General features: G+C 70.7%; 103 protein-coding genes, 1 tRNA gene and 1 pseudogene (1 of these 105 running past the window's edge). 61 read left to right on the top strand and 44 right to left on the bottom strand.

All coding sequences use genetic code 11. The annotated features are described in order from the left end of the window. Nucleotides 1-17: 17 nt before the first annotated feature. From ACWD5F_RS17935 to ACWD5F_RS17925, 3 genes are read left to right on the top strand one after another with little or no spacing between them, the layout of a single operon-like run. Nucleotides 18-1334, top strand: coding sequence for a replication initiator (locus ACWD5F_RS17935; RefSeq protein ID WP_451255342.1), 1317 nt, complete (start codon nucleotides 18-20; stop codon nucleotides 1332-1334). Then, on the top strand, nucleotides 1331-1543 hold the full coding sequence (locus ACWD5F_RS17930) for an excisionase family DNA-binding protein (RefSeq protein ID WP_451255340.1): 213 nt from the start codon (nucleotides 1331-1333) through the stop codon (nucleotides 1541-1543). The genes ACWD5F_RS17935 and ACWD5F_RS17930 overlap by 4 nt, the downstream gene beginning before the upstream one ends. Then, the gene (locus ACWD5F_RS17925; RefSeq protein ID WP_451255338.1) at nucleotides 1543-2736 is read left to right on the top strand and encodes a tyrosine-type recombinase/integrase; all 1194 of its coding nucleotides are present in this window, start codon (nucleotides 1543-1545) and stop codon (nucleotides 2734-2736) included. Before ACWD5F_RS17930 ends, ACWD5F_RS17925 begins: the two co-directional genes overlap by 1 nt. Before the next feature lie 49 nt (nucleotides 2737-2785). Here ACWD5F_RS17925 and ACWD5F_RS17920 read toward each other — a convergent pair. After that, nucleotides 2786-2859: transfer RNA gene (locus ACWD5F_RS17920), tRNA-Gly, on the bottom strand. Between the two features lie 515 nt (nucleotides 2860-3374). Here ACWD5F_RS17920 and dcd point away from each other — a divergent pair. The 4 genes from dcd to ACWD5F_RS17900 all read left to right on the top strand — a co-directional run bounded on the left by dcd (nucleotide 3375) and on the right by ACWD5F_RS17900 (nucleotide 6521). Further along, complete coding sequence (gene dcd, locus ACWD5F_RS17915; protein WP_123998783.1) at nucleotides 3375-3950, top strand: dCTP deaminase; 576 nt, start codon at nucleotides 3375-3377, stop codon at nucleotides 3948-3950. Nucleotides 3951-3952: 2 nt separating this feature from the next. Then, nucleotides 3953-4462 carry a phosphoribosyltransferase gene (locus ACWD5F_RS17910; protein ID WP_451255336.1) on the top strand — a complete coding sequence of 170 codons (510 nt, stop codon included), beginning with the start codon at nucleotides 3953-3955 and terminating at the stop codon, nucleotides 4460-4462. Nucleotides 4463-4578: 116 nt separating this feature from the next. After that, nucleotides 4579-5043 (top strand): hypothetical protein, encoded by a 465-nt coding sequence (locus ACWD5F_RS17905; RefSeq protein ID WP_451255334.1) that lies wholly within the window; start codon nucleotides 4579-4581, stop codon nucleotides 5041-5043. A gap of 857 nt (nucleotides 5044-5900) precedes the next feature. Then, nucleotides 5901-6521 carry a nuclease-related domain-containing protein gene (locus ACWD5F_RS17900; protein WP_451255332.1) on the top strand — a complete coding sequence of 207 codons (621 nt, stop codon included), beginning with the start codon at nucleotides 5901-5903 and terminating at the stop codon, nucleotides 6519-6521. Nucleotides 6522-6662: 141 nt separating this feature from the next. Here ACWD5F_RS17900 and ACWD5F_RS17895 read toward each other — a convergent pair whose 3' ends face one another. From ACWD5F_RS17895 to ACWD5F_RS17880, 4 genes are all read right to left on the bottom strand, one after another. After that, nucleotides 6663-7055: a hypothetical protein gene (locus tag ACWD5F_RS17895; protein WP_451255330.1), complete on the bottom strand. Its 393-nt coding sequence runs from the start codon at nucleotides 7053-7055 to the stop codon at nucleotides 6663-6665. Nucleotides 7056-7365: 310 nt separating this feature from the next. Next, nucleotides 7366-7701 carry a hypothetical protein gene (locus tag ACWD5F_RS17890; protein WP_451255328.1) on the bottom strand — a complete coding sequence of 112 codons (336 nt, stop codon included), beginning with the start codon at nucleotides 7699-7701 and terminating at the stop codon, nucleotides 7366-7368. 135 nt (nucleotides 7702-7836) lie between these two features. Continuing rightward, complete coding sequence (locus ACWD5F_RS17885; RefSeq protein ID WP_451255326.1) at nucleotides 7837-8274, bottom strand: hypothetical protein; 438 nt, start codon at nucleotides 8272-8274, stop codon at nucleotides 7837-7839. Between the two features lie 161 nt (nucleotides 8275-8435). Then, on the bottom strand, nucleotides 8436-8897 hold the full coding sequence (locus tag ACWD5F_RS17880; RefSeq protein ID WP_451255324.1) for a pyridoxamine 5'-phosphate oxidase family protein: 462 nt from the start codon (nucleotides 8895-8897) through the stop codon (nucleotides 8436-8438). 297 nt (nucleotides 8898-9194) lie between these two features. Here ACWD5F_RS17880 and ACWD5F_RS17875 point away from each other — a divergent pair, with 297 nt between their 5' ends. After that, on the top strand, nucleotides 9195-9419 hold the full coding sequence (locus tag ACWD5F_RS17875) for a hypothetical protein (RefSeq protein WP_451255322.1): 225 nt from the start codon (nucleotides 9195-9197) through the stop codon (nucleotides 9417-9419). A 123-nt stretch (nucleotides 9420-9542) separates the two neighbouring features. Here the strand turns inward: ACWD5F_RS17875 and ACWD5F_RS17870 are convergent, their stop codons facing one another. From ACWD5F_RS17870 to ACWD5F_RS17850, 5 genes are all read right to left on the bottom strand, one after another. After that, nucleotides 9543-10586: a Yip1 family protein gene (locus ACWD5F_RS17870; RefSeq protein ID WP_451255320.1), complete on the bottom strand. Its 1044-nt coding sequence runs from the start codon at nucleotides 10584-10586 to the stop codon at nucleotides 9543-9545. 62 nt (nucleotides 10587-10648) lie between these two features. After that, nucleotides 10649-12082: an FG-GAP repeat protein gene (locus ACWD5F_RS17865; RefSeq protein WP_451255318.1), complete on the bottom strand. Its 1434-nt coding sequence runs from the start codon at nucleotides 12080-12082 to the stop codon at nucleotides 10649-10651. A gap of 26 nt (nucleotides 12083-12108) precedes the next feature. Continuing rightward, a complete protein-coding gene (locus tag ACWD5F_RS17860; protein WP_451255316.1) occupies nucleotides 12109-13542 on the bottom strand; it encodes an FG-GAP-like repeat-containing protein in 1434 nt (477 codons plus the stop codon). Between the two features lie 170 nt (nucleotides 13543-13712). Continuing rightward, a complete protein-coding gene (locus ACWD5F_RS17855) occupies nucleotides 13713-14984 on the bottom strand; it encodes an FG-GAP repeat domain-containing protein (protein WP_451255314.1) in 1272 nt (423 codons plus the stop codon). A gap of 149 nt (nucleotides 14985-15133) precedes the next feature. After that, the gene (locus ACWD5F_RS17850) at nucleotides 15134-15661 is read right to left on the bottom strand and encodes a peptidoglycan-binding domain-containing protein (protein ID WP_451255312.1); all 528 of its coding nucleotides are present in this window, start codon (nucleotides 15659-15661) and stop codon (nucleotides 15134-15136) included. Nucleotides 15662-15828: 167 nt separating this feature from the next. Between ACWD5F_RS17850 and ACWD5F_RS17845 the strand changes: the two genes are divergently transcribed. Continuing rightward, nucleotides 15829-16911 (top strand): ArsR/SmtB family transcription factor, encoded by a 1083-nt coding sequence (locus tag ACWD5F_RS17845; RefSeq protein WP_451255310.1) that lies wholly within the window; start codon nucleotides 15829-15831, stop codon nucleotides 16909-16911. Between the two features lie 48 nt (nucleotides 16912-16959). On the opposite strand, the gene ACWD5F_RS17840 is transcribed toward ACWD5F_RS17845, so the two are convergent. Continuing rightward, complete coding sequence (locus ACWD5F_RS17840; protein WP_451255309.1) at nucleotides 16960-19242, bottom strand: (Fe-S)-binding protein; 2283 nt, start codon at nucleotides 19240-19242, stop codon at nucleotides 16960-16962. A 205-nt stretch (nucleotides 19243-19447) separates the two neighbouring features. On the opposite strand from ACWD5F_RS17840, the gene ACWD5F_RS17835 reads away from it, so the two are divergent. From ACWD5F_RS17835 to ACWD5F_RS17815, 5 genes are all read left to right on the top strand, one after another. Continuing rightward, nucleotides 19448-20467, top strand: coding sequence for an MraY family glycosyltransferase (locus ACWD5F_RS17835; protein ID WP_451255307.1), 1020 nt, complete (start codon nucleotides 19448-19450; stop codon nucleotides 20465-20467). Nucleotides 20468-20561: 94 nt separating this feature from the next. Next, nucleotides 20562-22409: a molecular chaperone DnaK gene (gene dnaK, locus ACWD5F_RS17830; protein ID WP_401719375.1), complete on the top strand. Its 1848-nt coding sequence runs from the start codon at nucleotides 20562-20564 to the stop codon at nucleotides 22407-22409. After that, nucleotides 22406-23059 (top strand): nucleotide exchange factor GrpE, encoded by a 654-nt coding sequence (gene grpE, locus ACWD5F_RS17825; RefSeq protein WP_401719372.1) that lies wholly within the window; start codon nucleotides 22406-22408, stop codon nucleotides 23057-23059. Before dnaK ends, grpE begins: the two co-directional genes overlap by 4 nt. A 33-nt stretch (nucleotides 23060-23092) precedes the next feature. Next, complete coding sequence (gene dnaJ / locus ACWD5F_RS17820) at nucleotides 23093-24286, top strand: molecular chaperone DnaJ (protein WP_401719370.1); 1194 nt, start codon at nucleotides 23093-23095, stop codon at nucleotides 24284-24286. Between the two features lie 5 nt (nucleotides 24287-24291). Then, nucleotides 24292-24738, top strand: a complete 447-nt coding sequence (locus ACWD5F_RS17815; protein WP_123998770.1) for a heat shock protein transcriptional repressor HspR — start codon at nucleotides 24292-24294, stop codon at nucleotides 24736-24738. An 86-nt stretch (nucleotides 24739-24824) separates the two neighbouring features. Here ACWD5F_RS17815 and ACWD5F_RS17810 read toward each other — a convergent pair whose 3' ends face one another. Together ACWD5F_RS17810 and ACWD5F_RS17805 are read right to left on the bottom strand one after the other, a co-directional pair. Continuing rightward, nucleotides 24825-26786, bottom strand: coding sequence for a PA14 domain-containing protein (locus ACWD5F_RS17810; protein ID WP_451255304.1), 1962 nt, complete (start codon nucleotides 26784-26786; stop codon nucleotides 24825-24827). Between the two features lie 16 nt (nucleotides 26787-26802). Continuing rightward, entirely contained in the window at nucleotides 26803-28836 is a 2034-nt protein-coding gene (locus ACWD5F_RS17805; RefSeq protein ID WP_451255302.1) for a PA14 domain-containing protein, read from the bottom strand. A 295-nt stretch (nucleotides 28837-29131) separates the two neighbouring features. Here ACWD5F_RS17805 and ACWD5F_RS17800 point away from each other — a divergent pair, with 295 nt between their 5' ends. Then, nucleotides 29132-30247 (top strand): sugar ABC transporter substrate-binding protein, encoded by a 1116-nt coding sequence (locus ACWD5F_RS17800; protein WP_451255300.1) that lies wholly within the window; start codon nucleotides 29132-29134, stop codon nucleotides 30245-30247. A 105-nt stretch (nucleotides 30248-30352) separates the two neighbouring features. Here ACWD5F_RS17800 and ACWD5F_RS17795 read toward each other — a convergent pair whose 3' ends face one another. The 3 genes from ACWD5F_RS17795 to ACWD5F_RS17785 are packed head-to-tail and all read right to left on the bottom strand — an operon-like array spanning nucleotide 30353 to nucleotide 33670. Next, nucleotides 30353-31195 (bottom strand): transglutaminase family protein, encoded by an 843-nt coding sequence (locus tag ACWD5F_RS17795; protein ID WP_451255298.1) that lies wholly within the window; start codon nucleotides 31193-31195, stop codon nucleotides 30353-30355. Between the two features lies 1 nt (nucleotide 31196). Further along, complete coding sequence (locus tag ACWD5F_RS17790) at nucleotides 31197-32129, bottom strand: alpha-E domain-containing protein (protein WP_451255296.1); 933 nt, start codon at nucleotides 32127-32129, stop codon at nucleotides 31197-31199. After that, nucleotides 32126-33670 carry a circularly permuted type 2 ATP-grasp protein gene (locus tag ACWD5F_RS17785; RefSeq protein ID WP_451255295.1) on the bottom strand — a complete coding sequence of 515 codons (1545 nt, stop codon included), beginning with the start codon at nucleotides 33668-33670 and terminating at the stop codon, nucleotides 32126-32128. The genes ACWD5F_RS17790 and ACWD5F_RS17785 overlap by 4 nt, the downstream gene beginning before the upstream one ends. Nucleotides 33671-33970: 300 nt before the next feature. On the opposite strand from ACWD5F_RS17785, the gene ACWD5F_RS17780 reads away from it, so the two are divergent. Beyond that, nucleotides 33971-35008, top strand: coding sequence for a helix-turn-helix transcriptional regulator (locus tag ACWD5F_RS17780; protein ID WP_401719348.1), 1038 nt, complete (start codon nucleotides 33971-33973; stop codon nucleotides 35006-35008). Here ACWD5F_RS17780 and ACWD5F_RS17775 read toward each other — a convergent pair. Beyond that, nucleotides 34971-35948 carry a LuxR C-terminal-related transcriptional regulator gene (locus ACWD5F_RS17775; RefSeq protein WP_451255293.1) on the bottom strand — a complete coding sequence of 326 codons (978 nt, stop codon included), beginning with the start codon at nucleotides 35946-35948 and terminating at the stop codon, nucleotides 34971-34973. The genes ACWD5F_RS17780 and ACWD5F_RS17775 overlap by 38 nt on opposite strands. 50 nt (nucleotides 35949-35998) lie before the next feature. Continuing rightward, on the bottom strand, nucleotides 35999-36943 hold the full coding sequence (locus ACWD5F_RS17770) for a helix-turn-helix transcriptional regulator (protein ID WP_451255964.1): 945 nt from the start codon (nucleotides 36941-36943) through the stop codon (nucleotides 35999-36001). A 406-nt stretch (nucleotides 36944-37349) separates the two neighbouring features. On the opposite strand from ACWD5F_RS17770, the gene ACWD5F_RS17765 reads away from it, so the two are divergent. The 3 genes from ACWD5F_RS17765 to ACWD5F_RS17755 all read left to right on the top strand — a co-directional run bounded on the left by ACWD5F_RS17765 (nucleotide 37350) and on the right by ACWD5F_RS17755 (nucleotide 41148). Then, entirely contained in the window at nucleotides 37350-37685 is a 336-nt protein-coding gene (locus ACWD5F_RS17765) for a Rieske (2Fe-2S) protein (protein WP_123998759.1), read from the top strand. Between the two features lie 223 nt (nucleotides 37686-37908). After that, a complete protein-coding gene (clpB, locus tag ACWD5F_RS17760; protein WP_451255291.1) occupies nucleotides 37909-40506 on the top strand; it encodes an ATP-dependent chaperone ClpB in 2598 nt (865 codons plus the stop codon). 105 nt (nucleotides 40507-40611) lie between these two features. Further along, complete coding sequence (locus ACWD5F_RS17755) at nucleotides 40612-41148, top strand: type III secretion system chaperone family protein (RefSeq protein ID WP_123998757.1); 537 nt, start codon at nucleotides 40612-40614, stop codon at nucleotides 41146-41148. Between the two features lie 70 nt (nucleotides 41149-41218). Here ACWD5F_RS17755 and ACWD5F_RS17750 read toward each other — a convergent pair whose 3' ends face one another. Both ACWD5F_RS17750 and ACWD5F_RS17745 read right to left on the bottom strand, forming a co-directional pair. After that, nucleotides 41219-42406: a mannosyltransferase family protein gene (locus ACWD5F_RS17750; RefSeq protein WP_451255288.1), complete on the bottom strand. Its 1188-nt coding sequence runs from the start codon at nucleotides 42404-42406 to the stop codon at nucleotides 41219-41221. 191 nt (nucleotides 42407-42597) lie between these two features. Then, nucleotides 42598-43824, bottom strand: coding sequence for a pyridoxal phosphate-dependent aminotransferase (locus ACWD5F_RS17745; RefSeq protein ID WP_451255286.1), 1227 nt, complete (start codon nucleotides 43822-43824; stop codon nucleotides 42598-42600). Between the two features lie 866 nt (nucleotides 43825-44690). On the opposite strand from ACWD5F_RS17745, the gene ACWD5F_RS17740 reads away from it, so the two are divergent. From ACWD5F_RS17740 to ACWD5F_RS17710, 7 genes are all read left to right on the top strand, one after another. Continuing rightward, nucleotides 44691-45227, top strand: coding sequence for a DUF2617 family protein (locus ACWD5F_RS17740; protein WP_401719324.1), 537 nt, complete (start codon nucleotides 44691-44693; stop codon nucleotides 45225-45227). A 91-nt stretch (nucleotides 45228-45318) separates the two neighbouring features. Continuing rightward, entirely contained in the window at nucleotides 45319-46962 is a 1644-nt protein-coding gene (locus tag ACWD5F_RS17735; protein WP_451255284.1) for a polyamine aminopropyltransferase, read from the top strand. Between the two features lie 213 nt (nucleotides 46963-47175). Beyond that, nucleotides 47176-47958: an SRPBCC family protein gene (locus tag ACWD5F_RS17730; RefSeq protein WP_451255282.1), complete on the top strand. Its 783-nt coding sequence runs from the start codon at nucleotides 47176-47178 to the stop codon at nucleotides 47956-47958. Nucleotides 47959-48045: 87 nt separating this feature from the next. Then, nucleotides 48046-48834: an aldose epimerase family protein gene (locus ACWD5F_RS17725; protein ID WP_451255280.1), complete on the top strand. Its 789-nt coding sequence runs from the start codon at nucleotides 48046-48048 to the stop codon at nucleotides 48832-48834. Nucleotides 48835-48844: 10 nt separating this feature from the next. Further along, on the top strand, nucleotides 48845-49393 hold the full coding sequence (pyrE, locus tag ACWD5F_RS17720) for an orotate phosphoribosyltransferase (RefSeq protein WP_401719315.1): 549 nt from the start codon (nucleotides 48845-48847) through the stop codon (nucleotides 49391-49393). A 118-nt stretch (nucleotides 49394-49511) separates the two neighbouring features. Further along, nucleotides 49512-50543: a class II fructose-bisphosphate aldolase gene (gene fbaA, locus ACWD5F_RS17715; RefSeq protein WP_401719312.1), complete on the top strand. Its 1032-nt coding sequence runs from the start codon at nucleotides 49512-49514 to the stop codon at nucleotides 50541-50543. 91 nt (nucleotides 50544-50634) lie between these two features. Beyond that, a complete protein-coding gene (locus tag ACWD5F_RS17710; RefSeq protein WP_451255277.1) occupies nucleotides 50635-52101 on the top strand; it encodes an MFS transporter in 1467 nt (488 codons plus the stop codon). An 18-nt stretch (nucleotides 52102-52119) separates the two neighbouring features. Here ACWD5F_RS17710 and ACWD5F_RS17705 read toward each other — a convergent pair whose 3' ends face one another. Continuing rightward, nucleotides 52120-52539: a DUF3151 domain-containing protein gene (locus tag ACWD5F_RS17705; RefSeq protein WP_401719306.1), complete on the bottom strand. Its 420-nt coding sequence runs from the start codon at nucleotides 52537-52539 to the stop codon at nucleotides 52120-52122. Between the two features lie 136 nt (nucleotides 52540-52675). Here ACWD5F_RS17705 and ACWD5F_RS17700 point away from each other — a divergent pair, with 136 nt between their 5' ends. From ACWD5F_RS17700 to ACWD5F_RS17670, 7 genes are all read left to right on the top strand, one after another. Continuing rightward, nucleotides 52676-53515, top strand: a complete 840-nt coding sequence (locus ACWD5F_RS17700; RefSeq protein ID WP_451255275.1) for a tryptophan 2,3-dioxygenase family protein — start codon at nucleotides 52676-52678, stop codon at nucleotides 53513-53515. Next, nucleotides 53508-54713, top strand: coding sequence for a kynureninase (kynU, locus tag ACWD5F_RS17695; RefSeq protein ID WP_451255273.1), 1206 nt, complete (start codon nucleotides 53508-53510; stop codon nucleotides 54711-54713). Before ACWD5F_RS17700 ends, kynU begins: the two co-directional genes overlap by 8 nt. 200 nt (nucleotides 54714-54913) lie before the next feature. Continuing rightward, on the top strand, nucleotides 54914-55798 hold the full coding sequence (locus ACWD5F_RS17690; protein WP_451255271.1) for an alpha/beta hydrolase family protein: 885 nt from the start codon (nucleotides 54914-54916) through the stop codon (nucleotides 55796-55798). Between the two features lie 145 nt (nucleotides 55799-55943). After that, entirely contained in the window at nucleotides 55944-57299 is a 1356-nt protein-coding gene (locus tag ACWD5F_RS17685) for a sensor histidine kinase (protein WP_451255269.1), read from the top strand. Beyond that, nucleotides 57296-57961 (top strand): response regulator, encoded by a 666-nt coding sequence (locus ACWD5F_RS17680; RefSeq protein WP_401719294.1) that lies wholly within the window; start codon nucleotides 57296-57298, stop codon nucleotides 57959-57961. Before ACWD5F_RS17685 ends, ACWD5F_RS17680 begins: the two co-directional genes overlap by 4 nt. Before the next feature lie 151 nt (nucleotides 57962-58112). Next, nucleotides 58113-59000: a helix-turn-helix domain-containing protein gene (locus ACWD5F_RS17675; protein WP_451255267.1), complete on the top strand. Its 888-nt coding sequence runs from the start codon at nucleotides 58113-58115 to the stop codon at nucleotides 58998-59000. 123 nt (nucleotides 59001-59123) lie between these two features. Beyond that, a complete protein-coding gene (locus ACWD5F_RS17670; protein ID WP_451255265.1) occupies nucleotides 59124-60119 on the top strand; it encodes an SMP-30/gluconolactonase/LRE family protein in 996 nt (331 codons plus the stop codon). 14 nt (nucleotides 60120-60133) lie between these two features. Here the strand turns inward: ACWD5F_RS17670 and ACWD5F_RS17665 are convergent. Continuing rightward, a pseudogene (locus tag ACWD5F_RS17665) lies at nucleotides 60134-60229 on the bottom strand (ATP-binding protein); the annotation flags it as partial. A 59-nt stretch (nucleotides 60230-60288) separates the two neighbouring features. On the opposite strand from ACWD5F_RS17665, the gene ACWD5F_RS17660 reads away from it, so the two are divergent. Then, the gene (locus ACWD5F_RS17660; protein WP_451255263.1) at nucleotides 60289-60474 is read left to right on the top strand and encodes a DUF397 domain-containing protein; all 186 of its coding nucleotides are present in this window, start codon (nucleotides 60289-60291) and stop codon (nucleotides 60472-60474) included. Here ACWD5F_RS17660 and ACWD5F_RS17655 read toward each other — a convergent pair. From ACWD5F_RS17655 to ACWD5F_RS17630, 6 genes are all read right to left on the bottom strand, one after another. After that, nucleotides 60459-60863: a nuclear transport factor 2 family protein gene (locus tag ACWD5F_RS17655; RefSeq protein WP_451255262.1), complete on the bottom strand. Its 405-nt coding sequence runs from the start codon at nucleotides 60861-60863 to the stop codon at nucleotides 60459-60461. The two genes, ACWD5F_RS17660 and ACWD5F_RS17655, sit on opposite strands and share 16 nt — an antisense overlap. A gap of 34 nt (nucleotides 60864-60897) precedes the next feature. Further along, entirely contained in the window at nucleotides 60898-62181 is a 1284-nt protein-coding gene (locus ACWD5F_RS17650) for a hypothetical protein (protein ID WP_451255260.1), read from the bottom strand. 187 nt (nucleotides 62182-62368) lie between these two features. After that, nucleotides 62369-63337 (bottom strand): hypothetical protein, encoded by a 969-nt coding sequence (locus tag ACWD5F_RS17645; RefSeq protein ID WP_451255258.1) that lies wholly within the window; start codon nucleotides 63335-63337, stop codon nucleotides 62369-62371. 64 nt (nucleotides 63338-63401) lie between these two features. Then, entirely contained in the window at nucleotides 63402-63803 is a 402-nt protein-coding gene (locus tag ACWD5F_RS17640) for a hypothetical protein (protein ID WP_401719274.1), read from the bottom strand. Nucleotides 63804-64050: 247 nt separating this feature from the next. Continuing rightward, on the bottom strand, nucleotides 64051-64914 hold the full coding sequence (locus ACWD5F_RS17635) for a helix-turn-helix domain-containing protein (RefSeq protein WP_451255256.1): 864 nt from the start codon (nucleotides 64912-64914) through the stop codon (nucleotides 64051-64053). Nucleotides 64915-65259: 345 nt separating this feature from the next. Then, nucleotides 65260-65667, bottom strand: coding sequence for a hypothetical protein (locus ACWD5F_RS17630; RefSeq protein ID WP_451255254.1), 408 nt, complete (start codon nucleotides 65665-65667; stop codon nucleotides 65260-65262). A 237-nt stretch (nucleotides 65668-65904) separates the two neighbouring features. On the opposite strand from ACWD5F_RS17630, the gene ACWD5F_RS17625 reads away from it, so the two are divergent. Next, nucleotides 65905-67107, top strand: coding sequence for a cytochrome P450 (locus tag ACWD5F_RS17625; protein ID WP_451255252.1), 1203 nt, complete (start codon nucleotides 65905-65907; stop codon nucleotides 67105-67107). A gap of 40 nt (nucleotides 67108-67147) precedes the next feature. Here ACWD5F_RS17625 and ACWD5F_RS17620 read toward each other — a convergent pair whose 3' ends face one another. Beyond that, nucleotides 67148-68746 carry an ABC transporter permease gene (locus tag ACWD5F_RS17620; protein WP_451255250.1) on the bottom strand — a complete coding sequence of 533 codons (1599 nt, stop codon included), beginning with the start codon at nucleotides 68744-68746 and terminating at the stop codon, nucleotides 67148-67150. Further along, nucleotides 68743-69651 (bottom strand): ABC transporter ATP-binding protein, encoded by a 909-nt coding sequence (locus tag ACWD5F_RS17615; RefSeq protein ID WP_451255248.1) that lies wholly within the window; start codon nucleotides 69649-69651, stop codon nucleotides 68743-68745. The genes ACWD5F_RS17620 and ACWD5F_RS17615 overlap by 4 nt, the downstream gene beginning before the upstream one ends. A 74-nt stretch (nucleotides 69652-69725) precedes the next feature. Between ACWD5F_RS17615 and ACWD5F_RS17610 the strand changes: the two genes are divergently transcribed. Beyond that, complete coding sequence (locus ACWD5F_RS17610) at nucleotides 69726-70253, top strand: GbsR/MarR family transcriptional regulator (RefSeq protein ID WP_451255246.1); 528 nt, start codon at nucleotides 69726-69728, stop codon at nucleotides 70251-70253. A 47-nt stretch (nucleotides 70254-70300) separates the two neighbouring features. On the opposite strand, the gene ACWD5F_RS17605 is transcribed toward ACWD5F_RS17610, so the two are convergent. Both ACWD5F_RS17605 and ACWD5F_RS17600 read right to left on the bottom strand, forming a co-directional pair. After that, nucleotides 70301-71866: a hypothetical protein gene (locus ACWD5F_RS17605; protein WP_451255244.1), complete on the bottom strand. Its 1566-nt coding sequence runs from the start codon at nucleotides 71864-71866 to the stop codon at nucleotides 70301-70303. A gap of 125 nt (nucleotides 71867-71991) precedes the next feature. Beyond that, a complete protein-coding gene (locus tag ACWD5F_RS17600) occupies nucleotides 71992-73500 on the bottom strand; it encodes an APC family permease (RefSeq protein ID WP_401719254.1) in 1509 nt (502 codons plus the stop codon). A gap of 150 nt (nucleotides 73501-73650) precedes the next feature. Between ACWD5F_RS17600 and ACWD5F_RS17595 the strand changes: the two genes are divergently transcribed. Together ACWD5F_RS17595 and eutC are read left to right on the top strand one after the other, a co-directional pair. Continuing rightward, on the top strand, nucleotides 73651-75042 hold the full coding sequence (locus tag ACWD5F_RS17595; RefSeq protein ID WP_451255242.1) for an ethanolamine ammonia-lyase subunit EutB: 1392 nt from the start codon (nucleotides 73651-73653) through the stop codon (nucleotides 75040-75042). Then, nucleotides 75039-75788: an ethanolamine ammonia-lyase subunit EutC gene (eutC, locus tag ACWD5F_RS17590; protein ID WP_451255240.1), complete on the top strand. Its 750-nt coding sequence runs from the start codon at nucleotides 75039-75041 to the stop codon at nucleotides 75786-75788. The genes ACWD5F_RS17595 and eutC overlap by 4 nt, the downstream gene beginning before the upstream one ends. Before the next feature lie 53 nt (nucleotides 75789-75841). On the opposite strand, the gene ACWD5F_RS17585 is transcribed toward eutC, so the two are convergent. After that, entirely contained in the window at nucleotides 75842-76723 is an 882-nt protein-coding gene (locus ACWD5F_RS17585; RefSeq protein ID WP_451255238.1) for a diacylglycerol kinase family protein, read from the bottom strand. 196 nt (nucleotides 76724-76919) lie between these two features. Between ACWD5F_RS17585 and ACWD5F_RS17580 the strand changes: the two genes are divergently transcribed. The 4 genes from ACWD5F_RS17580 (at nucleotide 76920) to ACWD5F_RS17565 (ending at nucleotide 81336) form a co-directional block, all read left to right on the top strand. Further along, nucleotides 76920-78203, top strand: a complete 1284-nt coding sequence (locus tag ACWD5F_RS17580; protein ID WP_401719242.1) for an adenylosuccinate synthase — start codon at nucleotides 76920-76922, stop codon at nucleotides 78201-78203. Between the two features lie 146 nt (nucleotides 78204-78349). Beyond that, on the top strand, nucleotides 78350-79705 hold the full coding sequence (locus tag ACWD5F_RS17575; RefSeq protein WP_451255235.1) for an aminotransferase class III-fold pyridoxal phosphate-dependent enzyme: 1356 nt from the start codon (nucleotides 78350-78352) through the stop codon (nucleotides 79703-79705). 139 nt (nucleotides 79706-79844) lie between these two features. Next, nucleotides 79845-80540, top strand: coding sequence for a GntR family transcriptional regulator (locus ACWD5F_RS17570; RefSeq protein ID WP_451255233.1), 696 nt, complete (start codon nucleotides 79845-79847; stop codon nucleotides 80538-80540). A gap of 145 nt (nucleotides 80541-80685) precedes the next feature. Beyond that, nucleotides 80686-81336, top strand: a complete 651-nt coding sequence (locus tag ACWD5F_RS17565; protein WP_123998725.1) for a hypothetical protein — start codon at nucleotides 80686-80688, stop codon at nucleotides 81334-81336. Here ACWD5F_RS17565 and ACWD5F_RS17560 read toward each other — a convergent pair. Further along, nucleotides 81333-81623 carry a hypothetical protein gene (locus ACWD5F_RS17560; RefSeq protein ID WP_401719233.1) on the bottom strand — a complete coding sequence of 97 codons (291 nt, stop codon included), beginning with the start codon at nucleotides 81621-81623 and terminating at the stop codon, nucleotides 81333-81335. The two genes, ACWD5F_RS17565 and ACWD5F_RS17560, sit on opposite strands and share 4 nt — an antisense overlap. Before the next feature lie 187 nt (nucleotides 81624-81810). Between ACWD5F_RS17560 and ACWD5F_RS17555 the strand changes: the two genes are divergently transcribed. Next, nucleotides 81811-82674, top strand: a complete 864-nt coding sequence (locus tag ACWD5F_RS17555) for an NmrA family NAD(P)-binding protein (protein WP_451255231.1) — start codon at nucleotides 81811-81813, stop codon at nucleotides 82672-82674. Between the two features lie 22 nt (nucleotides 82675-82696). Here the strand turns inward: ACWD5F_RS17555 and ACWD5F_RS17550 are convergent, their stop codons facing one another. Together ACWD5F_RS17550 and ACWD5F_RS17545 are read right to left on the bottom strand one after the other, a co-directional pair. Further along, complete coding sequence (locus tag ACWD5F_RS17550) at nucleotides 82697-83125, bottom strand: VOC family protein (protein WP_451255229.1); 429 nt, start codon at nucleotides 83123-83125, stop codon at nucleotides 82697-82699. A gap of 283 nt (nucleotides 83126-83408) precedes the next feature. Further along, complete coding sequence (locus ACWD5F_RS17545) at nucleotides 83409-85235, bottom strand: bifunctional metallophosphatase/5'-nucleotidase (protein WP_451255227.1); 1827 nt, start codon at nucleotides 85233-85235, stop codon at nucleotides 83409-83411. A gap of 284 nt (nucleotides 85236-85519) precedes the next feature. Between ACWD5F_RS17545 and ACWD5F_RS17540 the strand changes: the two genes are divergently transcribed. From ACWD5F_RS17540 to ACWD5F_RS17515, 6 genes are all read left to right on the top strand, one after another. Further along, on the top strand, nucleotides 85520-85966 hold the full coding sequence (locus ACWD5F_RS17540; RefSeq protein ID WP_451255225.1) for a hypothetical protein: 447 nt from the start codon (nucleotides 85520-85522) through the stop codon (nucleotides 85964-85966). Between the two features lie 34 nt (nucleotides 85967-86000). Then, nucleotides 86001-86555 (top strand): hypothetical protein, encoded by a 555-nt coding sequence (locus tag ACWD5F_RS17535; protein ID WP_401719219.1) that lies wholly within the window; start codon nucleotides 86001-86003, stop codon nucleotides 86553-86555. Between the two features lie 108 nt (nucleotides 86556-86663). Continuing rightward, nucleotides 86664-87293, top strand: a complete 630-nt coding sequence (locus tag ACWD5F_RS17530; protein ID WP_451255223.1) for an LUD domain-containing protein — start codon at nucleotides 86664-86666, stop codon at nucleotides 87291-87293. 177 nt (nucleotides 87294-87470) lie between these two features. Next, nucleotides 87471-89840: a protein kinase domain-containing protein gene (locus tag ACWD5F_RS17525; protein WP_451255221.1), complete on the top strand. Its 2370-nt coding sequence runs from the start codon at nucleotides 87471-87473 to the stop codon at nucleotides 89838-89840. 95 nt (nucleotides 89841-89935) lie between these two features. Continuing rightward, nucleotides 89936-91480, top strand: a complete 1545-nt coding sequence (locus ACWD5F_RS17520) for a PstS family phosphate ABC transporter substrate-binding protein (protein WP_451255219.1) — start codon at nucleotides 89936-89938, stop codon at nucleotides 91478-91480. Between the two features lie 122 nt (nucleotides 91481-91602). Further along, the gene (locus tag ACWD5F_RS17515; RefSeq protein ID WP_451255218.1) at nucleotides 91603-93009 is read left to right on the top strand and encodes a M20/M25/M40 family metallo-hydrolase; all 1407 of its coding nucleotides are present in this window, start codon (nucleotides 91603-91605) and stop codon (nucleotides 93007-93009) included. A gap of 24 nt (nucleotides 93010-93033) precedes the next feature. On the opposite strand, the gene ACWD5F_RS17510 is transcribed toward ACWD5F_RS17515, so the two are convergent. Together ACWD5F_RS17510 and ACWD5F_RS17505 are read right to left on the bottom strand one after the other, a co-directional pair. After that, complete coding sequence (locus ACWD5F_RS17510; protein ID WP_401719207.1) at nucleotides 93034-93639, bottom strand: response regulator transcription factor; 606 nt, start codon at nucleotides 93637-93639, stop codon at nucleotides 93034-93036. After that, a complete protein-coding gene (locus tag ACWD5F_RS17505) occupies nucleotides 93636-94868 on the bottom strand; it encodes a sensor histidine kinase (RefSeq protein WP_451255216.1) in 1233 nt (410 codons plus the stop codon). The genes ACWD5F_RS17510 and ACWD5F_RS17505 overlap by 4 nt, the downstream gene beginning before the upstream one ends. 201 nt (nucleotides 94869-95069) lie before the next feature. Between ACWD5F_RS17505 and ACWD5F_RS17500 the strand changes: the two genes are divergently transcribed. Continuing rightward, nucleotides 95070-95627, top strand: coding sequence for a hypothetical protein (locus ACWD5F_RS17500; protein ID WP_451255214.1), 558 nt, complete (start codon nucleotides 95070-95072; stop codon nucleotides 95625-95627). A 31-nt stretch (nucleotides 95628-95658) separates the two neighbouring features. On the opposite strand, the gene ACWD5F_RS17495 is transcribed toward ACWD5F_RS17500, so the two are convergent. Next, entirely contained in the window at nucleotides 95659-96408 is a 750-nt protein-coding gene (locus tag ACWD5F_RS17495) for an SLATT domain-containing protein (protein WP_451255212.1), read from the bottom strand. Between the two features lie 261 nt (nucleotides 96409-96669). On the opposite strand from ACWD5F_RS17495, the gene ACWD5F_RS17490 reads away from it, so the two are divergent. From ACWD5F_RS17490 to ACWD5F_RS17475, 4 genes are all read left to right on the top strand, one after another. Further along, nucleotides 96670-97017 (top strand): YbaB/EbfC family nucleoid-associated protein, encoded by a 348-nt coding sequence (locus ACWD5F_RS17490; protein ID WP_402357362.1) that lies wholly within the window; start codon nucleotides 96670-96672, stop codon nucleotides 97015-97017. Nucleotides 97018-97106: 89 nt separating this feature from the next. Next, nucleotides 97107-97706 (top strand): recombination mediator RecR, encoded by a 600-nt coding sequence (recR, locus tag ACWD5F_RS17485; RefSeq protein ID WP_451255210.1) that lies wholly within the window; start codon nucleotides 97107-97109, stop codon nucleotides 97704-97706. After that, complete coding sequence (locus tag ACWD5F_RS17480; protein ID WP_401719191.1) at nucleotides 97699-98358, top strand: DUF5063 domain-containing protein; 660 nt, start codon at nucleotides 97699-97701, stop codon at nucleotides 98356-98358. The genes recR and ACWD5F_RS17480 overlap by 8 nt, the downstream gene beginning before the upstream one ends. 173 nt (nucleotides 98359-98531) lie before the next feature. Beyond that, nucleotides 98532-99029, top strand: a complete 498-nt coding sequence (locus tag ACWD5F_RS17475) for an SgcJ/EcaC family oxidoreductase (protein WP_451255208.1) — start codon at nucleotides 98532-98534, stop codon at nucleotides 99027-99029. Here ACWD5F_RS17475 and ACWD5F_RS17470 read toward each other — a convergent pair. Continuing rightward, complete coding sequence (locus tag ACWD5F_RS17470) at nucleotides 98995-100287, bottom strand: ATP-binding protein (RefSeq protein WP_451255206.1); 1293 nt, start codon at nucleotides 100285-100287, stop codon at nucleotides 98995-98997. The genes ACWD5F_RS17475 and ACWD5F_RS17470 overlap by 35 nt on opposite strands. Next, the gene (locus tag ACWD5F_RS17465; RefSeq protein WP_451255204.1) at nucleotides 100284-100967 is read right to left on the bottom strand and encodes a response regulator transcription factor; all 684 of its coding nucleotides are present in this window, start codon (nucleotides 100965-100967) and stop codon (nucleotides 100284-100286) included. The genes ACWD5F_RS17470 and ACWD5F_RS17465 overlap by 4 nt, the downstream gene beginning before the upstream one ends. 187 nt (nucleotides 100968-101154) lie before the next feature. Here ACWD5F_RS17465 and ACWD5F_RS17460 point away from each other — a divergent pair, with 187 nt between their 5' ends. The 4 genes from ACWD5F_RS17460 to ACWD5F_RS17445 all read left to right on the top strand — a co-directional run bounded on the left by ACWD5F_RS17460 (nucleotide 101155) and on the right by ACWD5F_RS17445 (nucleotide 105753). Next, on the top strand, nucleotides 101155-102438 hold the full coding sequence (locus ACWD5F_RS17460) for an aspartate kinase (RefSeq protein WP_401719181.1): 1284 nt from the start codon (nucleotides 101155-101157) through the stop codon (nucleotides 102436-102438). Beyond that, the gene (locus tag ACWD5F_RS17455) at nucleotides 102438-103496 is read left to right on the top strand and encodes an aspartate-semialdehyde dehydrogenase (protein WP_451255202.1); all 1059 of its coding nucleotides are present in this window, start codon (nucleotides 102438-102440) and stop codon (nucleotides 103494-103496) included. The genes ACWD5F_RS17460 and ACWD5F_RS17455 overlap by 1 nt, the downstream gene beginning before the upstream one ends. Nucleotides 103497-103897: 401 nt before the next feature. Beyond that, entirely contained in the window at nucleotides 103898-104575 is a 678-nt protein-coding gene (locus ACWD5F_RS17450) for a SigE family RNA polymerase sigma factor (RefSeq protein ID WP_401719175.1), read from the top strand. Beyond that, entirely contained in the window at nucleotides 104572-105753 is a 1182-nt protein-coding gene (locus tag ACWD5F_RS17445; RefSeq protein WP_451255200.1) for a hypothetical protein, read from the top strand. The genes ACWD5F_RS17450 and ACWD5F_RS17445 overlap by 4 nt, the downstream gene beginning before the upstream one ends. A gap of 58 nt (nucleotides 105754-105811) precedes the next feature. On the opposite strand, the gene ACWD5F_RS17440 is transcribed toward ACWD5F_RS17445, so the two are convergent. After that, the gene (locus ACWD5F_RS17440; RefSeq protein WP_451255198.1) at nucleotides 105812-106591 is read right to left on the bottom strand and encodes an SURF1 family protein; all 780 of its coding nucleotides are present in this window, start codon (nucleotides 106589-106591) and stop codon (nucleotides 105812-105814) included. A 44-nt stretch (nucleotides 106592-106635) separates the two neighbouring features. Then, on the bottom strand, nucleotides 106636-107004 hold the full coding sequence (locus ACWD5F_RS17435; protein WP_401719169.1) for a nuclear transport factor 2 family protein: 369 nt from the start codon (nucleotides 107002-107004) through the stop codon (nucleotides 106636-106638). A 162-nt stretch (nucleotides 107005-107166) separates the two neighbouring features. Between ACWD5F_RS17435 and ACWD5F_RS17430 the strand changes: the two genes are divergently transcribed. Then, the gene (locus ACWD5F_RS17430) at nucleotides 107167-108990 is read left to right on the top strand and encodes a prolyl oligopeptidase family serine peptidase (RefSeq protein WP_451255196.1); all 1824 of its coding nucleotides are present in this window, start codon (nucleotides 107167-107169) and stop codon (nucleotides 108988-108990) included. A 103-nt stretch (nucleotides 108991-109093) separates the two neighbouring features. Here ACWD5F_RS17430 and ACWD5F_RS17425 read toward each other — a convergent pair whose 3' ends face one another. Beyond that, the gene (locus tag ACWD5F_RS17425; RefSeq protein ID WP_451255962.1) at nucleotides 109094-110989 is read right to left on the bottom strand and encodes an NAD-binding protein; all 1896 of its coding nucleotides are present in this window, start codon (nucleotides 110987-110989) and stop codon (nucleotides 109094-109096) included. Nucleotides 110990-111159: 170 nt separating this feature from the next. Here ACWD5F_RS17425 and ACWD5F_RS17420 point away from each other — a divergent pair, with 170 nt between their 5' ends. Next, on the top strand, nucleotides 111160-112242 hold the full coding sequence (locus ACWD5F_RS17420; protein ID WP_451255194.1) for a permease: 1083 nt from the start codon (nucleotides 111160-111162) through the stop codon (nucleotides 112240-112242). Next, nucleotides 112239-112964 carry the 5' portion of a TIGR03943 family putative permease subunit gene (locus ACWD5F_RS17415; protein ID WP_451255192.1) on the top strand. Its footprint extends 63 nt past the window's final position, so only the first 726 of its 789 coding nucleotides appear in the window; the start codon lies at nucleotides 112239-112241; its stop codon lies off the right edge, out of view. Before ACWD5F_RS17420 ends, ACWD5F_RS17415 begins: the two co-directional genes overlap by 4 nt.

Raw genomic sequence — 112964 nt, 5'->3', positions numbered from 1 at the left:
GCACCACCCCGGCCCCCGTGCCGGAACTCGCGAACCTGGCCGCCCAGGGCACCCTCCCCGGTATCCTCCGCCAACTCTCCGGCCTCGGCGGCTGCACCCATCCCATCCGCCTCGACGGCCACCGCACCGAATACGACCTCGACACCACCACCGGCGAGATCGGCCGCATCCTCCAGCACCTCGACTCGACCAGCCTCCCCGCCGGACAACTCCTCGTCCGCTGCAACAACCGCCGCACCACCCGCTGCCCGGCCTGCGCCGAGGTCTACCGCCGCGACACCTTCCACCTCATCACCGCCGGACTGCGCGGCGGCAAAGGCACCCCGGAACAGGTCGGCACCCACCCCCGCGTCTTCGCCACCTTCACCGCCCCCGGCTTCGGCCCGGTCCACAACCGCCGTACCGACGGGCGCCCTTGCCGCTGCGGCCTCCACCACGACCAGGAGGACGACACCCTCGGCACCCCACTCAACCCCGACACCTACGACTACGAAGCCGCCGTCCTCTGGAACGCCCACGCAGGCCAACTCTGGCGCCGCTTCTCGATCTACCTCCGCCGGGAAGTCGCCAAGCGCGCAGGCCTGAGCCAACGCCGTCTCCGCGACCACGCGCGCGTGTCCTTCGCCAAGGTCGCCGAGTACCAAAAGCGCGGAGCCGTCCACTTCCACGCAGTCATCCGCATCGACGGCTCGGAAGGCGGCAACACCCCACCGCCCGCCTGGGCCACGGCCGAACTCCTCACCGACGCCATAGAAACTGCCGCCACCAAGGTCCGAGTCGACGGCCCCGTCATCGACGGCCGCACCCACACCTTCACCTTCGGCCGCCAGCTCGACGTCCGCACTATCCGATCCGCCGACTTCAACGAGGGCCAGGAACTTACCGAACATGCTGTCGCCGCCTACATCGCCAAGTACGCCACCAAGGGCGCCGAAACAGCGATCGGCGCCCTTGACCGCCCACTGAAGTTCGTCGTCGAACTTGCCCAACTCGACATCAGCGACCACGCCCGCCAACTCATCCGAACCGCCTGGGCCCTCGGCGCCCGCAAGAGCCTCGAACACCTCCGCCTGCGCGCCTGGGCCCACATGCTCGGCTTCCGCGGCCACTTCTCCACCAAATCCCGCCGCTACTCCACCACCCTCGGCGCCCTCCGCGACGCCCGCGCCGAATGGCGCCGCGCCCAAGCCGCACCAGACGCCAACCCCCACCCGGAGACGACGTACGTCCTCGCCCACTGGGTCTTCGCCGGAACCGGCCTCTCCGACACCGAAGCCTGGCTTTCCGCCTCACTCGACCCCGCCCCCGGAACGGAAGGAGAACCCACCGCATGACCGACCGCTACCTGTCCGTCGACCAGGTCGCCGAGCTGCTCGGCACGACCGCCCGCTTCCCCCGGCGGCTGATCGAGGAACGGCGCATCCGGTACGTGAAGGTCGGCCGGCACGTGCGTATCCCGGAGAGCGCGGTGGAGGAGTTCATCCAGGCCCGGACGGTTCAGCCGTTGAGGCGGCCTCGCCCGAGCTACAGGAGGGCTGCCTGATGGCCAACCGCAAGGGCAGGCGTCGCCGCTTCGGCGCGATCCGACGGCTTCCGTCCGGCCGCTACCAGGCGCGCTATCCGGGCCCGGACGGCGTGATGCGTCCCGCCCCCGACACCTTCGCGACCACGGCGGACGCTGACGACTGGCTGGCTGAGAAGCAGACGGAGATCAGGCGGGGGGAGTGGCGCGACCCGGAGGCTGGGTCGGTCAACTTCAAGGTGTACGCGGAAAAGTGGGTGGAGGAACGGGAGCTCTCCGTCCTCAGTGAGGATCTCTACCGCTACCTCCTCAACGACCACATCATCCCGACCTTCGGCGAATCGGACCTCGACGAGATCACTGCACCTCACGTCCGCGAATGGCGTGCCGAACGCCTCCGCACGACCGGTGCCAAGACCACGACCGCCAAGGCGTACCGCCTGCTGAAAGGGATCATGGAGACGGCGGTGGACGACGACCTGATCAAGCGCAACCCGTGCCGGATCAAGGGCGCCGGAAAGGAGAAGGCGGCCGAACGCCGTATCGCCACCGTCGCCCAGGTGGACGCCCTCGCCGATCAGCTCGGCCCACGCTGGCGCCTCATGGTCTTCCTCGGCGCCTACGGCCCTCTCCGCCCCGAGGAACTCGCGGGCCTTCGCCGCCGGGACATCGACCTCGACCAGCTGAAGATCACGGTCCGCCTCGCTGAGCCGGAGCGTACGAACGGCCGCCGCGCCCCCGGCGACACCAAGTCCGAGGCCGGTACCCGGACCGTCCACCTGCCCGAGTTCCTCCGCCCGGAGCTGCGCATCCACATGGAGCTGTTCGCGGGCAAGGGGCCTGACGGGCTGGTCTTCCTCGGCGAGAAGGGCGCCCCGTTCCGGCGCAGCAGCTTCGGCCGGAAGTGGCGGAAGGCGCGGACCGTCGTCGGCGTCCCCGAGGGCTTCCGGTTCTACGATCTCCGCCACACCGGACACACGCTCTCGACCCGCTCGGGTGCCACCCTCAAGGACACGATGGTCCGTGCCGGCCAGTCGTCCGAGAAGGCGGCGCTGATCTACCAGCATTCCGACGACGACCGACAGCAGGAAGTTGCTGCCGGGCTCGACGCGACCGTACGCAGGGCGCGCCAGGAAGCTGCTGGTGTGCCGGATGATCCGCCGGGTACGGCGGACGATCAGCGTTCTGGCACGAATCTGGCACGCGACCGCTGATCACCACGCACAACAAAAAGGCCCAGGTCGCTGATCTGGGCCTAATTCATGGAGCGGGTGACGAGAATCGAACTCGCACTCTCAGCTTGGGAAGCTGATGTTCTACCACTAAACTACACCCGCGTAAGACGCCGGTTGAGCCGGTGTCGAATGCCCGCTCACTCTACCTCATGCCTGGCCCCCGGCGCTGAAGCCGTGGGGCCAGGTGGCGTTTCGGAGGGTGGACGCGCGTGCGGGCGGCCGGAGTTGGGGCGTACGGTGGAGACGTGGAAGAGGGTCCGGGCGGGACCGGAGTGCCGCCTGGTGAGTCGTCTCTTTGATCCCGTAATGTGGCTTTTCGTCGTCAGGTCAGCAGCAGCCAGACGCGGCTCTTGGGGAAGGGACTCATGGACTTGATGGAGCGCACCGTCGTCCGTTGTGCGGATGGGCACGTGTTCAGTACCGCTTCGTTCCCGATGCAGCAGGCCGAGCGACTCGGCCCCGGCCGGCTCGTACGGTGTCCACGGTGTGCCCGGCTCCGAAGTGTGGTGCCGGTCAGCCTTGAGAAGCAGTAAGCGGCAGTAGGGAAGCGACAAAGAAGCAGGCGCGCGGGTCCGTCCGGTTGTGGTCGGTCCGCGCGTCTTGCGTATCCTCGGGGCGTGCTTCTCTCAGACAAGGACATCCGGGCCGAGATCGACTCCGGGCGAGTACGGATCGATCCCTACGACGAATCCATGGTGCAGCCGTCCAGTGTCGACGTGCGCCTCGACCGCTACTTCCGGGTGTTCGAGAATCACCGCTACCCCCACATCGACCCGTCCATCGAACAGGCGGATCTGACGCGGCTGGTGGAGCCGGAGGGCGACGAGCCGTTCATCCTCCACCCCGGGGAGTTCGTGCTCGCCTCGACGTACGAGGTCATCAGCCTCCCCGACGATCTGGCCTCGCGCCTGGAGGGGAAGTCCTCCCTCGGCCGGCTCGGACTCGTCACGCACTCCACCGCCGGCTTCATCGACCCGGGCTTCTCCGGTCACGTGACCCTCGAGCTCTCCAACCTCGCCACTCTCCCCATCAAGCTCTGGCCGGGCATGAAGATCGGCCAGCTGTGCATGTTCCAGCTCAGTTCGGCGGCGGAGTTCCCGTACGGGAGTGAGCGGTACGGCTCCCGCTACCAGGGTCAGCGCGGCCCGACCGCGTCCCGCTCCTTCCTCAACTTCCACCGGACGCAGGTGTGAGCATGAGCGACATACGGGAGAACCTGACGTACGAGACGTTCGGCGTCGCCGTGCGCGAGCTCGCGCAGACGATCGCCGACGACGGGTACGAGCCCGACGTCGTCCTCAGCATCGCCCGCGGCGGCGTCTTCGTCGCCGGCGGGCTCGCCTACGCCCTGGACTGCAAGAACATCAGCCTCGTGAACGTCGAGTTCTACACGGGCGTAGGCACCACCCTCGAAATGCCGGTCATGCTCGCGCCCGTCCCCAACGTCATCGACTTCTCCGACAAGAAGGTCCTGATCACCGACGACGTCGCCGACACCGGCAAGACCCTCAAACTGGTGCGCGACTTCTGCCTCGACGCGGTCGCGGAGGTGCGCAGCGCGGTCATCTACGAGAAGTCGCAGTCGCTGGTGAAGTGCGAGTACGTGTGGAAGCGGACGAACGAGTGGATCAACTTTCCGTGGAGTGTTTTGCCTGTAGTACGTAGGTCGGGGGAGCCGGTCACGCCGTCCAAGGAAGCGCTCTAGCGACAATGACGGGGTCCTGGTCGGCGCGCGGTGTTAGCGGATCTTGGTCATCTGGGTAGCACACCTCGGTGGACTGGATATCGCCGGTGAGCACCTTGGCAGGAGCCGTAGTCGGTGTGAGTTCCGCACTGATCGCCGACCGCATCCGTTGGCGTCGTGACCAGGAGAGGGACGGATCTCAGACGCGCAGGGTCGTGTACTCCGACTTCCTCATGGCGCTGAGTCAAGCGCACTCCGACATGCGGACGGTTGTCCTCCAGTTCGATCGCTCGACCGGTGATCGCCTCTACGGTGACGTTCATCAGGCCCTCGACGGCTCGGGCATCTGGCGGCTGCGGCAGAGCCTGTCACTGACCGCTTCGGCCGAGATCATCGAGCTGGCTGTGAGGGCATGTGACGCACTGACTCAGATGAGAGACAGGCTCATCGAAGACCCTGACGTCAGAGGCGACGCGTACTTTCGGGCCCGGGCTGCCCTCTGGAGGGAGAACGCTCACCTTCGGGAGGCCATGCGTAAAGACTTGGGGATGGAGGGCCCGCCGGATCCCGAGGTCGGGCAATACCGATTCCCAGCCGCCTAGATGCGAACTATGGGCAAGAGAGTTGCTGCGGGCTGCTGGGCATCCGGAGCCGATGTCGGTCGGCCGTGGTCGCGGTGGTTGTTGTACCTCGCTGCTGTACAGCAAAGGAGCTGTGCTCAGCTCGACACTGCCCCACCCGCGAAGCCAACCGCAAGGTCTCCCAGTACGTCACAAAGAGCGCTAGCCCACTGCTTCATCCTGCTCGACTTCGGTTCATCAGCCATACGGTTCTCCTCGCGCTCGTTCGTCTCCATGCTCTGGTCGTCGTCACTCAACTTCGATGCCAGAACCTTGCAGATGACAGCCGCGGAGAGGGACAGTGCGAGACCCGGCAATGCCGAGCTCAGCACAGCTCCGAGGTGACCCTAGCGTGTGCACGTAACCGACGGAGTCTCAATGGGCGAGTCGACCCCCGACCGATCTTGAAAACTGTCGTGGCGGCGACGTCACCGTGAGTTCGAATCTCACACCCACAGGCCTGCCAGGTTCACGGCCCTCTCTGCTCTCGAATGACATGAAGCGGGCTCGTACCTGATCTTCTTCCGGCTCTTTGCCGTCTGCCCGAATCACGGCCATCACTGCTAGGCGAAAGCCTTGCCTGGCTCGTTTCGCGGCGGCCAACGCGTCTTTGATTTCGGCAAGAGCAGCTTCATGCTCAGCCATGGTCTTGTCCGGGCCTGTCGCGAGCAGGCCAAGAGTGAGGGCGCCCGTAGAGCCGGGAGCGCGCCCGGCGGAGCGGAGCGCAGCCGGCTTGATGAGGTAGAGAAACCTGTAACAACGGCATGGCCGGTACGCGCCTTGGCCGGGCTACGCCTCCGTGGTGACCTGGGGAAACAGGCACTCTGGGGGAGGACCGCATGTCGGCTGTGCAAGGTGACTTAGCCCTGAACCGACCGGGAGACGCTGTTCGGCGCAAGATCTTGGAGCTACAGCCCAGCGCCTTCAAGCGGCTCGTGGGCCGGTGGCTGCGGAACTCCGAGATCTACAGCTGGAGCAACGGACTCGTCGGCGAACGCGTGACCGGTCGACGGCTCAACAGGCTCAAGGGACGTGGCTGGCACATCCTGCACGCTGTCCAGTGGTCCAGCGGCTCGGACATCGATCATCTGGCGATCGGCCCGGCCGGCGTGTTCACGATCAACTCAAAGCGCCACAAGGGGAAGACGGTCTGGTACGGCGACAGGGCGATCACGGTGAACCGCGCGGCGACACGGCACATAGCCATCAGCCAGGGTGAAGCGCTGCGTGTCTCCCGAGTCTTGTCGCAGCGCTGCGGGTTCCACGTCCCCGTTCGTCCAGTGATCGCCGTGGTGCATGCCGCAAAGCTCACGGTGAAGAGCGCGGCCCCGCCGGTCCTGGTCCTCGCAGCTGATCAAATAGATCGCGCCTTGGCAGGGCTGTCACCGACGCTCTCAAAAGATCAAACCGACCAAATCTACGCCGCGGCTCGTGATCCGCGCACGTGGGCCACTGCGTGACCGGCGTCTACGCGTCGAAGTCGTACTCAAGGATGTACGAGGCCGCGTCAAGGATCACCAGTCGGCGTTGCCTGTCGACCGTAGGCGCACGCTTGCCAACTGTGCGGTCCTCGCTGAACGGCCGTGAACGGGGGCATGCCCCTACGGGCACAACAGGTCGTGGGGCAGGTCGCAGATGTCGTCGCGTATGTGCAGTCTGCGGAGGTCCTGGACCAGTGCGACGGGGTACGGATGCATGGCCCATTTGGCGAGATAGCCGGCCTCGCCGTGCTCCGTGAGCACCGTCTGGGCCGCGTCCAGAACAGGGTGGGCGAATGCCGGACGCGGATGGGTCGACTGCCAGATCACCGTGCCCTGGGAGTCCGGAAAGTCAGGGCTGACGGCGATGTCGGGGAACTCGTGGACAGTCACGTTGACCGCGTCATCCGTTGTGCGGAGCATCCAGCGAAGTTCCTGCGGCTCGGCGTCGAAGAAGAACCGGGCCGAGCGCTGCCGCCCGTACAGCTCACCCGCTCCCGCAACAAGGTCCGCCAATGCGTCGGTGCAGTAGCTGGCGACCACCGATGCCGTCCGAGAGCCGTCGGACAGGTGGCATCTTGCCCAACCATGGCCTGTGAGTTCCCACTTCAGCTGAAAGGCACCGGCTGACCCTTGGTCCATCGGCACAGGCCCAGGCTAGTGGCATCGATTGGCCCTGAGCTTGGGAAGCTCAGGTGATCCAGGGCGGTTTGCACGGCTGACCTGCGGAGGGGCCGCGTCCCCGTGGTTCCCCGCACGATCTGGCCACGGGTCCGGCACGCGGCTTCTCGGCGGGCGCGTACTAGGTTGTTGTGGGGCCGCTCTGTCACAGCTCCACTCGGGACTCCGTTGCGCTGCTCCCTTGTCGCAGCACCACGTGCGCCGGCCTGAGTGGCAGTCCTCGGAGAATTGGCTCCATGACCTCGAAGAGCGCCTCGGCGTCCGCCCCGTAGGCGTACAGCACGGCCTCGCCTCCGCCGAACTCGTTCCCGTCGACCTCACCGACCCCCGCCTTCTCGACCGCGGCGGCCATGGCGCGCCCGGCATCGAAGATCGTTTCGCGCTCGGACGGCGAGCCGTACCGGTCATCGCTCAACCGGTAGCGGGCGATGACGGCTTGTTCCGGTGTCTCCGGTTCAGGGAGATCGAGGAGCGGGTCCATGGGCGCACGATCTCATCCGCCTCTGACAACGTGGCTGGGGCAGCTTCCTGTGTGTGATGCGCATGCTTTCCAGCTGCGGCGATGGAGCATTGGCCTCCGGGTTCGCCCCGAGGGCTGATCTCCCGTGAACCCGAGTCAGCGCACGTGCGCAGCGGCGTGAAGAACGAACCGCTCGAGAGCTACGCCAGTGAGATCGTGTCTGCGCTTGCGGTCAGCCACATCATCGGCCGAACCCACAGCTCTGGCTTCGATGACCGCCGCGTCCGCGAAGCGCACGAGTTCCTGGTCATCGGTCAGGAGCTGCATGCGCCAACGAATCTGGCGAGTGACGCCGCGCAGGCGGTGCGATTCGAGTGTCGCCGCTGTCGACTCGGGGCTCGATGGGTCGAGTTGGACGAGTTCCCACCGCCGGTACTGGCTGCTTCGATAGTCCGTCACAGCTTCCGCGAACGCGCTGTAGGCGGCCAGCCGCTCTTCGCGCAGACGGTCTGCCCGGAAGCTACGCGTCGCGAACTCCGCTGCACGGCGCTGGATTGCATGGGTGGTCAGCGCTCCGAGCAGCGTGCCGAACACAGCTACGAGACTTGCGTAGACAGCCTGCATGCGCAGAGCAAAGCAGCTGGGTCAGGGGCGCGCACTACCGCCTGCAACAGCAGGAACGCCGGGTGCTGTCGGGGATGAAGACCCCGACTTCGCCAGCAAGCCGAGGACCCCCTTCCGCAGTCCCCGCGCCACTATCCCAGCCACCCCCCATCCCGCATGACGACCCTCCCCCTGAGTTCCGGCTCGCCGCGCCACGCGCGCACCGTCCTCGGGGTCACTCGTATGTACAGGAACGCACCCTCTTCCGCCCGCGGATCCCATCCGAACTTGGCGGTGAACGCCTCCGCCGCGTCTGCGGGTACCGCATGGTCCGGGAAGCACTCCGCCTCGCCCTGGAGGAGCACCACGTCGGAGGTGTCCGGCAGGGCCAGGCGCACGCGTGGCTCTTCGCGGACGTTGCGTGCCGTCACGGACGTCGCGCCGGTGCACATCCACACGGCCCGCCCGTCCCACACGAACCACAGCGGCACCTGGTGCGGCCCGTGATCAGGGTGCGCCGTCGACACCCACACATCCCGCTCGGCGACGAGCCGCGCCATGACATCGCGCACCCGCTCGGCCGTCCCGCGGCGGACGAATCCCGTGGTCTCCATGAGGATCGACCCTAGCCAGGCAGGCGTGCGGCGCGCCTGAGGCGCAGGACCTACTCCCATCGACCCCCCATCGACCTTCCACCGACCTTCCATCGAGTGATGGAGCCCTCGGCTTCCGGTTCGGGGGGGCTACTTCGATGCCCACATCGGCCGGTCCCGCGGGCGTCATCTTGGCGTGGCACCCTGCAAGGCGGGTATAGGCGTACTGTTCCGAGGTAATCGAACATTTGATCGAGCTGCGAGGGTCGCATGACGCACCGGAGTGCGGGGCCGTACATCCCGGATGATCCTGAGGACATGTCCGGACAGATTCGGGTGATCGTGCTTCCTCCGTCGCCGACGGGAGGGCGGCGGGTGCGTGTGGACGGCGAGATCCTCGGGTTGGCGCACAACGTGGTGGATCTCGCCGAGTTCCTGCGCCGGGCCGGCCTTGAGATCGATCCGGCGGAGGTCGCGCACGTGTCGTGGATCGACTGGCGTGGGGTGGGGCCCGAGCAGTGGGGGCCGGAGGCAGACAACTGAGGCAGACGCCTGAGGCCGACGCCTGAGGGGTGAGCGGATCAGGCAGCGGATCAGATGCACGAGGGGCTCCCGGTGATCCGATCGATCAGATCACCGGGAGCCCCATCCGCGTACCGCCAAAAATCAGAACGTGCCCAGCTTCACGATCGACAGCAGCGCGATCAGCTGGATCGCCGACGCGCCCAGGGCCTTCGGCCAGGGGAGGTCGTGGGAGCGGCCGACCATCATCGTCAGGAGGACACCCGCGGCCACCCATGTGGCCCAGCCGAGGAGTTGGACGAAGGTGGCGTCGCCGCCCAGGAACATCGCCACGACCAGGCGGGGCGCGTCCGTGAGGGACATGATCAGCATCGAGAGGCCGACCGTGGGCTGCCACGCGCCGTCGCCGCCGAGCTGGCGGGCCAGGGTGTGGGTGACCACGCCCAGGACGAAGGACGACAGCACCATCGCGACGGCCGTGGTCAGGACGATCGGGATGGCGTTCGACAGGGTGGCGTTTATCGCGTCCTTGCGCGCACCGTCGAAGCCGAAGACCGCCAGCAGGCCGTAGAGGAACGTCACGATCAGGGCCGGGCCCCACATCGCGTAGTCGCGCATGCGGAGGAACGTCTGCTGGGGGGCCAGCAAGATGCCCCTCAGCAGGTCCTTCCAGTGCAGGCGCGGGCCGGTCGGGCCCGCCGAGCCCGCGTGGTACGTCCCGCCCTGGTTGTACGCGTCGTCCGGACCGCCCTGGTGGTACGGGGCCTCGCCGACCGAGAACGCCTGGGTGCTGCCCGGGTTGTTGGCTGCGTACGGGTCCGGGTTGCCCTGCGGTGCGTACGCGCCGCCCCCGTCGCCGAAGTACTCCGGCTCGCCCTGGTTGCCGTAACCGCCATGTCCACCCGGCCCGCCGGGGCCACCGTTCGGCTGCGGCCACTGGCCGCCGCCCCCGTTGCCGTACTGCTGCTGCCCGGGGTGGGGCTGCGGCGCGGGCGGGTAGCCGTACGCCGGTCTCTGCGGCGCCTGCTGTCCGTACGGGGGGTTTTGCGGTCGCGTTTGCGGAGCGCCGTTGTTTCTGCCGCCGCGTCCGATCCTGAATCCAGCCACGTTGTCGAACGTACCTGGTTCCGCCGGAACGCGTGTCGGGCCCGGCGCCCCGGAGCCGCCTTTGCTGCGGAGCTGTGACATCCCTTAGGGGGCCCGCGAGGGCCGCCCTAAGGGACGTAGAAGAGAGACGAACAGGTCCCCGGTCAGCCGCCCAGCGTCTTCCCGTACCCCGGGCTGCCCGTCGTCCCCACCCCCGTCGCCGACGGGCCGAAGTTCACCGCGCCCGAGGTCGTCGGGCCGGTGGTCGTGGCGCGCAGGGACCACACCGAGCCGTCGCCCGCGTTCTCGCCCGGCGCCGAGACGGTCAGCTCGCCGCGCTTGTCGCCGGAGTGGTCCGCGAGGGAGACGCGGGCACCGAAACGGTCGGACTTCTCGCTGCTGCCCGGGACGCCGGCCGTGTTCTGGGTGTACGCCTTGGCGCCCGTGGTCTTCAGGCCCGTCGCCGAGCCGTACAGGACCGTCACCGAGCCGCCCCCGGAGTTCTCGCCGGACGCGCCGATCGCGAGGTCGGCGTACCCGTCGCCGTTGATGTCGCCGAGCGAGACGCCGGAGCCGAAGGCGTCACCGGTCTCGGAGGTGTCGGGGACGCCCGCGGTGTTCTGGGTGAGGGTGAGTGCGGCGCGGCTCGTGGTCACGCCGTCCGGACCGCCGTAACGGACGGTGACCTTGCCGCCCTTCGCGCCCGCCGGGTCGGCCGAGGTCTCGCGCTGGTTGCCGACGGCGATGTCGTCGTAGCCGTCGCCGTCGATGTCGCCGACCGCGGAGACGTACCCGCTGGGCAGGGTGACCAGCCAGTCGGTGAAGTTGCCGATGCGGCCGTCCGCCAGCGTGGTGACCGCGTCGTCGGTGCCCTCCACGCGCCCGTGCACCACCAGCCAGTCGTAACCGCTGCCGGCGACATCGCCGGCCGCGAGGTACTCGATCCCGTACGACTCCGAGTACGGGCGGGTGAGATACGAGAAGGAGGCGCCGTTGCCGCCGCCGAACGCGCCCGTCTTGGTGAACGGGCCGGAGACGAAGTTGAGGCCGAAGAGGCCGGTCGAGCCGATCGCGATCTCGGGCATGCCGTCACCGGTGAAGTCACCGGCGGCCAGCGCCTTGCCGTAGCCGTCGTTCTCGCGCTCGTTGTGGTTGACGAGGTTGCGGGCGCCGCTCAGGCCGGACTTGGCGCCCCACACGATCAGCACCGAGCCGTCGTCGGTGTCCCCGTCGACGTCCTCGCCGGGCGCGCCGACCAGCAGGTCCGCGTAGCCGTCGCGGTTCAGGTCGGCGGAGGCGAGCGAGGAGCCGAAGGCGTCACCGGTCTCGGCGGCGCCGGGCACGCCGGCCGTGTTCTGGGTGAGCAGCTTGTACGAGGCCGGCTTGAGCCCGCTCGAACCGCCGTAGACGACGGAGACCGCGCCCGCCCCCTTCTTGCCCCCGACGGTCGCGGCGGGCGCGCCGATCGCGAGATCGGCCTTGCCGTCGCCGTTGAAGTCGTACGGCTTCGCGGGCGTCGCGGCTTGAGCTGCGGGGGCGGTGAGGGCGAGCGGGGTGAGGCCGGCCGCGAGCAGGACGGCCAGCCGGCGGTAGGTCACACGACGGGAGGACACTCGGCGGTACGTCACTGGCCGATCACCCAGCCGAAGGACGCGTCGCCCTTGAGGGAGACGTCACGGGCGCTGAGGAACTTGGCGCCGCTGGTGGTGAGGCCGGAGGCGGAGCCGCGCAGGACGGTGAGCGCGCCGTAGCCGTTCTCGCCGCCGGCGCCGACGACCAGGTCGGCCTTGCCGTTCTTGTCGAGGTCGACCAGGCGGACGGACTGCCCGAAGGCGTCGTAGTCCTCGTCGGCGCCGGGCACACCCGCGGTGTTCTGCGTGTACACCTTGGCGCCCGAGCCCTTGAGGCCGGTGGCCGAGCCGAACAGGACCGTCACCGAACCCGACTCCTCCGCCTTGCCGTTGTCCTCGCCGAAGGCGCCCACCGCGACGTCGGCGTACTTGTCGCCGTTGATGTCTCCGACGCTCAGTGCCGAGCCGAAGAGGTCCGCGGTCTCGCCGGTGCCGGGCACGCCCGCCGAGTCCTGGTGGATCAGCGTCGGCTTCTGCGCCGGGTCGGGGCCGTTCGGACCGCCGTACCAGACGCTGATCTGGCCGCCCTTGTGGCCGGACTTCTTGTCGCTGCGCGGGTCCTCGTGGTCGCCGAGGACGAGGTCGCCGTAGCCGTCGCCGTTGATGTCGCCGACCGCGCCCTGGTCGCCGTCGGCCAGCGGCAGGTCGGTCCGGGCGTAGTTCGAGTCCGGGTGGGAGTCGTAGCCCTCGGGGTCGTAGCCGAAATAGCCGATGACACCCCCGAGGTCGCCGTCGGTCGCGTACGGGTACACGCGCTCGGCCGCGCCGTCGGCGTCCAGGTCGCCCGCGATCACGTTGTACGTCGAGCCGACCTCGCCCACGGGGGTCAGGGCGGCGGGCTTCCCGGCGCGGGTGAACGGGCCCAGGTAGAGGCCGGTGCGGCTCTGGCCGGTGATGGTGACGTCCGTCCTGCCGTCGCGGTTGAAGTCGCCGGTCGCGATGCCGGAGGAGTAGCCGCCCCACTCGGTCAGGCCGCCCGGCGAGGGCAGCACCGAGCCGCCGGTCAGGCCGGACTTGCCGCCCCAGATGACGGTGGCCGTGCCGACGCCGTCGCGGGAGCCGATGCTCTCGTACTGGGCGCCGACGACGAGGTCCGCGTACCCGTCGGCGTTCAGGTCGCCGGCGGCGAGGCTGTTGCCGAAGCGGTCGCCCTGCTCGGCGGCGCCGGGAACGCCGGCCGAGTTCTGGGTGATGACCGTCTTCTTCGCCTTCGAGACGCCGGAGGCGGAGCCGTACAGGACGACGACCGCGCCGGCGTACTGGACGGAGCCGACGTCGGCGCTGTCCGCGCCGATGGCGACATCGCGGTAGCCGTCGCCGTTGAAGTCACCGGCCAGCCCGGAGGGCGCCGCGGTCGCGGTGCCGGGCAGGGCGGTGAGCAGGCCGGTGGTGAGCCCGACGGCCAGCAGAAGGGTGCGCTTGCGCAAGGAGGCGCTCCAGGGAGGAAAGGTGAGGAACTCCGGGGAGGTGCGGGGCCTGCGCGGGTGATGCGCCGGGTCCAGCGATCAAGAGACCGGCGCGGACGGGTAAGGGTTGTACGTGAGTTCGGTTAATTTTCGCCACGAGCCTCACGAGCCTCCGCGGGGACCCATCCGTCTTACGGCGTGAGGAACTCCGACGTCGAGAAGGTGACCGTCGGCCGCCCCGCGACCAACCCGTCCCCCTTCACGCCCGCGTAGACCGCCACCGTGTCCTTCGTCTCGCTCCGATACGTCCGCACCACCATGTCGGCCCGTCCGTCGCCGTCGAAGTCGGCCGCTGTGACGAGGCGGGTGGTGCCGTGGGCGGGCGGCTGGACGATGACCGTGCCGGCCGTGGTCAGGCCGGTCGTACGGCCCTTGAAGACCCGCAACCGCGAGCCGCTGGAGACGAGTTCGCTGAGGCCGTCGCCGTTGAAGTCGGCCGCGTCGAGCACGGAACCGGGGGAGGCGAGGCTGGCGCGGGTGGGGTCCGGCAGGTCGTAGCGCAGGGACGTTTCCCCCATCGCGCCGACCGCCGCGTCCAGCGCCTTGCCCTTGCCGAAGCGGCCGAGCGCCACGTCGATGCCCTCCGGCAGGACCACGCCGGTCTCGGCCGGGCCGTCCGGTCCGCCGAGGACGACTGCGGACGTGCCGGCGCCTTGGGCGGTACGGACCACGAGGTCGTCGTACCCGTCGCGGTTCACGTCGGCGGCCGGACCGGTGGGCACCTCGCCCGGCGAGGGGAGGGGGGCGCCGGTCTTCTCGGGGGCGCCCTTGCGCGTGAACGGGCCCCGCAGATAGGTGAGTCGACCGCCGGACGCGTGCAGGACCAGGTCCTTCGCGCCGTCCCCGTCGAAGTCGCCGCACACCGGCTGGTCGGCCCAGTCGTTGCCGAAGCGGGCGGCGGGCGGGACGACGAGCTGGACGGCGCGGGTGGTCAGGCCGCCGGGGGAGCCGAAGAGGAGTTGGAGCGGGACCGGCGGCTGCCCCTGGCCGTCGTAGGGCGGGTCGGTGGAGACGACGAGGTCGGTGAAGCCGTCGCCGTCCAGGTCGCAGCTCTCCTCCGCGTCGAAGACGGCGGGGAGTTGACCCTTGGTCGGCGCCGCCTGCTTCCTCGGACTGAGCAACTGGCGTGCGCCGGGCGTGAGTCCACGCGCGCCGCCGTAGACGATGCCGATCCCGGGGTCGTCGGCGTGCGCCTGATCCTTCACCAGGTCGTTGAGTACGAGGTCGCGGTGGCCGTCGCCGTTGAAGTCGTCCGGGGTTCTGCTGCCCTTGCCGCGTGGGATCGGGAGCTCGGCGGGCGCGTTGGCGATGGACACGGGGGTGTGGGAGGCGGAACCGCCGGAGTTCGTGCCCGGGCCGCAGGAGGCGAGGAGGAGGGTGCCGCAGAGGGCCGCCGTACACACAACACCTCTATGGGCGCGCACCGTTCACCTCGTCAGCATCTTTGACAACGATCGATCAATGATGCACGTGTTCGAGGTGGAGCGACAGTCCTGGGCCCTTGCCGTGCGCGAGGGGGCGGACAGTCCTCGCGCACGGCGGGTGGCCGGTGCTAGCTGCAGGTCCGGTAGTTGTAGCCCGCGATGCGGCCGGAACCGGTGCCGTCGAGGAAGTGGTAGTAGCCGTCGCTGTCGCGCGTGACGTCGATGATGAACTCGGTGCCGATGTACCGGGCCACGGTGCCGTCGAATCCGTTGGACGAGTTGCGCAGCCAGTTGCCGGCCGCGGTCCAGGTGTTCTGCCCGGCCGAACCGTCGCTGCCGACCTGGAACTTGGTCTGCCACCTCGCGGTCGCGGCCTTGGTGGTGGGCCCGAAGTCACCGTCGATGTCGGCGGCGGCGAGTTCGCCGTCGGCCCACAGGACCTTCTGCCACAGGCAGGTCGCGTTGGACGCGGTGTTGTGGCTGGTGTCCACGATGCCTTCGTTGTCCCAGTCGTCGGTGAAGACCCCGCCACCGTAGACGTAGGCCAGACCGCTGTAGCTGCCGCTCGCGGACGCGGGTGTGGCGCTCAGGGCGAGGACCCCGGCGGTCAGGGCCCCGATGGTGCCGGCGGTCACCTTGGCTCTCTTCGAAAACACGCGAGTTCCTCCTGGTTCGAGCGATCGTTCAGGCAGCCGTTCAGGCGGTCGAACACGGGATTCGGCCATTGCGCCTTCTTGGCCTGGCGGAACCTTGGCAGGGCCTCGTCAACGGCGACACACTCTTGCGCCTGGGCGCAAATGTGGAGTTCCTCGGGGGGAATCACGTGCTCCGTATCCACTTCACCGAGGTCGACCTCGCCCGGGTCCGCGTCGCGGCCGAGCCGGACCCGATGTGGGAAGTGCTCTCGACGCTCCACCGACTCCAGTCGCGCGGCGGCCGGTGGCAGTTCGCCGACTGGCGTCGGACGGTCCGTGCCGACCTGGACGCGGCCGGACTGGCCCGGCCCGTGCGCAAGGCGCTGTTCGCCCTCTATCCCCTCGGGCCCTACCAGCCCGACTTCCTCACCCCGCCCGAGTCCGAGGGCGGGATCACCGCGGCCCTCGACGGCATCCTCCGTATGCCCCGGCGGGACGTGCTCACCGAGTTACGGCAGCTCGACCGGGTCTCGCCCGTGCCGTCCTGGGCGCTGCGGCTGGACCAGGGGGCCGAGCGGCGGGAGTTCACCGAACTGGTCCGCCGGTATCACGAGGTGGCCGTCGCGCCGTTCACGGAGCGGGTGGCCGGCGGGATCGTCGCGCACCGCGGCCTGCTCGCCCGCGCGTTGCTGACCCGCGGTGTCGAGGGGCTGCTGTCGAGCCTGGGGCCCCGGTTCCGCTGGCGCCGGCCGGTCCTCGAAGTGGACTACCGCACGGACCGTGACCTCCATCTGCGCGGCCGCGGGATCAGGATCGTGCCGACGTACTTCTCGTGGGGGACACCGGTCGCCCTGGCCGACGCCGATCTGCCGCCCGTGCTGTCGTACCCGCTCAACCATCCGACGGTTCCCGAGGAGGCGCTCCCCGCGGAACGCGTGCCGCTGGGCGCGCTGCTCGGAGGCACGCGCGCGCGTGTCCTGCGGTGCGTCGCGGACGGTCTGACCACGGGAGAGCTCGCGCAGGTCGTGGGGGTCTCGCTGTCCGCCGCCAGCCGGCACGCCTCGGTGCTCCGCGATGCCGGCCTGACGACCAGCCGGCAGATCGGCCCGGCGGTCCTGCACACGCTGACCCCGCTCGGGGCGGCCCTGCTGCGGCAGGCGCGCGGCGGAGGGGCCGGCGGGTCCGGCGGGAGGCAGGGCGGCGGGCCCGGGAACGGCGATGCCCCCCAGGCCCTGCCCGGGCGTGAGGGGCATCGAACGGAACAGCTGTGACCGGCAGTGCTACCGCACGTACGGCACGGGGTCCGGCTACTCCACCGGCTACTTCACCGGTTCCGGCTCCGGCGCGTCCGCCGTCTCCTCGTCGCCCGCCGGGTCGACCGGCGTCCTGACGGAGTCCAGCAGGAGCTGGGCCACGTCGACGACCTGGATGGACTCCTTGGCGGAACCGTCGTTCTTCTTGCCGTTGACCGAGTCGGTCAGCATGACCAGGCAGAACGGGCAGGCCGTCGACACGATGTCGGGGTTGAGGGAAAGAGCCTCGTCGACGCGCTCGTTGTTGATGCGCTTGCCGATCCGCTCCTCCATCCACATCCGCGCACCACCGGCGCCGCAGCAGAAGCCGCGCTCCTTGTGGCGGTGCATCTCCTCGTTGCGCAGACCCGGGACGCTGGCGATGATCTCGCGCGGGGGCGTGTAGATCTTGTTGTGCCGGCCCAGGTAGCACGGGTCGTGGTAGGTGATGATGCCCTCGACCGGCGTGACCGGGATCAACTTGCCCTCGTCGACCAGGTGTTGCAGCAGCTGGGTGTGGTGGATGACCTCGTAGTCGCCGCCGAGCTGCGGGTACTCGTTGCCGATCGTGTTGAGGCAGTGCGGGCAGGTGGCGACGATCTTCTTCGCGGACCTGGGCTTCGCCGACTCGGCGACCACCTTGCCGTCGTCGTCCAGCTCCTCGCCGAACGCCATGTTCAGCGCCATGACGTTCTCCATGCCGAGCTCCTGGAACAGGGGCTCGTTGCCGAGCCGCCGTGCCGAGTCGCCCGTGCACTTCTCGTCGCCGCCCATGATCGCGAACTTCACGCCCGCGATGTGCAGGAGCTCCGCGAAGGCCTTCGTCGTCTTCTTGGCGCGGTCCTCCAGGGCGCCGGCGCAGCCGACCCAGTAGAGGTACTCGACCTCGGTGAGGTCCTCGATGTCCTGGCCGACGACCGGCACCTCGAAGTCGACCTCCTTCGTCCACTCCAGGCGCTGCTTCTTGGCGAGCCCCCAGGGGTTGCCCTTCTTCTCCAGGTTCTTGAGCATCGTCCCGGCCTCGGAGGGGAACGCGCTCTCGATCATCACCTGGTAGCGGCGCATGTCGACGATGTGGTCGACGTGCTCGATGTCGACCGGGCACTGCTCGACACAGGCCCCGCAGGTGGTGCAGGACCACAGGACGTCCGGGTCGATGACGCCGTTCTCCTCGGCGGTGCCGATGAGGGGACGCTCGGCCTCCGCCAGAGCCGCGGCCGGCACACCCGCCAGCTGCTCCTCGGACGCCTTCTCCTCGCCCTCCATGGACTTGCCGCCACCCGCGAGCAGGTAGGGCGCCTTGGCGTGCGCGTGGTCGCGCAGGGACATGATCAGGAGCTTCGGGGAGAGCGGCTTGCCCGTGTTCCAGGCGGGGCACTGCGACTGGCAGCGGCCGCACTCGGTGCACGTGGAGAAGTCCAGCAGGCCCTTCCAGGAGAACTGCTCGACCTGCGACACACCGAAGACGTCGTCGTCACCCGGGTCGGTGAAGTCGATCGGCTCGCCGCCGGAGGTCATCGGGAGCAGGGCGCCCAGCGAGGTGCCGCCGTCCGCGTTCCGCTTGAACCAGATGTTCGGGAAGGCCAGGAACCGGTGCCAGGCGACGCCCATGTCGGTCTTCAGGGCGACCGTGATCATCCAGATGAAGGAGGTCGCGATCTTCACGCCGGCGAAGAGGTAGGTGAGGTTCTGGAGCGTGGAGACGTCCAGGTGCTCGAGCGCCGAGATCACCGGGTACGAGATGAAGAAGGACGCCTCGTACGCGTCGACGTGGTGCTGGGCGCCCTCAAGGGCGTGCAGCATGAAGATGCAGACGCCGACGATGAGGATGACGGCCTCGACGAAGTACGCCTGGCCGAAGTTGGAGCCGGCGAAGCGCGACTTGCGGCCCGGCTTGTTCGGCTTGCTGAGCTGGCGGATCACGATCAGCGCGAGGATGCCGAGCACCGTCATCGTGCCGATGAACTCGACGAAGACGTTGTACGGCGCCCATTCGCCGATGACCGGCAGCAGCCAGTCGGCCCGGAAGAGCTGGCCGACGGCGTTGACGATCGTCAGCAGCAGCGAGAAGAAGCCCACCGCCACGAACCAGTGCGCGACACCGACGACGCCCCAGCGGTTCATCCGGGTGTGGCCGAGGAACTCCTTGGCCACGGTGACGGTGCGCTGCACCGGCTCGTCGGTGCGGGTGCCCGCGGGCACGTTCTGGCCGAGCCGCATGAAGGTGTAGATCTGCAGGACGGCGCGGGCGAACAGCGCCACACCGACCACGATCAGAACCAGCGACACGATGATCGCGGCGAGTTGCATTCAGGGCTCCTCGGGCCTGCGAGGGGGTCTCCGAGCGGGATCGGAGCACATTACTAAGCGGTAACTTATGGAGTCCGTCTGAGACTACCCCCATCTTCCATCGCACTGTAGCCAGCCGTGCAGTGATCTGAATCGCTGAGGGTTGCCTTAAGATCCGAACGTGTTATTCGTACCAAATTGGTACATTCGCGCCTACTTTAGATCCGTGCTCTACGGGATCGTCGCCGCCACCACCGCCCTGCTCCTCGCCGCCGTCCTCACCGCGCTGCTGCGGGTGCCCGCCCTGCGCCTGGGGATCCTCGACCGGCGGCGGCAGCGTCCGGTGCCGCTGTCCGGCGGGACGGCGCTCGCGATCACCACCTGCCTGGTGGCCGCCGCCGGGGACTGGACGGGCGCGGCCCCCCTCGGCGCCGGTGTCGGCCGACTGCTCGTCGCGGGCGCCGCCGTCGCCGCGCTCGGGCTCGTCGCCGACGTACGGCGGGTCAAGGCGCGCGTGCTGGTCGCCGGTACGGCGGTGGCGGCGGCCTGTGTGGTGCCGTACGCGGAGACCGGGGTGGCCGGCGGGGCGCTGGCGGTGGGGTGGATCGTGTTCGTCGCCGTCGGTTTCCGGGCGCTGGATCATGCCGACGCGGTCGCGGGGACCGTCGGGGTCGTCACCGCCTTCGGGGTGGGCGCCTGTGTGGCGGCCGAGGTGATGGACGGGCTCGCGGTGCTGCTGAGCGTGCTGGCCGCCGCGCTGACCGGGTTCCTGATGCACAACTGGCATCCCGCGCGCGTGGCGCTCGGTGCGAGCGGGTCGCTGTTCACCGGGTTCGTGCTCGCCGCCGCGGCCGTGATCGCCCGCACCGGGCACGGGTTCGCGTCCAGTGCGGGGGTGCTGTTCGCGCTCACCGCCGTGGCGAGCGCCGACGTCGTCCTCGTACTGATGTCGCGGCGATTTGCCGGACGGCCGTTGCTGCGCGGCGGGCCCGACCATCTCGCGCACCGGCTGCGGCGGCTCGGACTGACCGCGCAGGGGGCCGCCGTGCTGCTCGGGCTCGGGGCGTTCTCCTCGGTGCTCGTCGGAGTGCTCGTGCACCTGGGATGGGTCGCGGAGTCCGGGGTGTTGTGGGTGGTGGCGGTGGCGCTGGTGGTCGTGTTCGCGCTGCTGCGGGTCTCTGTGTACGGTGCCAGACGGCCCGCGTCCGCGCAGGTCGGGGCCCGGTTGCGTGTAAGGAACGGATAAGAGTTGAGCCCCGGTGACTCAGGTCTGTTGACCGAGCGGCCGCCTTCATGCACACTTGAGCCTGTTCCACTCAAGTCAGCTGGAGGAAACCACCATGGCACGTGCGGTCGGCATCGACCTGGGCACGACTAACTCCGTCGTCAGCGTTCTGGAGGGCGGCGAGCCCACCGTCATCACCAACGCCGAGGGTGCCAGGACCACGCCGTCCGTCGTCGCCTTCGCGAAGAACGGCGAGGTGCTGGTCGGCGAGGTCGCCAAGCGTCAGGCGGTCACGAACGTCGACAGGACCATCCGCTCCGTGAAGCGCCACATGGGCACGGACTGGAAGATCGAGCTCGACGGGAAGCAGTTCAACCCGCAGCAGATGAGCGCCTTCATCCTGCAGAAGCTCAAGCGTGACGCCGAGTCCTACCTGGGCGAGAAGGTGACCGACGCGGTCATCACCGTCCCGGCGTACTTCAACGACTCCGAGCGTCAGGCGACCAAGGAGGCCGGCGAGATCGCGGGCCTGAACGTCCTGCGCATCGTCAACGAGCCCACCGCGGCGGCGCTGGCGTACGGCCTCGACAAGGACGACCAGACGATCCTCGTCTTCGACCTCGGTGGCGGCACCTTCGACGTGTCCCTCCTGGAGATCGGCGACGGCGTCGTCGAGGTGAAGGCCACCAACGGCGACAACCACCTCGGTGGTGACGACTGGGACCAGCGCGTCGTCGACTACCTGGTGAAGCAGTTCGCGTCCGGCCACGGTGTGGACCTGGGCAAGGACAAGATGGCCCTGCAGCGTCTCCGTGAGGCTGCCGAGAAGGCCAAGATCGAGCTGTCCAGCTCCACCGAGACCTCGATCAACCTGCCCTACATCACGGCGTCCGCCGAGGGCCCGCTGCACCTGGACGAGAAGCTCACCCGCGCCCAGTTCCAGCAGCTGACGGCCGACCTGCTGGAGCGCTGCAAGACGCCGTTCCACAACGTCATCAAGGACGCCGGCATCTCCATCAACGAGATCGACCACGTCGTCCTCGTCGGTGGCTCCACCCGTATGCCCGCCGTCGCCGAGATCGTCCGCGAGCTCACCGGCGGCAAGGACGCCAACAAGGGCGTCAACCCGGACGAGGTCGTCGCCATCGGCGCCGCCCTCCAGGCCGGTGTCCTCAAGGGTGAGGTCAAGGACGTCCTGCTCCTCGACGTGACCCCGCTGTCCCTCGGCATCGAGACCAAGGGAGGGATCATGACGAAGCTCATCGAGCGCAACACCACGATCCCGACCAAGCGTTCCGAGATCTTCACGACGGCCGAGGACAACCAGCCGTCCGTCCAGATCCAGGTCTACCAGGGCGAGCGCGAGATCGCGGCGTACAACAAGAAGCTCGGGATGTTCGAGCTCACCGGTCTGCCGCCGGCCCCGCGTGGCGTCCCGCAGATCGAGGTCGCCTTCGACATCGACGCCAACGGCATCATGCACGTGACCGCGAAGGACCTGGGCACGGGCAAGGAGCAGAAGATGACCGTCACCGGCGGCTCCTCGCTGCCGAAGGACGAGGTCGACCGGATGCGCCAGGAGGCCGAGAAGTACGCGGAGGAGGACCACGCCCGCCGCGAGTCCGCCGAGACCCGCAACCAGGGCGAGCAGCTCGTCTACCAGACCGAGAAGTTCCTCAAGGACAACGAGGACAAGGTCCCGGGCGACATCAAGACCGAGGTCGAGGCCTCCGTCGAGGAGCTGAAGGCCGCGCTCAAGGGCGAGGACACCGCCGAGATCCGCACCTCCACCGAGAAGGTCGCGGCCGTCTCGCAGAAGCTGGGCCAGGCCATGTACGCCGACGCCCAGGGTGCCCAGGCCGCCGGCGGCGCCTCCGCCGACGGCGGTGACGCCCCGAAGGCCGACGACGACGTCGTGGACGCGGAGATCGTGGACGACGAGCGCAAGGACGGTGCCGCGTGACGGAGGAGACCCCGGGCTTCGACGAGAAGCCCGACGTCCCCTCCGGCGCCACCCCCGAAGACGCCGAGCCGAAGGCCGCCTCCTCCACCACGGGGGAGGGGGCGGCCCCGGCCGGGGACGCAAGTCTGCAGATCGCCGGTCTGACGGCCCAGCTGGACCAGGTGCGCAAGGCGCTCGAGGAGCGCACCGCGGACCTCCAGCGGCTGCAGGCCGAATTCCAGAACTACCGCCGCCGCGTGGAGCGGGACCGGATCACGGTCAAGGAGATCGCCGTGGCGAACCTCCTGACCGAACTCCTGCCCGTGCTCGACGACATCGGCCGCGCGCGGGAACACGGCGAGTTCGTCGGCGGTTTCAAGTCCGTCGGGGAGTCGCTGGAGACCGTCGCGGCGAAGATGGGACTTCAGCAGTTCGGCAAGGAGGGCGAGCCCTTCGACCCGACCATCCACGAGGCCCTGATGCACTCGTACGCGCCGGACGTCACCGAGACGACCTGCGTGGCGATCCTGCAGCCCGGGTATCGCTTCGGCGAGCGCACCATCCGCCCCGCGCGGGTGGCCGTCGCCGAACCCCAGCCCGGGGCGCAGCCCGTCAAGGCCGAGGACGTCGAGGCCGATGACGAGAAGGACAACGGCCCTGAGGAGGGCTGACGTAGACACCGTACGAAAGGAGGGACGTCGAGGATGAGCACCAAGGACTTCATCGAGAAGGACTACTACAAGGTCCTCGGCGTCCCCAAGGACGCCACCGAGGCCGAGATCAAGAAGGCGTACCGGAAGCTCGCCCGCGAGTTCCACCCGGACGCCAACAAGGGCAACGCCAAGGCGGAGGAGCGCTTCAAGGAGATCTCCGAGGCGAACGACGTCCTCGGCGACCCCAAGAAGCGCAAGGAGTACGACGAAGCCCGCGCCCTCTTCGGCAACGGCGGCTACCGCCCGGGGCCGGGCGGCGCGGGCGGCGGCAACTTCAACTTCGACCTGGGCGACCTCTTCGGAGGCGGCGCCCAGGGCGGCGGCGGTGGCGGCCAGGGCGCCGGCGGTTTCGGCGGCGGCCTCGGCGACGTCTTCGGGGGCCTGTTCAACCGCGGCGGCGCGGGCACGACCCGTACCCAGCCGCGGCGCGGCCAGGACATCGACACCGAGGTCAGCCTCAGCTTCACCGAGGCGATCGAGGGGGCGACGGTCCCGCTGCGGATGTCCTCGCAGTCCCCCTGCAAGGCCTGTTCGGGCACCGGCGACGCGAACGGCAACCCCCGGGTGTGCCCGACCTGCGTCGGCACCGGCCAGGTGGCCCGGGGTTCGGGCGGCGGCTTCTCGCTCACCGACCCCTGCCCCGACTGCAAGGGCCGCGGCCTGATCGCCGAGACCCCCTGCGAGGTCTGCAAGGGCAGCGGCCGGGCCAAGTCCTCCAGGACCATGCAGGTCCGCATCCCCGCCGGGGTGGCGGACAGCCAGCGGATCCGGCTGCGCGGCAAGGGCGCACCGGGCGAGCGCGGTGGTCCGGCCGGCGACCTGTACGTCACCGTGCACGTCGACGCCCACCCGGTCTTCGGCCGCAGGGACGACAACCTCACGGTGACCGTGCCGGTGACGTTCTCCGAGGCGGCACTCGGCGGCGAGGTCAGGGTCCCCACCCTGGGCGGACCGCCGGTCACCCTGAAACTGCCGCCCGGCACGCCCAACGGCCGCACCATGCGCGCCCGCGGCAAGGGCGCGGTCCGCAAGGACGGCACCCGCGGGGACCTGCTGGTCACCGTCGAGGTGAGTGTTCCGAAGGACGTGACGGGGAAGGCTCGTGACGCACTGGAGGCGTACCGAGAGGCGACCGCGGGCGAGGACCCGCGGGCGGAGCTGTTCCAGGCCGCGAAGGGAGCTTGAGAGTGATGGACGGCCGTCGACGTAACCCTTATGAACTGACCGAGGAAACCCCGGTCTACGTCATCTCGGTGGCGGCCCAGCTCTCCGGCCTGCACCCGCAGACGCTGCGCCAGTACGACCGCCTCGGCCTGGTCTCCCCGGACCGCACGGCCGGGCGCGGTCGCCGCTACTCGGCCCGTGACATCGAACTGCTGCGCACCGTCCAGCAGTTGTCGCAGAACGAGGGCATCAACCTGGCCGGCATCAAGCGCATCATCGAGCTGGAGAACCAGGTCATCGCGCTCCAGCAGCGCGTCGCCGAGCTCCAGTCGGCGGTCGACGGCGCGGCGGCGGCGATGCAGCAGCGCGAGGCCGCGGTGCACGCCTCGTACCGACGCGACCTGGTGCCGTACCAGGAGGTGCAGCAGACCAGCGCGTTGGTGGTGTGGCGGCCGAAGCGGCAGCCCGAGTAGTCACCATCTGGCAGGAGAGGGGCCCGGAGATTTCTCCGGGCCCCTCTCGCATGCCGGCCCTGCTCGGGCACGTGCTCAGATCGCGGCTACGGCTCCAGGATCGCCCAGTCCGCCCCGGGTGCCGACTCCGTGCCGTCGGCGTACAGCGCGCTCACCCAGTAGTGGTGGGTGGTGCCGCGGGCGGCGGTGGTGTCGGCGTAGGAGCGGTCCGTGGTGGTCGCGAGCTTGTCGTACGCCTCGGTGGCCGGGTTCCAGCGGTAGACCTGGTAGCCCGTCGCCGAGTCGACCGTGTTCCACTCCAGGTCGACGCCCGAGTCGGACGCGGCCGCCGTCAGGCTGACCGGTGAGTCCTCCGGGGTCGCCACCGACGGGGTCAGGTCCAGCTCGTCGACGGTGACGGCGTACACGGGACCCGACGACCACCGGGTGGAGTTGCCCGCGGTGTCGACCGCGGCCACGAAGTAGCAGCGGTGGTCGCCGTCGGGCAGGGTCACGTCCGTGTAGCGCGAGGTGGACGGGGACAGCCACGCCCACTCCGACATGGAGCAGACCTGGTCCTCGCCCTCCTCGCCGAGGACCGTGCCCCGGTAGACCGCGTACCGGGCCAGGTCGGGCTCGGTGTTGTCGGCCCAGTCCAGCTCGATGCCGTACTCCGTGGCCGTCGCGGTCAGTCCGGTCACCGGGGCCGGCGCCTTGTCCGAGGCGAGCGGGGTGACGGTGACCGTCGCGGAGGGGAGGGAGACGGCGTGCGCCTGGTCCTCCGTCGTCACCGCGTAGTGGTACGTGGTGTCTTCCTCCGCCGCGTAGTCGCCGCAGCTGTACCGCCGTGACCCGTCGGCGCGTTCGCTGTACGTCGTGGTGCACGTCACCGGTGTGCCGGACGTGTTCACCGGCAGGGTCGTCGAGCGGTACACGTGGAAGGCGAGGACGCGTCCGTCCTCCGGCTTCGCCGTCCAGGACAGCAGCGCGGCGCCGATGTCCGCCGTCGCCGTGAGGTCGCGCGGCGCGGCGGGCGGCCGGTGCGCGCTCACGGTGTCGGTGTACGGGGAGAGATGACCGGAGCCGTCGACCGCGGCGACCTTGTAGGAGTACGTGGTGACGCGGTCGAGCGTGTCGTCGCCGAGGTGGTTCGAGTTGACGTCGGTGACCTTGTCGGCGCCGCCCGGATTGGTGCGCACCACCCGGTACTTGACCGCGCCCGGCACCGCCCGCCAGGACAGTTCGGCGGCGGTGTCCGTGACCGAGGAGGCGAGTCCGAAAGGCGCGGTCAGCGTGATGCTGGTGACCGACTGGTCGGCGGTACCGGCCGATTCGTTGCCCGCCTTGTCGTACGCGCGCACCTCGTAGTAGTAGCCGGCGCCCGTCGCGGGCGGGGTGTCCGTGTACGAGGTGCCGGTCGTGCCGGTCAGCCGCGTCCAGCTGGTGCTGTCCCGCAGCCGCCGGTAGACCCGGTAGCCCGCGAGGTCCATCTCGACGTTCTTGCCCCAGCTCAGCTTCGCCTTGTTGCTCGCGGTGTCGTACGACACCAGCGGGTCCTTCGGCGTGAGCGGCTTGACCTTGTCGACGGTGGCCGAAGTGCGGGGCGTGTACGTGAACTTGACCTTGGCGGCGCCGGTCCAGTTGACGTAGTCGATCCGCAGAGTGTGCTTGCCCTTCGGCACGGTCACGTTGGCAGTCTTGCCCACGGCCGTGGAGGTGTTCTTCCACAGGTCGATCTTGCGGACGCCGTCGACGTACACCCGGATCCCGTCGAGCCCGGAGGCGACGAGGGCGAAGGGCCCACCGGAGCCGAAGTCGCGGGTCACGCTCCAGCGCGCGGCGAAGTTGTCCTTCGGGAGGCCGGAGGCGGGGGCGCCGGTCCAGTTCTCGTCGATCGCGCTGTCGCAGGCGGTCTTCTTCGGGGTGCCCTTGAAGGTGGTGTTCGCGAACAACTGCCGCTTGTAGCCGGGGGAGTCGCAGGTCGTGGCGGCGGAGGCGGCCGGGGCGACGGCGGTGAGCAGGCCGCCCGCGGTCGCGACGACGACGGCGGAGGCGAGCGCGGAACGCATGGTCGGGTTCCTCATGTCACACCCCGCTCGGCAGGGTCACGGTGTAGTCGACGTTCGTGAAGGTCTCCGTGCCGTCGGCCGCGACGACCGAGGCGACGAAGTGGTGGGTGGTGCCCCTCGACGCGGTCCTGTCCGTGTAGTAGCTGGTGGTCGTCGCCAGGGGAACGTCGTTCAGGCGGACGTAGGTGCCCGACTCGCGGTCCCACCGGTACACGTTGATCCCGAGGGCGTCGGCGGCGACGCCCTCGCAGTCGAGGTCCAGCACGGAGTCGCCCGCGGTGTTGTCGAAGGCGTAGAGGTCGCAGACCGAGGTGTCCGCGGGGACGGTCGTCGGCCGCAGGTCCTGCTCGGTGACGGTGACCGCGGAGACGGGGCGGTCCCAGTAGGCGCCCGTGAATTCGGCGTAGTTGCCGTAGATGTCGGCCGGGACGACGACGTAGGTCTTCTCCTCGCCGTCCGCGGCCTCCGGGCCGACGACGAACTCCGAGGTGCCGGCGGGTACTTCGCCCAGGAAGTCCGGCGTGCAGCACGACCGGTACGCGTAGACCTCGTAGTGGGCCAGGTCCGTCGCCGGGCTGTCGTCCCAGTCCAACCGGACGCCGTACTCGAGTGGTTCGGCGGTCAGGTGGGTCACGGGCGGCGGCGGGATCTCGTCGCCGGGGCGGGTGACGGTCATGTCGGCGGAGCCGGTGGACCAGCGGCCCGCCGTGTTCTTCCGGATCATCGTGTAGTGGTAGGTGGCGCCCTGGTCACCGTCGTAGTCGACACAGGTGCGGACCTTGTTGCCGGCCGCGTCCGTGGTGACCTTGCGGCTGCGGCAGTCGGTGAGGTTCGCGTAGGTGGTCGCCACCGGGGACGTGGTCGAGCGGTAGACCTCGTAGTCGGCGGTGTCGCCGCCCGGCGCCTCGGTCCAGGTGAACACCGCGCCGTAACTCGGCACGGTCGCCGTCACGTTCTGCGGCGGGAGGATGGACCGGGTGGAGCGCAGGACGTTGGAGTCCCGCCCGTTCTTCGCCGCGTCCAGCGCCGTGACCTTGTAGTCGTAGGCGTGGCCGTAGCTCGCGCCGGTGTCGGCGTAGCCGGTGCCGGTCGTCTCGGCGATCCGGGTGTACGCGTCCTCGTCGTCCTCGTCGTCCTTGCGGTAGACCCGGTAGAGCACGGCGTCGGCGGAGGCCGTCCAGGAGAGGTTGTTGGAGGCTTCCACGGCGGTGGCGGTGAGCACGGGAGCGGCGGGGGCGGTCCGGTCCAGCGTGGTGATCGGCTGGTCGGCGGTGCCGGTCGACTCGTTGCCCGCCCTGTCGTAGGCGCGGGCCTCGTAGTAGTACGACTGTCCGGTGGGCGGCGGGGAGTCACCGGCCGTGCGCTTGGCGGCCGCGGTCGTCACCACCAGGGTCCAGGTGCTGGAGCCCTTGGGCCGGCGGTAGACGCGGTAGCCGGCGAGGTCCATCTCCTTGTTGGCGGACCAGGCGAGTTCGGTGTACGCCGACTCCCCGTCGGGCATGTAGTCCGCCCAGAAGCCCGTCGGGGCCAGTGGCTTCACCTTGTCGACCGTCGCCGAAGTCCTGGGCGTGTAGCCGACCTTGACCTTCGCGGCGCCGGTCCAGTTCACGTAGTCGATCCGCAGGGTGTGCCTGCCCTTGGGGATCGTCACGTTGACGGTCTTGGTGCGCGAACCCGTGGTGTTGGACCACAGGTTGATCTTGCGGCTGTCGTCCAGGTAGACGCGGATGCCGTCGGTCGCGGTGGCGGTGAGCGCGAAGGGGCCGCCCGAACCGAAGTCGCGGGTCACGGTCCAGCGCGCGGCGAAGTTGTCCTTGGGGAGGCCGGCGGCGGGGGCGCCGGTCCAGCTTTCGTCGATCGCGCTGTCGCAGGCGGTCTTCTTGGGGGTGCCCTTGAAGGTGGTGTTCGCGAACAACTGCCGTTTGTAGACCGGCGAGGCGCAGGTCGTCGCGGCGGAGGCGGGGGCGGCGGACACGGTGAGCGCGGTGGCCGCCGTGGTCAGCGCGACGGCAGCCGCGGCTGCGGCGGTCGTGCGTCTGGCTGGGTTCATTCGGTCCTCTGGGCGAAAGCGGAACGGAGGTTTGGGCCTTCGTGATCACGACTCGCGAGGAATCGGCTTGGTTGTACGGATCTTTGCCCCCTGTTTGTGGAGTTCCGGATGGAGGGCTTGCGGAGTACGTCGGGAGGTGGTTGCACGAGTGCTTCACATGCACAACAGAGAGTGGTGTTGCGCACTCGTTAAGTGGTTCCGCTTGACGGCCGGGGTCGCGCACGCGTTGGCTTTTCAGTCACCTGGGTCGCACAGCTGCGGCCGTGTTCGGAAGGCACCAGAAGTGAGCTCCCCAATGCGTCCCACGCGTCGAATAGCCATCGCCGTTGCAGCGTCGTCCATGACCTTCTCGCTGGCCGCCTGCGGTGTGCTGAACGCGTCGTCGGACGGCAGCTCGGCCAGCCCGACCAAGGGCAACGACGTGACGATCGGCCTGCTCCTGCCGGAGACGGCCAACACCCGTTACGAGGACTTCGACTACCCGATCATCAAGGAGAAGGTCGCCAGCCTCACGAACAAGCAGGGCAAGGTCGACTACGCCAACGCCGACCAGGACGCGGACAAGCAGGCCACGCAGATGCAGCAGATGATCGACAAGAAGGTCGACATCATCCTGCTGGACGCGGTCGACTCGCACGCCATCGCCGGTGAGGTGAAGAAGGCCAAGGACGCCGGCATCCCGGTCATCGCCTACGACCGGCTCGCCGAGGGTCCCATCGACGCGTACATCTCCTTCGACAACGAGCTGGTCGGCGAGGTCCAGGGCCGTTCCCTGCTGGACGCGTTGGGGTCGGAGGTCAGCACCGCCGACAAGATCGTCATGATGAACGGTTCGCCCACGGACCCGAACGCCAAGCAGTTCAAGGCGGGCGCGCTGTCCGAGCTCAACGGCAAGGTGACGATCTCCAAGTCCTACGACACCAAGGACTGGAAGCCGGAGAACGCGCAGGCCAACATGGCCGCCGCGATCCAGGAGATCGGCAAGGGCAACATCGCCGCGATCTACTCCGCCAACGACGGTATGGCGGGCGGCATCGTCAAGGCGCTCGACGCGGCCGGCGTGACCAACCCGCCGCCGATCACCGGTCAGGACGCCGAACTCGCCGCCGTGCAGCGGATCGTGGCCGGCGAGCAGTACATGAGCGTCTACAAGTCCTACCCGCAGGAGGCCGAGGCCGCCGCGCAGATGGCCGTGGCCAAGGTGCAGGGCCACGACATCCAGTTCGACGCCCTCACCCAGGACAGCGTCGACAGCCCCACGAACAAGGAGATCCCGGCCCAGCTCGTCACGGTGACCGCCCTGACGAAGAAGAACATCAAGTCGACGGTCATCGCGGACGGCATCTACAAGACCTCCGACATCTGCACGTCGAAGTACAGCGCGGACTGCGAGGCGATCGGCCTCAAGTAGGCCGTCGAGCAGGCCTTCTGACAGGTCTTCGAGCAGGCGCGGTGGGGCGGGGCGGCGAGCAGTGTGCCGCCCCGCCCTCGCGCGCCCGCCCGCAGGAGCTCCCTCTCACGCCACCCGCGTGAACTCCACCAACACGTCCGGCGGGCCGCCCGCCACTCCCCGGTAGATGCCCTTGTGCGGGGTGACGTCGTCGTAGTCGCGGCCTCGGGCCACGACCACGTGGGACTCGTCGGGGCGGGTGCGGTTGGTGGGGTCGTAGCCGGACCAGTCGCCGGCCCAGTACTCGATCCAGGCGTGGCTCTGGCCGGCGACGGGGCGGTGGAGTTCGGCGTCGGGTTCCGGATGGAGGTAGCCGGAGACGTAGCGGGCCGGGAGGCCGACGCCCCGGAGCATCGCGAGGGTGAGGTGGGTGATGTCCTGGCAGACGCCGGCGCCCTGTTCCCAGGCCTCGGCGGGGGAGGTGTTCACGCTCGTCGCGCCAGGGAGGTAGGAGACCTGGTCGGCGACGAGGGACGAGACCGCGAGGGCCGTCGCGTGCGGGTCGAGGCCGGCCGCCGCCTCCTTCGCCCGGTCGAGCAGCGGCGCCGGGATCGTCGTACGGCCTGTTGCGCCCGCGTACTCCAACAGGCGGGAACCGGAGATGTGTTCGGTCAGTTCCGGCCAGGTGGGTGCGTCGGGGAGCGGGCCCTGCGGGGAGGTCTCCACCAGGCTGGACGCGGTGATCGTGAGGTCCGCGTGCGGCTCCATCAGGTCGAAACCGGTGACCTGGGTGCCCCAGTAGTCCCAGTACGACCAGGTGGCCGCGGCCGGGCTGACGGTGACCCGGGCGTCCAGGGTGGTCTGGCCCGGCAGTGTCAGCGGGGTCATGCGGACCTCGTTGTGCGAGGACGCGGCCGGCTGGGCGTACGCGACGCGCGTGACGTGCCGGATGCGGAGGCGGCGAGCCATCTCAGGCTCCTTCCTGGGCCCACTCGACGGGCCCCTGGTACGGGAAGAAGCGCTCCGCCACCGCGTCGGCGGACGCCATGCAGGACTGCTGGAGGTCGCGCAGGAGGATGGGGAGCTGGTCCTCCAGCGCGTTCGTGTCGAGGTATTCGAGGCGGGTGCGCAGCCGGCCGATCGGGCGGCGCGCGGGGTCCTGGCGCGGGCGGCCGAGCGCGCTGAGGCACTCCTCCGCCGTGGTCAGCGCGTGCAGCGCCGAGCGCGGGAAGTCCCGGTCCAGGAGCAGGAATTCGGCCACCCGCGGGGTGTCGCCGAAACCGCCGTACACGCGCGCGTACGCCTCGTCCGCGCCCGAGGCGCTCAGCAGCGTCGGCCAGTCGGGCGCGTGCGCCGCGTCCAGCACCCGTACCGCCAGCAGCCGTACGGTCATGTCGACCCGTTCCAGGCTCCGGCCGAGCACCACGAACCGCCAGCTGTCGTCCCGGCTCATGGTGGAGTCGGCGAGACCGAAGAACAGGGCCGCGCGGCGGCGGACCAGTTCCAGATAGGCGTAGGGGCCCGTACGGCGGGCCGCGAGGCGTTGGTCGGCCAGGGCGTGCCAGGTGGAGTTGAGGCACTCCCACATCTCCGAGGAGACGGCTTCCCGGGCGCTCCTGGCATTGAGCCGGGCGGCGCCGAGCGCGCCCTCGATGGAACAGGTCGACCGGGCGTCGAAGGCGAGCTGGTCCAACACCTGCTGCATGTCGACGCGTTGACCGCCCGCGTCCACACCGAGGATCGCGTACAGCGACCGGCAGGCCACGTCCTCGTCGCGCCAGGGGTCCTCCAGCATGCGGTGCAGATACGCGTCGAGGATGCGGCCGGTGGCGTCCGCCCGCTCGACGTACCGGCCGGTCCAGGTCAGGGCCTCGGCTATCCGGGACAGGATCACGTCGTTCACTGCTGCTGCGCCCCTTCCGGTACGACGGTGGGGTTGCCGTCGGGTCCGTGCTGACGTGGCGCGATGGCCGGGAGCGTGCCCTCGGCGGCGGGCGCCGGCGGTTCGGCCGGGCCCTCCGCGAGCACCCAGGTGTCCTTGGAGCCGCCGCCCTGGCTGGAGTTGACGATCAGGTTGCCCTCCTGGAGCGCGACCCGGGTCAGGCCGCCGGGCAGCACCCACACGTCGTTGCCGTCGTTCACGGCGAACGGGCGCAGGTCGATGTGGCGCGGTGCCATCCGCTCGCCGGCGAGGGTGGGGGAGGTGGACAGGGCGACGGGCCGCTGCGCGATGAAGCCGCGCGGGTCGGCGGCGACGGCTTTGCGCGTGCGTTCGAGGGTGTCCGCGTCGGCCTTCGGTCCGATGACGATGCCCTGTCCGCCGGCGCCGTCGACCGGCTTGATCACCAGCTGGTCGATCTGGTCGAGGACCGCCGCCAACTGCCCTGGTTCGTCGGGGCGGTAGGACTCGACGTTGGGGAGAACCGGTTCCTCGGAGAGGTAGTAGCGGATCAGGTCCGGGACGTAGGTGTAGAGCAGCTTGTCGTCGGCGATCCCGTTGCCCACCGCGTTCGCGAGTGTGACGTTGCCCGCCATGGCCGCGCCCATGATGCCGGGGCAGCCGATCACCGAGTCGGGGCGGAAGTGCAGCGGGTCGAGGAAGTCGTCGTCCAGGCGCCGGTATACGACGTGCACGGGCACCTCGCCGCGGGTGGTGCGCATCCACACGCGGTTGCCGCGGCAGGCCAGGTCGTGCCCCTCGACCAGCTGCACGCCCATCAGCCGGGCGAGCAGGGCGTGTTCGAAGTAGGCGGCGTTGCTGGGACCCGGGGTGAGCACCACGACCCGCGGATCCACCACCCCTTCGGGGGCGGCGGCGCGCAGGGCGGCCAGCAGCCGCTGGGCGTACCCGTCGACGGGCACGACGTGCTGCTCGGCGAAGAGGGACGGGAAGACCCGGGTCATCGCCCGGCGGTTCTCGATGACGTACGAGACCCCGCTGGGCACCCGCACGTTGTCCTCCAGGACCCGGAAGTCGCCCTCCTCGTCCCGGACGAGGTCGATGCCGGCGACATGGATGCGCACCCCGCCCGGTGGCTCGACGCCGTGCGCGGCGCGGTGGAAGTGCGGGGAGTGCAGCAGCAGGCGCCAGGGCACCACGCCGTCCTCGAAGGCCCGGCAGGGCCCGTAGGCGTCGGCGAGGTAGGCCTCCAGGGCTCTGACCCGTTGGCTCACCCCGCGTTGTATGAGATCCCATTCGAGGGCGTCCAGGATCCGCGGCACCAGGTCCAGCGGCCAGGGCCGCTCCTCGCCCGCGAAGGCGTAGGTCACGCCCCGGTCGGTGAACGCCCGGGCCATCTGGTCGGCCCGGAAGCGCAGTTCGCTCGGCTCGATCGGTTGAAGTGCCGCCAGTACCGGCTCGTAGGCGGTCCTGACCTCGCCAGGCCGCTCGAACATCTCGTCCCACGCGTCGGCCAACGCGTACGCGTCAAATATGTCCGCCATGAGGGGACGTTAAGGGCGGTACGTAACACAACGATCACTCCGGCATTTCCGGGAGCGCACGCCCGGCGCGGTCCCGGGGGCGCGCACGGCGCCCGTCCCCCGGCGGAAGCAGGCGTTCCGCACACCCCCAGGTTCCTGCAAAGGGCCATCAGCTTGTTGCAACTCGACGGAAGGAGGCCCGTAAATACCCGGGCATACCGGCGTTTTTCCTGTGCCTCGACCGTTTGAGCCGTGTTGCGGAGCCCGTGCGGGCCGCGCATAGTTGCGCTGCGATGGACGGCGGAACTCGGGGGTTGGGCGATGGCCGGGCACGGGACGGCGGAGCATCCGCACGGTGCCGACCGCTTGTGCGAGGCCGGGGACCGCGTGTACTCCCGGGCCGTACGACGGGGTCGCGTGCCGCGCCCGGACGCGGAGTCGGTGCCGTGCCTGCTGGAACTCGCCCTGCTGCACCCGGACCCCGACGACATGGACTGGCTGGTCCCGACCTCCCCGCAGGAGGTCATGACCCGGCTGCTGCGCGGGGTCTACGACGAGGTCAGCGGCAGCCAGCGCCGGGTGGGCTCTGCGGTGGCCGCCTTCGAGTGGTACGCCGGTCTCGGACCGACGGTGCCCACGGGCGCCGGCGAGGGGGCCGCGATCCGGGTCCTGGACGGTCTCTCCCGGATCCAGGCCGCGATGGACGAGGCGACCGAGGCGTGCACCACCGAGGTCCTGACGGTCCAGCCCGGCGGCATCCGGCCCGAGCACGAGCTGACCGAGGGACTGCACCGGGCGCTCGCCCTGCGCGGCCGGGGCGTGCGCATGCGCGACCTGTACACGCACGTCGCCCGGCACGGCCAGGGCCTGCTCAACTACCTGGAGCTGATGGGCGACACAGTGGAGGCGCGGACCCTGGACGAGGTGATCGACCGCCTCATCCTCTTCGACCGCACGGTCGCCTTCATCCCCGCCAACGCCGACCGCACCCTCGCTCTTGAGCTACGGCACCCGGCGCTGGTCGGCTACCTGGGCACGGTCTTCGACCGCCTGTGGCGCCTCGCGATCCCGCTCACCGCGGCCCTGCCCGACACCGGCATCGAGGGCATCTCGCACCGCGAGCAGTCCATCGCGGCGCTGCTGGCGGAGGGCCACCAGGACGCCGTCATCGCCGAACGGCTCGGCATAAGCGTCCGCACCTGCCGGGCCCACATCGCGCGCCTCTCCGAGACGCTCGGGGCGGCCAGCAGGGCCCAGCTCGGCGTGCGGATAGCGCAGGTGGGGCTCGACAACCCGCGTCAGCCGGCCGACGTCGGCCCGCTCACCCTTCCCGGTCAAGAATCCCCGACCGCCCGATGAGATAGCCCAGCTGCGCCCGGCTCTCGCTGCCGAGCGTCGCCGCGAGCTTGGCGATGTGCACGCGCGCGGTACGGACGTTCAGCCCGAGGCGCTCCGCGATGACGGCGTCCGTGTGGCCCTCGACGAGGAGGGCGGCTATGGCGTGCTGGCGGGGGGTGACGCCGTTGAGGGGGGCGGGCTGGACCGTTTCGGGGTACATCGGGGCGGCCATGTGCCACAGGCGGTCGAAGGTGATGGCGAAGTACTCGATCAGCACCGGGTGGCGCACCTCGAGGGCGAGCGTGCGGTCCGCGTTGGCCGGGATGAAGGCCACCGTGCGGTCGATCACGACGAGGCGCTCGGTGACCTGGTCGAGGGTCCGCGCCTCAGCGTCGCCGGCCAGCTGCTCGTAGCGGGCCGTCACGGGCGGCGAGTGGCGCTGGGTGTGCTGGTAGAGGGTGCGGATACGGCCGCCGCGGTCGAGCAGCGCCTGGTCCCGGCCCAGGCTCCTGGCCAGGCGGGAGGCGGGGTTGCGGCCGTCGTAGGGCTGGATCGCCAGGAGTTCGCGGGAGGCGTCGGCCATGGCGGCGGCGATGGCCTCGTTGATCCGGTCGAGTCCGCCGATGAGGCCGATGGCCGGCGGGTCCGTCGGGGCCGTGCGCTGTCCGTCGAGGCGCATGAGGGGCTCGAACGTCTCGGCCAGCCGTTGCTCGCGCCGCCGCTCGTCGGCGATGCGGTCCGCGGAAGCGCTGAGCCGCCGGTGCAGGGCGAGGGCGGGGGCGACGGGCTCGAGGCGGTCGGGGTCCGTGGGGGTCGGGCTCAGCAGGCCGAAGTCGACGAGACAGGGGGCCGCCCGGACGTCCGCGCCGCTGACGTGCCCGGCACGCAGCGCTCGGCCGTACAGCTCCAGGCCCTCCTCGCACAGTTCCTCCGGACCGTGCCGGTGTGGCTGTGTCGTCACGTGTGACCTTCTTCTTCCTGCGGTTTCTTCCTACGGCGTCGTCCGCGAGGTCAGGGCTCCTGCTTCAGGATCCCGGACTGGGCGATGAGGAACCCGAGCTGGGCGCGGCTGCCGCTGCCCAGCGCCGTCGCGAGTTTGGCGATGTGGGCGCGGCAGGTGCGCACGTTCATGCCCAGGCGCCGGGCGATCGCCTCGTCGACGTGGCCCTCGATGAGGAGCTTGGCGATCGAGTGCTGGATCTCGGTGATGCCGTCGGGGGCGGTCTCGTACGGTGCGCCGGCGCTCAGCGGGACCGCGCGGTTCCACATGAACTCGAAGACCTTGATCAGGTAGCGGACCAGTCCCGGATGCCGGAGTTCGAGGGCGATCTCCCCGTCGTCGCGGGTCGGGATGAAGGCCACGGTCTCGTCGCAGATGATCAGCCGCTCGACGAGTTCGTCGATCGTCCGGTACTCGACCTTGCCGTCGGTGAACTGGGCGACGTAGGCGAGCGTCTCGGGGCTGTAGCGGGCCGGGTGCTGGTAGAGGGTGCGGATGCGGCAGCCGCGTTCGATCAGCGGCCGGTCGCGGTTCAGGCCCTGGGCGAGGGTGTGTTCGAGGCGGCGCCGGCTCGGCTGCACGGTGAGCATCTCGGTCTGGCACTGGGCGGTGGCCAGATCGAGCGCCGCGTTGATCCGGTCGAGTCCCTCAAGGACCGTGATGGAGTGCGTGGTCGCCGTGGACTGGGCGCTGAGCGTCATGAACGGCTCGAAAGCGTCTGCGAGCTCGATCGACATGCGCCGCCGCTGGGTGATCTCGCTCTCGATCGGGTTGAGCCGCTGGGCGAGGGCAATCGAAGGAGGTACCGGGCGTAGCCAGTTCGGGTCGTCAGGATCGGGATGAAGGAGGGCGAACTCCATCAAACAGGGTGCGGGTTCCACATCCGTACGGGCAACCCGTCCCGTCCGGAGAGCGTTCCCGTAGAGGCGTCGCCCTTCCGCACACAGGTCGGTCAGCCCGTGAGGATGTGTCCGCTTAGTCTCATTTATTGTCAAATCTCCACCCCCCAGGGTCCTGAACGTGCAGGAACATGATGCATCGATTGTGTGGCCATGACGTGCCGGAATGGGCCATCGTCGTATTCGGACGGGGGAGAGGTGACCTTCAAATGAGGACGAAGCCGACTATGCATAAGAGAATGCTTCGCTCGGCGCTAGTCGCCGCCTTCTCCGCCGCTGTGATTTTCGGGGCGCTGAGCGGGTCTGCGGGTACCGACAGTGCCAAGGCGGGCGACAGTACCTGGCGTACGACCAATGTGACTGCCGCCGGCGTCGGCGACAGCACCTGGATCGTCACGGCGTCCGACGCCCCGGACGACAGCACCTGGGTGGCTCCGAGCGACAGCACGTGGGTCGCCGAGTCATGACCACTCCACCCGACGACCGGTCCTTCCGTCGCGAAATGGCCACGGCCTACCGCTCCGGCTGGCACTTCATCGATCTGGTCACCGCGATCCCGCACCCCGGGGACTCGCTGATGGTGACCGTCTTCGGAGAGCCGGTCGTCGTGACGCGGGACGAGGACGAGGACGTACGGGCCTATCGGTGTCTGCGGCGGCCTCGGGGGGCGCCGCAGCCTGTGCGATGTGCGATTCGGTACGGAATGATCTTTGTGAACCTTGATCAGCGAGACCATCGGCTGGTGGAACCGGAAGCCCCCAACCTACGGACCATCTCAGCCACCCCCCGCAGTGCCTGACGCGATTCCCCCGTCGTAACAGATCGCGCAGGTGCTTCCCCCCGCAGCGGCGTCACCGTGACCTGAACACGGTGACGCCGCTGCAGTTTGTGGCCGAAAACAGCCGACGCCTCCGCCTGTGCGGGGGCGTTTTTGTGTCCCCGCCGCCTTGAGTGGAATAGACTCAACTTTGTGCACGCTGACTGAGTCAGCCAGGGAGACTCGCAAGGAGGAGAGCGCGAACGTGGACGCAGAGCTGACCAACCGGAGCCGGGACGCGATCAACGCGGCCAGCAACCGGGCCGTGACCGAGGCGCATTCCGACCTCACCCCCGCCCACCTGCTCCTCGCGCTGCTCCAGGGGCAGGAGAACGAGAACATCACCGACCTGCTCGCCGCCGTCGAGGCCGACCAGGCCGCCGTCCGGGCCGGCGCGGAGAAGCTGCTGGGCGCGCTGCCCAGCGTGACCGGTTCCACGGTTGCGCCGCCGCAGCCCAACCGGGAGCTGCTCGCGGTCATCGCGGACGCGGCCGAGCGGGCCAAGGAGCTCGGCGACGAGTACCTGTCCACGGAGCACCTGCTCATCGGGATCGCCGCGAAGGGCGGCGCGGCCGGTGACGTACTGTCCGGGCAGGGGGCCACCGCGAAGAAGCTGCAGGAGGCCTTCCAGAAGGCGAGGGGAGGGCGCCGGGTGACCACGGCTGACCCGGAGGGCCAGTACAAGGCGCTGGAGAAGTTCGGCACCGACTTCACCGCGGCCGCGCGGGAGGGGAAGCTCGACCCCGTCATCGGACGCGACCAGGAGATCCGGCGGGTCGTGCAGGTGCTGTCCCGTCGTACGAAGAACAACCCGGTCCTGATCGGTGAGCCCGGCGTCGGCAAGACCGCCGTCGTCGAGGGGCTCGCCCAGCGGATCGTCAAGGGCGATGTGCCCGAGTCCCTCAAGAACAAGCGACTGGTCGCCCTCGACCTGGGCGCGATGGTCGCCGGCGCCAAGTACCGCGGCGAGTTCGAGGAGCGGCTCAAGACGGTGCTGGCGGAGATCAAGGACTCCGACGGCCAGATCATCACGTTCATCGACGAGTTGCACACCGTCGTGGGCGCCGGCGCGGGCGGGGACTCCGCCATGGACGCCGGCAACATGCTGAAGCCGATGCTCGCGCGCGGTGAACTGCGCATGGTCGGCGCGACGACGCTGGACGAGTACCGCGAACGCATCGAGAAGGACCCGGCGTTGGAGCGCCGCTTCCAGCAGGTGCTGGTCGCGGAGCCGTCGGTCGAGGACACGATCGCGATCCTGCGCGGGCTCAAGGGCCGCTACGAGGCCCACCACAAGGTGCAGATCGCGGACAGCACGCTGGTCGCGGCAGCCACCCTCTCGGACCGCTACATCACCTCCCGCTTCCTTCCGGACAAGGCGATCGACCTGGTCGACGAGGCGGCCTCCCGCCTCCGCATGGAGATCGACTCGTCCCCCGTCGAGATCGACGAACTCCAGCGTGTGGTCGACCGGTTGAAGATGGAGGAGCTGGCGCTGGAGAAGGAGACCGACCCGGCCTCCCGGGACCGCCTGGAGAAGCTGCGCCGCGACCTCGCCGACAAGGAGGAGGAGCTGCGGGGGCTGACCGCGCGCTGGGAGAAGGAGAAGCAGTCCCTCAACCGCGTCGGCGAACTCAAGGAGAAGCTCGACGAGTTGCGCGGCCAGGCCGAACGGGCCCAGCGCGACGGCGACTTCGACACCGCGTCCAAGCTGCTGTACGGCGAGATCCCCACCCTGGAGCGGGACTTGGAAGCCGCCTCGGAGGCCGAGGTGGAGGCCTCCCGGGACACCATGGTCAAGGACGAGGTCGGCTCCGACGACATCGCGGACGTCGTCGCCGCCTGGACCGGCATCCCCGCGGGACGCCTCATGGAGGGCGAGACGCAGAAGCTGCTGCGCATGGAGGACGAGCTGGGCAAGCGCCTGATCGGCCAGCGCGAGGCGGTACAGGCGGTGTCGGACGCGGTACGGCGCACGAGGGCGGGCATCGCGGATCCCGACCGCCCCACCGGCTCGTTCCTCTTCCTCGGCCCGACAGGCGTGGGCAAGACCGAACTCGCCAAAGCCCTGGCCGACTTCCTCTTCGACGACGAGCGGGCGATGGTCCGCATCGACATGTCGGAGTACGGCGAGAAGCACAGCGTGGCCCGCCTGGTCGGCGCCCCGCCCGGCTACGTCGGCTACGAGGAGGGCGGCCAGCTGACGGAGGCGGTGCGGCGCCGCCCGTACAGCGTGGTGCTGCTGGACGAGGTGGAGAAGGCGCACCCGGAGGTCTTCGACATCCTCCTCCAGGTACTGGACGACGGCCGCCTCACCGACGGCCAGGGCCGCACGGTCGACTTCCGCAACGTGATCCTGGTCCTCACCTCGAACCTGGGCAGCCAGTTCCTGGTGGACCCGATGACGAGCGAGGCGGAGAAGAAGTCCCAGGTCATGGATGTGGTCCGGGCCTCCTTCAAGCCGGAGTTCCTGAACCGTCTGGACGACCTGGTCGTCTTCTCGGCCCTCGCCAAGGACGAGCTGGCCCGCATCGCCCGCCTCCAGATCGACCGCCTCGCCAAGCGCCTGGCCGAACGCCGCCTCACCCTGGAGGTCAGCGAGGACGCCCTGACCTGGCTCGCGGAAGAGGGCAACGACCCGGCGTACGGCGCACGCCCCCTCCGCCGCCTCGTCCAGACCGCCATCGGCGACCGCCTCGCCAAGGAGATCCTCTCCGGCGAGATCAAGGACGGCGACACGGTACGGGTGGACACGTTCGGCGAGGGGCTGATCGTGGGGCGGGCCACGGGCAAGACGCTGTGACTTTCACGCGCTGACCAGGGGGTGGTGAGTTTCCGGCCGTCGGGCTTGCCACCCCCCTCCCCGCATGAGGGAGGATGACGGCATCCATATGAAGGGAAATTCACGGTGACCATCGACCCGTCCTCGATTCCGAACTTCGGGGGCCAGCCCGAGCCGCAGCCCCAAGGGCCGGCGGGCCCCGTTGTCCCGGATCAGGACCTCGTGAAGCAGCTCCTCGAACAGATGGAGCTGAAGTATGTCGTCGACGACGAGGGAGACCTCGCAGCGCCGTGGGAGCAGTTCCGTACGTACTTCATGTTCCGTGGCGAGGACGACCAGGCCGTCTTCTCGGTGCGGACGTTCTACGACCGGCCCCACCAGATCGACGAGAAGCCGCTGCTGCTGGAGTCCATCGACGACTGGAACCGCCGCACCCTGTGGCCCAAGGTGTACACGCACACGCATGACGACGGCACCGTCCGGCTGATCGGCGAGGCGCAGATGCTGATCGGCACCGGCGTCAGCCTGGAGCACTTCGTCTCCTCGACGGTCAGCTGGGTGCGCGCGGCCATCGAGTTCGACAAGTGGCTCGTCGAGCAGCTCGGCCTCGAGCAGGAGGTCAACGAGGCGGAGGAGAAGGGCGAGGACGAGGACGGGGAGTAGTCCCCGGTCCTTCGTACTCGGTGCGCCGTACTCCGTACTTCGTACGTTGTCCTGATGCGGTCCGCGGTCCTTACAGCGGCGTGTTCGCGATCACCACGAGATACGCCCCGTAGCCGAACGAGAGCCCGGCCAGGGCGCCGACCACCACGGTCGCGTGCCAGGGCCGGGCTCTCGCCGTGCGGACCAGGGCCCGGGCGAGGGGGAGCAGGAGGGGGAACGCCGGGAGCAGGAACCTCGGCTTCGATTCGAAGAAGCCCGAGCCGCCGAGTGTGATCAGGAGCAGTACGCCCGTGTAGACGAGCAGGGGGAGCGGGGCCCGGTCCGTCAGCAGCAGCGCGTACAGGACGACCGACACGGCCACGATCATCATCGTCATCGGGAACACGAAGCGGTCGCCGTGCAGGAGCAGGTGTTTGGCGAAGACGAGCGAGCCCCTGCCGAAGTCGAACCTGGAACCCCACAGGCGCTGCACCTCGAAGTAGCCGCCCAGCAGGTCACCCTTGCGGTGGCCGACCCACAGGATGTACGCGGCCCAGCCGCTCGGCGCGAGCAGCGCGCCCGTCCACAGCCTGTGGACAACTTTGCCGCGCGCCCGAAGGATCTCGTACGCCGCCGCCACGAGTACCGCCGCCGCGACCGCGAATCCGTTGGGCCGGGCCAGACCCGCCAGGGCCGCCAGTGTGCCCGCCCAGACCCACCGTCCGTCCAGCACCGCGTACAGCGCCCAGGCGGCGAAAGCCGTCAGCACCGGTTCCGTGTACGCCATGGACAGCACGATCGAGTGCGGGAGCAGGCCCCAGAGCAGGACGAGGGCCGTGGCCACCGCGCGGCCGTGCAGGCGGTTGCCGAGCGCGTAGAGACCGCAGGCCGCGACCGCCGCCGCCAGCCAGGACACGAGCAGGCCCGCCGTGACTCCGCTCAGCGGGCTGAGCGCGGTCACCGCGCGGACCAGGGCCGGGTAGAGCGGGAAGAACGCCAGGTCGCTGTGGACGACGTCGGGCTGGAAGTACAGGGTCCGGCCGTAGCCGTGCGCCGCGATCCCCAGGTACCAGCGGGAGTCCCAGGAGTGGCCCAGGAGCGCCGGCCAGTGCCGGTCGGTCGCCCAGGCCGTCAGGGCCAGCGCGGCGACGCCCAGCAGGCGTGCGGCGGCGAACAGACCCAGGGCGCCGCCGAGGGCCGCCGCCGTGGAGGGGCGGGTACGGGTGTGGGTGCCGGGCTCCGTGACAGGGCGGGGCGCGAGGGTACTGGCGTGGGTCACACCGGCACATTGCCGGGTGAAACGGGCGCAGGCGAGCATTGCGCGGCCGGGCGGGTACGGATTCGCTCCGCTCGGCGTGGCGGCGTGACTTCGCGCCGGGGATCTCTCGCGGAGGACTTCACACCGGCGAGAGGTCCTCGTCGGCGATTTCACGTCCGCGACCCGACACCGGCGACCTCACACCGGCGACTTCACGCCAGTGACTTCAGGCGGCTCACGGCCTCCTCCAGTACCCCGGTGCGCTTGCAGAACGCGAACCGCACGAATGGCGCGCCCGCCTCCCGGTGGTCGTAGAAGACCGCGTTCGGGATGGCGACGACGCCGGCCCGTTCCGGGAGTGCGCGGCAGAAGGCGAAGCCGTCGCCGTCGTGGGACAGCTCCGCGCCGAGGGGGCGGATGTCGGTGGTGACGAAGTACGTGCCGGCGGGCTTGAAGACCTCGAAGCCCGCGTCCGTCAGACCCGCCGCCAGCAGGTCCCGCTTGGCCAGCATGTCCGCGCGGAACCCGGCGAAGTAGGAGTCGGGCAGGGCCAGCGCCTCCGCCACCGCGTACTGGAAGGGCCCGGACGCCACGTACGTCAGGAACTGCTTCGCCGAGCGGACCGCCGAGACCAGCTCCGGCGCGGCCGTCACCCAGCCCACCTTCCAGCCGGTGAAGGAGAAGGTCTTGCCGGCCGAGCCGATGGTGACCGTGCGCTCCCGCATGCCGGGGAAGGTCGCGAGCGGGATGTGCTCGGCGTCGTCGAAGACCAGGTGCTCGTAGACCTCGTCGGTGACGACCAGCAGGTCGCGCTCGACGGCCAGTTCGGCGATCGCGGTGAGTTCCTCGCGGGTGAGGACCGTGCCGGTGGGGTTGTGCGGGGTGTTGATCAGGAGGAGGCGGGTGCGGTCGGTGACGGCGGCGCGCAGCTCGTCCAGGTCGAGACGGAAGCGTCGATCCGCGATTCCGTCGTGCGTGCCCTCGTGCGGGCGCAGGGTGACCGGTACGCGCGTGCCGCCCGCCATCGCGATGCACGCCGCGTACGAGTCGTAGTACGGCTCGAGGGCGATCACCTCGTCGCCGGGTTCCAGCAGCGCCAGCAGGGCGGCGGCGATGGCCTCGGTGGCGCCGGCCGTGACCAGGACCTCGGTGTCGGGGTCGTGGGTCAGGCCGTACAGGCGCTGCTGGTGGGCGGCGATCGCGGTGCGCAGTTCGGGGACGCCCGGGCCCGGCGGGTACTGGTTGCCGCGGCCGTCGCGCAGCGCCCGTACGGCCGCCTCCCGGACCTCTTCGGGGCCGTCGGTGTCGGGGAAACCCTGGCCCAGGTTGATCGCGCCCGTCCGCACGGCGAGCGCGGACATCTCGGCGAAGATCGTCGTCCCGAACTCGGCGAGACGGCGGTTGAGGAGCGGGCGGCTGCTGGAGGTCATGCCGGTCATCCTGCGCCGAAGCTCTGGAGTTCCTCAACTCTGCTTTGGCCGGTCGCGTGGGAGGGCATCCCCCGTTCACGCAAGACGCGAGGCGCCCACGGGGGGCTGCTTCAGGCGAATCAGAAGGGCGGTGGCGCCATGGCAATCGGCTTCATCGTGGCAGCGGTTGTGATCGCGTTCGTGCTGGTCGTGGTGGCGAAGGCACGCCGGACCAGGAGCACCATTTTGGCGGGCCGCAGCGGCCGGCGCCGCGGCTCCGGCGACAGCTGGTGGGCCGGCGGGGCGGCCGGGAGCAGCGGCGGGGCGGTGTCCTGCGGGTCGTCCTCGGGCGGTGACTCCGGGGGGCACTCGGGTGGTCACTCCTGCGGTGGCGGTTCGTCCTGCGGGGGCGGCTCGTCCTGTGGCGGCGGGGGCGGATGCGGAGGAGGCAGCTGATCCGGCGGGGGCGGATGCGCGGGAGGCGGCCGAACCGGCGGAGGCAGCTGACACGGGGCAGCTGAGCTCCACCGGGAAAGTCGTCACCGGGCATACGTCCCACCCGTCACTCCAGTAGAGCGCCCGCCGGGCACCACGCCCCGCGGGCGCTTTGGCGCTCCGGCGCACGCCACGGCCGCCGTGGCGCACGCCGTGGTTGAACAGTTGAGCTGTGGAGCCCTCTGAGGGATGGAAACCCCACGAAGTTGGGTAAAAACGCTGTGGTGGCGCCACCGTTCATGATTCCCTCTAAAACACCAACGCAGCCCCTCGGACGTCCTGCACACACACCTTCCGATGATCCGACTGGGTTGACCGGGCCGATCTCCCGGTACCGACCGGGGTGCGCCGGACCACACCTCCTCACCTCCCTTTTCTTTGCGTGCTAGCGGAGCCGATCCATGCTCACGACCCTGAACACCTCGTACACAGACACGCGCGCGGCCGACCTCGCCTGGGCCCTGGGGCGGGAGCCGCTCCCCGCCCTCGCCACGCTCGATCTCGAACTGGGCGGGGCGAAGCTGCAGTTGAGACTCCTCGGAGCGTCCCACCAGGTGCTCCTGGAGGAGGAGCGGGGCAGTTGTTCGGAGACGGTGGCGTGCATCCCCGGCAGCAGCACCCCGCTGCCGCTGGGCGTCGCCAAGCGGGTGGGCGACTGGGAGTACGAGTTCGCGGCCCGTGTCGAACTGCTCTCGCCGGGCTCCTTCGCGGGCCGCGCACAGGAGTTGCTCGCCCTGGTCGCCGACCATCCCAACGGCCTGGCGGGCGTCTTCCCCGGCAGCCCGCACGCGTTCACCGCCCTGCTGGCCCAGCGTCAGGGCGGCCAGGTGCACTGGCGGACCTGGCACGCCTACCCGCAGGACGGGCAGTTGGTGGCGACCCGGACCCGGGTCGGCGTGCGGATTCCGGTGCCACAGCTCAGTCCGTCCGGCGTTTGACGCATTTCCGCCTCGTGTCGGGCGTTTGGGGCGTCAGATCCACACGTGTGGGTGACGAAGCGTGACTCCGCTGTGACGTAACGTCGCAGTCGTGATCGAACCGCACGCACCGGCCCCGCCCGGCTCCCCGCCCTCCTGGCCCGGCCCCGCGCCGCTGCCGGTGCGGCCGGGCACCGGACGGTTCCTGGTCCTCGCGTGCGTCTTCGTCTGCGCGGCCTGCGGACTCGTCTACGAACTCGAACTGGTCGCGCTGGCCTCGTACTTGATCGGCGACTCGGTCACCCAGGCCTCCGTCGTGCTGTCCGTCATGGTGTTCGCCATGGGCATCGGCTCGCTCGCCGCGAAGAAGCTGCGCTGGCATGCGGCGGCCGGCTTCGGTGCGATCGAGGCGACGCTCGCGCTGGTCGGCGGGTGCAGTGCGATGGCCCTGTACGCCGTGTTCGCGTGGACCGGCGGCTGGGGCGGGCTGTGGGCGAGCGGGCCGCGCTGGCTGCTGGTCGCCTTCTCGCTCGCCATAGGCCTGTTGATCGGCGCCGAGGTCCCGCTGCTGATGGAGCTGATCCAGCGCGTCCGGCGGCAGGACGCGGGCGGCGCGGTGGCGGACCTGTTCGCCGCGGACTACGTCGGCGCGCTCGTCGGCGGCCTGGCCTTTCCCTTCCTTCTCCTGCCCCTGCTGGGCCAGTTGACCGGCGTACTGATCACCGGCACGGTCAACGCGGTCGCCGGCTGCGCCCTCGTCCTCGGCCTGTTCCGGCGCGATCTCACGCGCCGCGCCCGCTGGTTGCTGGTGATCGCCAACGTCGCCGTGCTCGGCCTCCTCGCCTCCGCCGCCGTTCTGGTCGACGACTTCGAACGGGCCGCGCGGGAAGCGGTCTACGGCGAGGGCGTCCGGGTGGCGGTGCAGACCGGCACCCAGGAGGTCGTCCTCACCGGCGGCACCCACGGCCGCCCCCTCGACCTCTTCCTCGACGGCCGCCTCCGGGTCAGCGGACGCGACGAACGCCGGTACCACGAGGCGCTGGTCCACCCCGCGATGAACGGCCCCCACGCACGCGTGCTCATCCTCGGCGGCGGCGACGGACTGGCCGCCCGCGAGGTGCTCGAACATCCCGGCGTCCGACGCGTCGACATCGTCGAACTCGACGCCGGAGTCGTCCGGTTGGCCCGCACCGACCCGGCGCTCGCCCGCCTCAACGACCACGTCTACGCCGACCCGCGCGTCCACGAGACGACCCAGGACGCCTTCCGCTGGCTGCGGATGGCTCCGCCGGGGACCTTCGACGTGGTGATCTGCGATCTGCCCGACCCGGGGATCACCGCGAGCACGAAGCTGTACTCGCAGGAGTTCTACGGCCTGGCGCGGCGGGCGATGGCCGACGGCGGCCGGCTCGTCGTGCACGCCGGGCCGGTCGCCAGCCGGCCGCGCGTCTTCTGGACGGTCGACGCGACGGTGCGCTCCGCGGGGCTGCGGACGGTTCCCTACCGGGTCGGGGGGCGGGACTCGGGGTTCGCGGCGGGGCCCGACCGGGCGGCGAGCGGTGCGTTTTCGGCGCCGCGGGACTGGGGGTTCGTGCTGGCGTCCGTCGCTCCACGGCGACTCGGACTGGATCCGGGGGCACCGCGGCCGAGGACGTTGACGGCGGGTGGGCTGGCGGCGGATGCGCGAGCCGTGGGACGGACGCGAGTTGAGGGGGTGCGGGCGTCGACGCTGGTGGATCCCAGGTACGCGGAGTGAATTTTCCTCGCCCCCGCCGCCCCTACCCGTCCCATCCTTCTGGGGCTCCGCCCCAGACCCCGCTCCTCAAACGCCGGAGGGGCTGGATTGTGCGGGTCTGGGGGCGGCAGCCCCCAGCCGGGCGGCAGCCCCAAGGCGACGGCGACACGAGCTCGTGGCACTTTTGCGGCAACGTGGGTCCAGGCTCCGCACTCCCCGGTAACCTCGGCCCACATGGAGCATGAGGTGTTCGTTCCGGTTCCGCCCGCCCACCTGCGGGACGCCCTCGCCGACCCCGCACGCGTGGCCCGCGCGGTTCCCGGACTTCAGCAGGACGCCGGTGCGGCCCCCGTCAGCGGCCGGCTGAAGGTGCGCGTCGGCAGCCACTCCGTCACCTACCGCGGCACCGTCCGCGTCACCGCGCAGGACGACGGCACGTACACCGCCGAGGGCGACGCCACCGAGGCGCGCGGCACCGGCTCGGTCAAACTCGCCCTCACCCTGCGGGTGTCGGAGGCCGACGGTGGCTCCACCCTCGCCGTCGAGGGCACCGCCTCGGCCGACGGCCGCCTGATGGAACTGCCGGCGGACTCCGTGGCCGCGGCGGCGACCCGGCTGCTGGACCGCTTCGCGGAGAACCTGGGTACGACGGTGGCGGCACCGGAGGAGACCCCCGAACCGTCCGTCCTCGACACCGAGGTCCCGCCACCGGCGCTCGATCCGGTGGCCGAGGTCGACGACCTGCTCCCGGACCCGACCCCCGACCCGGCCCCGATTCCCGCGGAGATCTACGCGGAACCCTCCGACCCTCCCGCCGAAGCCGCGCACGCGCGCCGCACGATGATCGGCCGCAGCGCGGAGGAGGTCGACCATGCCCCGCCGCGCGGCCGCTACGCCCCCGTACCGGCCCCGCAGACCATCTCCCCCGGCTCCTCCCTCCGTTGGGCGGCTCCGGCGGCGGCACTCGCGGTGGCGTCGGCGATCGTGGTGACCCGGGCCCTGCGCAAGCGTCGCTGAGCCACGGACCGTCCTGATCGCGCCCAACCTCCGCGCACACTCCAAGTGGTCTGCACCACCGCCCCACCACCCCAGTACTGTCATCCCGTGAGCAACGAAGACATCACGCTGACCGCGGGCGACGCGGAGGTGACCGTGCAGCCGGGCAACGGCGGCCGGGTGGGCGGGCTTCGCGTCGGAGGCGTCGAACTGCTGCGCCAGGGCGAGCGGTTCGGCTGTTTCCCGATGGTGCCCTGGTGCGGCCGGATCAGGGACGGCCGGTTCCGCAACGGCGGCACCGTCCACCAGATGCCCCTCAACTCCCCGCCGCACGCCATCCACGGCACCGTGCGCGACGGCGCCTGGCGCGTGGCCCGCCGAAGCGCCGACGCGGCCGTCATCACGTACGACCTGGTGGAGCCCTGGCCCTGGCCCGGACGGGTCACCCACCAGCTGGACCTCACGCCGGACTCCCTCACGCTGACCATGGCCGTGGAGGCGCACGACTCCTCCTTCCCGGCGCAGATCGGCTGGCACCCGTGGTTCAACCGGAACCTGGGGGGCGAGGACGTCCAGGTCGACTTCTCGGCTGCCTGGCAGGAGGAGCGCGGGGACGATCACCTGCCCACCGGTACGCGGATCGAGCCGAAGGCCGGGCCGTGGGACGACTGCTTCGGGATGCCCGGCGGGGTCGATGTGACGCTGAGCTGGCCGGGGGAGCTGGAGCTGAAGGTGGCCAGCCCCGAGGAGTGGGTCGTCGTGTACGACGAGCAGGAGGCCGCCGTCTGCGTGGAGCCGCAGACCGGGCCGCCCGACGGGCTGAACAGCCTGCCCCGGCTCGTCACGCCGCTGGAGCCGCTGGAAGCCACGATGACCTGGGCCTGGCGCCGCCTCTAAGCTGGCCGGTATGACGGACGTACGTGGCGCGCTGCTGCAGCAGATCAAGGACAAGGCCGTGGTGCACGGCAAGGTGACTCTGTCGTCGGGGCTGGAGGCGGACTACTACGTCGACCTCCGCCGCGTCACCCTCGACGGCGAGGCCGCCCCGCTGGTCGGTCAGGTGCTGCTCGACCTGACCGCCGAGCTGGACTTCGACGCGGTGGGCGGGCTGACCATGGGCGCCGACCCGGTCGCCGGCGCGATCCTGCACGCGGCCGCCGCCCGGGGGAAGCGGGTCGACGCCTTCGTCGTACGCAAGGCGGCCAAGGCGCACGGGATGCAGCGGCGGGTCGAGGGGCCCGACATCGCGGGGCGGCGGGTGGTGGTCGTCGAGGACACCTCCACCACCGGCGACTCCCCGCTGACCGCCGTCGAGGCGGTGCGTGAGGCGGGTGCGGAGGTCGTGGCCGTGGTGACGATCGTGGACCGTGCGACCGGCGCCGCGGAGAAGATCGAGAAGGGCGCGGGGGTGCCGTACTTGTACGCGTACTCCAAGGACGACCTGGGCCTGGACTGACCGGGCCGCCCGTCTGGAAAGATGGGCACGACGATGACGTCACTCCCGAGGTCTAGGTCAGGGCCGTAGGACGCAGTAGCACCTAGTACGCCAACCCGCACATACAAGGAGCGGACAGATGCCCATCGCAACCCCCGAGGTCTACAACGAGATGCTCGACCGGGCGAAGGCAGGCAAGTTCGCCTACCCGGCCATCAATGTCACCTCGACCCAGACCCTGCACGCGGCGCTGCGCGGCTTCGCCGACGCGGAGAGCGACGGCATCGTCCAGATCTCCACGGGTGGCGCCGAGTTCCTGGGCGGCCAGTACAGCAAGGAGATGGTGACGGGCTCGGTCGCGCTGGCCGAGTTCGCGCACATCGTCGCCGAGAAGTACCCGGTGACCGTCGCGCTGCACACCGACCACTGCCCCAAGGACAAGCTCGACGGGTACGTACGCCCGCTGCTCGCCGTCTCCGAGGAGCGCGTGAAGGCCGGCGGCAACCCGCTGTTCCAGTCGCACATGTGGGACGGCTCGGCCGAGACCCTCGCCGACAACCTCGCCATCGCGCAGGAGCTGCTGGCCCGCGCCGCCGCCGCGAAGATCATCCTCGAGGTCGAGATCACCCCGACCGGCGGCGAGGAGGACGGTGTCTCGCACGAGATCAACGACTCCCTCTACACCACGGTCGAGGACGCGATCCGTACCGTCGAGGCGCTCGGCCTGGGCGAGAAGGGCCGCTACCTGCTGGCCGCCTCCTTCGGCAACGTGCACGGCGTGTACAAGCCGGGCAACGTCGTCCTGCGTCCCGAGCTGCTCAAGGAGCTGAACGAGGGCGTCGCCGCCAAGTACGGTCAGCCGGCCGGCAGCAAGCCGTTCAACTTCGTCTTCCACGGCGGCTCCGGCTCCACGGAGGAGGAGATCGCCACCGCGCTGGAGAACGGCGTGGTGAAGATGAACCTCGACACCGACACCCAGTACGCCTTCACGCGTCCCGTCGCGGACCACATGTTCCGCAACTACGACGGTGTCCTGAAGGTCGACGGCGAGGTCGGCTCCAAGAAGACCTACGACCCGCGCACCTGGGGCAAGCTCGCCGAGGCCAGCATGGCCAAGCGCGTCACCGAGGCCTGCGGCAACCTGCGGTCCACGGGCACGAAGATCAAGTAACCGGCGGTCGTCCGGTACGAAGATCGAGCAACGGCATTTCACGACGAGCCCGGCGCTGTCTACGGCGCCGGGCTCGCTGTATACCTAGGGCATGTCCGATGTGCGGCTGGCCTCGCCCCAAGGCAAGTGGATCCTGCTCACCACCGTGCTCGGCTCCAGCATGGCCATGGTGGACTCGACCGTCGTCAACGTCGCCCTGCCCCGCATCGGCCGCGATCTGGACGCCGACCTGGCCGCGCTCCAGTGGACGGTCAACGCGTACATGCTCACGCTGGCCGGGCTGATCCTGCTCGGCGGCTCGCTCGGTGACCACTACGGGCGCCGCAAGATCTTCGTGATCGGTGTCGTCTGGTTCGCGACCGCCTCGCTGCTGTGCGGTCTGGCGCCGAACGTCGGCATCCTGGTCGCCGCGCGCGCCCTCCAGGGCATCGGCGGCGCGCTTCTCACACCGGGCTCGCTGGCCCTCATCCAGGCCTCCTTCCACCCCGACGACCGGGCCCGGGCGGTCGGTCTGTGGTCCGGCTTCGGTGGCGTCGGGGCCGCCGTGGGGCCGTTCCTGGGCGGCTGGCTGGTGGACGGGCCCGGCTGGCGCTGGGTCTTCCTGATCAACGTGCCGCTGGCCCTGCTCTGCGCGCCGATCGCGGTCCGCCATGTGCCGGAGTCGATGGACGGCCGCAGCCACGGCCGCTTCGACGTGCTCGGCGCGGCCCTGGGCGCACTCGCGCTGGCGCTGGTGACGTACGCGCTGATCGAGGCCCGCGAGGGGTCGGTCGTCGTGGTCCTCACGGCGGTCGCCGGTGTCGCGGCGGGGGTCGCCTTCGTGCTCGTGGAGCGGCGCAGACCCGATCCGATGATGCCGCTGGACATCTTCGGCTCCCGCCAGTTCACGGCGGTCAACGTGGTCACCCTCTGCGTCTACGCGGGCTTCAGCGGCTTCTTCTTCCTGGCCGCCCTGCAACTCCAGGTCGCGGTCGGCTGGTCGGCCCTGGCCGCCGGTACGGCGCTGCTGCCCACGACCATCCTGATGCTGCTGCTCTCCGCCCGCTCGGGCGCCCTCGCCGACCGCATCGGCCCGCGTATCCCGCTCACGGTGGGCCCGCTGCTGTGCGGGGCGGGCATGCTGCTGATGCTGCGGGTGGGGCCGGGCGCCTCCTACCTCGCGGACGTCCTGCCGGCCCTGCTGGTCCTGGGCCTCGGCATGGTCACCCTGGTCGCCCCGCTGACCGCCACGGTGCTCGCCTCCGTCGACGTGACACGGGCGGGCCTGGCCAGCGGCATCAACAACGCGGCGGCCCGCGCGGCGGGCCTGATCGCGGTCGCCGCGCTGCCGCTGCTGGCCGGCATGGGCCCGGAGGCCTACCGCTCCGCGAACGCCTTCGACGACGCCTTCCACACCGCGATGCTGCTGTGCGCGGGAGTCCTGGCGGTCGGCGCGGTGATCGCCTTCGCGACCGTCCGCCGCCCACCGCCGGACTGCCGTCGCCCGGAATGCCGTACGCACGGCAACGTGATGGCGCCGCCGCTGGAGGCGGACCGGAACGCGGGGAAGATCTCCTGACGGGGTTCCGAGCTCAGGTCAGCCCAGCAGTTCCGTGAACGCCTGCGGGTCGCTGTCGCGCAGGAACTGGCGGCAGCGGTCCGACTCCTCCTTCTCGTCGATCGCCTCGGCGGCGCGGGCGAGGGCGGCGAGGCAGCGCAGAAAGCCCCGGTTGGGCGCATGGGTCCAGGGGATCGGGCCGTGGCCCTTCCAGCCGTTGCGGCGCAGGGCGTCCAGGCCGCGGTGGTAGCCGGTACGGGCGTACGCGTAGGACTCGATCACCCGGCCGCCCGCGAACGCGTCCTCGGCGAGCAGCGCCCAGGCGAGCGAGAAGGTCGGGTGCTGCGCGGCTACCTCGGCGGGGGCGAGGGACTCCTCGTCCAGCAGGCGGTAGGCCGCCTCGTCGGCGGGCAGGAGCGTGGGGTCGGGGCCGCCGAGCAGGTTCGTGTGGGTGGTCATGAGGGAAGTCTGCCACCGCCGCGGGGTGGGGTTGCCGGGGCGGGGGGCGATTGTGGAGGATGCGGGTGGGGACCGGGGCCCCCGTGTCGGCATCGGCAGGGGCGGACCGCTACCCGGAGCACAACAGGAGACAGCGATGTCCCACGAGGCTCAGGAAACCCAGGAGCCCGAGGCCCCGCATCTCGACTTCCAGGGGACGACCCCGTACGAGGACTACGTCCAGGCGGACGTCCTCACCCACCTCCAGCACACCCGCTCCGACGATCCCGGCGAGATGGTCTTCCTGGTCACCACCCAGGTCATGGAGCTGTGGTTCACCGTCATCGTGCACGAGTGGGAGACCGCCGCGCGGGCCCTGCGCGAGGACCGGGTGCCGGTCGCGGTCGACGCGCTGAAGAGGTCGGTACGGGAACTGGAGGCGCTGAACGCCTCCTGGCGACCGCTCGGCCAGCTCACGCCGACCCAGTTCAACTCCTACCGGGCCGCCCTCGGCGAGGGCTCCGGCTTCCAGTCGGCGATGTACCGGCGCATGGAGTTCCTGCTCGGCGAGAAGTCCGGGTCCATGCTCGTGCCGCACCGCGGCGCACCCCGTGTCCACGCCGAACTGGAGAAGGCCCTGCACGAGCCGAGCCTGTACGACGAGGTGCTGCGGCTGCTCGACCGGCGCGGGCACGCGGTCCCGGCGGCGGTGCTGGAGCGGGACGTGTCGCTGCGCTACGAGCCGTCGCCCGAGGTGGAGGCGGTGTGGACCGACCTGTACTCGGGGGACCCCGGGGATGAACTCGCCCGCCTCGGCGAGGCGTTGACCGATGTCGCCGAGCTGGTGTGGCGATGGCGCAACGACCATCTCGTCGCCACCCGGCGCGCGATGGGCGCGAAGACCGGGACCGGCGGCTCCGCCGGAGTGGCCTGGCTGGAGAAGCGGGCGCAGAAGAACGTGTTCCCCGAGCTGTGGACGGCGAGGTCCCATGTCTGAGTCCGCCGCGCAGGCAGAGAAGGCCGTGAAGGCCGAGAAGCTGGACGCCGGTGATGAACTCGCGGGCGTACGTGGCCGGTTCGTCCTCGACGATGTTGTGTACCTGGACGGGAACTCCCTGGGCGCGCTGCCCGCCGCCGTCCCCGCACGGGTCGAGGACGTGGTCCGCCGGCAGTGGGGCGAGCTGCGGATCCGGTCCTGGGACGAGAGCGGGTGGTGGACCGCGCCCGAGCGGATCGGTGACCGGATCGCCCCGCTGGTCGGGGCCGCGGCCGGGCAGATCGTGGTGGGCGACTCGACAAGTGTCAATGTCTTCAAGGCACTTGTGGCGGCCGTGCGGATGGCGGACGGCGCCGGCCGGGACGAGATCGTCGTCGACGCGACGACCTTCCCCACGGACGGGTACATCGCCGAGTCGGCGGCCCGGATGACGGGTTGCACGGTGCGGCCGGTGACCCCGGCCGAGGTGCCGGCGGTGCTCGGCGACCGTACCGCCGCCGTGCTGCTCAACCACGTCGACTACCGCACCGGGCGGCTGCACGACCTGCCCGCGCTGACGGCCGCGGTGCGTGCGGCGGGCGCGGTCTCGGTCTGGGACCTGTGCCACAGCGCGGGCGCGCTGCCGGTGGGGCTCGACGAGCACGGCGTCGACCTCGCGGTCGGCTGCACCTACAAGTACCTGAACGGCGGCCCGGGTTCACCCGCGTACCTGTATGTGCGCGGTGACCTCCAGGACCGGTTCGACTCGCCGCTGCCCGGCTGGAACTCGCACGTCGAGCCGTTCGGCATGCGCAGCGAGTACGCCCCGGCCGACGGCGCCCTGCGCGGTCGGGTCGGCACGCCGGACATCCTCTCCATGCTCGCCCTGGAGGCGGCCCTGGAGGTCTGGGACGGGGTCCCGATCGAGGCCGTGCGGGCCAAGTCCCTTGCCCTGACGGACTTCTTCCTGGAGTGCGTGGCCGCGTACGCGCCGGCGGGGCGGGTGGAGTCCTTGACGCCGGTCGCGCACGGGGAGCGCGGGAGCCAGGTGGCGCTGCGCTGTTCGGACGCCGGGGACGTGATGAAGCGGCTGATCGAGCGGGGTGTGGTGGGCGACTTCCGGCATCCCGACGTACTCCGTTTCGGTTTCACGCCGTTGTACGTCGGTTTCGCCGATGTCGAGCGGGCGGCACGGGTGTTGGGGGAGGTGCTCGGGTAACGCGCGTTCCACCTCTCGACGATGCGGCGAGGGTCCGGTACAGAACCGTTTATCCCTCACCGTGCGTGACATCCGCGTGTCCACGCACGTCACGGGCCTGGTAGCGTCCCCGCCAACGGCCTGTCTCGTACGTGGTCCGCGAAATCCTCCCCCAGTGCCGAAAGCCTGGGAGGTACCCATCGTCGCTGAGAGGTTGGAGCATGCCCGACGACGCCGCAGCATCCCGGGCCGCCGCGGAAGAGGAGTCGGCCTTCTCGCACCCGGCGGTCGACCCCGACTCCACCGGGACGTACGGCGACCACCCCGACCAGGTGATCGACTTCTATGCCCCGCGTGCCGAGCAGATCGCCGGCGTACCCGCCCCGCTGGTCGTCGCGCTGCACGGTGGCGCCTGGCGGGCCCCGTACGACCGCCGTCATCTCTCGCCCTTCGCGGACTTCCTGGCCCGTCGCGGGTTCGCGGTGGCCAGCGTCGAGTACCGGCGCGGGGGTGTGCTTCCCGCGCAGGGCGGCGCGGGGCCGGTCGCCGGGCGGTGGCCGGACACCTTCGACGACATCGCCGCCGCGCTGGACGCGCTGCCCGGCCTGGTCCGCGAGGCGCTGCCGCAGGCCGACCCGCGCCGTACCGTGCTGGTCGGTCACTCGGCGGGCGGTCACCTGGCGCTGTGGGCCGCGTCCCGGCACGTCCTGCCGGCCGACGCCCCCTGGCGCACCGGCGGCCCCGCCGCGCTGCGCGGAGTCGTCGCCCTCGCCCCGATCGCCGACTTCGAGGTCGCCGAGAAGCTCGACGTCTGCGGCAACGCCTCGCTCCAACTCCTGGGCGGCGAGGAGCACTTCGCGGACCGCAGGCCGTACGCGGACCCCGCCCTCCTGCTCCCCACCGGCATCGCGACCACGCTGGTCCAGGGCCGGAGGGACCTCGTCGTCCCGCAGGCGGTCGCCGAGGCGTACGCCGACGCGGCGGCGAAGGCCGGCGAGGTGGTGGGCCTCACGCTGCTTGAGGACGTCGGCCACTTCCCGCTGATCGACCCGGCGGCGGACGCGTGCGCGGTGGTCGCGGAGGAGATCGCGCAGCTGGCGTTCTGAGCCGGCCCGCACGTCGGGGTGGCATACGTCAGGGGCGGCGCCCGGTACCCGCGTACAGGATGAGCCCGTAGTACCTGAGACGGAGGGCGCAGGACCCTCCTCACAGGTGACGACCGGGGCGCCGGGCCCGCCTACGTTTGTTCGCGTGACCGAGACGACCCAGATGCAGACGAAGACGCCGGGCGGGGCGGCGGCGCGCAGCCCCGAGTTCCGGCTGGCCGCGGACGCCCTGCGGGGGCTGCGGCAGGACCTGTTCGACGACGGCCTCGCCTTCCGCCCGCTGGCCCGCTCCGCGGACGGCCCGCTGACCCGCCGCCTCAGGGGCCGGGCGCGGGAGTACGCGGCCTGGAGCCCGCACGTCCTGATCCTCGCGATCGGCCTGATCGCGATGTTCATCGCGACCAGCGAAGGCATCCGCGGCCCGGTCACCAACCTGCTCCTCGGCCTGCTCACCCTGGTGCCGGTGCTGCTGACCATGGTGCGGCCGGTCGGCGCGTTCTGGCTGTCCATGGCCGCGACCCCGGTCGCCACCATGCTGGGCAACGAGTGGGACGACGACTGGCCGTGGCTGGCGGGCAGCTTCGCCTGCCACCTGGCCGTGCTCACGATCGTCGCGATACGCACCCGGCCGCGCACGGCCGCCTGGATGTGGGCGCTGACCGCGGTGTACGGCATCGGCGTCGGCACCTTCGACGGTGGCCACATGTTCAGTTCGGACACCGCGCCGATGCTGTTCCTGTCCGCCGTGATCCTGCTCGGCGTGACCGTCTGGCAGATCCGCCGCGAGGCCCGGCAGGAGGTGACCGCGCAGCAGACGGTGACCGCGCACGAGCGCTCCCGGCGCACGCTCCTCGAGGAGCGCACGACGATCGCCCGCGAACTGCACGACGTGGTCGCCCACCACATGTCGGTGGTCGCCATCCAGGCCGAGGCCGCTCCCTACCGGGTGGAGAACCCGCCGCCGGAGCTGGAGCGCGCGTTCATCACGATCAGGGAGAACGCGGTGGCGGCCCTGACCGAACTCCGCCGCGTCCTGGGCGTCGTACGCGCCGAGGACTACGAGGCCCCGGACGCCCCGCAGCCCACCCTCGCCGACCTCGACGGACTGCTCGCCAACGTGCGCGACGCCGGGCTGTCCGTCGAGAAGGTCGTCACCGGCGCGGTGCGCGAACTCCCGCAGGGCGTCGAGCTGTCGGCGTACCGGATCGTCCAGGAGGCGTTGAGCAACAGCCTGCGGCACGCGCCGGGCGCGAGCGCGCGGGTGGAGATCGGGTACGTCCTGGGCGGGCTCGGCGTGCGGATCGTCAACGCTCCGCCGCCCGCGCCCTCCCTGGTCAAGCCCTCGCCCGGGGCGGGCCACGGCATCACCGGTATGCGCGAGCGCGTCTCCATGCTGAACGGCGAGATGACGGCGGGCGCGACGGACGACGGAGGTTACGAGGTGGCGGTGTTCCTGCCGGTGCCGGCGGCCGCGCCGACCGAGGGCGAGGGGGCGGCATGACCATCCGCGTCCTGATCGCGGACGACCAGATGATGGTGCGCGAGGGCTTCTCGGTCCTGTTGAACGCGATGCCGGACATCGAGGTCGTCGGCGAGGCGGTGAACGGCCGGGAGGCGGTGCAGCGGGTGCGCGAACTCGCCCCGGACATCGTGCTGATGGACATCCGCATGCCCGAACTGAACGGCATCGAGGCGACGAAGGAGATCGTCGCGGCGGACGCGACCGCGAAGGTGCTGGTCCTGACCACCTTCGACCTCGACGAGTACGTCTACCAGGCGCTGCGCGCGGGCGCCTCCGGCTTCCTCCTCAAGGACGCCTCGGCCCGCCAACTCGCCGAGGGCGTCCGGGTGGTGGCCTCCGGCGAGGCGCTCCTGGCCCCCTCGGTCACCCGCCGCCTGATCACCGAGTTCTCCAAGCTCTCCGACACCCCGCGCCTGATGCCGTCCGCCCACGCGGCCTACGGCGACCTCACGGACCGCGAGACGGAGGTCCTGGTCCTGATCGCCCAGGGCCTGTCCAACTCGGAGATCGCCGGGCGGCTGGTGGTGGCGGAGTCGACGATCAAGACCCATGTCAGCCGGATCCTGGTGAAGTTGGGACTGCGGGACCGGACGCAGGCGGCGGTGTTCGCCTATGAGGCGCGGTTGGTGACGCCGGGGTAGGGGATGTCCTGGCGGGCCCGGAGACTCGCCCGGCGCCGCCGTCACATGCCGGCGGAGTCGAGGAGTCCGTTGGAGTTCGCAGGCCGACCCGTCGTTGCCTACCCACAGTTGGGTCAGGCTGTGCGCGCGGTCGCTGCCCATACTGAGTCGCGTGAACGGAGAGACGCAGCTCGGGGACTTTCTGAAGGCTCGGCGTTCTCACCTCCGTCCTGAGGACGTAGGGGTGAGCACGTACGGCGAGCGGCGACGCGTGCCGGGGCTGCGCCGCGAGGAGCTGGCGCTGCTCGCGGGGGTGAGCGTCTCGTACTACACGCGGCTGGAGCAGGGGCAGTCGTCGAGCGCGTCGCCCGAGGTGCTGGACGCGCTGGCCGGGGCCCTGCGGCTCGACGAGCCGGAGCGGCGGTATCTGCACGATCTGGCCCGCGCCGGCAGACAGCGCCCGCGGGGCGCGCGGCTCGCACCGGAGCGGCTGACCGAGGAGTTCGCCCAGCTGCTGGACGTGCTGGGGGACGCGCCCGCGATCCTCCAGGGCCGGTGCTCCGATGTGCTGGCGTGGAATCGAGTGGGGCACGCGTTGTTCGCCGGACATCTGGACCCCGACGCTCCTGAACGGCCGGCTCGGCGGCCCAATCTGGCCCGGCTGGTGTTCCTGGACCCGCACACCCGCGACCTGTACGCGGACTGGCCGAGCAAGGCCAGGGCCGTGGTGGGCAACCTCCGCCTGATGGCGGGCCGGTTCCCCGACGACGCGGCGCTGCACGCGCTGGTGGGCGAACTGAGCGCCAAGAGCGCCGAGTTCGCCTCGATGTGGGCCGACCACCGGGTCAAGTCGTACATGGTCGCCTCGTACGACATGCGCCATCCGCTGGTGGGCCCGCTGACGGTCGTCCAGCAGAGCCTCGGTCTCGGGCGGGGCATCAGCATGGTCGTCGCCACCACCCCGGCGGAATCGCCCTCGCGGGCGGCGCTGACCCTGCTGGCCCAGGCCGCCGTACCGACCGGGTCCGCGCGGACCCGGTCCCCGATCAGCACGGACTGACTCCGCGGGGGCGGCCACCCGCCCCCTTCACCTGCACCTCACCACCGCGTCGGCACGTCGCTGCCGCATGCCCGAAATCACCGACCCGACCGACCTGTTCGACCTGCCCGAAGGAATCAACTCATGCTCAAGATGCTCACCAAGTCGGCCCTGTCCCTGACCGCCGTCGTCGCGACCACGGCCGCGGTGTTCTGCGCGGCCCCCGTGTCGGCCGCCCCTGCGTCGGCCGCCCCCGCGTCGGCCGCCTCCGCGCCGCTGAGCGACGCACGGATCGCACGCCATTTCGACCTGACCAAGGGACAGACGCCGGAGAACGTGGCCCTGGCTCCGGACGGCAGCGCGTACGTCACCTTCGCGGCCGCCCGCCAGATCGCCCGCCTCTCGCCCGACGGATCCACCCGGATCCTGGCCACGCTGCCCGCGCCCGCGGACGGCGGGGTCCACACGCCCGCCCTGGGCTTCCCGCTGACGTCCGGCATCGTCCGCGCCCCCGACGGGACCCTGTACTTCCTGTACGCCACCGGAACCGGCGACCTCACCGGCGTATGGCGGCTGCGGCCCGGTGGTACGCCGGAGCGGATCGCCGCGCTGCCGGCGGACGGACTGCCCAACGGCCTTGCGCTGGACGCCCGTTCGCGCGCTCTCTACGTCACCGACTCCGTGCTCGGCACCGTCTGGAAGGTGCCCGTCGCCGGTGGCACCCCGACCGCCTGGTCCACCGCACCCGAGCTGTCGTCGGCCGGCTTCCTCGGGGCCAACGGACTGAAGCTGCGGGGCGGGGCGCTCTGGGTCACCAACCTCGACCGGGGCACCGTCGTGCGCATCCCCGTTCTGCGGGACGGACGGGCGGGCACGGTCCGGACCGAGGTCACCGGGCTGCCGGGGATCGACGACTTCGCCTTCACCGGGCGCGGGGACCGGCTGCTCGCCACCGTCAACGGTTCGAGCGAGGTCGTCCTCGTCGAGCCGCACGGCAGGCCCACGACCGTGCTGACCGCGGCGGACGGGCTGGAGAACCCCACGTCGATCGCCGTGCGCGGGAGCAGGGTCTACGTTCTGAGCGCTGCCTACGTGACCGCCGAGGACCCCAACCTGCTGGTGGCCCACCTGCGTCGGTGAACCGGCGGTCGTGCTCAGGCCGTCGCCAGTTCGCACCACACGTACTTGCCCCGGTTGCCGAACCGGGACAGGGGTTGCCAGCCCCAGAGGTCGGCGCAGGTGCGGACGAGGCGTCACTCGACCCAGCGGCGTCGCGGGACCTTGTCCACCGGCTGACGAAGGAACTCTGATGAACGGGCGGAAGTCCACCTACTCCGGCGGTGGCGACGGCAATACCTGCGTCGAGATAGCCACCCTCCCCACCCGCACAGCCGTCCGCGACAGTAAGTTCCCCTCTCGCGCCACCCTCTCCTTTCCCACCGCCTCCTTCTCCGCGCTCCTCGATCACCTCAAGGGCGATCACTCGTCGAAGTAGGCCCTGGCGACCGCGTACGTGTCCTCGTACAGGTGGTAGCGGGTGATTCGGCCGTCCTGGACCGTGACGTGCAGGGCGAAGGCCGTGTCGATGTCGCGGCCCGTTTTCCTGACCTCGGAGACCATGCGGCCCAGGAGGACCACGTCGTCGCCGTCGGCGATGACCTGGCGGAGGTCGAGCTCTTTGCCCTGGACATGCGTGCCCAGCAGTTCGAAGAACGTCCGCATGCCGTCCGCCGAGTCGACGTCCGGTACCCACGGGATGCCGGGCGGGTGCGGGATCGAGAAGGACACGGAGTCGGCGAACAGGGCCGCCGCCTCCGTGCTCTTTCCCTCGGCGAGCAGGGGGAACAGGCGTTGTACGGTCTGCGCCGGTGACTCTGTCGTCATGGGCACAGACGCTACAGCCGGCTCGGCCGGTCCGTCAGAAACTGCTCATCGGTACCGAGAACAGCACCCGTTGAGGAATCGGCGTCCCGCTCCAGTTCGCGTTCTCATCGGCCGCCCACTCGGTCTGGGACCACATCTCCTGGGTGCTCCACCACAGTGAGGCGCCCTCGGCGTGCTGGGCCCAGCACGCCTGTGGCTTGTCGCTGCCGCTGCAGCTGTCCCACGTGGTCGTGCTGTTTCTCAGTTGCCACAGGATGCCCTGCTGGTTCTTTCCGCCGCGCGCGTCGTCGGCGTAGAAGACGTTGTCGTGCGCGAGCACCGACTGCAACCCCACCGCCTTGGTCTTGAAGGCCGCCGACGCGGTCGCCTGGCCTCCGCTGGTGACGAGCGGCATGGCGCCACCGGGCGCGGCGAGCTTGTAGCGGAAGATCCGGGCCGGCTCGCTGCCGCCGGAGGAGAACCACTCGTTGGCCACGATGGTGGGCGGGTCGGTGGAGCGGTCCAGCGTGATCGAGGCGAAGCACGGCAGGTTGTCGGACGTGGCCGAGTCGCACTTTCCGCTCAGGCTGTACGAGCCGATCGCGGGCATCACGTACTGGTAGCCGTGCGCCGAGTAGCCGCCGCTGACCTTGCCGATCGCGGAGGAGTTCACCGAGGCCTGCAGGATGTGCGCCATCGAGAAGACGTACAGCGCGTTGTGGCTGGCGTCGCCGTTGGACGCGGTCACAAGGAGCTTGTCGCCGAACCAGACGGCCCCGCCCACGTGCGCGCCGAACTTGGCGAAGTTGTCCCCGCCCTCGGTCGGGATCACCGGCAGTACCCAGCGGTACTTGAACGCGTTGGCGTCGTTGGCGTCGATGAACGCGAACCGCGCCAGTGCCCTGTCGTCCTCCGGCCAGCTGTAGTCGGTGCTGTCGTTGTGCGTCCACGCAGAGATGAGGAGCTTGTTGGTGCCCCACTTGCCGTCGTCGTCGGCGTCGCCGGACGAGGTCAGACCCTGCGGCAGGAACTCCCTGGTCGTGTCGTCGCCGGTGTCCCAGCAGTAGGAGTTCGACGCGACGGGATTCTCGGGCAGCGCGGCCCGCTCCGTGGCGGCACAGGTCGACCAGTTGCGCATCGGGTGGTTGGCGCTCTTGAGGACCTCGTCCACGCCAACGTTGTCAAGGTGACTGTCGAGCGTGCTGATCGTCGTGTCCGACACCTGGTGCTGGGTCAACGTCAGCTTCGCCAGGTCGCTCGCCGAGGTGATGGTGGTGATCGGCCCGGGATCGTCCCCCGGCGCGGCCTGAGCCGGAGTGCCCGCCGCCATCAGCGCCATGAGGGCAACTGCCGCCGTACCGACACCTGTTCGCCACTTTCTCAATGCTTCCCCCACAGATTCCTCTGATCGAGCAAAGGCGTCATGCTGCCATGTCCATGGCGTAATCCGGGTAGTCCGCACATAAAGGTTGAGGCAAGAGCGGGTCAGGGTGGCGTCACCACCCCGCACACCTCGACCTCCCTGTTCAGGACAGGGTGGGGAAGGAGAAGCCGACCCCGTGGCGTTTCTCCAGTTGCTCCATGGTCGGGCCCAACTTCGCTCGGAGGGCGGCGATTTCGTGGCCGTTCTCCGCGACGAACCGCTCGCGCAGCTTCTCGCGCAGGGGTTCGCGGACCGCCTCCACCGGGCGCATGCAGTCGGCGTAGGCACCGGCCAGCTCGCGGTCCTCCGCCGCGAAGGCGTCGGCGTCGTCGGCCCGGCGCGCGAGTCGGCTGTCGACCAGGGCGAAGAAGTCGTCCTCGCTGCTCACCCGCAGGCCGTGCCGTCGCTCCAGGCATGCCGGCAGCTGGGCCAGCACGTGCCGCACCTGTGGCCGGGCCGCCAGTGCGTCGAGTCGGTTCCACCACTTGCTCTGCAAGGGCGAGACGAGTGCGTCGAGGCCGCGTACGGCGTCGGCCCCGGCCGCGGCGCAGCGGCGGACGACTGCGTCGTCGGAGGCGGCGCCGGGCACCGCGGAAGCGGAGTCCGAGGTGGTCCGCAGGACGCTCGGCAGATCGGGGGCGGGGCCGCCGTTGAAGCCGTCGCGTTCCAGGAGGTCCAGGTCCGGCAGCGTACCGAGCCGGACGAACATGGGCGGCGGGCCCTGCGGCCGCGGGCGCCCGGCGTCCTGGGCGCAACGGGCGGTCACCGCCGCGCCGACGGTCTGGCCGAAGGTGCCCAGACCCACGGTCAGCCGGGTGTCGGCACCGGTCGCCGGGAGCACCATGGGGATCGGGTCCTGGGGGAGCGCGTGGGACAGCCGGGCCGCCGCGGTGGTCCGGCGGGCTGCGTCGGACTGGCCGGACTGGCCGGACCGGTCGGACCGGTGGGGTGCGGGGTTCGCGGACGGGGAGCAGCCGGCGATCGCCACGACCATCAGGAGCACGGCCGTCACGAGCACGGCCTTCACGAGCACGGCCGGCACCGACTGCGCCAGCCGAAGGCGGTAGGGCACCGGGAAGCCTCTCTGTGACGGGAGCCGGGGCCCGCGGCGGGCGCGGGCCCCGGGTTCCGCTGGGTCAGTGCGCGACGTCGGCGATGTCGTTGCTCGTGTTGTAGCTGCCGACGCTCATCGGCACACCGTTGTTGACGTCGGACAGCAGCACGATCCACGGGCTGTGCGTGCCGTCGTAGGCGCGGATGTAGCCGCGGGAGCCGCGGATCCAGGTGCCGGCGGAGTTGCGGTAGAAGCCCGCGTACAGATCACTGGTCGCCGCGCTGTTCTCGTACGAGGCCGTGAGGTTGAGGTCGTTGCAGGAGCTCGTGGACGACTTGTTCACGACGGTGCCCGGGCCCCGGTAGCCGGTGCGGATCTCCGCCGTGGCGCACGCCTGGGGCGCCGCCTCGGCGGCCGGGACCAGGACGACCAGCGAGGTGGCGACGACGGCCGAGGCCGCCAGCGCGGACCAGGTCCTCTTCATCGGATGATTCCCCCTTCGGTCTGCGGACGGACCGGTTGATGTCCGCCCGTCGCCCCGCACACTGACAGCGGCGCGGCGGCGCGGTCTTGAAGGAATGCGCACTGTCGGTCGGATCCGTCGGATCCGCCGGATCCCGGGTGGGCCCTTCGGCCGGATCCCGAGCCGGATCCCGAGCCCGCGCCTCAGTCAGGTGCCTCAGCCGGGCTCCTCAGCCCATCTCCTCCGCCCGGCCCCTGCGCCCGGCCCCTCAACGGTCCAGCAGCACGCTCGTCGGGTGCCCGGGGACGCGCTCGACGACGCGGTGCTCGGCGATCGCCTGCACGTACTGGCGTGGCCTGAGGGACGTCATCGCCTTGAACTCCCGGCTCAGATGCGCCTGGTCGGAGAAGCCGACGGCCGCCGCGGTCTCGCACGGACCACGGCCGGCGGCCAGTGCGCGCAGGGTGTTGTTGAGGCGCACGATCCGTCCGGCGGTCTTCGGGGAGACACCGATCTGTTCGCGGAAGCGCTTCTCCAGCTGTCTGCGGCCCCAGCCCACCGAATCGGCCAGCACGTCGGTCGTGACGTTGCCCCGTCGCGCGCCCATCTCGTACCAGGCCTGTGCGACGCGCGGCGAACAGGGCGGGCCCGCCGCCGCCCACGCGGTGAGGGCCGCGTCCACCAGGGCGAAGCGCCGGGGCCAGTCCGGTGCCGAGGCCAGCGCGTCCGCGAGCGTGCCGAGCCGGCGGCCCAGCACGTCCTCGGCCGCCAGATGACGGCCGGCCAGCTCGTGCATCGACGCCCCCAGCAACGGGTACGCGGCCCAGGGCGTCATCACGATCTCCATGCCGGACAGCCGGCCCTGGTGCCCACCGGTGCCGGCGGACGCCTGCACGCCGGTGAGAACCGCGCTGTACAGGGCGGCACCGCACCCCTGTGCGTTGTCCAGCGAGAGTCGCTCGTCGAATCCGACGACGAGGGTCACCATCCCGGTGGGGAGTTCCAGCCGCCGCCGCGGCCGGCTGAAACGGGCGCGGAAACCGTGGTAGCGCAGTACGCCGGGTCCCAGACTCGCCGTCGGGCGGCCGGGCACACTCTCCCAAGTCCCTTTCGGGCATGCGTAGTCGCTCATGTACGTCCCCCTGTGGCCGATCTCTGGTCGCGCTGCGGTCGATCCGCGGTCGAGGGCATGCTGGCACCCGGCGGAACGGGACTCGCCGGGCCCGATCGGAACCGGACGGCCCACCTCGCACCGCGCGGCCGCACGGCTTCCTGAAACGGGTGTGCCGAGCGTCGAACCTCCTGGCGTATCCCAACTCCTGTGCCCGCTGCGATGGATGGGGTTGGGCAGGAGGAAGTTCCGGCCGGTGTACGGATGTCCGGGATGCCGTCGACGCGTGGCGGGCCCGCATCCGGCGGCCCGGAAGCCGTCCGGTCGCTCGGACGCGGGCCGCCGATGACGTCCGCCGTCGGGCGGTCAGTCGTACGGGTTGATCGACGCGCTGGAGGAGCTGCAGTTGTCGAGGGTGGTGTCGCGGCAGACCGTCACCCACAGGCTGTGGATGCCGCCGTCGAGGCTGCCCGGCAGGGCGCTCCAGGTGGCGGTGGAGCCGCAGCCGCCGGTGTTCCAGTGGTTCGGGTACTGGAAGCCCGGCACGGTGACGTAGAAGAACACCGGGTGCGCGTCGCAGGAGGTGTCGCTGAGCTTCACGTTGCGCAGGGTGAAGGACTCCGAACCGGTCCAGTCGACGGTGAGCGAGACGGAGGCGCCCGTCGTGCTCGCGCTGCGCACGTCGTTGTCGGCGGCGCTTGCCGTGCCCGGCGTGAATCCCAGGACCGTGGCCGCGAGGCTGGCGACGACGGCGGTGATACAGCGTTTCCTCATGGTTCCTCCTGTGGGTTCGGGCGGGTGACGACAGGCTGTCGGCACGGCCGGACGCGGCACCAGGGGCTCCGGGCACGCTGGGACGGTGGGACGGCGGTGGGCTCTGTGGCCTGCGGCGTCACGGAGCCGCTGGGAGGCCACCGGGACGGCCGCCCGCCGGCCGGGCACCCGGTCGCCGGACACCCGCCGACATGACGGTCCTGGTCAGGACGGGGATCGTCGGTCTACCGTCCGTGCATGGCAGCCTTCGATCCCTGGGACCCGGCATTCCTCGCCGACCCCTACCCCGCCTACGCCGAACTGCGTTCCCGGGGCCGCGTGCACTACTACGAGCCCACCGACCAGTGGCTGGTGCCCCGGCACGCGGACGTCTCGGCGCTGCTGCGCGACCGGCGCCTGGGGCGGACGTATCAACACCGCTTCACGCACGAGGACTTCGGCCGTACGGCCCCGCCGCCGGAGCAGGAGCCCTTCCACACCCTCAACGACCACGGGATGCTCGACCTGGAGCCCCCGGACCACACCCGCATTCGGCGCCTGGTGTCGAAGGCGTTCACCCCGCGCACGGTCGAACAACTCAAGCCGTACGTCAGCCGGTTGGCGGGCGAGCTGGTGGACCGGCTGGTCGCCTCGGGCGGCGGCGACCTGCTCACCGACGTCGCCGAGCCCCTCCCCGTCGCCGTGATCGCCGAGATGCTCGGCATCCCGGAGTCCGACCGCGCCCCGCTGCGCCCCTGGTCGGCGGACATCTGCGGGATGTACGAGCTGAGCCCGTCCGAGGAGACCGCGGCGAAGGCGGTACGGGCGTCGGTCGAGTTCTCGGACTACCTGTTGGAGCTGATCGCCGCCCGCCGCAAGGAACCCGGCGACGACCTCATCTCCGGCCTCATCGCGGCCCACGACGAGGGCGACCGGCTGACCGAGCAGGAGATGATCTCCACCTGCGTGCTGCTGCTGAACGCGGGGCACGAGGCGACGGTGAACGCCACGGTGAACGGCTGGTCGGCGCTGTTCCGCAACCCGGACCAGCTGACCGCCCTGCGCGCCGACCACTCCCTGATCCCGTCCGCCGTGGAGGAGTTGATGCGCTACGACACCCCGCTCCAGCTCTTCGAACGCTGGGTCCTGGACGAGATCGAGATCGACGGCACGACCATCCCGCGGGGCGCGGAGATCGCGATGCTCTTCGGCTCGGCCAACCACGACCCGGAGGTCTTCCGGGCCCCTGAGCAACTCGACCTGACCCGCAAGGACAACCCCCACATCTCCTTCTCCGCCGGCATCCACTACTGCATCGGCGCACCTCTGGCCCGCATCGAACTGGCCGCTTCCATGGGGGCGTTGCTGGAGCGGGCCCCGACGCTGACCCTGGCGGCGGAGCCGGTCCGCAAGCCGAACTTCGTGATCCGGGGGTTGGAGGGGCTCAGCGTCGAACTCTGAGCCGACTGTTCCTCGCCCGTCCCCCGCCCTGCCCTTACGGCTACGTCGTCATGTCCCGGCGTCGCAACCCCGCCAGCCCCCCGCCCACCAGCACCGCCGCGATGCCCAGCAGGACCAGCACCGGGCCCCACTCCATCTCCCCGCCCGGCAGCTTCGGGAGGTGGCCGAAGGGGGAGATGTCCAGGACCCCCTGCGGCACGTCCAGTGCCGGGCCGACCCAGCCGATCAGGAGGACCGCTCCGGCGACTGCCCAGGCTGCGGGGGCGAGGCGGGGGGCGAGGCCGTACAGCAGGACCGTCAAGCCGCCGATCACCCACACGCCCGCCACCTGGACGACGCACGCGCCCAGGACCGGGCCGACCTCCTTGCCGTAGCCCGCCGCCAGACCGGCCCCCGCCAGCAGCATGATCAGGACCGAGCCGCCGAAGGCCACCGCCAGATGGCCGGCGGCCCAGCGCAGGCGGCCGACCGCGTTCGCCAGGAGGGGTTCCGCGCGGCCCGAGGTCTCCTCGCCGTGCAGGCGCAGGACGGAGGCCACGATGTAGAGGGCGGCCACCAGGCCCAGCATGCCCGTCATCGACGCGAGGAACGCGTCCGTGATGCCGCTCCGGCCACCCATCCGCTCGAAGATCTCGCGGGCCTGCTTGTTGTCGCCGACCAGGTCGGCCACGCCGTCGGTGAGGCCGCCGTAGACCACCCCGGCCAGGAAGAAACCGATCGACCAGCCGAGGACGGCGCCGCGTTGGAGGCGCCAGGCCAGGGCGGCCGCCGTGCCGAGAGAGCCGGTCGGCGGGCCCGGGCGGGTCGGCAGGAAGCTCATGCCCACGTCCCTGCGGCCCGCCAACCCGTAGGCCACCGCGCCCTGGAGCGCGACCGCCGCCGCGAACAGGCCCAGCACCCACCAGCGTTCGGCCGCGAAGGGGCGCAGATTCTCCAGCCAGCCCAGGGGAGACAGCCAGGTGAGCGCGGACGAGCCTCCCCCAGTGCCGAAAGCCTGGGAGGTGCCCCCAGTCGAGGCCGCGTCGCCCGCCGCGCGCAGGACGAAGGCCGTGCCCAGCAGACCCGCCGTCAGGCCCCGGGCCAGACGCGCGCTCTCCGTCAGCTGGGCCACGATCGCCGCCATCGTGGCGAAGACCATGCCCACCCCCGCCAGACCGAGGCCGAAGGCCACCGCCCCGGCCGCGCCCTGACCGGCCAGGCCCGCCGCAACCAGCAGTCCCAGTACGGCACTTGCGACCGCCGCCGCGAGCAGCGCCGCCGTCAGCGAGGCCCTGCGGCCCACCGCGCCGGAGGCGATCAGCTCCTGCCGCCCGCTCTCCTCCTCGTCACGGGTGTGGCGTACGACGACCAGGAGCGCCGTGACACCGGCGAGCGCCCCCGCGTAGACGCCGACGCGCCAGGCCGTGAGAGCGCCGAGGGAGTCGTCGAAGACCGGGCCGATCAGCGCGCGGAAGGAGGAGTTGGTGGCGACCTGGTGGAGCAGGTCGGCACGGTCGGCGGCGGTGGCGTACGTGCTCTTGAGGGTGCCGGGGATGGACAGCACCATCAGCGTGTTCACCGCCACCCACACCGGGATCATCACCCGGTCCCGGCGCAGGGAGAAGCGCAGCAGCACCCCCGTGCCCGTGAACGTCGTCATCGGGCCGCCACCTCTTCGACATCGGCGTCCTGGTAGTGCCGCAGGAACAGCTCCTCCAGGGTCGGCGGCGTCGAGGTCAGCGAGCGGACCCCCGACGTGGTCAACGACCGCAGTACGGCGTCGAGTTCGTCGTTGTCGACCTGGAGCCGGACCCGCTTTCCCTGGACGTCGAGGTCGTGCACGCCGGGCAGTCCGGCCAACCCGTTCGGCTCGCCCGCGAGTTCGGCCGTCACGCTGGTCCGGGTGAGATGGCGCAGGTCGGCGAGCGAACCGCTCTCCACCGTGCGGCCGCTGCGGATGATGCTCACGCGGTCGCACAACTCCTCGACCTCGCTGAGGATGTGGGAGGACAGGAGGATCGTGCGGCCCCGGTCCCGCTCCTCCTCCACGCAGCGCTGGAAGACCTCCTCCATCAACGGGTCCAGGCCGGAGGTCGGTTCGTCCAGGATCAACAGGTCGACGTCCGAGGCGAACGCGGCCACCAGGGCCACCTTCTGCCGGTTGCCCTTGGAGTAGGTGCGGCCCTTCTTGGTGGGGTCCAGCTCGAAGCGGTCGATCAGTTCGGCGCGCCGCCCGGTGTCGAGACCGCCGCGCAACCGGCCGTAGAGGTCGATGACCTCACCCCCGGAGAGGTTGCGCCACAGGGTCACGTCACCGGGGACGTACGCGATCCGGCGGTGGATCTCCACGGCGTCCGCCCACGGGTCGCGGCCCAGGACCTGCGCGGCGCCCGAGTCGGCGCGCAGCAGGCCGAGCAGGACCCGGATGGTGGTGGACTTGCCCGCGCCGTTGGGGCCGAGGAAGCCGTGCACCTCGCCGGTTTCGACGTCCAGGTCGAGGCCGTCCAAGGCGTGGGTGCGGCCGAAGGACTTGTGGAGCCCGACGGCCGTGATTGCCTTCGTCATGGTTCAGAACGTACGCTTCTTTCAGAAATTTGTGAAGTTAAGGAAGTGTATGAAGCCCGGTTAAGGTGGTGACCATGACGGAACAGACGGGCAGGAACCGGGAGGCCAGGGACCCGGAGGCGGTCTCGAAGTTCGTGGAGGGCTTCGCGGCGCAGCTGGTCGAGGCCGGGATGCAGCGGATGCCGGCCCGGGTCTTCGCCGCGCTCCTCGCGTCCGACGAGGGCGTGCTGACCTCGGCCGAGCTGGGCGAGCGGCTGCGGATCAGTCCGGCGGCGGTCTCCGGGGCGGTGCGCTATCTGTCCCAGACGCACATGGTCGCGCGCGAGCGGGAACCCGGTTCACGGCGCGAGCGCTACCGGGTGCACAGCGACCAGTGGTACGAGGCGCTGACCAGCCGGGAGGCGATCCTCAAGCGCTGGGCGGTCGCGCTGCGCGAGGGCGTCGAGAACCTCGGGGCGGATTCGCCCGCAGGACGCCGACTCGCCGAGACCCAGGCCTTCTTCGAGTTCATCGACGGTGAGATCGCGCTGATGATGGACCGTTGGCGCGTCCATCGTGACCAGGTCTTCGGCGAGGGCCGACGCCCCGCCGAAGACCCCTGATCCTCTGACGAGTTGTTGCTCAGGACTACCTGCGTACGACTGCCTGCCTACGCCTTCCTGCGCCTCGCGATGACGACGAGCCCGCCGCCCAGCAACAGCGCGCCCGCGCCCCAGGCGGCGGCCACGCGCACGGTGCCGCTGCTGCCGGTGGAGGCGAGGGAGCCGGTGCCGTCGGAGGAGACCGTCTGCGTGCTGGGGTCGTTGCCGCCGGTGCCGGTCCCGGACGTGGGGGACGCCGAGGGGCTGGGTGTCGCGGTGCTGTCGGTGCCCTCGACCTCGACGGTGACGGCCGAGGTGTCGTCGGCGTGGTTGTCGTCGAACGCCATGACGTTGCCGTAGACCGTCATCGCCTTGGCCTCACCGGTGGTGGTCTTGGCGTTCGCGCGGATCCGCAGGCCGAACTCGAAGGTGCGGGAGTCCCCGACGGTGAACTCGCTCGGACTCGACTGGCAGATGTACTTCGGTGCGCCCGGCGTCTGTTCTCCGGAGGGGCCGTCGATGTGCCACACGCTGCAGTGCTCGGGGATCTCCACCGCCTTGGCGCCGGTGGGGACGGTGAACATGAGCGCCGGCTGGTCGTCGCTGGTGTTGTAACCGACCCAGCCCGGGCCCTCGTTGGTGAGCGACATGGTCACGTGCACCAGGTCGCCGTGCTCGCCCTTGACGCTGTCGCCGTCCGCGACCATGTCGGCGGTGTTGTCGGCGTCGATGTGCTGCCGGTCGATGTCGACGCCGTCGGTGGCGGCGGCTCCGGCGGGGACGAGGGAGAGCACGGGACCGTTCGCCGACCGCGCGGAGGAGCCGGGACCCGACAGGGGCAGGGCCTCATGGCTGAAGTAGTCGAACAGGGCCTGCTCGGTCACGTCCAGGCCGACCGGCTGGTCCAGCCGGTAGCTCTTGCCGGGCTCGACGACCGTGTCGAACGTGCACAGCGCCTGCTCGGTCAGGCCGTAGGGGTCCGGACTCTCCTTGGAGTACACGCAGTTGGAGAAGTGCTCCGCGTATCCGAGCCCGATGGTCGTGCGCATCCGCAGCTGGACGCCGTTCGACGGCAGGGTGCCGACGTTGCTGATCGTGATCGGGGTGTCGATCGTGGACCCGGGCTTGTCGCCCTTGCGGGTCTTGAGCTGGTTGACCGTCAGGTCGTTGGTGCCCACGGTCACCTTCACGGTGACCGGGACCACGGTGCCGTTGGTGGACGTACCGCTGAGGGTCACCGTGCCCGTGGTGCCGAGCGGGGTGCCGGGCTTGGCGCTCAGGCCGATGAGCGAGCCGTCCCCCGGGCCTTCGGCGACGTCACGGGTGGGCCAGGTGTAGATGTGGTCGGCGGGTACGGTCGCGTCCGGGGTGACCCAGTCGATGACGTCACTCAGGTCCGCCTTGACGGTGACGTCCTTCGCGGTGCCCGGACCGTCGTTGTCCAGGCCCCAGTTCACCTGCGGCGGGTCGTCCGTCGGCGGCAGGGGCAGTCCCAGGTTGTCGTCCTGGACATGGATGCGTACGACCGGGCCGTCGGCGTCGGCCGCCTGGGCGGACGTGACGGGCAGCCAGGCGGCGATCGAGGCCGCGAAGACCGCGAGCGCGGCCCCCAGTCGGTACCGGCGGTTGGACATCGGTGGCTCCCCTCGGCGAAGCGACCATCGCTCCCGCCACGCCACGTGAGACACACGGGGAACACCAATGGTTGTCCGGCAGTTCACCATTCCGCCGCCGCCGGCCGGTCACCGCCCGCCCACCTCTACCGCTCCTTCGTCTCCTCCAGCACCGTCCGCCCCAGGAGCGCGTACCGCTCGGGTGCGCGGTGCTTCAGGTACTGGGCGTAGCCGATGCCCGTCGCCGCGACCAGGGCGACCAGCCAGGGTGTCGCCTTCAGGACCAGGGAGCCGGATTCCGCGCCCGCCGCGACGCCCATGTTGGACACCAGCAGCACGACCACCGCGAGCATCGCGATGCCGCCGACGAGCGGGGCGGTGAACGTCCTGAACCAGTGCCGGCTCTCGGGGTGGTTCTTGCGGAAGTAGGCCAGGACGGCGAACGAGCAGACCGCCTGCACCACCAGGATCGCCATCGTGCCGAGGATGGCCAGCAGCACGTAGAGCGCGTTGTACGGGTCCTTGCCCGCGACCCAGAACGCCCCGATCAGTACGGCGGAGACGACCGTCTGCACCAGGCCCGCGATGTGCGGGGAGCCGTGCCGGGCGTGGGTGCGGCCGATGGTGTTCTTCAGGGAGGGCAGGACGCCCTCGCGGCCGAGCGCGTACATGTAGCGGCTGGCGCAGTTGTGGAAGGCCATGCCGCAGGCGAGCGAGCCGGTGATCATCAGCCACTGCATGACGTCGACGGCCCAGTGCCCGACGTAGCGCTCGGTGGGGTTGAAGAAGAGCGCGAGGGGGTTGTCGGTGGCGACCTTCACGGCGTTCGCCTCGCCCGTGCCGGAGATGGCCATCCAGGAGACGAATACGTAGAAGACGCCGACGCCCAGGACGGAGATCATCGTCGCCTTGGGGATGATCTTCTTCGGGTTGCGGGACTCCTCGCCGTACATCGCCGTCGACTCGAAGCCGACCCACGACCAGAAGGCGAAGAAGAGGCCGAGCCCCGCGCTGGTGCCCTTGAACGCGTTGACCGGGTTGACCGGGTCGAGGCTGAAGCCGTCCGGGCCGCCGCCGTGCAGGGCGACCGAGATCGCCATCGCCGCCAGGATCGTCACCTCGGTCCCGAGGAGCACGATCAGCAGCTTCTCGGCGACCGAGACACCGAACCAGGTGCCGGTCGCGTTGATGGCCAGCATGACGATCGCGAAGGCCCACCAGGGGATGTCAAGTCCCGTCTGGTCCTTGAGGGTTCCGGTGGCGAAGGTCGAGAAGATGCCGATCAGCGCCGGCTCGAACACGACGTACGCGAAGGTGGCGAGGAGGCCCGACGCAAGGCCCACGGTCCGGCCCAGGCCGTACGAGATGAAGCCGTAGAACGCGCCCGTCGACGTGATGTGCTTCGCCATCGAGGTGAAGCCGACGGAAAAGATTGCCAGGACGACCATTGCGACAAGGTAGCTCGCCGGGGCGCCGATGCCGTTGCCGGACGACACCATGAAGGGCACGTTGCCGGTCATCGCGGTGATCGGCGCGGCGGTCGCGACGGCCATGAAGACCACACCCAGCAGGCCGATCGCGTTCGGCTTGAGCCGGTGAACGGTCCCTTCCTCGTCCGTCTTCGCCGCCGGGGCGACTCCCTCGTCCACTGCCATCGGGGTGGCCCCTCTCCTGGTCGTCCGCTGGTGTACTGGACCGGAACTCTGTCGCCCGAATGAGTCGGTCAAGGGTGTCGGGACGTTAAATACTTGTCAACCAGACCTTTAGAAATCTGGCCGCAACAAGGGGCTCGTACGGTCACCGGCATGAGCGCCTACACCTCCACCCTCGGCGGCGAGCGCCACCGTTTCGACTCGCTCGCCCGCCTCCTCGCCGCCGCGAGCCCCGAGCGTTCCGGCGACCGGCTCGCCGGACTCGCCGCCGGCAGCGCCCGCGAACGGGTCGCCGCCCGCTGGGCGCTGGCCGAGGTGCCGCTCGCGGCCTTCCTGACCGAGCCGCTGATCCCGTACGAGACCGACGACGTCACCCGGCTCATCCTCGACACCCACGACCCGGCCGCCTTCGCGCCGGTGGCCGGGCTGACGGTCGGGGAGCTGCGGGAGTGGCTGCTGTCGGAGGCGGCGGACGCGGCGGCGCTGGCCGCCGTCTCGCCCGGGCTCACGCCGGAGATGGTGGCGGCGGTGTCGAAGCTGATGGGCAACGCGGACCTGGTCGCGGTCGCCCGCAAGGTGCGGGTGGTGACGGCCTTCCGCTCCACGATCGGCCTGCCGGGACGCCTCGCCACCCGCCTCCAGCCCAACCACCCCACCGACGACCCGGCGGGCGTGGCAGCGGCCCTGCTCGACGGCCTGCTGCTCGGCTCGGGCGACGCGGTGATCGGCATCAACCCGGCGACGGACAGCCCGAAGGCGGTACGGGACCTGCTGGAGCTGTTGGACGGAGTGATCGGCCGGTACGCGATCCCGACCCAGTCCTGCGTCCTGTGCCACGTCACGACGAGCGTGGATCTGATGGAGCGCGGGGCACCCGTCGATCTCGTCTTCCAGTCCATCGCCGGTACGCAGGCGGCGAACGCGTCCTTCGGCGTCACCCTCGGCCTGCTCGACGAGGCCTACGAGGCGGCGCGCAAGCTCGGCCGGGGCACGGTCGGGCAGAACGTCATGTACTTCGAGACCGGCCAGGGCAGCGCGCTGTCCGCCGACGCGCACCACGGGGTGGACCAACAGACGGTGGAGGCAAGGGCGTACGCGGTGGCCCGGCGCTACGACCCGCTCCTGGTGAACACGGTGGTGGGCTTCATAGGCCCGGAGTACCTGTACGACGGCCGCCAGATCCTCCGCGCGGCCCTGGAGGACCACTTCTGCGGCAAGCTGCTGGGCCTGCCCATGGGCCTGGACATCTGCTACACCAACCACGCGGACGCCGATGACGACGACATCGCCACGATGCTCACCATGCTGGGCGTGGCCGGCGCCTCCTTCGTGATCTGCACGCCGGGCGGCGACGACATCATGCTCAACTACCAATCGGCCTCGTACCACGACGCGTTGTACCTGCGCGAGGTGCTGGGACTGCGCCCGGCACCGGAGTTCGAGGCCTGGCTGGGATCGATCGGACTGCTGGACGAGCGGGGCGCGATCACGGCCGCGCCGGGAGCGCACCCCTTGACGGCGATCGGACGGGAGCTGGCCGCATGACCGACCAACTGGCTCTGGAAACAGGCGACTTGTGGGCATCCCTGCGCCTGCGCACCCAGGCCCGCATCGGCCTCGGCCGGGCCGGCACCGCCCTCCCGACCCGCCACCGCCTCGAGTTGCAGACCGCGCACGCCGCCGCCCGGGACGCGGTGCACTCGCCGTTCGACCCGGACCTGGTCGCCGCGGGACTGGCGGGCATGGAGACGGTACGGGTCCGCAGCGCGGCCGCCGACCGCCTGACCTACCTCCAACGCCCCGACCTGGGCCGCCGGTTGCACCCCACCGACCGCGCCCATCTGCCCACCGGCGACTGGGACGCGGTCTTCGTGATCGCGGACGGCCTGTCCAGCCGGGCGGTGCACGAGCACGCGGCGGCGATGGTGAGGGAGACGGTGACCCGCCTCCCGGCCTGGCGCATCGCGCCGGTGGTGCTGGCCGAACAGTCCCGCGTGGCCCTCGGCGACGACATCGCGTCCGCGATGGGCGCGGAAGCGGTGATCGTCCTGATCGGCGAACGCCCCGGCATGTCCGCGGCGGATTCGCTCGGCGCGTACCTGACGTACCGGCCCACACCGGGATTGACGACGGACGCGGACCGCAACTGCCTCTCCAACATCCGACCGCCGCTGGGCCTGTCGTACGAGATGGCGGCCGGAAAACTGGCCGGATTGATGGGAAGGGCAAGGGAGTTGGGATCGACGGGGGTGGGGCTGAAGGACGAGACGGACACGCCGCTCCTTGAGTAGCCGGCCCCGCGAACCACCCCGTCAATCCGTCACCCCGTCACCCCGTCACCCCGTCACCCCGGCAACGTAAGCCCCCACGCCCCCTCCCGGACCACCCACGTCCGCGTCCGCACCGGCCCCGCCACCACCGCGTCCGCCCGGTAACGGAAATCCGCCCCCGACACCGTCACCCGCCGCCCCCGCGCCACCACCGGAGACGCCTCCGCCCCCACCGACGCCGGCCGCACCTCCACCTCGGCAAGACCCGAAGCACACGGAGTCACCGAGATGCCCTCCACCGGCTGATCGAGGTCGACCAGCATCACCCCGTCGACCTCGATCCGCAGCCGGGCCGGTCTGGGCCGGGGCAGGACGTCGAGCGGATCGCGGGAGTCACGGGCCGGCCGGGCCGGCACCAGGGTCCGTACCAGCGACTGGCACGTCCGCAGCCACGAGCCGTGCCCGGCCCCGCCACCGGGAGCGGCCGACAGAGGCTCCTCCAGCGCGGCCTCCCGCAGGGACACCGGGGGGATCCGCAGCGCACCGAGCACCACCCCGTCACTGTCGTCCACCAGCAGATCCATCCGCCGCGCGACCCCGTCGAGCACAGCCCGCGCCGCCGCGACCGCCCCCGTGGGCACCCCCAGCGCCCCCGCCAGGGACAGCGCGCTGCCCACCGGCACCACCGACAGCACACATCCGGCCAGCTCCCGCTGCCGGTGCAGCAGGGCCACCGCGCGGATCAGGGCCCGGTCGTCGCCGATCACCACCGGCCGCCGCGCGCCCCGGCGGGCCAGTGCCCGGGCGAATTCCTCCGGTCCTTCGGGCAGGCACACCTTCGTGGTGGCACCCGCGCTGAGCACGTCCTTCGCGATGCGTACCGACTCCCCGTCCGTCCGCCGGGCGACCGGATCGATCACCACCAGCAGCTGTTCGGAAGTCGCGGAAGTCGCCACCTCGGTCCTGCCTCGCTTCCTCGGGTAGCATCTTTGTGCAAGAGCCCCTTGCGCTATTGCGCCAGGGGCTTGGTCTATTCCGGGGCACCCGGGTCCGGCAATTCGCGGCCGAAGACGGTCGCGGCGCACACGGCGGTGAACCGTACGCGTGCGCCCCTGACCTTGGACATGCCCCGCCCGGAAGGGGTGTACGCGCGTGCCCGCACTTGTGCTGCTCGGTGCTCAGTGGGGTGACGAAGGCAAGGGGAAGGCGACGGACCTGCTCGGCGGATCCGTCGACTACGTGGTGCGCTACCAAGGCGGCAACAACGCCGGCCACACGGTAGTCGTGGGCGATCAGAAGTACGCCCTGCACCTGCTCCCTTCCGGAATTCTGTCGCCCGGATGTACTCCTGTCATCGGCAACGGAGTCGTCGTCGACCCGTCGGTCCTGTTCTCCGAGCTGAACGGACTGAACGACCGCGGCGTCGACACCTCCAAGCTCCTCATCAGCGGAAACGCGCACATCATCACGCCGTACAACGTGACGGTGGACAAGGTGACGGAACGCTTCCTCGGGAAGCGGAAGATCGGCACGACCGGCCGCGGCATCGGCCCGACCTACGCGGACAAGATCAACCGCGTCGGCATCCGGGTCCAGGACCTCTACGACGAGTCGATCCTCACCCAGAAGGTCGAGGCGGCCCTCGACGGCAAGAACCAGCTCCTGACCAAGGTCTTCAACCGCCGCGCCATCGAGGTCGGCCAGGTAGTCGAGGAACTGCTGGGCTACGCGGACCGGCTCAAGCCGTACGTCGCCGACACGGTCCTGGTCCTCAACCAGGCCCTGGAGGCCGACAAGGTCGTCCTCTTCGAGGGCGGCCAGGGCACGCTCCTGGACATCGACCACGGCACGTACCCCTTCGTCACCTCCTCGAACCCGACCGCGGGCGGCGCCTGCACCGGCGCCGGCGTGGGCCCGACGAAGATCAGCCGGGTCATCGGCATCCTCAAGGCGTACACGACCCGTGTCGGCTCGGGCCCGTTCCCGACCGAGCTGTTCGACGAGGACGGCGACGCGCTGCGCCGCATCGGCGGCGAGCGGGGCGTCACCACCGGCCGCGACCGGCGCTGCGGCTGGTTCGACGCGGTGATCGCGCGGTACGCGACGCGGGTCAACGGCCTCACGGACTTCTTCCTGACCAAGCTCGACGTCCTCACCGGCTGGGAGCAGATCCCGGTCTGCGTGGCCTACGAGATCGACGGCAAGCGCGTCGAGGAACTCCCGTACTCGCAGACCGACTTCCACCACGCGAAGCCGATCTACGAGAACCTGCCGGGCTGGTCGGAGGACATCACGAAGGCCAAGACCTTCGCCGACCTCCCCAAGAACGCGCAGGCGTACGTGAAGGCGCTGGAGGAGATGTCCGGCGCGCCGATCTCGGCGATCGGGGTCGGCCCGGGCCGCACCGAGACCATCGAGGTCAACTCGTTCCTGTAGGCGACCCCGGTAAGGGGCCCCTGTAGGGCGGCAGCCCTGAAAGCGACATCGCGCCCGTCCCTTCGACAACCTGTCCAAGGGACGGGCGCGACCGCAGACAGGACGCCGATGTCGCGTCCGTATCGCGGACACCTACCCTCACCCGCATGACCCCTCAGACAGATCCCGAGGTCGGCGCCGCCGTGAAGGCCGCGGACCGTGCGCACGTGTTCCACTCCTGGTCCGCGCAGGAGCTCATCGACCCGCTCGCCGTGGCCGGCGCGGAGGGGTCGTACTTCTGGGACTACGACGGCCACCGGTATCTGGACTTCACCAGCGGGCTCGTCTACACGAACATCGGCTACCAGCACCCGAAGGTCGTCGCCGCGATCCAGGAACAGGCCGCACGCCTGACCACGTTCGCGCCCGCCTTCGCGATCGAGGCCCGCTCGGAGGCGGCCCGGCTGATCGCCGAGCGGACCCCGGGGGACCTGGACAAGATCTTCTTCACCAACGGTGGCGCCGACGCCATCGAGCACGCGACGCGGATGGCCCGGCTGCACACCGGCCGCCCGAAGGTGCTGTCGGCGTACCGCTCGTACCACGGTGGTACCCAGCAGGCGATCAACCTCACCGGTGATCCCCGGCGCTGGGCCTCCGACGGGGCCGCCGCCGGTGTCGTGCACTTCTGGGCGCCCTTCCTGTACCGCTCCCGCTTCTACGCGGAGACCGAGGAGCAGGAGTGCGCGCGGGCGCTCGAGCACCTGGAGACGACGATCGCCTTCGAGGGGCCCGCCACCGTCGCCGCGATCGTCCTGGAGACGATCCCGGGGACGGCCGGGATCATGGTGCCGCCGGCGGGCTATCTCGCCGGGGTCCGGGAGATCTGCGACAAGTACGGGATCGTGTTCGTGCTGGACGAGGTGATGGCCGGGTTCGGGCGGACCGGTGAGTGGTTCGCGGCCGACCTGTTCGACGTCACCCCCGACCTGCTGACCTTCGCCAAGGGCGTGAACAGCGGTTATGTGCCGCTGGGCGGGGTCGCCATCTCCGGCGCGATCGCCGAGACCTTCGCGAAGCGGCCCTACCCCGGCGGTCTGACGTACTCCGGGCACCCGCTGGCCTGCGCCGCCGCCGTCGCGACGATCAATGTCATGGCGGAGGAGGGGGTCGTCGAGAACGCCAAGACCCTGGGTTCGACGGTCGTCGAGCCGGCCCTGCGGGCGCTCGCCGAGCGGCACCCGAGCGTCGGCGAGGTGCGCGGCACCGGCATGTTCTGGGCGCTGGAGCTGGTCAGGGACCGTGAGACGCGTGAGCCGCTGGTGCCGTACAACGCGGCCGGTGAGGCGAACGCGCCGATGGCCGCCTTCGGGGCCGCCGCCAAGAAGCACGGCATCTGGCCGTTCATCAACATGAACCGCACCCATGTCGTGCCGCCGTGCAACGTGACCGAGGCCGAGCTGAAGGAGGGCTTCGCGGCGCTGGACGCGGCGCTCGGTGTGGCGGACGAGTACACAAAGTAGTCACAGCGGACGCATCGGCGGCGACTCCGATCGTGCGCTGTTACGCGGGTCAACACGGCGAATCCGAACGCGTAGGGTGGCTTGCTCGTAGTGATGTGTACGAGCACGCCATCCGACGCGACGAGGAGACGTCCGACACATGCCCGGCAGCAGCGGCGCCGTCACCCGCAGCACCCTGCGACAGCAGATCGCCGACGCGCTTCGCGACGAGGTGCTGGCCGGACGGCTGCAGCCGGGTCAGGAGTTCACGGTCAAGGAGATCGCCGAGCAGTACGGCGTCTCCGCGACGCCGGTGCGCGAGGCGCTGGTCGACCTGTCCGCGCAGGGGCTCCTGGACGCGGACCAGCACCGCGGCTTCCACGTCCACGAGTACTCCTTCGCCGACTACCGGGGCATCGTCGAGGCCCGCAGCCTGGTCACCGACGGCATGTTCCACGCCCTGCACGCCGGCCACGAGCTCATGCGGCCGGGTGAGGATCCGCGCCGGGCCCTCGCCCTCGCCGGGGTGCGCAGGCGCGGCGAGGAGGCGCAGCGGTCCGCGCTCGCCGGTGACGTCACCGTGCTGATCGGCTACGACCTGCGGTTCTGGCGCGAGCTGGGCATCCTCTTCGGCAATCCGTACCTGACGGACTTCCTGCACCGGCTGCGGGTCCAGTCCTGGGTGTGCGTGGTGCAGCACCTGCGCCGGCTGACCGAGCTGCGCGGCCGGCTGTGGTCCGACCACACCGATCTGGTCGACGCCCTGGCGCTGCTGGACATCAGCACGGCCCACAAGATCGTCGCCGCGTACAACACGCACTCGCTCGCGCTGATCGAGCGCCTGGCCGAGGACTGACCCGACTGCGTCCGGGGCCGTTCCGAACGACGGGCCCCGGGAGGGGATCCGGCCAGTGGAGAGGGAAGAACAGTCAGGAGGGGGCTGGCTGAGCCCCTCACCGATTACCCTTCCCTGACTGACCGATCCGCACTAGGAGCGACCTTTGGCCTGTGACCTGTGGCTGGTCCCACTCGTCGACGTGTTGTGCCACACCCCCGACAATCCGTTCGCCGAGGAACTCGCGCAGTTCAACAAGGCGCTGGCCGACGCCGGGCTCCCGCCGGTCCCGGTGTACCAGTACATGCCGGGCCTGTCCGGCGACGTCGCCCCGGTGGCTGGCTTCGACTACGACGCGCTGCACTTCCTGCGCCGTGTGTACCTGTTGCAGCTGTGCCAGCTGCCGGTGACGCCGGTCGACGAACTGGGCGGCGACTACGAGCAGTTGCTGGAGATGTTCGAGACGACGGCCCAGCAGTCGCACCTGGTCTGGCACTACGACCACGCGGGCGCGTACGTGCCCGTGGACTTCCCCCATCCGCTCTCCAACGACGAACTCCTCGCCGGCGGCGGCCCGCTGGGCTCCGCGCAGGCGCTGCTGCGCGAACTGGAATTCGTCGCCCCGTCGATCGGCATCGACCCCGCCAACCCGCCGACGCCCCCCGAACCGCCGCGGGCGCCCACCGGGTTGGAAGAGCCTGCCGTACCGCCTCCGTACGACCCCAGCCCCTTCTCCCGGGAACGTCATGTCTGGCTCGGCCTGCACGCGGCGGCGACCCGGAGTCTGGCGCAGGGGTCGATGATCGTCTTCAGCTAGCGCAGTTGGGACAGTCCCTTCTGCAGGTCCTCGCCGTTCATCACGGGCGTCAACTCGATCTTGGCGTCCATGTCCAGGAAGAAGGGCTCACCGAGCGCGGGCATCTGCGAGCTGTCCTGCATGTCGAAGAACAGGAAGGCCGTACGGACACCGCCGTCGACGGTGAAGTAGGCCGCCTCCGGCTTGATGTTGTCCAGGGCTTCCTGCATCAGCTGGGGCATCTTGCCGCTTCGGATGATCTCGTTGGCCTTCTCGGTGTTGAGCGAGGCTTTCAACAACACGCGCATAGCACTCACCTTCTTCTGCCGGCGCTCGCACGCGTACGGTTCCAGCCTATGCCTGAAATGTAAGGATTGACCGGTCTCGTCCCGCCCGTACTCCACGGGGAGACCCGGCGATGCCTCCCGCCGTCCGATGACCTCGCCTTCCGGCCCGAGCACGCTGAGGAAAAGCGCGAGCGAAGGGGAGACGGCGATGATCCTGGTGACCGGAGCGACGGGCCATGTGGGGAGCGAGCTGGTACGGCGGCTGACGGCCGCGGGCGAGCCGGTACGGGCGATGACGCGCCGCCCGGCCGAGGCCCGGCTGCCCGAGGGTGCGACGGCGGTGTACGGCGACGCGGACGACCCGGCGAGCCTGGCGGCGGCGTTCACGGGTGTCACCGGGGCCTTCCTGATGTCGGCGCAGGGCGTCGGCGCGGCCGACGGTCCCACCCACGACCGCGCGCTCGCCGAGGCGGCGGCCCGGGCGGGCGTACGCCGGGTGGTGAAGCTGTCGGTGCTGGACGGCGGCGCCGGGTCCGACGTGATCGCCCGCTGGCACGCGGCGGCGGAGGCGGCGGTCACCGATCCGTCGTACGGCTTCGCCTGGACCCTGCTGCGGCCCGGCCGCTTCATGTCGAACGCCCTCCAGTGGGCGGGCCAACTCCGCGCCGGCGACGAGGTGTCCACCCCCTTCGCCGACCGCCCCGCGGCGAGCGTCGACCCGGCCGACCTGGCGGAGATCGCGGCCCTCGCCCTGACGACCGACGAACACGCGGGCGCGACCCACGAGTTGAGCGGCCCGCAGACCCTGACCCCCGCCGAGGAACTCCGCATCCTCGGCGAGACCCTGGGCCGCGCCCTGCGCCTGCGGCCCCTCCCGGACGACGTGGCCCGCACCGGCATGTCCCGCTACGGCTTCCCGCCCGAGGTCGTCGACGCGATCATGCACCGCACCCTGAACAGCGACCGGGGCGCGGAGGTGCTCCCCACGGTGGAGAAGCTCCTGGGCCGCCCGGCACGGACGTTCGCGCAGTGGGCGGGGGAGCATGCGGGGGCGTTCACCGCGCGGGGATGACGGACGGTGTTCCCCGCAGGCCCTAGGGGCGGGCGTACGGCCGGGTCATGATCTCCATGTTGTGGCCGTCCGGGTCCTTGAAATACGCGCCTCGACCGCCGAACAGCCGGTTGATCCGGCCGGGTTCGGTGTGGCCGGGGTCGGCGTAGTGGGTGACCCCGACCGCCTCCAGACGGGCGATCATGGCGTCGAACCGCGCGTCGGGCACGAGGAACGCGTAGTGCTGCGACTGGATCGGCTCGTCCCGCTTCTCGTAGTAGTCGAGCGTCACGCCGTTGCCGAGGTCGACGGGCAGGAACGGCCCGAACGGGGCACCGACCTCCAGCCCCAGGATCACGGCGATGAACTCGGCCGACAGCTGCCGGTCGCCGGCGTAGACGGCGGTGTGGTTGAGCTGGACGGTGGTCGTCGACAGCTCGGATTCGTGCGGGTACTGCTGGTCGTACGACATCGGTGGTGGCTCTCCGGGTCTTGGGATCCGCTGGGGTGAGGGCGCCGTACGCGGGCGCCGAAGCGAAGACGCGGAGAGAAGGGCGGGCCTCTGGCCCGCCTCGGGCTCATGCCGAGGCCGGGAGCCTCACTCGTGAATGGCCCAAGGCCGACCCGGCAGTCACCCGCCCGACCCTAACCAGGTCATCGACCCGGGCAACACGGTTCCTGGCGGCTCCCGAGCCCCGACGCCCCGGGCAACACCGTCTCCGGCGAGGCCCGGGTCGGGGAGCGGTCGGGAGCGTCTAGAAGACGGAGGTTCCCGCCTGCGTCAGTTTCCAGTTGGTCGCCGCGAAGTCCGCCGGGTTCAACTCGCCCTTGCCGACGACGTAGTCGATCATCAGCTGGCGGATCTCGTTGGTGGAGCTGTACGCGATGTCGGCGGCGGCGATGTGCGGATAGCCCGAACCGCCGTTGGCGCGGTAGTTGTTGACGGCGACGACGAAGACCTGGTCGTCGGTGACGGCCGTGCCGTCGTAGGCCAGGTTCTTGATGCGGGAGCCCTCCGGCTGGGCGATGTCGATGTCGTAGGAGACACCGGCCGCCGTGTCGTACATGTAGTCCCAGAAGCTGTTGGCGTTCGTCAGGGTCGCCGTGTCCACCTTCGTGCCGGCCGGCACCTGGTAGTAGTACTTGGCCGCGTACTCCAGGTAGTCCTTGAGCTGGGCGCCCGTGAGCTTCTTGCCGTACAGGGTGTTGTCGTAGATGTAGAGCCCGGCGATGTCCTTGATGGTGACGTTGCCGGCCGGGATGTCGGCGGTGCGCGAGAAGGGCGCGGCGACCGAGATCAGCGGGAGGGCCGCGTCCGCCGCGGACAGGCCCGCCTTCACCGTCTGCGTCTGGACCTCGTGGATGAAGTCCATGATCGGGACGTCCTTCCAGCAGGACTCCGCCGCCGAGAGGTCCTCGGTACACGTGCCGACGGCCGTGTTGACGTACTTCACGACCAACTCGTGGTCGGCTTCGAGGAGTTCGCGGATCTCCGGGTCCTCGTCCACGGTGTTGGGGTTGAGGGTCTGCGCGGTCTTCTTCGTGACCTTCCAACGGCCGTGCTCCAGCTCGACCTCGAAGTCGAAGACGCTCAGCCGGTAACCCCAGCAGTACGGCTCCGAGAGGAGCACGTCCTCGCCGGTCTTCTCGTTCTTGACGGTGTACGACGACACCTCGACGTGCGTGTGGCCGACGAGGATCGCGTCGATGCCGGGGACCTGCTCGGCGACGAGGTTCGACGCGTTCTCCACGTACGGGAGTTGGTCGCCGTAGGACGAGGAGCCGTCGAGGCCGGAGTGGTCGGTGAGGAACACGACGTCGCAGCCGAGGGCGCGCAGCCGGGGCACGTACTTCTTCGCCTGCTCCACCAGGCCGGGGAAGACCATCCTGCCGCTGACGTTGTCCTTGTCCCAGATCGCGATGCCCGGGTTGGTGAGGCCGAGGATGCCGACCTTGATGTCCGGGGCGCCGGGGACCCGGATCTTCTTCACCGTGTACGGCGCGAACGCGGGCCGCAGGGTCTTGGCGTCCAGCGCGTTGGCGCCCAGCAGCGGGAAGCGGCACTGGCTCTCGAACTTGCGCAGCACGTCGATGCCGTAGTTGAACTCGTGGTTGCCGAGGGCGGCGGCGTCGTAGCGCATGTGGTTCATGGCCGTGGCCATCGGGTGCTTGGGGCCTCTCTTGCCGGCCGTCCCGGTGATCGGGTCGACGCGGGCGAAGTAGTAGGCCAGCGAGGTGCCTTGGATGATGTCGCCGGCGTCGACGAGCAGCACGTGCCCCTCGCCCTTCGCCGCGCGCTCCTGCTTGACGAGGGTCGCGACCCGGGCGACGCCGACGGAGTTGCCCTTGGCGTCCGAGTAGGCCTTGTCCAGGTAGTAGTCCCAGTCGAAGACGTGGCTGTGCAGGTCGGTGGTGCCCAGGATCGAGAACGACCAGGTCTTCGGCGCCTTGTGGGGCTTGTGCGGCGTGCGGTCGGCCGCCTCGGCGGGCGCCGCGGCCACGGCCCCGGCGGCGGCGACGGCCGCCCCGGTGACGGCCGACTTCTTCACGAACTCCCGGCGGTTCAGGGGACTGACGGGCATGGAAGGGCTCCTGGTGATGAGGGACGGAGTCAACGGGGGCGAAGCGTCTGCGGGATGCGCGTCCGAGGGATCTGCCGTGCGGTGGCACTACACGCGTAGATGCTTCTCGGCCGACCGTGCGCCAGGAACCAGGAACAGGCCATGTCCGGGTCAATTTCCGGACGGGGGAGGGAAAGGGGTGGTCAACGGGGGCCGTCCGGTCGGGGAACCGTTTCGCCCGGGTGTCATGTCCTCTCCAGCGGAAGGCGGTTCCGGCGCGGAACCGCCCGCGAAGGGGGATGGCCATGTGGGGGGTACGCGAAGGGGCACGGTTAGGGGTCTGGTCGGTCGCCGGGGTGATCGGGCTGGCGGTGCTGTACGTGATCGGGGCGTTCGCGTTCGGCAGTGCCGCGTGGATCACCGCTCCGTTCCGCGGTGAGGTCGAGAAGCGCGAGAACACCGTCGCCTCGGGCGACTTCAGGCAGACGACGTACGAGGAGTTCTTCGATCTGTGCGAGGCCGCGCAGAACGCCGAAGGGACGATCCGGGTGCTCCAGGAGGAGCGCGAGTCGGCTTCACCGACGCGCAGGACGCAGATCGACCAGTCGATCACCGCGCTGAAGGTCAGCCGGCTCGAGTCGGTCAACGACTACAACTCGAAGGCCGCCCAGGAGCACCGCGCGCCCTTCCACGACAAGGACCTGCCGTACCGGCTGGATGTCTCCGCCGAGCGCACGACGTGCACCAACTGATCCCCGTCGCATCCAGGGAAGAGGGCAGCACCGCATGAAGAAGTCCGTACGCATGGCCCTGGCCGCCGTCATCGCGCTCGTCGTGGGCCTCGCTCTGACCTCCTGCACCGACTCCAGCCAGGACAAGGAGAACAAGCGCAAGCAGGACAACTACGACCACCTCGTGGCCCAGCAGCCGGCGGGCCGCATGGAGTACTCGCCGACCCGCGAGGCGATCAACCAGTGGATCAAGACGTGGGGGCAGCGCGGCAAGCTCTCGTACGTCTACATCCAGAACGCCAAGGGTGAGTACGGGTACTTCATCATGAAGGGCCTGCCGGTGCCGCGCTGCAAGATGCTCACTCCGACGGAGAAGGTGGAGTCCAGCGACAGCGGCGTCGCGGTGCTCGCGCAGCCCGGCATGGACGGCGTGTACACATCGGGCTCCACCTGCAACGCCTACTACGGCTTCGACGCCACGACGAACGCGTACATGGAGTTCACGGTCGGCACGAACCAGTCGTTCTTCCTGTTCGACAAGCCCATGACGATGCCGGAGTACGCCAGCGCCAAGCAGTTGGGACCGTCCTCGGTGAAGGACATCAGGTAGGGCCTCACATTCCGGCGGGCTGTGGTGTCGAAGAGGTGGGGCGGCTGCTGCTGCCCCACCTCTTCGACACGACCGCGTCACCCAGCGGACGGGAAGCCCGGAGGCACCATGACCACCCAGACGCCCACGACATCGTTCACCGACCCCGCGCCCGAGCCGCGCCTGGAGCGCGCGGCCGCCGCGCTGACCGCGCACGGTTTCGCCGTGGAGATCCTCGACGACGTCGCCGCCGCGCGGATCCGGGTCAAGGACCTGATACCGGAGGGCGCTCACGTGTTCACGGGCGCCAGCGAGACCCTCCGGCGGTCCGGGATCGAGGAGGACATCAACGCCGATGGACGCTACGAGGCCATCAGGCCACGCGTGCTGGCCATGGACCGGGCCACGGAGGCCGACGACATCCGGCGCCTGATCGCCGGTCCCGACGTGATCGTGGGCAGTGTCGCCGCGGTCACCGAGACCGGCTCCCTGATCGTCGCCTCGGGCAGCGGCACCCAGTTGCCCGGCTACGCCGGCGGGGCCGCCCGCGCGATCTGGATCGTCGGGGCGCAGAAGGTCGTACCCGATCTGGACACCGCGCTGCGACGCGTCCACGACCACTGCCTCCCGCTGGAGAGCGCCCGTACGACGGAGGCGTACGGGTGGCCGAGTGCCGTCAACCGGCTGCTCGTCCTCAACGCGGAACACCAACCCGGACGCGGGACCGTGCTGTTGCTGCGCGAGGCCATCGGATTCTGAACCCCCGCTGAACCGACCGCCGTACCGCCCGCTGAATCGACCGCCGTACCGACCGTCGAACCGCCCGCTGTTACGGAACCGTAGACACCGCTCCCGCCATCTCCCCCCGCGCCCGCACTATTCTCGATCTGTCGCACAGGGGCGTAATGGGGTATTTCGGGGGGAGGCGGCGCGCGGATGGACGAACTGGGGGCCGGGGATCCACAGCGGATCGGGGCGTATCGACTGCTCGCCCGGCTGGGGGCCGGCGGGATGGGGCACGTGTATCTCGCGCGCTCGGAGCGCGGTCGTACCGTCGCGGTGAAGCTGGTGCGGGGCGAGCTGGCCGAACAGGAGGAGTTCCGGGCGCGGTTCCGGCAGGAGGTGCAGGCCGCCCGGCAGGTCGGCGGGTACTGGACGGCGCCCGTGCTGGACGCCGACACCGAGGCCGCCGTGCCGTGGGTGGCCACCGGGTACGTCGCCGGGCCCAGCCTCGAGCAGGTCGTCGGGCACGACCACGGGGCGCTGCCCGAGCGGTCGGTGCGGATCCTGGCCGCCGGGCTCGCGCACGCGCTCCAGGACATCCACGCCGCCGGGATCGTCCACCGGGACCTGAAGCCGTCCAACGTGCTGGTGACCATCGACGGGCCGCGCGTCATCGACTTCGGGATCGCCCGGGCCCTCGAGACCGTGGCCGAGGCCGGGCTCACCCGCACCGGCGCGCTCGTCGGCTCGCCCGGCTTCATGGCGCCCGAGCAGGTACGCGGCGACCGGATCACGCCCGCGTGCGACGTCTTCTGTCTCGGCTCGGTGCTGGCGTACGCGGCCACCGGGCAGCTGCCGTTCGGCAGCACGAGCAGCGGTGTGCACGCGCTGATGTTCCGGATCGCGCAGGAAGAACCCGACCTCACGGGCGTGCCCGAGGGCATCGCCGACCTCGTACGGGACTGTCTGAGGAAGGACCCGGCCGCCCGGCCCTCGCTGGAGCGGATCCTGGAGCGCACCGGCGCCGAGGACACCGTCTCCGACGGCCGCTCCCGCGACCCGTGGTTGCCGAGCGCGCTGGTGGCCCAACTCGGGCGGCACGCCGTGCGGTTGCTGGACGCGGAGAACCCGACGGGACCGGCGGGGACCGTACCGGAGGAGGGGGAGCCCGAGCAACGGTCCGGGGTGTCCGAGTCCCCGCCGGGTCCGCCCGCGTATCCCGCCGGGGCACCCGCACGCCCGTCGGCTCCGCCCGCGTACCCGCCCGGGGCGCCTGCGCACGCGCCGGGTTCGTCCGCACAGCCGTCGGGCGCGTCCGCGTATCCGCCCGGTTCGCCCGCGCGCCCGGCGGGTTCGCCCGTACAGCCGTCGGGTTCGTCGTCGCACCCGTCCGGGGCGCCCGCACACTCGCCCGGGGCGCCCGCGAATGCGCCGGGTTCGTCCGCGCAACCGCCCGGGGCGCCCGCGCACCCGCCTGGTCCGTCCGAGCGCGCCGCCGGCGCGTCCGAGGTTCCGCCCGAGCACGCCTCCGCCGACGCGGACGCCGACTCCGCCTCGCAGTCGGGCAGTTCGCCCGACGGGCCGCCGCCACCGGGACAGCCGGGAAGCGGGCCACCGCTCAACCACCTGCCCACCATGGCCGTGGGGCAGGGCGACACCCGGCCCCCGGCACCCGCGCCGGGCGCGAGCCGATCACCCGCCGGTGGCTTCGGCACGGCCCCCGCAGCTCCCCCCGGCTCCGGGTACGGCCACCCGCAGCCGCACCCGCACACCCCGGCCCAGGGCCATCCCCAACAGCCCGCCGGCTACGGCGATCCCCAGCAACCCGGGGCCTACGGTTACCCGCAACAGCCCGGCGCCTACGGCTATCCGCAGCAACCCCCGGGCTACGGCTACCCGCAGCAGGGCGCCCCCGGCGGCACCCCGCCCTACGGCCCCACCCCGCCGTACGGACCCGGCGGGCCGACCCCGCCTTACGGCCCGACGCCGTTCCTGCCGGCCGAGCCGACGCAGCGCCGCAACGGCCGGTCCACGGCGGCGCTCGTCGCGGTCGCGCTGGTCGTCGCGCTGGGCGCCGGCGCCTCGGTCTACGCCCTCATGAACGGCGACGGGGACCAGGCCGACGGCAAGCCGTCCGCCGCCCCGAGCGACAGCGCGCCCGAGGCACCCGGTCCGACCACGCCGGACCCGTCCCAGGCGAGCCCGTCCCCGTCCGCCTCGACACCTTCCGACGGCGCCGTCCCGACCGGCTACCTGGGCACCTGGACGACGACGATCACGAACGCCGACGGCGAGAACACCCGCACGCTCACGATTCGGCAGGGCGCGGTCGGCGACTCCGTCCTGTCCCTGATCGCCGACGGCCCCACCAGCAACGGCAGCTACCACTGCGTCTTCGAGGCGACTCTCACCCGACAGCCGTCCGCCGACGGTCCGTTGGAGATCGGCCCGTCCACGGTGACCTCCGGCGACTCGGGCAACTGCGCGCCGGGCGACCCCACCGAGATCACGCTGCTCGCGGACGGCAGCCTGGAGCGGGTCAACACCAGCAACGGGGAGAAGCTCACGTACAGCAGGCAATGAGGTGAAACGGCGTTCCCTGTGGGGTAGTTGAACGTACGGCGAACTTCGGCTCCCGCACACGCACCGTGCGCCCGCACAGTCGTACGGTGACGCCGGTGGAGTGGCTGAGCGCAGAGAACGTCGTGGCCGTGGGCACCGCGGTGCTCGGCATATTCGCGTCCGGGATCATGGTCTGGTACGAACGCCGGGTCCCGCGCCGCAAACGCATCGGCTACCGCGTCCAGATGGACAACCCGATAGGCGACGACGTCCGGCTGGGCCGGGCCAATGTCCGGCTCGGCCTCTTCGACGAGGCGCCCGGCATGTCCGACGCCACCCTCGTGCTGATCCGCGTCGAGAACGACGGCTCGCAGGGCATCGACCGCGACGACTACACCAGCCCCGAAGTCCACGGCCTGACCGCGGTGTTCACCGACCGCACCATCCGCGGGGTCTCGGTCACCCAGCCCTCCGACACCGACCACCTGATGGACCACTTCACCCCGGCCCGCGGCTTCGGCTACGACGGCAACACCCTGCGCATCCCGCGCGTCCCGCTCAACCACGGCGACCACTTCAAGCTGCTCGTGCTGCTGTCCGGCGGCGATGTGGGCCGTGAGATCCGGCTGTTCGGCGGCATCCGCGAGGGCGAGGTGCACCCCAACCGCAGTGCCACCCCGGACGAGGTGCCGCCGCTGTTCAGCCGGGCCGCACGGCTGATCTCCGTCATGCTCACCGTCAGCGTGCTCACCCTGGCCACGATCGTCGTCGTCCGCGACGACAACCCGCCCCCGATCGGCTGCGAGACCGGCTCCCTGCGGATCACCGGTTCGACGGCCTTCGAGCCGGTGGTGACGGAACTGGCGAAGGCGTACGAGAAGAAGTGCCCGGACTCCGACATCTCCCTGGACGCGCGCGGCAGTTCGGCCGGCGTCAACGCGCTCGCCGAACTGGGCGCCACCTCGAAGAAGGGCGCGCGCTCGGTGATCGCCTTCTCCGACGGCCCCGCGGTCGGCGTGACCGACCGGCTGATCGGCCGCAAGGTCGCCCTGTCCGCCTTCACGCTGGTCGTCAACGACGGCATCGAACTGCCCAAGGGACTCACCCTGGAGGACGTGCGCCGCGTCTACCGCGGCGAGGTGACCCGCTGGAAGCAGCTCGACCGCACCCTGCCCGACCTCCCCATCGTCCTGGTCAGCCGCAACGCCGACTCCGGGACCCGGCAGATCTTCCAGAGCCGGGTGCTCGGGTCCTGGGAGCGGGTGCCGAGCACCTCACTGGACTGCCTCCACAAGGACGACACGTCAGCGCCCGTCATGCGCTGCGAACTCGACTCCACGGAGGACGTGTTGGCCAAGGTCGCCGCCATTCCCGGCGCGATCGGGTACAGCGAGGTCACCCTCGCGGCGGACCGGCGCGGCGTACGGACCGTCTCCCTCGACGGCGCCGCGCCCTCCATCGAGGACATCGAGTTCGGCCGCAGCGACTACCCCTACCGGGGCGTGGAGTACGCCTACACCTACGACCGCCCCGGCGACGGCTCCCTGGCCGCCGCGTTCCTCTCCTACATCACCGAGGCCACCGGCGAGAACGCCATCCGCGGCCACGGCCACCTGCCGTGCTCGGCGGCGGCGGTGGTACGGCTGTGCGCGGAGGACTAGAGCGGGACCAGGCGGACCGGCAGGGGAGCGACGGGAGTTGAGGGCGGAGCGGCAGGCGCCCTTGTCCCGGACTGGCGTGTCCATGACGATGGCCGGAGGCATTCGCGGCCACAGGAGGACACATGCGTCCCAGCCCCACCAGGAGAACGGTTCTGACGGCCACGGCGGCGAGCGCGGCGGTGACGCTGGGCGCGGCCTCCGGCGCCGAGGCCACGTCCGCGGGCGGCGCCCGTCCGCCGGCCACCGCGCAGCCCCCGACCCGTGAACTCCGTTCCCTGCTGCGGGAGATCGACCCGGCCCGCATCGAGGCGACGGTCCGCAGGCTGGTCTCCTTCGGCACCCGCCACACCCTCTCCGTCCAGGACGACCCGGCGCGCGGGATCGGCGCGGCCCGCGACTGGCTGCTCGCCGAACTCCGTTCCTACGCCGCCGCTTCCGGCGGCCGGATGACGGCCGAACTCCAGTCGTACGTCCAGGAACCGGCCTCCCGCATCCCCACCGCCACGAAGATCACGAACGTGCTCGCGACCCTGCGCGGCTCGGTGACGCCCGAGCGCGTCTACGTCGTCTCCGGGCACTACGACTCCCGCGTCACCGACGTCATGGACGCCACCTCCGACGCGCCGGGCGCGGACGACGACGCCTCCGGGGTGGCCGTGGTCCTGGAACTGGCCCGGGTGCTGGCCCGGCGCCGGCCGGCCGCGACGATCGTGTTCGCGGCGGTGGCGGGGGAGGAGCAGGGGCTGTACGGATCGACGTACCTGGCCCAGCAGTTGAAGGCGGCCGGCACCGATGTGCAGGGCATGTTCACCAACGACATCGTGGGCAGCCCGACCGCCGACGACGGTACGAAGGACCCGTACACGATCCGGCTGTTCACCGAGGGCGTGCCCTCCTCGGAGACGGCCGCGCAGGCCGCGCTGCGCCGCTCGGTCGGCGGCGAGAACGACTCCGCGACCCGCCAACTCGCCCGGTTCGTACGGGATGTGGCCGACAACGACGCCACCGGTATGCACGTCCGCGTCGTCTACCGCCGGGACCGCTATCTCCGCGGCGGCGACCAGATCCCCTTCCTGGAACGCGGCTACCCGGCCGCCCGCTTCACCGAACCGGCCGAGGACTTCGCCCACCAGCACCAGGACGTACGCGTCGACGGGGCCGGCAAGCAGTACGGCGACCTCCCCGAGTTCTGCGACTTCGGGTACGTCGGACGGGTGGCCCGGGTCAACGGCGCGGCCCTGTGGACCCTGGCGCAGGCGCCGGGCACCCCGCGCGGCGCGAAGATCGTCACCAGCGCGCTCACCAACTCCACGACCCTGGTGTGGACTCGGGGCACCGAGCCGGATCTCGCGGGCTACGAGATCGTCTGGCGCGAGACGACGGCACCGGAGTGGACGCATGTGCTGCACGCCGGTGACGTGACGACGTACGAGGTGGATCTGTCGAAGGACAACGTGTTCTTCGGGGTGCGGGCGGTGAACCGGCAGGGCCTGCGCAGCCCCGTGGCGTTCCCGGACCCGCAGTCGTGACACGGGCCTTGCGGGGAGGCGGGTTCAGATCCAGCCCTGCTGCCAGGCGTGGTGGGCGGCGGCGTGCCGGGTGGGGGCGTTGAGCTTGGCCATGGCCGCGGAGAGGTAGTTGCGGACGGTACCCGGCGCGAGGTGCACCACGGTGGCGATCTCGGCGACCGACGCCCCGGTGCGGGCCGCCGTCAGCACCTCCAACTCCCGTTCGCTGAGCGGGCAGTCGTCCTCGGTGAGGGCGGACGCGGCGATCTCGGGATCGACATAACGGCGGCCCGCGGCGATGTCCCGGACGATCTCCGCGAGCCGCGCCGCGGACGTCGTCTTGGGCACGAACCCGCTGACCCCGGCGGCCAGCGCCCGGCGCAGCACGGCGGGCCGGGCGTGCCGGGTGACCAGGACGATCCGGGTGGGCAGGGCGGCGGCCCGCATCTCCCCGGCCGCGAACAGCCCGTCGGCGGGCGGCATCTCGAGATCGAGCACGGCGATGTCGGGGCGGGTCTCGACAGCGAGCCGCACGGCGTCGGTGGTGGTCGCCGCCTCCGCCACCACGACCAGATCCTCCTCCAGCCCCAACAACGCGACGAGCGCACTGCGCAGCAGATCCTCGTCATCGGCGATGAGCACACGGATCATCGCCGGCCCCCGCCCGACCGACGGCTTCCCGGCCCGTCCTTCCGAGGCCGGCCCCCTTGCACCGGCAGCACCGCCGTCACCGTGAAGCGGTCGCCGTCCCGGTGCCACGTCAACTCCCCGTCCGCCGCTCGCAGTCGTTCGGCGAGCGTGGTCAGGCCGGTGCCGTCGGAGCTCGCGGTGGTCTCTTCGGCTCCGTCGTTGTCGATGCGGAGGCGGGCGGTGTCGTCGGTGACGCGGTAGTCGACCTCGGCGTGGTGGGCGGTGCTGTGCCGCAGCACGTTGGTGGTGGCCTCGCGCATCACCAGGCCGAGCAGGTGGCGGGCGGTGTCGGGCAGTTCGTCCGCGCCGGGCGCCTGGTCCGTGCGGGCGTCGATGCCGGCCGCGGCCAGCACGCGGGTGGCGTTGACGATCTCGTCGTCCAGCGTCGTACGCCGGTACCCCTGCACCACGGCCCGGGTGTCCCGCAGCGCGTCCGCGCACAGCTGCCGTACCTCCTGCATCTCGGCGGACGCGCGCGCCGGGTCCGTCCCGGTGAGCCGGGACGCCAACTCCGCCTTGAGGGCGATCACTTGGAGATGGTGCCCCTGGATGTCGTGCAGGTCCCCGGCGAACCGCAGCCGCTCGTCCTTGACCGCCAACTCCGCCTCCAGCCGCCGCGCCCGGTCCAGCCGCCCCGCCACGTCCCACGCCCACATCGGCCCCAGCATCATCCACACGGTGAACACGACCAGCCCCGCCGGGAACAGCGCCGCGTGCACCGACTCCCCGTCCCCCGCGGCCAGACTCACCGCCGCGCCGGGCACGAGCGCACCGGACGTGGCGCCGGCCACCAGCAACCGCCGTGCGGGCACCGGGAGACAGGTCGCGCCGATCGCGACCGTCACCGCGGGGGCGATCGCCCACAGGCCGTAGTTGTGCCGGGCCAGCGGGAGGACGGCCAGGACGAGGGCGGCGCAGCCCGCCGCGACCAGCCAGCCCCGGCGGAGCCGCGCGGGCGGGTCGGGCCGCACGGTCAGCAGGTCGCCGAGCAGGACGACCGTCGCCACGACCTCGACGACGAGCGCGGGGACGGCCGGCGCACGGGCCCAGAGCGGCACGTCGCCGTCCAGGATCCAGGCGCCGTAGGTGAGCACCAGCAGCACGACGGTGGTGCCCGGCACGGCCCACCAGGTGTAGCGGCGGAAGCTCGTCAGCCCCGCCGCGCGGTCCCCCCTCGGCCCGTCCTCCACGCGGTCATTGTGACAGCGGACGGGCCGTCCGGTCAGTGCCGAACGGCCTTGTCCCGCATGACAGATGTCATTCGGGGACATGCGCGTACGGCACTACTGGCGGTTCGTCGCACGGGCCAGGCTGAGGACGTCCAGATACCCCTCCCCGGTATATCGGCCGTCAGGTGGACGACCGGGGATCCGTGCAGGAACGGAGATGTCATGAAGTCCGACCTCGTCCGCCGTTGGCCCACGGCCCTGGCCCTTCTGCTCGCCGCCGGTGTGATCGCCGCCGGTTCCGGTGACGACCTCGGTGACGCCGTGAGCGGCTACGCCGACGCCCTCCCCCTGCTCCCCCTCCTCTACGTGGTCATCACCCAGCTCGGCCGCCCCCGCCTGACCTGGCCCGTGCTCGGCGCCGGCGTGGTGCTCCTGTTCGGCCTCGGGGCGCAGGACGCGGTCCCGGCCGGCGGCGCCATGATCGTCGTAGCGCTGGCGGTGTTGCTGTGGGGCATGCTGCGCGGGTCCCCGCACGGCGGGACCGTTCTGGGCGTGCAGGTGGCCGGTGCGGTCGGCTTCGGGGCGCTGGCCGTGGCGGGACTGGTGGTCGACGCGGATCTGGGCCGGTACCTGGTGGCGGCCGGCTGGTTCGGCCACGGGGTGTGGGACCTGGCCCATCTGCGGCTGGCCAGGCTCAAGGGCGTGGTGGCGCCGACGTTCGCGGAGTGGTGCGCGGTCGTGGACATCGCGGTCGCGGTGGAGCTGCTGTTCCTGCGGTGACCGCGCCGGTGTCCTGCGGTGACCGCGTGGGTCACCGCGGCTCCGGCGGTCGCTGCCGCGGCATGTTCGGGCGGGCGTTCGGGCCCGGGGGCAGGGGGAAGCGGCCCTGGGGGGCGCCCGCGTCCGGGCGGGCCGTCGCCGAGACCGCCGCCTGGATGCCCATGGGGGCCGTGCCGGTGCGGAACTCCACCATCCAGTCCGCGGTCTCCGTACGCACCAGCTCGGTCACGTCCTCCGAGAACCGCCGCAGCACCCCCAGGCACCGCTCGGCCGCCTCGCTCGCCGTGCCGTCCGCGGGGCCCAGCATCTCCCGCACGCTCTCCGTGGCCCACTCGAACTGGAGCACCTGAAGCCGGCGCTGCACCGCCTGCGCGGTCGCCACATCCCTTATCCAGCCGGACGTCAGCCCGAAGAACCGGTCCACGGCCACGCAGGCCACCGCGAGCAGCAGCGCGAGATAGCCCCAGGGAGCGGCCCCGGGGAGCGCGCCGGTCAGGTCCAGCAGCGGCAGCGCGGCGGCCGTGACCGCGCCCGTCGCCGCCCCGGCCCGCAGCGCCCGCGCGCCCCGCCGCTTCCACACCCGGTCCGCGAGATACCAGGACGCCGTCTCCAGCGCCCCGCGCTCCACCCACCGGTACAGCTCGTGCAGCCGCTCGGCGGGCTCGCCCCAGTCCCCGAGCGGAAAGGCCCGCCCGGTCAGATCGCCCGGCCGCAGCCCGGCCGCGCCCTCGCCCCGCCCGTCCTGACGCGGACCTTCGGGCTGCATCTCCGGCTGACCCACCCGGCGCTCCCTAACTGATCGGTCACCCTGCGTGACGCCTGATGCTGATGTGCCAGAGCCTTCCTACCGCCCAATGGGTGGCGAAGGGGGAGCTTTGACGGCTTTTCCGCCCGGAAGAGGCCCTTGATCAGGTATAGGCCTTGCGATCAAACCACTCGAAAGAGTGCCGGGGCGATGCCTGCGCGGAGCACGTAGGCTCGTGCCGAGCGCGAACACCGCGGGACGACCGCGGGACGACCGTACGGACCAAGGAGCTGAATCGTGATCCCCGGTGGTGGCCAGCCGAACATGCAGCAGCTGCTGCAGCAGGCGCAGAAGATGCAGCAGGACCTGGCGCGCGCGCAGGAGGAACTCGCCCAGACCGAGGTGGACGGTCAGGCGGGCGGTGGCCTGGTGAAGGCGACCGTCACCGGCGCCGGTGAGCTGCGAGCCCTGAAGATCGACCCCAAGGCGGTGGACCCGGACGACACCGAGACCCTCGCGGACCTGATCATCGCGGCGGTCCAGGCGGCGAACGAGAACGCGCAGAACCTCCAGCAGCAGAAGCTGGGCCCGCTGGCCCAGGGCCTGGGCGGCGGCGGCAGCGGCATCCCGGGCCTGCCCTTCTGAGACCGGCCCCGCCTCGCCTATCTAAGAGGGGCCGCGGCCAACTACCGTACGTACCGTAAGGAACCACCCCCAGGAAGGACGGCAGTCCGTTGTACGAAGGCGTGGTGCAGGACCTCATCGACGAACTGGGGCGGTTGCCCGGCGTCGGTCCCAAGAGCGCCCAGCGGATCGCCTTCCACATCCTCCAGGCGGAGCCGACCGACGTACGGCGGCTCGCGCAGTGCCTGATGGAGGTCAAGGCGAAGGTCCGCTTCTGCGCGACCTGCGGCAATGTCGCGCAGGAGGAGCTGTGCAACATCTGCCGGGACAGCCGCCGCGACCTCACGGTCATCTGCGTGGTCGAGGAGCCCAAGGACGTGGTCGCCGTCGAGCGCACCCGTGAGTTCCGCGGCCGGTACCACGTGCTCGGCGGCGCGATCAGCCCCATCGAGGGGGTCGGCCCCGACGACCTGCGTATACGAGAACTTCTCGCGCGGTTGGCCGACGGGACGGTTACGGAACTGATCCTTGCGACGGACCCGAATCTGGAAGGCGAGGCCACGGCCACGTACCTCGCCCGCATGATCAAGCCCATGGGCCTCAAGGTCACCCGCCTGGCCAGCGGCCTCCCGGTGGGTGGCGACCTGGAATACGCGGACGAGGTGACCCTCGGCCGCGCCTTCGAGGGGAGACGACTCCTAGATGTCTGACGCCAAGCTGCACGCCACAGCGCAGGACCCGGACGACTTCGCGGTCCAGATCGCGGACCAGGTCGAGAGCTTCCTGGTGGCCACCGCGGAGGTGGCGAAGGGCGACGAGCCGGGTTCGGCCGTGCCCTTCCTCCTCCTGGAGGTCTCCCAGCTGCTCCTGGCCGGCGGCCGCCTCGGCGCGCACGAGGACATCGTCCCCGACGAGCGCTACGAGCCCGACCTGGGCCCGGAGGCGGACGTGGACGAGCTCCGCGAGAACCTCGCGCGCCTGCTGGAGCCGATCGACGTCTACTCCGAGGTCTTCGACCCCTACGAGCCCAGCAAGTCCCGGGTCCCGGCCCGGATCTCCGACGACCTGGCCGACGTCATCGCCGACCTCCGCCACGGCATGGCCCACTACCGGGCCGGCCGGGTGACGGAGGCCCTGTGGTGGTGGCAGTTCTCCTACTTCTCCAACTGGGGCTCCACCGCCTCCGCGACCCTGCGCGCCCTGCACTCCGTCCTCGCCCACATCCGCCTCGACCAGCCCCTGGAAGAGCTGGACGGCCTCGACACGGACCAGGGCATGGGCGACGAGACGCTCGAATTCGAGGCGGGCAAGGTCATGGTGGAGGAGATCGCGGAACCGCTGGGCCTGCGCTCGGCGAAGTAGCCCTCGGCCCGAGGGCCGGGCGGGATCCGGTGCGCGCCGTATGTCATGCGGCGCGCACCGTGCGTGAATTGGCAACGCCCTGGACGTCTCCTGTACGTCGGCTGCACGGGCGCTAACCGGCACGAAGCGAGTCTTGAGTCATCCCAACGGACACCAGATCAACTGGAGTTGTGATGACTCGCCCCATCAGCGTGCGTGCAGCCATCGTCACCGTCACCACCGCTTTGACCCTCGGCACCGCCGGCACGGTCGTCGCGACCGCCGGCCCCCAGCACGACGCGAAGCCCACCAAGAAGCAGATAGCCGCCCTCTTCGACGGCTGGAACGCCGCGCTGGCGACCGGTGATCCGAAGAAGGTCGCGAACCGGTACGCGCCGGACGCCGTGCTGCTGCCCACCGTCTCCAACGAGATCCGCACCGACCGCGCCGAGATCGTCGACTACTTCGAGCACTTCCTGCCGAACAAGCCGGTCGCGAAGAAGGTCGAGACCTACATCAACGTCCTCGACAGCAACTCGGCCATCGACGCGGGTGCCTACGACATCACGCTCACCGACCTGAAGACCGGCGAGAAGCGGGTGGTGGAGGCCCGTTACACCTACGAGTACGAGAAGCGCGGCGGCACGTGGCTGATCGTCAACCACCACTCCTCGGTGATGCCCGAAGGGTGATGACCACCGACAGACCGCTGTTTCCGGGAGCGTCCCGCAGGGCCACCGTGCCGCCGTCGTCCGTCACCAACTGGCGTACGACGGCGAGGCCCAGGCCCGAACCGGTGCGCCCGGTGAGGCCCTGACCGCGCCAGAAGCGGTCGAAGGCACGGGACTTGTCCGCGTCGGACATGCCGGGACCCTCGTCCACCACCGACAACTCGACCTCGTCACCCCGTGATTCGGCCCGCACGGTGATCGTCGCCCCGTCCGGCGACACCTCCAGGGCGTTGGAGAGCACGTTGTCCAGGACCTGTTCGAGATGACCCGGGCTGGCCAGCACCAACGGCCGGCCGTCGGCGACTTCGCCCCCGAGCACGATGTGGATGCCGCGCTCGTCGGCGGCCGGCCGCCACACCGAGAGGCGTTCGGCCACGATCTCCTTCAGCGGCAGCGGTTCCGCCGCCGTCACCTTCGCCTCGGCCCGTGCCAGCACGAGCAGGCCGTTGACGAGACGGCTCATCCGGACCACCTCGGCGGTCGCCTGGTCCACGTCCTCGCGTACGAACTCGTCGTCCACGCCGTCGGCGATGTTGTCCAGCGACAGCCGCAACGCCGTGAGCGGGGTGCGGAGTTGGTGGGAGGCGTCGGCCACGAAGATGCGCTGCGAGGCGATGAGGGTGTCGAGGCGTTCGGCGCCCTGGTTCAGGGTGCGGGCGAGTGTCTGTGTCTCGTGCGGGCCCGTCACGGGGGAGCGGGCCGTCAGGTCGCCGTCGCTGAACCTGCTCGCCATGTCGTTGAGTTGGCGCAGGGGGCGGGTGAGGCGACGGGCGACGAGCGCGCCCAGTCCGGCCGCCACGGCCAGGACCCCCACCGCGAGGAACGCCCGGAAGCCCCAGATCTGCCAGAGCCGCCGGGTCAGGTCGGAGGTCGGGTAGGTGATGCGTACGGCGCCGACCGTCCGGCCGTCGCGCCGCGCCGGTGCCGTCACCTCCAGCTTCCCGTCGCCCCAGTGCGTCGCGGTCTTCGCCCGCGCGGCGGGCAGTACCTCGGCCGTGCCGGGTGTCTCCTGCGCGTACGCCACCACCATGCGGTCCAGGGCCGCGCGCGAGGCGGCGTCGCCGCTCAGCAGCAACGCCATCGTCCTGGCCTCGCGCCGCACCGACTGCTCGGTGTCGCCCCGGAGTTGGGCGGTCAGAGTGAAGGCGACCGGCACGGTGAACGCCGTCAGCGCCACGGCCACGAGCAGGACGTAGCTGACGATCAGCTGCCGGATCATGAGGCCGAGGACCCGTCCGTGATCTCCAGCCGGAACCCGACCCCCCGTACCGCCTCGATGGTGATCGCGCCCGCCAACTTCCGCCGCAGCGCCGCCACATGGACGTCCAGTGTCTTCGTCGGCCCGAACCAGTTCGCGTCCCAGACCGCCTCCATGATCTGCTCGCGCGACATCAGCGCGCCGGGCTCCTCGGTGAGGAAGGCCAGCAGGTCGTACTCCTTGGGGGCGAGGGCCACCTCCGTGCCGTCCAGGCGGACCCGGGCTGCCTTGCGGTCGAGGGTGAGACGAGGGCCGTAGCGGTCGGGGCCGGCGGAGGCGTCGGCGGGCGGCTGCACGCGCCGCAGCACCGCCCTTATCCGCGCGATGACCTCCCGCACCCCGAACGGCTTGGAAACGTAGTCGTCCGCGCCGATCTCCAGGCCCACCACCCGGTCCGTCTCGTCGCTGCGCGCGCTGATCACGATGATCGGCACGCTCCCGCGCAGCCGCAGCGCCTTGCAGACGTCGAGCCCGTCGGTGTCGGGCAGCCCGAGGTCGAGGAGGACGACGTCGTAGGGGGCGGAGTGGGCCAGGGCGGCGGCGCCCGTGGTGACCCAGTCGACCTCGAAGCCGTACCGGATCAGTCCCCGTCGCAGTGACTCGGCGACCGGCTCATCGTCTTCCACCAGGAGTACGCGCACGACCGCACCCTATTACTTGAAACTTAATTCACAGCGTTCACTTGTGACGCTCGGCACTTTTCCCGCACCCCCGAAGTGGGCATGCGCTGACCTGGGCGTCCGAATCTCACGATGCGATACCGCGGAAGCGAAATTCGGCTGCTCGATAGACTGAGCCGACATATACGGGACTGAGCGAGGAGCGCACGTGGGCCTTGTCGTGCAGAAGTACGGAGGCTCCTCCGTAGCCGATGCCGAGGGCATCAAGCGCGTCGCCAAGCGAATCGTGGAAGCCAAGAAGAACGGCAACCAGGTGGTTGTCGTGGTTTCCGCGATGGGCGACACGACGGACGAGCTGATCGATCTCGCCGAACAGGTATCCCCGATGCCTGCCGGGCGTGAGTTCGACATGCTGCTGACCGCCGGAGAGCGTATCTCCATGGCACTGCTGGCCATGGCGATCAAAAACCTGGGCCACGAGGCCCAGTCGTTCACCGGCAGCCAGGCAGGCGTCATCACCGACTCGGTCCACAACAAAGCCCGGATCATCGACGTCACGCCGGGCCGCATCCGCACCGCGCTCGACGAGGGCAACATCGCCATCGTCGCCGGCTTCCAGGGCGTCAGCCAGGACAAGAAGGACATCACCACGCTGGGCCGCGGTGGGTCCGACACGACCGCCGTCGCCCTCGCCGCCGCCCTCGACGCCGAGGTCTGCGAGATCTACACCGACGTCGACGGCGTGTTCACCGCCGACCCGCGCGTGGTGAAGAAGGCCCAGAAGATCGACTGGATCGCCTTCGAGGACATGCTGGAGCTCGCCGCGTCCGGCTCGAAGGTGCTGCTCCACCGGTGCGTGGAGTACGCCCGTCGCTACGACATCCCGATCCACGTCCGGTCCAGCTTCAGCGGACTGCAGGGCACCTGGGTCAGCAGCGCACCACTCAAGACACAGCAAGGGGACCAGAAGGTGGAGCAGGCCATCATCTCCGGTGTCGCGCACGACACCTCCGAGGCCAAGGTCACGGTCGTCGGCGTACCGGACAAGCCGGGTGAGGCCGCGGCGATCTTCCGCACGATCGCGGACGCCCAGATCAACATCGACATGGTCGTGCAGAACGTGTCGGCCGCGTCCACCGGGCTGACCGACATCTCCTTCACGCTGCCCAAGACCGAGGGCCGCAAGGCCATCGACGCCCTGGAGCGCAACAAGCACGGCATCGGCTTCGACTCGCTGCGCTACGACGACCAGATCGGCAAGATCTCCCTGGTCGGCGCCGGCATGAAGACCAACCCGGGCGTCACCGCGTCCTTCTTCGAGGCGCTCAGCGACGCCGGGGTGAACATCGAGCTGATCTCGACCTCCGAGATCCGTATCTCGGTCGTCACCCGCGCCGACGACGTTCCCGAGGCCGTCCGCGCCGTGCACACCGCCTTCGGGCTCGACTCCGACACCGTCGAAGCCGTCGTCTACGGAGGCACCGGACGCTGATGTCCGGAACCGGACGACCGACGCTCGCGGTCGTGGGCGCGACCGGAGCCGTCGGCACGGTCATGCTCCAGATCCTGTCCCAGCACGCGGACATCTGGGGCGAGATCCGCCTGATCGCCTCACCGCGCTCGGCCGGCCGCAAGCTGGCCGTGCGCGGTGAGCAGGTCGAGGTGGTGGCGCTCACCGAGGAGGCCTTCGACGGGGTCGACGTCGCGATGTTCGACGTACCCGACGAACTGGCCGCGCGGTGGGCGCCCGTCGCCGCCGCCAAGGGCGCGGTGGTGGTGGACAACTCGGGCGCGTTCCGGATGGACCCGGACGTGCCCCTGGTCGTCCCCGAGGTCAATCCGCACGCGGCCCGGCTGCGGCCGCGCGGGATCGTCGCCAACCCCAACTGCACGACCCTGTCGATGATCGTCGCCCTGGGCGCGCTGCACGCCGAGTTCGGGCTGCGCGAGCTGGTCGTCTCCTCGTACCAGGCCGTGAGCGGTGCGGGCCGGGAGGGCATCGACACCCTGCGCCGGCAGCTGAAGCTGGTGGCCGGCACCGAGCTGGGGACCCACCCCGGGGACGTGCGGCGGGCCGTCGGCGACGACACCGGGCCCTTCCCGGAGCCGGTCGCGCTGAACGTCGTGCCGTGGGCCGGGTCGCTGCGCGAGGACGGCTGGTCCTCGGAGGAGATGAAGGTGCGGGACGAGACCCGCAAGATCCTCGGCCTGGCCAAGCTGCCCGTCGCCGTGACCTGTGTGCGCGTCCCGGTCCTCACCACGCACTCCCTGACGGTCCACGCCCGCTTCCAGGGCGAGGTCACCGTCGACGGGGCCCGCGAGATCCTCGCCACGGCGCCCGGGGTCGTCCTCTTCGACAATCCGGCCGCGGGGGAGTTCCCGACCCCCGCCGACGTGGTGGGCACCGACCCCACGTGGGTGGGCCGGGTGCGAAGGGCGCTGGACGACCCGACGGCGCTCGAACTCTTCGTTTGCGGGGACAACCTGCGCAAGGGAGCGGCCCTCAACACCGCACAGATCGCGGAGCTGATCGCGACCGAGTTCGCCTGACCCCGGCCGGGCCGAGGGGACCGCGGCTCTTCGGCCATACCCAAAACGTCCTGGCCAGCACGGGAATCATTTGTAGGATTCACGTGAAGTGTGAGCCGATCGATGGTTCATACCACTTGAACCGGGCCTCTTCGGCGTCCGAAGATTCTCTCCCCGCTCTTCGCAACCGCGCGAAGGGCGGGGAGCGTCTTTGCGAACGCCCTTCGGGGGCGCGGGGATGCGGTACGGGGCGTGGGGACGCCCTGACTCATTCAGGACACAGGGGAAGAGCGGGTAGGCATGAGGGCGCTTGACGCACGGTCGGTTGCGCTGCCTGACACCAGACGACCGGTGGCATCACGCGAAGCAAACGTGACGCCCGGCACGTACAACCCTCCAGGGGGGAAGCGTGTCCAACTGGCGTGGCAGAGGTTCTCGATTTCTTCAGCGCGGCGCCCGGAGGCACGGCTCTACGGCCGCCCCGCGCGACCGTCAGGCCCCGTGTGCCCGGTGCGCCCGGCGGCATGCCGGTGATCGCGCCCATGCCCGCAGCGCGGCCCGCCCGCATCCCGAACCAGCGCGACGACGCCGACGAAGCGGTGGCGGCCGGCACGACCGTCGACCACCTCACCGAGACCTACCGTGCCCACTACCGCTCGCTGCTCGGGCTCGCCGCCCTGCTGCTGGACGACACGGCCTCCTGCGAGGACGTCGTCCAGGAGGCCTTCATCCGGGTGCACTCGGCCCGCAAGCGCGTGCGCGACCCCGAGAAGACGCTCGCCTATCTGCGGCAGACGGTGGTCAATCTCTCCCGCTCCGCCCTGCGCCGCCGCATCCTCGGACTCAAGCTCCTGTCCAAGCCGATGCCGGACATGGCGAGCGCCGAGGAGGGCGCCTACGACCAGCTGGAGCGCGACTCCCTCATCAAGGCGATGAAGGGGCTGCAGCGCCGCCAGCGCGAGGTCCTGGTGCTGCGCTACTTCGCGGACATGACCGAGGCCCAGGTCGCCGACTCGCTCGGCATATCGCTGGGCTCGGTCAAGGCGTACGGCTCGCGCGGCATCGCGGCCCTCCGTATCGCGATGGAGGCGCCGGCATGAGCAAGGACGCCGGCGCCGACAGGGACGCCGAAGGACCGGATTCCCATGAACGTCACGAGCCCTACGCCTGGCACGAGCCGACGGCACCGCACGACCAGAAGCACAAGCAATCGCACGCTGGGAACGGAACTGTGAACCACGACGGCCCCGAGGACCCGAGCCCGGAAGGGCTGGACTCGGACGAGCGGACACTGCGCACCCTGCTGCACCAGGCGGTGCAGACGGTCGAGCCGCGCGACGGCACGCTCGACCACCTGCGCAAGGCCGTGCCCGCCCGGCGGGCCCGCAAGCGACAGGCCGTCGTCGGCATGGCGGCCGCCGCCCTCTTCGTCGGCACCGCCGTCCCCGCCCTGCTGCACGTCTCCAACGCCACCGGCTCCGGCGTCAACCCGTCCGCCGTCGGCCAGGCCTCCCAGGCCCAGGGCGGGGCGGGCTCGGGAAAAGGCGCCGACGGAAACGAGAGCACCGCAGGGGGCACCTCGGGCAAGACCGAGGACAAGGACCCCGGCAGCACCAAGGGCGGTGACGGCGGCAAGGGCACGGGTGCCGGCACGGGTGGCACCTCGGGCGCCGACCCCTCGGCGACCACCACCACCGACGCCCCGGTCTGCACGGCCGTCCAGCTCGGCAGCCCCACCGGGACGTCCGGCGCCGCCGACGCCACGGGCGCGGTCTACGGCACCTTCAGTGTCGTCAACGTCTCCACCGCCGCGTGTACGGTCTCCGGCCCCGGCACCGTCAGCACCCTCGCCCAGGGCGCCGCGGACAGCACCAAGGTCGGCGCCGTCCGGCACGTGGCCGGTGACCCGGCGGCCGGACTGCCCGACCCGTCCACCGAGTCCACCTCGCTGGTGCTCCAGCCCGGCGCCGCCTACGAGGTGAAGTTCGCCTGGGTGCCTTCGGAGACCTGTCCCAGCACGGGGACGAGCGACGGCGGCAACACCGGCGAGCCCTCGCCCGACCCGAGCACCAGCGCCTCCTCGGGCGGCACCTCCGGCACGACGTCCGGCACCACCGACGGCACGACCACCCAGCTCCTCACCGACGGCGGCACGGCCGACGGCAGCGTCGAGGTCTCGAACACGGCGCAGTCCGGATCACCGACGGTCTCGACGGTCGTGAACAACGCGTGCGCGGGCACGGTGTACTACACGGGAGTGCTGGCGTCCGGAGCGTGACAGCGGTCGTCACACGGTGACGGGTCGAGCGGTCGTACGGTGACGGGCTCAGCGGTCGTCATACGGCGACGGGCTGCTCCTCCTCCGCCACCAGCCCCATCTCCGCGTCCCGCAGGAACTCCACCTCGCGGCGCAGCAGCCGGAACCACATGAACACCACGAACCCGGCGAAGACGAACCACTCCCCGGTGTAGCCCAGATTCTGGAACGCCTTCAGGTCCAGGCCGGTGTTCTGCGGCGCGGTCGCCGGCACGGCCGTCATCCCGGCGTCGGCCTTGTCCAGAGTGACCCAGGCGTCGTAGACCTTGTACGGCACGATGTTGATCAGGGACGCCGAACTGATCGCCCCGGTCTGCCCGGCCGGCAGTCCGCCCTGGGCGCTCACCCCGTTGTCCCCCGGCGTCTCGGACGCCTGGAGCGCACCGGTGACGGTGACCTCACCGGTGGGCGCGGCGGGCGCCTCGGCCGCGTCGGCCTTCCCCGGCAGCCAGCCCCGCACGACGGGCAGCGCCTGGCCGCCGTCGGTGCGCAGCAGCGTCAGGACGTAGTAGCCGTCCTTGCCGTCCAGTTGGCGGTCCGGGACGAGCAGCTGCTTGCCGTAGTGCCCGGTCGCGGTGGCCTGCTCGCCGGAGGTCGCCTGGTCCACGGGCAGCAACTCCCGCAGCGGGCGGGCTTTTTCGTGGGTGTCCGCCAGCTGCTCGTCCGCGGTGTGGTGGCTCTGCACACGGTCCTCGAAACGGCTCAGCTGCCAGGACCCCATGAAGATGCAGAAGGGGATGGCGAGCAGCACGAAGACGTTGATTCCCCACCAGCGGCGCGTCAGCAGAAACCGGTACACGCCTTCCACGGTACGGGGCCCCTGCGGGGGGCTCGGCCGCGGGGTCAGTACCTCTCGGAGAGGTGGTCGCGGCCGGCCGGGGGTTCGTACGGCTCGGGCCAGAACTCGGTTATGGACGTGATCTTCTCGGTGCCGGTGAAGAACGTGATCGCGTACATCTCCTCCAGTCCGACCGTGAAGTGCGCCCAGGTGACCACCTGTCCGGGCTCGGCGACGATGCGCTCGGTCCGCAGGTGCCAGTCGCCCGGGTACTCCCGGTTGAACTGCACGTACCTCTCCCGCCCCGCGATGCGCTCGCGGGTCTGCGGCAGGGTGTAGACGACGTCCTCGGCCAGGGTCTCGGCGAACGCGGTCCAGTCCCGGGCCTCGGCGGCGGCCCAGAACCTCTCGACTGTCTTGCGCAGATCGGTCATGCCGAAGAGTCTGCACCCCGCCACTGACAATCGGCCCCGACCTGCACAAACGCCCCTTCCCGGGCGGCCCGGGACGCGTGCAGGGTAAGCGGTGGGTAGAAGTTGTCCACAGCCTGCGCACCCGGCCAGTGAATTGTCTGTGAGGACGGGCAGTATGGGGCCATGACTGAGAGCAACGGGTCCGCCTCGCCGGATCAGCAGGCACAGCGCGAGGTAATGCCGGACTGGGAGAAGCGCTTCCGGGCGCCGAGGGTGTCGCTGCCCGACTGGGCGGAGGACGCCCCGGACCGCTCCCTGTTCGTGTCGAACGCGACGGGGACGTACGAGCTGTACGCCTGGGACCGCGCGAGTGGCGAGCAGCGTCAGGTCACCGACCGGCCCAACGGCACGACGGACGGCGTCCTGTCCCCGGACGGCGCCTGGATCTGGTGGTTCGACGACAAGGACGGCGACGAGTTCGGCGTCTGGCGCAGGCAGCCCTTCGGCGGCGGCAAGGACGACCCCGCCGCCCCGGGCCTGGAGCCGTCGTACCCGGCGGGCCTGGCCCTTGGCCGGGACGGCCGCACGGCGGTGGTGGGCCGCTCGACCGACGAGGACGGTACGACGATCCACCTCGCGCGCGAGGGCGAGGCCCCGGTGCAGATCTACCGCCACCGCGAGTCGGCGGGCGTCGGCGACCTCTCCCGCGACGGCACGCTGATCGCGATCGAGCACACCGAGCACGGCGACGCGATGCACTCCGCGCTGCGCGTGCTGCGCCCCGACGGCACGGCGGTCGCCGACCTCGACGACACCGAGGGCGGCACGAAGGAACTGGGCCTGGAGGTCCTCGGCTTCGCGCCGGTGGACGGCGACACCCGGCTGCTCATCGGCCATCAGCGCCGGGGCCGTTGGGAGCCGCTGGTGTGGGACGTGGCGACGGGGGAGCAGACCGACCTCGCCCTCGACCTGCCCGGTGACGTGAGCGCCGAGTGGTACCCGGACGGCACGGGCCTGCTCGTCGTGCACAGCTTCGAGGCCCGCAGCGAGCTGTTCCGCTACGACCTCGCCAGCCGTGCGCCGGAGCGGATCCCGACCCCGCCCGGCACGGTCTCCGGCGCGACGGCCCGCCCCGACGGCACGGTCGAGTACCTGTGGTCGTCGTCGGCCGAGCCGTCGGCGGTCCGCTCCACCAAGGGCGGCGTGGTCCTGGACCCGCCCGGCCTGAAGTCCCCCGGCTCGGTCCCGGTGGAGGACGTGTGGGTGGAGGGCCCGGGCGGCCGGATCCACGCCCTGGTCCAGAAGCCGGCCGGCGCGACCGGCCCGCTGCCGACGGTCTTCGACATCCACGGCGGCCCCACCTGGCACGACAGCGACTCCTTCGCGGCCGGCCCCGCGGCCTGGGTCGACCACGGATACGCGGTGGTCCGGGTCAACTACCGCGGCTCCACGGGCTACGGCCGCGCCTGGACCGACGCCCTCAAGCACCGGGTCGGCCTGATCGAGCTGGAGGACATCGAGGCGGTCCGCGAGTGGGCGGTGACCTCGGGCCTCGCGGACCCGACCCGCCTGATCCTCACGGGCGGTTCCTGGGGCGGCTACCTCACCCTCCTCGGCATCGGCACCCAGCCGGACGCCTGGACCCTGGGCATCGCAGCGGTCCCGGTCGCCGACTACGTCACGGCGTACCACGACGAGATGGAAGCCCTGAAGGCCATGGACCGCACGCTCCTGGGCGGCACCCCGGAAGAGGTCCCGGACCGCTTCGAGGCGTCCTCACCTCTGACGTACGTGGACAAGGTAAAGGCCCCGGTCTACATCTCGGCGGGCGTCAACGACCCGCGCTGCCCGATCCGCCAGATCGAGAACTACGTGAAGAGGCTGGAAGCGAGGGACGCGGCCCACGAGGTGTACCGCTACGACGCGGGCCACGGTTCCTTGGTGGTCGACGAACGAATCAAGCAGGTGCGCCTGGAGCTGGAGTTCGCAGAACGCCACCTGTCCTGACTGCGGGCAGTCGTGCCGCTGGGGCGGCACGGGTGGGCGCAGCGGCACCCGCTGAACGCGGCCAAGTGAGCCCACCCGATCCCCGCCCCGGCGCCGGCGCCGCTCAGGTCCCGGTCCGCTCCCGCCTCCGACGCCCCAGCAGCTCTGCCATGCCCCGCCGGGTAGCGGCCAGCACCACCCGATCCGAGCCCCGCAGAACATACGTATCAGGCAGATCCCACACCAACCCCGTCCCCCGAATATCCTCACGCGCCCCTTTGGCGGTGTCCAAGGCCAACACCCGCCAGGCCCCCGCCCGAAACGCCTCCGCCACAGTCCGCCCCACCAACTGAGGATGCGCCCCCACCTCGACGGCAGCGAAAAGCAGCACCCGCCGCTCCACAGGAATCGCCCCCAGAATCTGCCGCCCCATCATCGCCCCGGCAAATGCAGGCGCGGCCAGATGGGAAACACTCCGACTCCGAGTGGTCGCAAGGGGGTGCGCGGCCCGCAGCGTCCGATACACGGCGGTCGCGAAGTCGTCGTCGTACAGCCGCAGTACCACCCGCAGTTCGGGCCGCACGGACCGGGCGTACAGCGCGGCCTCGAGATTCGTCGTGTCCGCGCTGGTCACCGCGAGCAGCGCGTTGGCGCGGTGGATCTTGGCGGCCTCCAGGACGCCCTCCTGGGTGACGTCGCCGAGCACCACCGGCACCCGCAGCCGGCGCGCGACCGCCAGCCCGCGGGCCTCGGGGTCGGACTCGACGCACACCACCGGGATGTTCAGTTCGCGCAACCGGATCAGCACGCGCGTGCCGATCTTGCCGAGCCCGAGCAGCACCACGTGCCCGCCGAACCCGCGCGGCGGCTTCCGCAGCCCGGACGCGGTCCGGAAGGTGCCGAGCGCTTCGAGGACCGCGGCCAGCAGCACCGGCAGCAGCAGCAACCCGACCAGACCGGAGAGGAGTTGGAGGATCTGCCGGCCCAGCGAGGCACCGATCGCCGGATCGTCGATGGCGAAGAGATCGAGGAGCGTCAGATAGAACGCGCTGAGCGGATGCATGTCGGCCACCACCGACAGCGCCACGGCGAGCCCGACCACACACGCCACGAGCCCCGCCAGCGACCACCGCAGCCGCCGCGAGAACAGCGACGCGAACGGCGGCACGACACCCCCGCGCGCGGGCGGCAACGAGGGCCCGGAGTACGCCACTTGTTCCAGCACGACGGTCCCGCGCCCGGTCGCGGCCCGTACCGTCGCCGCGTCCGGCAGCAGCCGCGGCCCCGAGTCGCCGTCGCGTTCGGAGCCGTCGGCGGGATCGCTGCCGGCCGTGGACAGCAGGGCCAGCGTGGCCAGGCCCGGATCGGCGACCTCCCCGGGCTCCGGCGCCGGCCGCTCGACCGCGCGCAGCATCAGCCCGTCGGTCTGGACGACCTTGCTGGTGCCGGCCACGGCGGTGGCGGCCAGCGCCGGCGCGGCCGTATCGGCGTCGGACAGCACGGTCGTAGAGGCGTCGAAAGGGGAGCCGTCGCCGTCCGTCGAGCCGTCGCCGGCCGCCAACGCGGCCGCCTGGTCGAGGAGTTCCTCGATGTGCTGGCCCAACCGGCGGTTGTAGAGGCGCAGGACGAGACGGAGGCGGGGGTTGAGGCGGCGGGCGGTGAGGGCGGCGCGGATGTTGGTCTCGTCGTCGTCGTACACGAGCGCCAGTGCGGCGGCCCGTTCCACGCCCGCCTCGGCGAGCGCGGCCTCGGTCGCCTCGGCGGCCTCGACGACCCGTTCACCGCCGTTGACGGCGGTCGTGGCGGTCGCGGTCGGATCGCCGCCGCCGGCCGCCCGGTTGACGGCCGCGCTCACCACCCGGTCGAGCAGTGCCGCGGTGGTCGCCCGCGCCCTGCCGACCACGGGGGTCCGGACACCGCGCTCGGACGGTGGCACGATGAGCGTGACCTGCTCGCCGTACACCCCCCGCAGTTCGGTGGCCAGCCGGTGCGCCAGCCCGTCGTCGCCGCACACGACCATGTGTCCGGACAGGTCGCCTGTCACACCCTGCTGAGGAACGCTCGCCACGAGGGGAAAGACTGCCTTATGGGGAGAGGCGGTTCCAGAGTCAACTGAACGGCTGTTCCCTCTCCATCGTATGGATAGGGACGGAAACCAGCGCTTTCCGCACCACCGGAGGTACCTCGCCCGTGGCCATCACCGAACCAGCCCCCACCGGGGCGGACAGCCATGAGCCGGTACGGGGTGCGCCGGAGCCGGCAGCGGGAGCCGCGAAGTCGCAAGCGCCGCCGGCTGACCGGCCCGAGGCTCAGTCGCAGCCCCAGCCGCAGTCCCGTTCCTCCTTGATCCTCATCCTGCTGCTGCTCGTCCTGGTGCTGATGCAGGGCCCCATCCGCGGTGCGCTGTCCGCGCCCGTGATGCAGAGCTGGATGACGGTGTTCGTCGCCGTGCTCGTCCAGGCGCTGCCCTTCCTGGTGCTCGGCGTGCTGCTCTCGGCGGCGATCGCGGTGTTCGTACCGCCGACGTTCTTCGCCCGCGCCCTGCCGAGCCGGCCCGCCCTGGCGGTACCGGTGGCCGGGATGGCGGGCGCGGTGCTGCCGGGGTGCGAGTGTGCGTCCGTGCCGGTGGCGGGCGCGCTGGTGCGCCGGGGTGTCACCCCGGCCGCGGCGATCGCGTTCCTGCTGTCCGCGCCGGCGATCAACCCGATCGTGCTGACCGCCACGGCCGTCGCTTTCCCGCGCAATCCCGAGATGGTCCTCGCCCGCTTCGTCGGCAGCCTGCTGGTGGCCTGCTCGATGGGCTGGCTCTGGCAGCGCCTGGGCCGCACGGACTGGCTGCGCATGCCGCACCGTTCGCACTACGAGGGCCAGAGCAAGGGCGCCGCGTTCTGGGGGTCGGTCCGGCACGACGTGATGCACGCGGGCGGCTTCCTGGTCGTCGGCGCGATGGCCGCGGCGACGCTGAAGGCGGTGGCCCCGGCGAGCTGGCTGCGCACGGCGGCGGACAACCCGGTGGTCGCGATCCTCGCCCTGTCCCTGCTCGCCGTACTGCTGTCGATCTGCTCGGAGGCGGACGCGTTCGTGGCGGCCTCGCTGACCCAGTTCTCGCTCACGGCCAAGCTGGCGTTCCTGATCGTGGGCCCGATGATCGACCTGAAGCTGTTCGCCATGCAGGCGGGCACGTTCGGCCGGGGCTTCGCCCTGCGCTTCGGGCCCGCCACCTTCGCCGTCGCCATCGTGGGCGCGGTCCTGACCGGGGCGGTGCTGCTGTGAACCGGCAGGCACAGGCGGCGGTCCTCTTCCTCACCGGCGCGGCACTGCTGCACGCCGGGTTCACCGATCTGTACCTGCGATACGTCAAGGCGGGCCTCCAGCCGCTGTTGCTGCTGGCGGGCGTGGTGCTGATCGCGGCGGCGCTGGCGACGGTCTGGTACGAGTGGCGGGGGCGGAAGCAGGGGGAGGGGGCGGGGGAAGCCGATGCGCACGACCATGGCCCCGACCTGGATCGCGACCCCGCCGCGGAGCAAGAGGCTGAGCCCGAGCACACCCACCGCGAACCCCGTATCTCCTGGCTCCTCGTCCTCCCCCTCCTCGCCCTGATCCTGGTCGCCCCGCCGGCGCTCGGCTCGTACAGCGCGATGCGCACGGGGACGGCGCTCCAACAGCCGTACGGCTACGACAAGTTGCCCGCGGCCGGACCACTCCACCTCTCCGTGGTCGACTACGCGAGCCGTGCCGTCTACCAGCACGGCCGCACCCTCGACGGCCGCCAGATCAAGGTCACCGGCTTCGTCGCCCTGGACAAGGCCGGGACGCCGTACCTGGTCCGGATGGCCCTCAACTGCTGTGCGGCGGACGCCCAGCCGGTGAAGATCGGCCTGACCGGCAAGGTCCCCCCGGTCCTCCAGCCCGACAAGTGGCTCGAGGTGACCGGTACGTACACCACCCGCGAGGTCAAGGACCCGGTGAACAACGGCCCCATCCCGTTCCTCCAA

The sequence above is a fragment of the Streptomyces sp. NPDC002499 genome, from assembly GCF_053595415.1.
Note: the sequence above shows the minus strand (reverse complement) of the source record. Positions and strands in the feature narration are given on the sequence as shown.

What these genes read in the sequence shown, in the direction of transcription:
- ACWD5F_RS17930 (WP_451255340.1), top strand. Translation starts at nt 1,331, where the DNA reads ATGACCGACCGCTACCTGTCCGTCGACCAGGTCGCCGAGCTGCTCGGC.
- ACWD5F_RS17925 (WP_451255338.1), top strand. Translation starts at nt 1,543, where the DNA reads ATGGCCAACCGCAAGGGCAGGCGTCGCCGCTTCGGCGCGATCCGACGG.
- ACWD5F_RS17910 (WP_451255336.1), top strand. Translation starts at nt 3,953, where the DNA reads ATGAGCGACATACGGGAGAACCTGACGTACGAGACGTTCGGCGTCGCC.
- ACWD5F_RS17900 (WP_451255332.1), top strand. Translation starts at nt 5,901, where the DNA reads ATGTCGGCTGTGCAAGGTGACTTAGCCCTGAACCGACCGGGAGACGCT.
- ACWD5F_RS17890 (WP_451255328.1), bottom strand. Translation starts at nt 7,701, where the DNA reads ATGGACCCGCTCCTCGATCTCCCTGAACCGGAGACACCGGAACAAGCC.
- ACWD5F_RS17880 (WP_451255324.1), bottom strand. Translation starts at nt 8,897, where the DNA reads ATGGAGACCACGGGATTCGTCCGCCGCGGGACGGCCGAGCGGGTGCGC.
- ACWD5F_RS17875 (WP_451255322.1), top strand. Translation starts at nt 9,195, where the DNA reads ATGTCCGGACAGATTCGGGTGATCGTGCTTCCTCCGTCGCCGACGGGA.
- ACWD5F_RS17870 (WP_451255320.1), bottom strand. Translation starts at nt 10,586, where the DNA reads ATGTCACAGCTCCGCAGCAAAGGCGGCTCCGGGGCGCCGGGCCCGACA.
- ACWD5F_RS17840 (WP_451255309.1), bottom strand. Translation starts at nt 19,242, where the DNA reads ATGCAACTCGCCGCGATCATCGTGTCGCTGGTTCTGATCGTGGTCGGT.
- dnaK (WP_401719375.1), top strand. Translation starts at nt 20,562, where the DNA reads ATGGCACGTGCGGTCGGCATCGACCTGGGCACGACTAACTCCGTCGTC.
- dnaJ (WP_401719370.1), top strand. Translation starts at nt 23,093, where the DNA reads ATGAGCACCAAGGACTTCATCGAGAAGGACTACTACAAGGTCCTCGGC.
- ACWD5F_RS17815 (WP_123998770.1), top strand. Translation starts at nt 24,292, where the DNA reads ATGGACGGCCGTCGACGTAACCCTTATGAACTGACCGAGGAAACCCCG.
- ACWD5F_RS17810 (WP_451255304.1), bottom strand. Translation starts at nt 26,786, where the DNA reads ATGCGTTCCGCGCTCGCCTCCGCCGTCGTCGTCGCGACCGCGGGCGGC.
- ACWD5F_RS17805 (WP_451255302.1), bottom strand. Translation starts at nt 28,836, where the DNA reads ATGAACCCAGCCAGACGCACGACCGCCGCAGCCGCGGCTGCCGTCGCG.
- ACWD5F_RS17800 (WP_451255300.1), top strand. Translation starts at nt 29,132, where the DNA reads ATGCGTCCCACGCGTCGAATAGCCATCGCCGTTGCAGCGTCGTCCATG.
- ACWD5F_RS17795 (WP_451255298.1), bottom strand. Translation starts at nt 31,195, where the DNA reads ATGGCTCGCCGCCTCCGCATCCGGCACGTCACGCGCGTCGCGTACGCC.
- ACWD5F_RS17785 (WP_451255295.1), bottom strand. Translation starts at nt 33,670, where the DNA reads ATGGCGGACATATTTGACGCGTACGCGTTGGCCGACGCGTGGGACGAG.
- ACWD5F_RS17780 (WP_401719348.1), top strand. Translation starts at nt 33,971, where the DNA reads ATGGCCGGGCACGGGACGGCGGAGCATCCGCACGGTGCCGACCGCTTG.
- ACWD5F_RS17765 (WP_123998759.1), top strand. Translation starts at nt 37,350, where the DNA reads ATGACCACTCCACCCGACGACCGGTCCTTCCGTCGCGAAATGGCCACG.
- ACWD5F_RS17745 (WP_451255286.1), bottom strand. Translation starts at nt 43,824, where the DNA reads ATGACCGGCATGACCTCCAGCAGCCGCCCGCTCCTCAACCGCCGTCTC.
- ACWD5F_RS17740 (WP_401719324.1), top strand. Translation starts at nt 44,691, where the DNA reads ATGCTCACGACCCTGAACACCTCGTACACAGACACGCGCGCGGCCGAC.
- ACWD5F_RS17730 (WP_451255282.1), top strand. Translation starts at nt 47,176, where the DNA reads ATGGAGCATGAGGTGTTCGTTCCGGTTCCGCCCGCCCACCTGCGGGAC.
- pyrE (WP_401719315.1), top strand. Translation starts at nt 48,845, where the DNA reads ATGACGGACGTACGTGGCGCGCTGCTGCAGCAGATCAAGGACAAGGCC.
- fbaA (WP_401719312.1), top strand. Translation starts at nt 49,512, where the DNA reads ATGCCCATCGCAACCCCCGAGGTCTACAACGAGATGCTCGACCGGGCG.
- ACWD5F_RS17710 (WP_451255277.1), top strand. Translation starts at nt 50,635, where the DNA reads ATGTCCGATGTGCGGCTGGCCTCGCCCCAAGGCAAGTGGATCCTGCTC.
- ACWD5F_RS17705 (WP_401719306.1), bottom strand. Translation starts at nt 52,539, where the DNA reads ATGACCACCCACACGAACCTGCTCGGCGGCCCCGACCCCACGCTCCTG.
- ACWD5F_RS17700 (WP_451255275.1), top strand. Translation starts at nt 52,676, where the DNA reads ATGTCCCACGAGGCTCAGGAAACCCAGGAGCCCGAGGCCCCGCATCTC.
- kynU (WP_451255273.1), top strand. Translation starts at nt 53,508, where the DNA reads ATGTCTGAGTCCGCCGCGCAGGCAGAGAAGGCCGTGAAGGCCGAGAAG.
- ACWD5F_RS17690 (WP_451255271.1), top strand. Translation starts at nt 54,914, where the DNA reads ATGCCCGACGACGCCGCAGCATCCCGGGCCGCCGCGGAAGAGGAGTCG.
- ACWD5F_RS17680 (WP_401719294.1), top strand. Translation starts at nt 57,296, where the DNA reads ATGACCATCCGCGTCCTGATCGCGGACGACCAGATGATGGTGCGCGAG.
- ACWD5F_RS17670 (WP_451255265.1), top strand. Translation starts at nt 59,124, where the DNA reads ATGCTCAAGATGCTCACCAAGTCGGCCCTGTCCCTGACCGCCGTCGTC.
- ACWD5F_RS17660 (WP_451255263.1), top strand. Translation starts at nt 60,289, where the DNA reads ATGAACGGGCGGAAGTCCACCTACTCCGGCGGTGGCGACGGCAATACC.
- ACWD5F_RS17655 (WP_451255262.1), bottom strand. Translation starts at nt 60,863, where the DNA reads ATGACGACAGAGTCACCGGCGCAGACCGTACAACGCCTGTTCCCCCTG.
- ACWD5F_RS17650 (WP_451255260.1), bottom strand. Translation starts at nt 62,181, where the DNA reads ATGGCGCTGATGGCGGCGGGCACTCCGGCTCAGGCCGCGCCGGGGGAC.
- ACWD5F_RS17640 (WP_401719274.1), bottom strand. Translation starts at nt 63,803, where the DNA reads ATGAAGAGGACCTGGTCCGCGCTGGCGGCCTCGGCCGTCGTCGCCACC.
- ACWD5F_RS17635 (WP_451255256.1), bottom strand. Translation starts at nt 64,914, where the DNA reads ATGAGCGACTACGCATGCCCGAAAGGGACTTGGGAGAGTGTGCCCGGC.
- ACWD5F_RS17630 (WP_451255254.1), bottom strand. Translation starts at nt 65,667, where the DNA reads ATGAGGAAACGCTGTATCACCGCCGTCGTCGCCAGCCTCGCGGCCACG.
- ACWD5F_RS17625 (WP_451255252.1), top strand. Translation starts at nt 65,905, where the DNA reads ATGGCAGCCTTCGATCCCTGGGACCCGGCATTCCTCGCCGACCCCTAC.
- ACWD5F_RS17620 (WP_451255250.1), bottom strand. Translation starts at nt 68,746, where the DNA reads ATGACGACGTTCACGGGCACGGGGGTGCTGCTGCGCTTCTCCCTGCGC.
- ACWD5F_RS17615 (WP_451255248.1), bottom strand. Translation starts at nt 69,651, where the DNA reads ATGACGAAGGCAATCACGGCCGTCGGGCTCCACAAGTCCTTCGGCCGC.
- ACWD5F_RS17610 (WP_451255246.1), top strand. Translation starts at nt 69,726, where the DNA reads ATGACGGAACAGACGGGCAGGAACCGGGAGGCCAGGGACCCGGAGGCG.
- ACWD5F_RS17605 (WP_451255244.1), bottom strand. Translation starts at nt 71,866, where the DNA reads ATGTCCAACCGCCGGTACCGACTGGGGGCCGCGCTCGCGGTCTTCGCG.
- ACWD5F_RS17600 (WP_401719254.1), bottom strand. Translation starts at nt 73,500, where the DNA reads ATGGCAGTGGACGAGGGAGTCGCCCCGGCGGCGAAGACGGACGAGGAA.
- ACWD5F_RS17595 (WP_451255242.1), top strand. Translation starts at nt 73,651, where the DNA reads ATGAGCGCCTACACCTCCACCCTCGGCGGCGAGCGCCACCGTTTCGAC.
- eutC (WP_451255240.1), top strand. Translation starts at nt 75,039, where the DNA reads ATGACCGACCAACTGGCTCTGGAAACAGGCGACTTGTGGGCATCCCTG.
- ACWD5F_RS17575 (WP_451255235.1), top strand. Translation starts at nt 78,350, where the DNA reads ATGACCCCTCAGACAGATCCCGAGGTCGGCGCCGCCGTGAAGGCCGCG.
- ACWD5F_RS17570 (WP_451255233.1), top strand. Translation starts at nt 79,845, where the DNA reads ATGCCCGGCAGCAGCGGCGCCGTCACCCGCAGCACCCTGCGACAGCAG.
- ACWD5F_RS17560 (WP_401719233.1), bottom strand. Translation starts at nt 81,623, where the DNA reads ATGCGCGTGTTGTTGAAAGCCTCGCTCAACACCGAGAAGGCCAACGAG.
- ACWD5F_RS17555 (WP_451255231.1), top strand. Translation starts at nt 81,811, where the DNA reads ATGATCCTGGTGACCGGAGCGACGGGCCATGTGGGGAGCGAGCTGGTA.
- ACWD5F_RS17550 (WP_451255229.1), bottom strand. Translation starts at nt 83,125, where the DNA reads ATGTCGTACGACCAGCAGTACCCGCACGAATCCGAGCTGTCGACGACC.
- ACWD5F_RS17545 (WP_451255227.1), bottom strand. Translation starts at nt 85,235, where the DNA reads ATGCCCGTCAGTCCCCTGAACCGCCGGGAGTTCGTGAAGAAGTCGGCC.
- ACWD5F_RS17540 (WP_451255225.1), top strand. Translation starts at nt 85,520, where the DNA reads ATGTGGGGGGTACGCGAAGGGGCACGGTTAGGGGTCTGGTCGGTCGCC.
- ACWD5F_RS17535 (WP_401719219.1), top strand. Translation starts at nt 86,001, where the DNA reads ATGAAGAAGTCCGTACGCATGGCCCTGGCCGCCGTCATCGCGCTCGTC.
- ACWD5F_RS17530 (WP_451255223.1), top strand. Translation starts at nt 86,664, where the DNA reads ATGACCACCCAGACGCCCACGACATCGTTCACCGACCCCGCGCCCGAG.
- ACWD5F_RS17525 (WP_451255221.1), top strand. Translation starts at nt 87,471, where the DNA reads ATGGACGAACTGGGGGCCGGGGATCCACAGCGGATCGGGGCGTATCGA.
- ACWD5F_RS17515 (WP_451255218.1), top strand. Translation starts at nt 91,603, where the DNA reads ATGCGTCCCAGCCCCACCAGGAGAACGGTTCTGACGGCCACGGCGGCG.
- ACWD5F_RS17510 (WP_401719207.1), bottom strand. Translation starts at nt 93,639, where the DNA reads ATGATCCGTGTGCTCATCGCCGATGACGAGGATCTGCTGCGCAGTGCG.
- ACWD5F_RS17500 (WP_451255214.1), top strand. Translation starts at nt 95,070, where the DNA reads ATGAAGTCCGACCTCGTCCGCCGTTGGCCCACGGCCCTGGCCCTTCTG.
- ACWD5F_RS17480 (WP_401719191.1), top strand. Translation starts at nt 97,699, where the DNA reads ATGTCTGACGCCAAGCTGCACGCCACAGCGCAGGACCCGGACGACTTC.
- ACWD5F_RS17475 (WP_451255208.1), top strand. Translation starts at nt 98,532, where the DNA reads ATGACTCGCCCCATCAGCGTGCGTGCAGCCATCGTCACCGTCACCACC.
- ACWD5F_RS17470 (WP_451255206.1), bottom strand. Translation starts at nt 100,287, where the DNA reads ATGATCCGGCAGCTGATCGTCAGCTACGTCCTGCTCGTGGCCGTGGCG.
- ACWD5F_RS17455 (WP_451255202.1), top strand. Translation starts at nt 102,438, where the DNA reads ATGTCCGGAACCGGACGACCGACGCTCGCGGTCGTGGGCGCGACCGGA.
- ACWD5F_RS17445 (WP_451255200.1), top strand. Translation starts at nt 104,572, where the DNA reads ATGAGCAAGGACGCCGGCGCCGACAGGGACGCCGAAGGACCGGATTCC.
- ACWD5F_RS17435 (WP_401719169.1), bottom strand. Translation starts at nt 107,004, where the DNA reads ATGACCGATCTGCGCAAGACAGTCGAGAGGTTCTGGGCCGCCGCCGAG.
- ACWD5F_RS17430 (WP_451255196.1), top strand. Translation starts at nt 107,167, where the DNA reads ATGACTGAGAGCAACGGGTCCGCCTCGCCGGATCAGCAGGCACAGCGC.
- ACWD5F_RS17425 (WP_451255962.1), bottom strand. Translation starts at nt 110,989, where the DNA reads ATGGTCGTGTGCGGCGACGACGGGCTGGCGCACCGGCTGGCCACCGAA.